Raw genomic sequence first — 112601 nt, 5'->3', positions numbered from 1 at the left:
TGGTGTCGCCCAGCGCGATGACGCCGTCGAGGTCGGCGAATTTCTGCGCGCCCGCGAGCGGTGTCACCGTCTTGCTGGCGAGGTCGACCGCCAGCAGCCCGCCCGGCTCGGCCGTGCTGAAGTCGGGCTTGATGCCCTTGCCCCACGAGGCGACGATCAGCCTGCTGCCATCGGCGAAGACGCCGTTGGGTGAAGCGAGCATGGCGTCCCTGACAAACAGCTCCGGTCTGTCGCCGTCGATGCGGTAGATCGTGTCGGCCAGCATGTCGGTGACATAGACCTTGCCTGACTGGTCCGACGTCATGTCGTTCAGGAAGACGGCATTCGGGACCACGATGCTGGCGATGAGCTTGCCGCTGGCGAGGTCGACGACGCGGACCTTGGTGATGTCGGCGACATAGAGCTTGCCGCCCGCTATCGCCATGCCCTTGGGCGCGTCCATGCCGTCGGTCCAGTGCTGGGTGACGATCTTGCCCTCCGTGGACAGCACGCTGAGATAACCAATGCCGTCGGCGTCGCCCGGATTGCCTGATATGTTGGAAACGATGATGCGGCTATTGGCGGCGTCGAACAGCGCCGATTCCGGCTGTTCGAGGCCCGTTGCCCGCCAGAGTTCTCCGGCCTGGGCCGGCGGTGCGGCCGCTATGCCGATGGTGGCGATAAAGGCTGAGGTGACGAAGATGTTCATGACTGCTCTCCTTTGATGTCGGCGAAGAGCTAGGCTTTTCGATACTTTTCGGGAAGCCAGATTGCCACTAGTATCGAATACCGATACGAAACCGCAGGCAAGAGGTGCATCCCATGAACGGTCTGGTCTTCGAGGCGCTTAAGCGGACGCTGAAGGCGAAGGGCGTCACCTATCGCGAGCTTGCCGAACGCATGGGCGTTTCCGAGCCGACGGTGAAGCGCATCTTCCATGAGAAGAACTGCAAGCTCGACCGGCTGGTGGAGATCTGCGCCGCCGCCGGCGTGGAACTGGAAAACGTGCTCGGCTCGATGAGCAGGGGGCCGGGGCCGGTCAACCACGTCGCGCCGGAGATCGAGCGCCGGCTCGCCGGCCGTCCGGCGCTGCTGTTCGTCTTCGTCATGCTGTCGGAAAAGTTCACGCCTGAAGGCATCATGCGCTCGCAGGGCCTGAGCGAAGCCTCGATGTTCCTCTATCTGCGCGACCTCGAGCAGCTCGGCCTGATCGCGCTCGGCCGTGGCCTGTCGGCGAAATTGCTGGTCGAAACGCCGATTCAATGGAATTTCGAGGGGCCGCTCAGGCCGTTGTTCGAGATGACCAACAAGAATTTCATCGGCTGGGCGATCACCCATATCGAGAAGGAGGCGACCTTCGTCAGCTTCTCCAGGCGGATGCGCCCGGAGACGGCGGAAATGGTGCGGCGCGAGGCCGAGGAACTGGCCGACCGCGCGAAACTGCTCGCCCATCACGACCAGCACACCACGCCCGAGGACGGGTTGGTCGGCTACAAATGGACGTTCGCCTTCGGCGCCACGCCGTTCGAGGCGATCATGCCGATCGGCCCGCATCCGCGCGACGCCGGGGCGTTCGATCGGCCCGCCGCTCCTGCAAAGGGACGCCGCCCGTTACCGGCCTGATACAGAAACCGAAATCACATTCATGATAGAGTTCGCGCACTGATTTGTCAGATTGTAGAAGGCGGGTTTGCGGAATGCGTGACACGTCCCCATGAAATCGAAGTGATCCTATGTCGACCGCGCCAACACTTGAACTTCGCCGCTATTCGCGCCTGAAAAATTTGCGGGCGCGCGCAGAACGCCAGGGTGCTGCATTACAGTTCTGGGCGCGTACGGCATCGCTCGCCGTGATCTCCTGCTTCTTTTCATTGACCAGCCGCTGGGATGCTTCGCTGCTCTTCGTGCTGGCGGGCCTCGTGCTGTTCCAGCTGGTCGGCCTGATCCAGTTTCTCTTTGCTCGCCGTCGTACGGCGCGATGGTGGATCGGTTACCTCACCGGTACGCTGGACATCATTCTGTTGACCGTTCTGCTGATAACGCCCAACCCGTTTTCCCTCGAGGTCGCGCCGGCCGCGATGCAACTGCGCGAGGGCAGCTTTAAATACCTGCTGATTTTCGTATGCCTTGGCGCTCTGACCCTTTCGACACGATTGGCACTCTATCTCGGCGCGCTCGCGGCCCTGACATGGGCGATCGGGGTGGGATGGGTGATTTCCCATCCGGGAACCGTAATTCCGGCGACGAACCTCTATTCGCTGCCAATGACAGAGCGACTGAACCTCTATCTCAACCCCAATTTCGTCGATACATTCGCGCAGGCGACCAACGTGTTGGTCGTGCTGATTATCGGCGCGATCATGGCGCTGGTCGTCTTTCGTTCCCGACATCTGTCGGAAGACTATGTCAAGGCAGAGCGCGCCCGCGCCAATCTCGCCCGGCATTTTTCGCCCAATGTCGTCGACCAGCTCGCCGCCGATGACGAGCCCTTCGGCCCGGTTCGCCGGCAGGATATCGCGGTGCTGTTCGCCGACATCGTCGGCTTCACACACTATTCCGAGGATCATCCGGCCGAAGCAGTGTTCGAACTCCTGCGTCAGTTCCACCGTCGCATGGAACAAGTCGTTTTCGACCACCGTGGCACCGTCGATAACTATATCGGCGATTGCATCATGGCGACATTCGGGGTTCCGCAAGCCAGCCATGACGACGCGACTCGGGCCATCCAGTGTGCTGAAGCGATGGTCGCCGCTCTCGAGGACTGGAATGTACAGCGTGTGTCCAGGGGATACCCGCCGCTGGACGTTCGGATCGGTGTACAATATGGCGCAGTGGTCATCGGCGCGGTCGGCAGCGAGCGCAATCTGTCCTTCGCGGTGGTGGGCGACACCGTCAACGTCGCCAGCCGTTTGCAGTCGCTCTGCCGTGAGCTTCAGGCGAATATTTGCTTTGGGTCACGACTGATTGAGGCGGCGAAGGCGGAATCGCCCACGACACCGTTGAATGCGCGCGATCATGGACCGATGAGCATCCGCGGCCGGGACGAACCGGTCCATGTCTGGGTCGAACGCAGAGCCGAAAACCAGGGTGTTGTTGCGGTTCCGGCGTGACATAGGCCGCCATGTGAAACGCTGCACCTCGGCAGGACAGCGGTAGGCCGCGCCAGGCATGTCCTGACCTAGGCGGAAAGCCATCACGTGTCCGCCGCGGTTGCGCCAGCCTTTGCGGCTGCGGCGTCCGTGCTTGCCTTGTCGTCCCAGGTCACGGCCCTGTAGTCGAAGCCGTATTCCAGCGTCGGCTTGACGATGCGGAAAAACGGCGACAGGTCGAAATCGCGCGGCGTGTAGAGCGAGTGATGGCGGATGTGCAAGATTTCCCTGCGCATATAGGTCGACTGCGCCGAGGCGCGGCCGGGCGCGCGGGATATCTCGGGCAGGATCGGATAGCGGATCTGGCCGTAAGCCTCGGCAATCAGCGTCGAGCAGATCGCCCGCGTCGGGTCGCCGGAGCCGAAGGCCAGCATGCGGCGGCGCCAGCGCACCGGCACCGGCGGCGTCGGCATGAAATAGCGCAGCATGTCGAAGATGTTCTTGAGGTCGTATCTCAGGCCGAGCTTGCTGATCATGAAGGCGACGACCTTGTCGCGGTCTTCGGGTGCCAGGCCGCTCGCCCGGCAGATGCGGGTATTGTAGGTCCGGTACCGCGACAAGGGTACGGCGACACAGCCTTCGCCGAGCGTGACCTCGATCAGCCGCCTGCGTTCCGAGCCGTCATCCGGTTCGGCCAAAGCGTCGCCGACATAGAAGGCCGCATGCGACCACGTGGACTGGGTCAGATACTTGATCGCCGCCGAGATCTTCTGGTTGCCCTCGATCAACAGGACGTCGCCCGGCTCCAGCGTGCGGCGCAGTGTTTCGGCGTCGGAAGGCGTGTAGGGCTCGTATCCCGAGGATTCTTCCTGCAGCTGACCGGCAAGCCAGCGGCCCAGTCGATCCAGAAGCATGTCGCCAGGCTCGGTCATCGGCTATGGCGATTACCACAGGCCGGTGCCCGAGGGCAAAGCATGTTCGGTCCGGATCAGCCGGTGGCCGCAAGTGCGCCGGCGTCTTCGGCCGAGCCGGCAAGATCGTCGCGGGCCTTGCGGGCAAGCCTTTTCGTCGAGCGCTTGGGGCTGTCGTCAAACAGTTCGGCCGCCTCGGCAAGGCACGCCTTCTTCAGGCTCTTTTCCGAACGCTTGAGCAGCTTGCCGAGAAGTTTCGTATCCTCGGGCGGTCCCAGCGGCTCGTCGTCCGCCTCGAGCAACGCACGCATGACGAACACATCATGCAGTTCGCCGAGCCGTTCGCCCAGCGCATCAACGGCCTTGCGCCGCGCCTTGATCGGGGTCGGCCACAGCCTGCCGAGCAGCGACAGGTGCATGCCATGCGTCTTGGCCGCCTTGCGCAGGTCGTGGAAATCGTCGGCCTCGCCGTGCGAGCCGGCCTTGTCGAGGGCCCTCCTTGCACGGCGCAAGGTGGCGCGGGCGCCTTCGGCAAGCACGTCGGCGGCCTGTTCCGGCTGGTCGGGCAGGGTAAGGGTTTCCATGCGCTTCATGCCGTCTTCGCAGGCAGCGGCGGCCGCGCCGATCGCTGCCTGCAGCCCGGCGCCTTCGTGCAAATCATGCTGGCGTGCGATCAGCCGGTCGCGCACGGCATCGAGCCCGCCATCGGCGCTTTCCCTGGCAAAGGCCGCCGCCAGCCGATCGATGGTTTCGATCAGAGCTGTCGCTTCACGCGGGCCGGCAAGCAGCGCCGCCACATTGCGATAGCATTGGTTTTCCGTGGCACAGAACGTTTCGTCTCCGGAACGAACGAGGCGCAACAAGGCGCGCGCGCTCTTCAGCCGCTTGCGGCATTTGTGTAGCCCCTGTTCGGGCCGAGTGCGCGCCACGTCCAGATGTTGCAGGGCCTTGCCGATTTCCTCGGCAAGGATGCGTCTGACCTCGCCGGTCAGCGGCAAGCGCGGGTCTATGCGAAAGCTCATGCGGCGATCTCCGGTATCCCCCCGAGGGCGAGCGACGCGTTGTAGAACATCTGTTCACCGGTGACTTCACGGCCGAGCCAGTCCGGCAGCATTTCATCCGGAACGTCTTCCGGAGTCTCGAGTTCGGCCACCACAAGTCCCGCCAGTGCGCCGCCAAAGACATCGACTTCATAGAGATAGCCGCGATGTCTAACATGGTAGCGTGTCTTCTCGATGACACGTCCGATGGCGAAGTCCAGCATCTCCACCGCCTCCGCCAGCGGGATCGGATATTCGAATTCGTCGCGCTCGCGCGCGCTGCTGCCGAATTTGAGCGTCAGCTTGGCCGAGGCGCCATCACTGATGCGGATGCGGACGGTTCGTCCGGGTGCCGTGGCGAGATAGAACTGGAGAATGCGGATATCCGCTTCCACCAGGTCCCGCCACGCGGGGCTGGAGACCAGGAACTTACGCTCGACTTCCTTGCCCATGGCCGCGCACTAAAGCGTTTGCCGAAGGCGATGGCAAGACGGCACCGCACACAAGTTGACTTTAATCAATCGATTGATTAAAATGCTTGCCATGATCAAATTGTCGGCCGCCAAGCCGCCCCGCCACGCGACATCCCCGGCTGAGCTAACGCGTGCCGCGCTCGTTCGGGCGGCGCTGAAACTGTTCGGGCGGCAGGGCTTCGACGGCACCTCGACGCGTGAAATCGCCGCCGAGGCAGGGGCCAATATCGGCTCGATCGCCTATCATTTCGGCGGCAAGGAAGGTCTTCGCGCCGCTGCCGCCGACTTCATCGTCGAGACCATTCAGGCCGTCGCCGGTCAGGCGCTCAATGAACAGGCCGCGACGGCTGGCGATCCGGAGGCGGCGCGCGCGCAGCTGTTCGCGGCCCTGGAACGGATGGTCGGCTTTGTCGTTGCCAGCCCGCAGGCCGGGGAGATCGTGCAGTTCGTGCTGCGCGAACTGTCGCATCCGACGGCGGCGCTCGACCGCATCTATGACGGCGTCTTCGAGCCGGCGCATCGCCGCCTGTGTCTGCTCTGGGAGCAAGCCACCGGCGAGCCGGCCGAGAGCGAACGGACCCGGCTCACCGTGTTCACGCTGATCGGCCAGGTCATCTATTTCCGCATCGGCCGCGAGGCGGTGATGCGCCGCATGGGCTGGCAAGACATCGGTGCCGCCGAGGCCGCCAAGGTGGTGGCGGCCACCACGGACAACCTCGGCGCCATGCTGGCCGCCCGAAAAGGGGTAGGGATGAAGGGACCAAGACAATGAGCTTCCTGTGTTCGCTGCCGCTCGCCGCCCAGCTGTTCGGTGCCTGCGCCCCGGCGGCACCGCTCGCCGTCGGTTATGTCGAGGGCGATTACGTGCTGCTGGCGCCGATCGAGGTGGCGCAGGTCGAGACGGTGACGGTGAAGCGCGGCGATCGCGTCACGCCGGGAGCCACCGTGGTGACACTCGAAAATGCCGATGCCAGGATCGCGGTGGCGCAGGCGCAGGCAAGCCTCGCCCAAGCACAGGCGCAGTTGGCCGACCTGCAGGTCGGCAAGCGGCCCGAAGAAATCGCCGCACTCAAGGCTCAAGTCGACATGGCCAAGGCGCAGGCAGACGACGCAAGACGCAAATACGCTCGCGCCGCCGATCTGTTCAAGCGCGGCACCGGCACCCAGGCCGACTATGACACCGCCTCGGCGACGCTGGAAACCGCCAACGCCCAGGTCGGCCAGGCCGAGGCCAACCTCGCCGTCGGCGGCCTGCCGGCGCGGTCCGAGACGATCAAGGCCGCCGACAACCAGGTCAAGCAGGCGCAGGCCGAACTGGAGCAGGCGGTGTGGCGCCTCTCCAAGCGCACGCTCGCGGCCCCTTCGCCCGGCCGCGTCAACGACGTCATCCGCAATCCCGGCGACACGGCGGGCCCGACCGCGCCTGTCATCTCGGTGCTCCCCGACGGCGCGGTGAAGCTCAGCGTCTATATTCCGGAGAGCGCTTTCTCCTCGGTCAAGGTCGGCAGCCTGCTCAGCGTCCATTGCGACGGCTGCGGCCCGGAGGTGAAGGCGCGCGTCAGCTATATCTCGCCCGATCCCGAATTCACCCCCCCGGTGATCTACTCCCTGGAAAACCGGCAGAAGCTGGTCTACCTCGTTGAGGCGCGGCCGGAGGGCGATGCGGGGCCGCTGCAGCCCGGCCAGATCGTCGATGTCGATCTCGCGGATATGGGAAGATGAACGCCATCGACGTCCGCGGCCTGGTCAAGCGCTTCGGCGGCAAGATCGTCGTCGACCATGTGACCATGTCGGTCGCCGAGGGCGAGATCGTCGGCTTCCTTGGCCCCAACGGCTCGGGCAAGACCACCACGATTCGCATCATGTGCGGCCTGCTGACGCCGGACGAGGGCGAAGGCACGGTGCTGGGTTTCAACATCCGCACGGACAGTCTCAGGATCAAGCGCGAAGTCGGCTACATGACGCAGAAATTCTCGTTCTACGAGGATCTCACGATCGGCGAGAATCTGGAATTCGTGGCGCGGCTCTACCGGCTGAGACCAGTCGAGGAGTATGTCGCCCGGACATTGGAGGAGCTCGGCCTGGCGACGCGCCGCAACCAGCTGGCCGGCACCTTGTCCGGCGGCTGGAAGCAGCGGCTGGCGCTGGCCGCCTGCATCATGCACAAGCCGAAGCTGCTTCTGCTCGACGAGCCGACGGCCGGCGTCGACCCGAAGGCGCGGCGCGAGTTCTGGGACGAGATCCATCGCCTGGCCAGCGGCGGGCTGACCGTGCTGGTCTCCACCCACTATATGGACGAGGCCGAGCGCTGCCACCGCATCAGCTACATCTCCTACGGCAAGATGCTGGCCACCGGCACCGTGGCCGAGGTGGTGAAGAACGCAGGGCTGACCACTTTCGTGGTGCAGGGTCCGCGGCTTGACAAGGTGGCCGAAGCGCTTGAGGGCCGCGCCGGCGTCGACCAGGTGGCGCCGTTCGGCGCCACGCTGCATGTCGTCGGCTCCGACCGCAAGAAGCTTGAAGCAGCGCTTGCCGATGTCGAGAGAGAGCACAAGGGCGTGACCGTGGCGCCGGGCGAAACCAGCCTCGAGGACGTCTTCATCCAGTTCATGTCCGGTTCGAAGGACAACATGACATGAAACATGGCATGAACAGCGTCTTTTCCTTCGCCCGGCTCGGCGCGCTGCTGATCAAGGAGTTCATCCAGATGCGGCGCGACCGCATCACCTTCGCCATGATGCTGGGCGTGCCGCTGTTGCAACTGGTACTGTTTGGCTTCGCCATCAACAACGATCCCAAGAGCCTGCCGACGGCGCTCGTTGCCATCAGCAACGACCAGTATACGCGCGCCATGGCCTCCGCCCTGCAGATGACGGGCTACTACCACTTCGACTATGTCGCGCAGAGCGCCGCCGAGGCCGAGGAACTGATGGCCAAGGGCGCCGTCTCTTTCGTGGTGACGATCCCCGCCGATTTCGCCCGGCGGGTCGAGCGCGGCGACAACCCGCAGATCCTGATCGAGGCCGACGCAACCGATCCGTCGGCGGCGAGCGGCGCCGTTTCGACATTGAGCAAGGTGGCGAGCCAAGCGCTGCTGCGCGCGCAGGGCATGCAGGCGGCGGCCGCTGAAAGCGCCAGGGGGCAGCTGCAGGTGGTGGTGCACCAGCGCTACAATCCCGAAGGCATCTCGCAATACAACATCGTGCCTGGCCTGCTCGGCGTGATCCTGCAGATGACCATGGTGATGATGACCGCCATGGCGCTGACCCGTGAGACCGAACGCGGCACGATGGAGAACCTTTTGGCGATGCCTTCCAGCCCGGCCGAGATCATGCTCGGCAAGGTGCTGCCCTTCCTCGTCGTCGGCGCGGTGCAGGTGGCGGTGGTGTTGACCGCGGCGAAGCTCCTGTTCAGCATCCCGTTCGTCGGCTCGCTGACGCTGCTTTTGTCTGCGGTGCTTGTCTTTGTGCTGGCGCTGGTGCTGCTCGGCTACACGATCTCGACCATGGCACGCTCACAGATGCAGGCGATGCAGCTCACCTTCTTCTTCTTCCTGCCGTCGCTGCTCCTGTCGGGCTTCATGTTCCCCTATCGCGGCATGCCCGGTTGGGCGCAGGTGCTGGGCGAGATCTTTCCGCTCACGCATTTCCTGCGCGTCACCCGGGCGGTGATGCTCAAGGGTGCCGACTTCCATGCGATAGGAGCCGAGGTCGGCTGGCTGGTGCTGTTCGTGGTGGTGTTTGCAGGCACGGCTCTGCTCCGGTTCCGCCGCACGCTGGATTAGAGGTTAGGGGCCACCGAATGACCGACGCCTCTAAGCCGCCGCCATGATCTCGGCGTAGGTGCCGAAATCGACATTGCCGCCGGAGAGCACCACGGCGACGCATTTGCCGGCAAGGTCTATCTCGCCCGACGACAGCGCCGCCAGCCCGACGCAGCCGCCGGGCTCGACCACCAGTTTGAGATGGGCCATGGCGTCGCGCATCGCCTGCGCGGTCGCTCTATCGGAAACCGCAATGGCGCCGGCGAGGTTGCGGCGGTTGATCTCGAAGGTGATGGCGCCCGGCTCGGCGGTGAGGATGGCGTCGCAGATCGAACTGTAACCCGGCTCGTTCGAGACCCTGGCGCCCGCTGCCAGCGAGCGGCGCGTGTCGTCGAAATGCTCGGGCTCGACCGCCCAGATCGCGGTGCCGGGCGAGGCATCCTTGACCGCAACGGAAATGCCGCTGGTCAGGCCGCCACCGCCGCAGGGAATGACGACCGCGTCGAGCCTGACGCCGAGCGCCCGCGCCTGCTTCACCAGCTCCAGTCCGATCGTGCCCTGGCCGGCAATGATGGCCGGGTCGTCGAAGGGCGGCACCAACGCCATGCCCTTGTCCAGATAGGGACGGACCACCGTCATGCGGTCGTCCTTGAAACGGTCGAAGGGCACCACCTCCGCTCCCATCTTGCGGACATTGGCGATCTTCATGTCCGGCGCATCCGCCGGCATGGCGATGACCGCCTTGACGCCGAACATGGCGGCGGAAGCCGCCACCCCTTGCGCATGGTTGCCCGAGGAAAAGGCGACGACGCCACGGGACCGCTCTTCCTCGCTCAGTGACGACAGCTTGTTGTAGGCGCCGCGGAACTTGAACGACCCGGTGCGCTGCAGCGTCTCCGGCTTGAACAGGATGCGGCCGCCGAAGCGCCGGTTCAGCTCCTGCGATTCGAGCAACGGGGTCTCGACGATCAGGCCATAGAGGCGAGCGGCGGCGGCGTGGATGTCGGCGATGCCGGGAGGGATGGTCATGGCGGGTCCTGGTGATGCGATCCGGTCATGGTGCACGGAAAGGCTTGCGCGATGCCAACGAAAAAATGTGACAGGGACAAAGTTGGTGAGTCAGAACGGCGGGCGGTGCTGCCCCTCACCTGCCTGCCGGCACTCGTCATTCGAAAAGCCAAGCAGTTGGCTTTTCGTCCGCTACGCGGACCATTCCTCAACTCCCCGTATAGTCACGGGGACAGGGCGCTTGCCGCCGAGGTCAGCTGTTTTCTCCCCGTCACTATACGGGGAGAAATGCCCGGCAGGGCAATGAGGGGTGGCGCTAGCCTTGGCAATTGGCCGCGTCCTGCCCCAAGGGCCCTTAGCCCAATCCTAACCCAGCAACGTCCGCTGCCGTTTGCTCCCGCCCAGCTTGCGCCAGCCGTTGAACCGATGCGTGGCGGCGGCGAACGAGATCTTCATCTGCTGGGCCACCGTATAGCGTGACTTGCCTTCGTCGAACATGCGGTAGCAGCACTCGACGCCTTCCTCGGTCAGCTTGCCGTCCGGCGCCTTGTTGTGTGGATTGGCGGGGTCGAATTTCTCGACCTGCTGCTCGACCAGGCCCTTCAGGCGCTGCAGGTCGGCCTCGATGCTGGCGATGAGATCGAGGACCGGTTTCGGATCATAGGCGTGCGGAGGCGTCTTTGCCGTCATCAGCTCGTTCCTTTTTATGGCTTGGCTCCAGATATAGGCGAACATTCACTGATAATGAAGAGCGATACCCAGACCGGGGCTTCAACTATTCTTGAACCGCCGGCCAAGCGCGCGATTGACCATGGACGCCGTAAACCTTAGTTTAGAACCATTCTAAACTAGGATGATTTTCTCATGCTTTCCCGTGTTTTCGGCTTCGGCCGCCGCCCCTTCGAATCGCTCTCCGAACAGGAGATCCTGGCGCTGGCCATTTCATCGGAGGAAGATGACGGGCGCATTTACCGGGCCTATGCGGACGGGCTGGCCGAGACTTTCCCGCAATCGGCAAAGGTGTTCGAGGAGATGGCCGAGGAAGAGGATGGCCATCGCGACTCGCTGATTGAACTCTTCCGCAAGCGTTTCGGCGAGCGCATTCCGTTGATCCGCCGTGAACATGTGAAGGGCTATTACGAGCGCAAGCCCGACTGGCTGGTGCGGCCGCTCGGCGTCGAGGCCGTGCGCCGCCAGGCCGAGGCGATGGAGCGACAGGCCTATCTGTTTTATGTCGAGGCGGCCAAGCGCACCACCGATGCCTCGACGCGAAAGCTGCTCGACGATCTGGCGTTGGCCGAACAAGGGCACGAGACGCTGGCGCAGCGCCTAGAGCAGACGCACGTACCGGGCGATGTGAAGGACGAAGAGGCCGCCGCCGAACAGCGTCAGTTCATCCTGACCTACGTGCAGCCCGGGCTGGCTGGTCTGATGGATGGATCGGTCTCGACGCTGGCGCCGATCTTCGCCGCCGCCTTTGCGACCCATGATACCTGGCAGACCTTTCTGGTCGGGCTGGCCGCCTCGATCGGCGCCGGCATTTCAATGGGCTTCACCGAGGTCGCTTCCGACGACGGCAAATTGTCGGGCAGGGGCTCGCCGGTAAAACGCGGCATCACCACCGGCGTCATGACGTCCGCGGGCGGGCTCGGCCACGCGCTACCCTACCTCATCCCGCATTTCTGGACGGCCACCGCCGTTGCCGCCGTGGTGGTGTTCTTCGAATTGTGGGCCATCGCCTTCGTCCAGAACCGCTACATGCAGACCCCGTTCCTGCGCGCCGCCTTCCAGGTGGTGCTGGGCGGCGCCCTGGTGTTCGCGGCCGGCGTGCTGATCGGGAATGCGTGAGGCGCGCTTCTTCCTTCCCCCCTTGTGGGGGAAGGTGGCCTCGCGAAGCGAGGTCGGATGAGGGGTGTTCCAGGGAACACCAACGTCTCACTCCGCTGGAACACCCCTCATCCGTCTCGGCGCTGACGCGCCGATCCACCTTCTCCCACAAGGGGAGAAGGGAAGGCGCTACCCATTCACCGCCCGGCTGTCCGCCGGCGCCTCGTCCCTCTCGGCCAGCCCGTAGTCCCGCACCACATGGGCGATCCGCAATCTATAGCCGGCAAAGATACCGCCGCGCCCGGCCTGCTGCGCCTGCCGGTGTTCTTCCGTATTGCGCCAGGCCTTGACCGCCTCCTCGTCGCGCCAGAATGACAGCGACAGCACCCGGTTCTGGTCGGCCAGGCTCTGGAAGCGCTCGACGGAAATGAATCCATCGATGCCGTCGAGCAGCGGACGCAACTCGGCGGCGATGCCGAGATAAGCCTCGCGCCGGCCTTCCGCGGGCTGCACCTCGAAGATGACGGCGATCATACCTTCACCAGCGGCGCGTGCGGGCCGGACGCCAGTTTCAGGAACATGCGGTCCTCCTTGAGGATGAATCGTTCGCGGCGGGCGAACTCGTAGTTTGCCTTGCCGGCGGGGTCGGCGGCAAGCCGGGCGCGATAGGCTTCGTAGGCCGCCAGGTTTTCGATGTTGTAGGCGGCATAGGCCGTCGTGGCCGAGCCCTCATGCGGCGCGAAATAGCCGATCAGATCGGCGCCGCAGCGCGGAATGGCCTGGCCCCAATTGCGGGCATACTCCTCGAAGGCGGCCTTGCCGAACGGGTCGATCTCATAGCGGATGAAGCAGGTGATGGTCATCTCGGTCTCCTCGGGGTTTTGCAGCGACGGTTCGAGGGCGGTCGAAACGTCACGCGCATCTCTGTGCTAGTCAGTCTGGTGTCAGGAGCCATCATGCCGGCTCCTTGAGCTGGACCGAGAATACTGGTTATCTGACAAGGATGCTTCGATGAGGATCAAACCATGCGCGAAGGACCCGATATTGCCCGCATCGCCAGCCTGGTCGGCGATCCGGCCCGCGCCAACATGCTGAACGCCCTGATGGGCGGCACGGCATTGACCGCGAGCGAACTGGCGCTGGAGGCCGGCGTGTCGCTGCCGACCGCGTCCTCGCATCTGTCCAAACTGATGGAGGGCGGACTGCTGACCGTGGCCAGCCAGGGCCGGCATCGCTATTACGGGCTGGCCGGCCCGCAAGTGGCCGGCATGATCGAAGCCATCACCGGCGTGGCCGAAGCCGTCGGCCCCAAGCGCGTGCGGCCGGGCCCCCGCGACGGCGCGATGCGCATCGCGCGCGTCTGCTACGATCATCTTGCCGGCGAACAGGCCGTTGCGATGCTGGATCGTCTTGTCGACAAGAACATACTGGTCCGCGACGACAAGGAGATCAGGCTCGGCCCGTCCGCGGCCTCGCACTTCGCGGCGATCGGCATCGATGTCTACACCAAGCCTAGGCGGCCCGTGTGCCGCGCCTGCCTCGACTGGAGCGTGCGGCGCTCGCACCTCGCTGGAACGCTGGGCGCCGCGATCCTCGACAAGATCCTTGCCGAGAAATGGGCGCGCCGCGAGAAGGACAGCCGCGCCGTGGTTTTTTCACCGCCGGGCAAGCAGGCGTTCGAAAGGGTGTTTTTGGGATAAGAGGTCGGCGGCGCTCATTTTCGCGAAGCCGGCGGGACAGCGCCCCCGGCGTCGAAAGTGTCGAATTACCCCCGCTTCAAAGCCTTCCCCTGCCTGAAAAAGTCCTTCCATGGGTCGGCTTCCGCCAGCTTCGCCAGCGTCGTCTTGTCACCGATCGGGAAGGCGTTCGGCGCCAGCCCGGCCTCGATCTCGGGCCAGGTCACCGGCATGGACACCGTCGCGCCCTTCTTGGCCCGTGAGGAGTAAGGTGCCACGGTGGTCGCGCCGCTCCCATTGCGCAGATAGTCGACGAAGATTTTTCCTGTACGCGCCTTCTTCGACAGCGTCGCCGTGTAGCGGTCGCGGGCACCCTGCTCCAGCGCCCTGGCGAAATCATGGGCGAAGTCTTTGACTTCGGCCCAATCCGCCGATGGTTTCAGCGGCACGACGACATGAAAGCCCTTGCCGCCCGATGTCTTGACGAAATTGGGCAGCGACAGCTCGTCGAGCTTGCCCCTGATGTCGAGCGCCGCCTCGCGCACCGCCTTCACATCGACGCCCTCATCGGGGTCGAGGTCGAAGACGATCTGGTCCGGCTGTTCGAGCTTGTCGATCGTGCAGCCCCAGATGTGGATCTCGACCACACCATACTGGACGAGCGCCGCGACCCCGTCGAAATCCCGGATGAACAGGATTTCCTCGCCATCCCCGGGGTCCCTCATCCGGGCGATCTTGTCGCTCATTCCGGGGGAGGCGTGTTTCTGGAAGAAGCGCTGCCCGCCAACGCCGTCCGGCGCGCGCACCAGGCTTAGCGGCCGGTTGACGACGAACTGTTCCATGCGCGGCCAGACCAGCGCGTAATGGTCGAGCAGGTCCTGCTTCGATATCTTCTCGTCGGGCCACAAAAGCTTGTCGGGATGGGAGAGCTTTACGGAGGTCGTCATCCCGCCGGCAGGCCTACCGGCGCTGCTTGCCGCCGGCTTGGCCTTTGCCGGGCCCTTGCCTGTCGCTGGCTTGCCTGTCGCCGCCTTTGGCTTTTCCTGCACGACTTCCTCCGCCGGCTTGTCCTCGCGCAGCCCCTGGAACGAAGCATGGCGTATTATACGGTCCGAGGTCCAGCTGCGAAACTCCACTTCGCCGACCAGTTCCGGCCTGACCCAGACAAGGCCCTTGCCTTTCGGCACCGCCGCATCGAAGGGCGAGGCGTCCGACGTCAGCGCATCGAGCCTCTTTTTCAGCTCGTTGGCGCCCTTGGTGGAGAAGCCGGTGCCGACCCGGCCGGCATAGTGCAGGCGGCCGTCTTCGTAATAGCCGACCAGCAGCGAACGCAGGCCGCGTCCCGTCTTGTCAGATGGCAGATAGCCGCCGATGACGAATTCCTGCCGCGCCGTGCACTTCGATTTGACCCATGCCGGACCGCGCCCGCCGCGGTAGGGCGCATCGGAGCGTTTTGAGACGACGCCTTCCAGCCCCATGCGGCAGGCATGTTCCAGCATGATCTTGCCGGGTTCGGCAAAATGGTCGGAGAAACGCACCGCCGCATTGTCGGCCTGCTCGCCGAGCAGGTCCTGCAAGGCCTGCTTGCGCTCGACCAGCGGTTCCCTTCGCAAATCCTTGCCGTCGAGCCGCATCAGGTCGAACACATAGTAGATGAACCGGTTCGTCCGCTTCGCCGACAGGTCCTGCTGCAGCAGCGCGAAGGACGACACGCCGCTGTCGGCCAGCACGACGATCTCCCCGTCGATGATGGCATCGCTGCATTTCAGCCCGGCGAGTTCGGCCGCGATCTCGCCGCCGAATTTTTCCGTCCAGTCGAGGCCGGTTCGGGTCAAGAGCCGCACGTCGGTGCCGGCGATCTGCGCCTGCATGCGATAGCCGTCGAACTTCACCTCATGCAGCCAGTCCTGGCCCGACGGTGCGTCCCGCTCCAGCGTGGCGAGCTGCGGTTCGATGAAGTCGAGTTTCCTGGCCCCGGCCTTGGCCTTGCCGGTGGCCGGCTTGTTCGAGTGCCAGACCTTGGGTTTCTCGCCCTTGGCCGCCTTGCCTTCGCCGACCTCCTCGATCGTCAGGCCTGATTTCACCGACTTCGGCTCGTCGTTGAGAATATCCTCGCCGGGGCGCGCGGCGGCATCGTCGGACTTGATCAGCAGCCAGTTGTCTCGTTTTTCGCCCGGGCGCGGCCGCAGCCGCACCAGATGCCATTTGCCACGCAGCTTGTGGCCCTCGAGTTCGAAGTTGATGTGCCCCTTCTTCATCATCTTCGCGGGTTCGTCCTCGGGCATCCAGGTTCCTTCGTCCCAGACGAGCACCGAGCCGCCGCCATATTCGCCCTTGGGGATGGTGCCTTCGAAGCCGGCATAGTCGATGGGATGATCCTCGACATGCACGGCCAGCCGCTTTTCGTGCGGGTCGAGGCTAGGACCGCGCGTCACCGCCCAGCTCCACAGCACGCCGTCATGCTCGAGGCGAAAATCGTAATGCAGCCTTGTCGCGGCATGCTTCTGGATCACGAAGATGCCGCCGCCCTTCTTCCCGCGCGTAACCTTGCCGGCCGGCTCCGCGGTCTTCTTGAAGTCGCGCTTCGAATGATACTGTTCGAGGCTTGCCATCTCGTATCCTCAGGCCGATTTGCGTTTCGGCGCAACGCTTTTCGCCTTGGCGCTTTTGGTCGCCGGCTTGGCTTTCGCCTGGGATGATGGTTTCGACGGGCCGGAGTCCGACGAGAGGCTCTTCTTCAGCGCGTCGAACAGATTGACGACGTTGGAGGGCTTGGGAGCGGCCTTGGCCTTCGGCGCCTTGTGCCCCGCCTTCTTGGCGCGGATCAGTTCGAGCAGGGCGTCCTCATATTTGTCCTCGAATTTCGACGGATCGAACTTCGCCTTCTTCTTGTCGATGATGAGTTCCGCGAGATCGGTCATCTCCTGGTCGGTTTTCACCGCCTTGATGTCGCCGAAGACGCTCTCCGGCTGGCGCACCGTGTTGTCGTAGCGCAGCGTCGTCAGCACCATGCCCTTGCCGAGCGGCTCGATGACCACGGGACGTTCGCGTTGATAGAGCACGATGCGGGCAAGCCCCGCCATCTTCTTGCCCGCCATGGCATCCCGGATGACGGCGAAGGCCTCTTCCGAAACCGTGTCTGCCGGCGCGACATAGTAGGGCGTGTCGAGATAGATCTGCTCGATCGAGGCTTTGTCGACGAAGCCGTCGAGGCTCATCGTGTGCGAGGATTCGATCTGCACCGCCTCGATCTCGTCCTCCTCTATACGGACGAAATCGCCCTTATCGATCTCGTAGCCCTTGATCTCGTCGCCGTCCTCGATCGGTTTGCCGGTCTCGGCATCGATGTAGATCCGCTTCACCGTATTGCCGGTCTTGCGGTTGAGGATGCGGAACGAGACCTTCTCGGCGTGGGTGACGACATTGGTCAGTTCGATGGCGCACGTGACCAACGAGAGCTTCAGATAGCCTTTCCAGGCCGGGCGCGGCGCCATGACGATTTCCCCTTGAGAAAGATCAGCTGGAACGGACGACCACCCCGCTCGGTTCCAACGCGATCCGGCCGGGGCCGGCGCGATTGCCGCCGGCCCCGGCTGTCTGCCACTATTCGGCGGCTTGCAGGTTGATCTTGCTTTCCGCCATTTCGGTCAGCTTGCGATCCGTCGCCTGCTCTTCCCTGAGGTTTTTGGCCAGCACGTTGGCGCAGTCGCTGCGGCCGAGCTGTTTGGCCCAGGCGATCAAGGTGCCGTAGCGGGTCATCTCATAGTGCTCGACGGCCTGGGCGGAAGCGATCAGCGCGGCGTCGAGAACATCCTTGTCGTCGACATCGCTGCTGACGTCGTCGGCCTCCTCGAGAATGCCGTCAATGGCCGGGCAATTCACCGGCTTGGCCTTCACGCCGTGCAGCTCGAACACCTCCTCGACGCGTTCGATATGGCCCTTGGTCTGTTCGAGATGTTTTTCGAAGCCGGCCTTCAATTGCGGATCGGTTGCCTTGCCGATCATCTTCGGCAACGCCTTCTCGATCTGCTTCTCGGCATAATAGATATCGCGCAGCGTGTGCACGAAGAGATCGTCCAGTGTTTTGATGTCCTTCGAAAAGAAGCCCATGATTTCAGCCTTTCCATTGCTCTTGCTTGTGGCGGGAGGTCCGGCCTGCCGGCAGGCAGCACCTGTGAGCCGGCAATGCCGGTCCTGTGATCCCAACGTCCGTTGCCCGGGCCGGTTCCGAGCCCACCGGCCATCCGGCAAGGAAATTCCAGCGACGGTTCGAAAGTTGAAACAAAAGCGCGCCAAGGCGACATTCAAACGAAACATATGTGATGCAAAAGTCACACCAGCCGAAATGACGACAAGGAGCACCGAAACACCCCGAATCAGCCGCATTCCGGCCACGAAGCGACGGGTTTTCGACCAAAAATTAACATCGCGTTCACTGAGTATTCACGCCTTGATGCTATCGTTCTCGCAATTCGGAAGGGACATCCGAAAATCGGGACAGGGACCGGGTAAAATGAACTTCGTCACGCACCTCATCGGCTATGCCGCCGCCATCCGCGAATTCGTCGCGCCGACCTATCGGCCCGAGCGCTACTACATGCGCGGCCCCGGTCCGGCCTGCGCCCGTCGCGGCACCTCGCTGGGCGCGCACTGACCATGACTTTCGAGAGCCGCCACAACAGCCGCATCTGCAGGCCGGGTGCCTCGTCCCGCGCCACGACCTATCGCGCCGAACGTCCGGCCTTCGCCGGCAGACAGCGTGCGACATCGCCGCGTCTTTGAGACCGCCATCGGCTGGCTTAGTGTCACAGGACATAAGCAGCCGAGGCCAGCGTGACCGACCGTCCCAAGCCGCCTTCCCCATCCTTTGATGCAAGCCATCCGTGTACAGCTTCCAGCCATTGCCGGTGGCGCCGGAGGGCGAGCATGACGCGACGCCGCGCGCCCATTTTGGGCGCATAAATCCACCAGCCATCTCACCGCACCTTCCGGCGGCTCCATGCCGGCCCCCGAGCCTTTGAAACGCATGCCCGCTTGCACAAGGCGCGGCCGGAGACGAAAGTTTTTTCCGCAACCTGTCGAAATCGGCCACCGCCGCGCGACATACGTCTGGCCCCGCAAGGACGCGGCCCTCGAAACCACGGGAGAAGACCCATGCGATACATGCTTTTGATCAACAACGACGAAGCCGCGCTGGCGAACACGCCGATCGAGAAAGCCCAGCAGATGAGCGCGGCCTATGCCGCCTATACCGAGGCGTTGAAGAAGTCTGGCGCGTGGCTGGCCGGCGAAAGGCTGCGTCCGACCCAGGCGACCACCTCGGTGCGGATCGCCGACGGCAAGACCAACGTGATCGACGGCCCCTATGCCGACACCAAGGAGCAGCTTGCCGGTTTCTACATGATCGAGGCGGCCGACATCGATACCGCCATCGACTGGGCGGCACGCTGTCCGGCGGCCAGCACCGGCACGGTCGAGCTGCGGCCGATCTGGGAAATGGCCGACTATATGCCCAAGAAGTGACGGCGTGATGGACAGTCGCCCGGAGATCGCCCGGGCGGTCGCCGAGGCCGCCGCCCGGCAGAGCTATGGCAAGCTGGTCGCCTGGCTCGCCGCGCGCACGCGCGACGTGGCCGCCGCCGAGGATGCGCTGGCCGACGCCTTTGCCGCGGCGCTCGAACGCTGGCCGCGCTCCGGCGTGCCTGAAAAGCCGGAAGCCTGGTTGCTCGCCGTGGCCAGGCGGCGGCGTGTCGATGCGGTGCGGCGGCGGCTGACCAGCGAAGCCGGCCGTGACCATCTCAAGCTGATTGCCGAGGAGACGGAGGCGCGCATGACCGACGAGGACCTGCCCGACGAACGATTGCGGCTGATGTTCGCCTGCGCCCATCCGGCGATCGAACCCGGCGTGCGGGCGCCGCTGATCCTGCAGACCATCCTCGGCTTCGATGCCGCCACGATCGCTTCCGCCTTCCTGCTCTCGCCGGCCACGATGGGCCAGCGCCTGGTGCGCGCCAAGAGCCGCATCCGCGAGACCGGCATTCCGTTCCGCGTGCCGGAGCGGGCCGAACTCGGTGAAAGGCTGGATGCGGTGCTGGAGGCGATCTACGCCGCTTTCGCCGAGGGCTGGTCAGATCCGACCGGTACCGAGACGCGGCACCGCAACCTCGCCACCGAAGGCATCTGGCTCGGCCGGCTGGTGGCCTCGCTGCTGCCGGACGAGCCGGAGGCGCTGGGCCTGCTGTCGCTGATGCTGTTCGCCGAGGCGCGCCGCGCGGCGCGTCGCGACACGGCCGGGGACTATGTGCCGCTCGCCGAGCAGGACCATGCATTGTGGGATCATGCCCTGGTCGACGAGGCCGAAGCATGTCTTCGCGGCGCCGCCGCCAAGGGCGTCATCGGCCGCTACCAGCTGGAGGCGGCCGTGCAGTCCGTCCATGCGGCGCGGCGGCTCACCGGCCGCACCGACTGGATCGCGATTCGCGAACTCTACGACGCGCTGTTTTCGATCGCGGGATCGCCGGTCGTGGCGATCAACCGCGCGGTGGCGATCGCCGAGACCGAGGGCGCGGTGGCGGGGTTGGCCGCCCTTTACGTGCTGGGCGACGACAAGCGGCTCAACGGCTATCAGCCCTACTGGGCCGCGCGTGCGGGTCTCCTGGCCAGGCTCGGCCAGGGACCGCAGGCGGTCGAGGCCTATGATCGCGCGATCGGCCTCGAGCGCGATCCGGCGGTGCGCCGCTTCCTGCAGGCAAAACGCACCGCGCTCATACAGTGAGGTCGTGCGCGCGGGCGGCTTTTTCGGCCGATCAGACCGGCCACATCTCGTGCGAGGTGTTGAGCGTCTTCATAAGCGGGTGCTGGCGCAGCCCCGCCCACAGGCGTTCGATATCAGGCCAGGCCGCCCGCGCTCTGTCGATGTCGGGATGCCAGGCCACCAGCATGACGAGATAGATGTCGGCCAGCGACATCTTATCGCCGACGAGCCAGTCGCGGCCGCGCAAGGCGGCATCAACGACTGCAAAAGCGCGGTCCATCTCGGCGACCGCAGCCTGTTTCACCGCCTTCGTACCCTCGGCATCCGCCGTGTAGCGATGGGCATAGTAGAGCCGCAGCACCGCCGGGTAGAGCACCGAGGACATGAACGCCATCCAGCGCAGGAACTCCGCGCGCGCCGGTTCCTCGGCCGCCGGCGCCAGGCCGGCCTGTGGGTGGCGTTCGGCGAGCAGGATGCAGATCGCCGCCGATTCGGTGACCGAGCGCCCGTCCGGCAAGGTCAGCACCGGCACCTGGTTCAACGGGCTGATGGCGAGAAAGGCCGGATCGGGCGCCTCGTTCTTCGGCACGTCGATCTGTTCGAAAGGCGCATCGATCAGCGCCAGCGCCGCCTCGACGACGAAGCCGCCGCTGCCGGGGCGCGTGTAGAGCTTGTACATGAAATCCTCCCCCGGCCCGAACCAGGGCCGCTGGAGGTTTGCACCGGAGCAGCGGTCTGCTCAAGTCGGGTACGGCGCGCCACGGCAGGTTTTTCTGCGGGCCAGGCTCACGGGGCCTTTCCTTCTCCCCTTGTGGGAGAAGGTGGCCTCGCGAAGCGAGGTCGGATGAGGGGTGCTCCAGGGACCACCAACGTCTCACTCCGCTGGAACACCCCTAATCCGTCTCGGCGCTAACGCGCCGATCCACCTTCTCCCACAAGGGAAGAAGGAAAGACGGGAGTTCGAAACCCTAAGCCCCAAGCCCCTCGAACAGGATCGTCGACAAATAGCGCTCGGCGAAATCGGGGATGACCACGACCAGGGTCTTGCCCTTGTTCTCCGGCCGCGAACCGACGACGATCGCTGCCTGCAGCGCCGCGCCCGACGAGATGCCGACCGGCACGCCCTCGAGGCGGGCGATGAGGCGCGCATTGGCGACGGAATCCTCGTTCGAGACCTTGACGATCTCGTCATAGACCGTGGTGTCGAGGATCTTGGGCGCGAAGCCGGCGCCGATGCCCTGGATCTTGTGCGGGCCGGGCTGGCCGCCCGACAGCACCGGCGAGGCATCCGGTTCGACGGCGACTACATGCAGCGCGGGCTTGCGCTTCTTCAACACCTGGCCGACGCCGGTGATGGTGCCGCCTGTGCCGATGCCGGCGACGAAGATGTCGATCTCGCCCTGCGTGTCGTTCCAGATTTCCTCCGCTGTCGTCTTGCGATGGATTTCCGGATTGGCCGGGTTTTCGAACTGCTGCGGAATGATGGCGTTGGGGATCGTCGCGGCCAGTTCGTCGGCCTTGGCGATGGCGCCCTTCATGCCTTTCGGGCCTTCGGTCAGCACCAGTTCGGCGCCGAGCAGCGCCAGCATCTTGCGGCGCTCGACCGACATCGTCTCCGGCATGGTCAGGATCAGCTTGTAGCCCTTGGCGGCGGCGGCGAAGGCCAGCGCGATGCCGGTGTTGCCCGATGTCGGTTCGATCAGCGTGGTCTTGCCGGGCGTGATCTTGCCGGCTGCCTCCAGCGCCTCGATCATCGCCACGCCGATACGGTCCTTGACCGAGGCGATCGGATTGAAGAATTCGAGCTTGGCGACCAGATTGGCGACGATGCCCTTCTCCTTGGCGAACTTGTCGAGCCGTACCAGGGGCGTGTCGCCGATCGTGTCGGTGATGGAGTTGTAGATGCGGCCGCGGCCGGGCACGCGGGCGGAGGTAACGGGCTTGTTCATTGGTTTCGCTCCCTGGATTTCAGGCAATTGGCAGTAGCCGACAGAATAGGGCTTTCAACCGCGCAAGATAGGCTGCGGCTCGAAAATATCCGAGGGGGGCGTGTGCTGAAAACGCCTGGCCCTCGGAAAAGCATTTCTCGAAACAGCCGGGCCACGGAATGGTTTGGCCGAAACGACCTACTGACGAGCAGCGATCGCCGCCGCCGCGCCAACCATGAACGCGCCGGCGGTGCGGTTCAGCACCTTGAGCGCGCGCGGCGACTTCAGGAACCAGCGTGCCTTGGCCGCCAGCGCCAGGTAAGGCACCAGCACGACGAACAGGACGACGACCGTCAGCGCGACGAGAATGCCGTAATCGGCAAGCGTGATCGTCTTCAGGTCGACGATGGTCGGCGTGATGGCGAGGTAGAAGATCATGGTCTTTGGATTGCCGAGCGTCACGGTGAGGCCGGCGGCGAAGCTCGACGGCAATCCGCCCTTGCCCTTCCTGGCTTCGATGGTTTCGGGTGTGATGCCGGCGGTCCAGAAGCGCCAGCCGAGGAAGGCGAGATAGGCGACGCCGGCCCATTTGATCGCCAGGAAAACCATGCCGAATTCCTGGGCGACGAAGGCGAGGCCGAGCACCACGGCGGTCAGATAGATGAGGTCGCCGAGCATCAGGCCGAAGGACATGGCCAGCGAAGAGCGAAAGCCCGAGCCCAGCGCACGCGCGACCAGGGCGGTGATGCCGGGGCCGGGAATGGCGGCGGCGATGCCGAGAGCGGCGCTGTAGGCAAGGAATCCGGTGAGGGTCATGGTGTCGGCGTCCAAGGGCGAGTATGCCCTTGTCGCACGAGGCGGGCTCCGGGAGAACGCCCTGCGCGCGGGATTCGCTTACACCAGACGGCAATGGTCCGGCCGCAAGGACGGGTCAGGATCGGCCGCCGCTACAAGTCACGCGCCAGATCGTGCCGTTGCCGTCTTCGCTCACGATCAACGATCCGTCGCCGGCCACCGCCACGCCCACAGGCCGGCCCCAGACCTCGCCATTGGAGGCGACGAAGCCGGTCATGAAATCCTCATATTCTCCGGTCGGCTTGCCGTCCTTGAACAGCAACCGAACCACCTTGTAGCCGGTCCTGTTGCCGCGGTTCCAGGAGCCGTGCAGGGTCACGAAGGCATCGCCTCGATACTCCGGCGGAAAGCTTTGGCCATCATAGAACGCGATGTTGAGCGGCGCCGAATGCGCCTGCATCAGCACGTCGGGAATATCAGCCTTGCCGGCGAGGTCGGGGCGCTCGCCCTTGTGGCGCGGGTCCTCATTGTTGCCGATGTAATACCAGGGCCAGCCATAGAAGGCGCCTTCCCTGACCGATGTCGCGTATTCGGCCGGCACATTGTCGCCGAGTGCGTCGCGTTCGTTGACGACGCACCACGGCGCGCCGGTTGCCGGCTGCACGGTCATGCCCGAACAGTTGCGCAGCCCGGTGGCGACGACGCGGCCGTTCTTGCCGTCGGGGTCGAAGGCCCGCACCTCGGCCCGGCCCGCTTCGGAACCCCAACTGGCGCCGAGCGGCTTCGACTTGACCCAGGCATCGAGCCCGCCTCTGGGTCTTTTGCCCATATCCTCGGCGACATTCGAACCCGAGCCGACGGAGAGGTAAAGTGTCTTGCCGTCGGGCGAAAAGGCGATGTCGCGCGTCCAGTGGTGATTCGCCGGAATGTTGTCGACGATGGTTTGCGGGTCACCCGAGGCCTTCAGGTCGCCATTGCGATAGGCAAAGCGCACGATGCTGTCGCTGCTGGCGACATAGACCCATTGCGGGTCGTTGCCCAAGGGATAGAAGGCAATGCCATAGGGCTGGTTGAGGCCGCCGGCGAAGATGCCGTTTTCGGCGGGTTTCGCGCTGTCCTTCGTCAGGCGATAGACGCGGATCTGGTTGGCTTCGCTGTCGGCGACGAACAGGTCGCCGTTCGGCGCGACGCGCACGACGCGCGGATTGTCGATCCCCGAGGCGATCAGCTCGGCCGAAAACCCGGACGGCAGGCGTGGCTTCGCATCCGCCGGCATGTCGACAATGCCGGCGCCGTTCGAGGCGGATTTGGTGGCATAGGGTTTAGGCAGGTCTTCCGGCTTGATCAGCCGGCGTACACCGGGCCTGTCCGCCCGCCAGTCGCCGAAAGCCGCCGCGCCTTTGAGCGCAGGCTGATCGGCCTGCTGGGCGAGAGCCGCGGTCGTGAGAAACAGTGCGGACATCGCCAGTCCGGCCAATCGCATCATTTCCTCCACTCGATCGTGAAGGAAATTAACGATCGGTCTGTCCCTGGGTTCCCTCACGCACGATGGTTCGAAGCAAACGTCAGGAATCAGGTCCCGGCAGCGTAAAAATCGTCATCCAGGCGTTTTTCCAGGGCAACGAGATCGGCGGGCAACGGCAGGCCCATGGCGCGCATTTCGCGCAGTTTTTCGCGCAGCTGTTCCTGAATTTCGTGCTGGTCTTCCGGCTGGTTGACCATCTCTTCGAGCAGCAGACTGATCTGGGCCTTGAATGATTCCAGCGCCATTCTTTTTCTCCTTTGCGGCCTGTCTCGATTTTAGGACCTTAGCGCAGCATGCGGGAAATCAGCTGCGCCGTGTAATCCACCATCGGCACGATGCGGGCATAGTTGAGCCGGGTCGGGCCGATGACGCCGAGCGCGCCGACGACGCGTGCGTCCTTGTCGCGATAGGGCGCCACCACCAGCGATGAGCCCGACAGCGAGAACAGCTTGTTTTCCGAACCGATGAAGATGCGCACGCCCGACCCCTCCTCGGCGAGGTCGAGCAGCTGGATCAGCCCGTCCTGCGTCTCCATGTCCTCGAACAGGTGGCGCAGCAATTCGATGTCGGCCTGGGCGGTGACGTTTTCGAGCAGATTGGCGCGGCCGCGCACGATGAGCCGCGCCGGCAGGCCGCTTTCGGCGCCCGCCCACACCGCCAGTCCCTTCTCGACGAGGTCCTGCGACAGCGTGTCGAGCGCCGCCCTCGTCTCTTCCTTGATGCGGGCGATCTCGGTGCGCGCCTCGGCCAAAGTGCGGCCGCGAATATGCGCATTGAGGAAATTCGAGGCCTCGTGCAGTTGCGAGACCGTGATGCCGGCCGGCAGGTCGACGACGCGGTTTTCGACATCGCCGTTCTGCGACACCAGCACGGCCAGCGCCTTGGTCGGCTCCAGCTGGATGAATTCGATATGCTTCAGCGCCACCTCGTTCTTGGCGGCCAGCACCAGGCCGGCGCCGCGCGACATGCCCGACAGCATCTGGCTGGCCTCGGTCAGCATGTGCTCCAGCGTCGCGCCCGAGCCGGAGGCCCGCACCTGCGCCTCGATGGTGCGGCGCTCCTCGTCGGAGAGGTCGCCGAGCTCCATGAACGCGTCGACGAAGAAGCGCAGGCCGGCCTGCGTCGGCAGACGCCCGGCCGAAATGTGCGGCGCGTAGATCAGCCCGAGATGCTCGAGGTCGCTCATCACGTTGCGGATGGTGGCCGGCGACAGCGAGGACGGCAGGATGCGCGACAGGCTGCGCGAGCCCACGGGTTCGCCATCCCTGAGGTAGGAATCGACGATGCGCCGGAAGATGTCGCGCGAGCGCATGTCGAGCGATTGAAGCGCGGGCGACCGCGACGCGGGATCGACTGCCTTGGTCATTGCGGCCAAAAACCTCCGGCTCAAGGATATAGACTTCCGTTACCCGCGCGCAACCCGGTGTCTGTGTCAGATCACCCGGTGTCTGTGCCAGATCACCCTGTGTCTGTGCCAGATCACCCGGTGCCGGATCGCTCGGCCATTTTCCTTTGCGCCATGGGCTTGGTGGGGCTACAAGCCGGCCACGATTCCGAAAAATGACTGGAAAGAAGCCTGAATGCGCCCCTCCAAACGCCAATTCGACGAAATGCGCGCCATCTCCTTCGAGCGCGGCGTCTCCAAGCATGCCGAAGGCTCGTGCCTGGTGAAATTCGGCGACACGCATGTCCTGTGCACCGCGAGCCTCGAGGAAAAGGTGCCGGGCTGGATGCGCAATTCCGGCAAGGGCTGGGTCACGGCCGAATACGGCATGCTGCCGCGCTCGACCGGAGAGCGCATGCGCCGAGAGGCTTCCGCCGGCAAGCAGGGCGGCCGCACGCTGGAAATCCAGCGCCTGATCGGCCGTTCACTGCGCGCCGTGGTCGACCTGCAGGCGCTGGGTGAACAGCAGATCACCGTCGACTGCGACGTCATCCAGGCCGATGGCGGCACCCGCACCGCTTCGATCACCGGCGGCTGGGTGGCGCTCCATGACTGCCTGCGCTGGATGGAAGCGCGGCAGATGGCCAGCGTTTCGAAGGTGCTGAAGGATCATGTCGCCGCGATTTCCTGCGGCATCCATGACGGCCAGCCGGTCATCGATCTCGACTATATCGAGGATTCCTCGGCCGGCACCGACGCCAATTTCGTCATGACCGGCAAGGGCGGCATCGTCGAGATCCAGGGCACCGCCGAGGGCGAGCCCTTTTCAGAGGCGCAGTTCGCGGACTTGATGGGATTGGCCAAGAAGGGCATTTCCCGGTTGGTCAGCCTGCAGCAGATGGCGGTGGCGTAGGATTTTGATGCCGAGTCCAGGCGCCCCCCTCTGTCCTGCCGGACATCTCCCCCACGAGGGGGGAGATTGGCAGTTTGGCTGGCCGTGCCTGCCCTTCAACGTTGAAAAGTGGCGAAAGCGACTGATACAGCCAATCTCCCCCCTCGTGGGGGAGATGCCCGGCAGGGCAGAGGGGGGCGCCTCGTGACACCTTCCGCAATCCTGGAATCGGCCCTCTACGTCACCGACCTGCCTGCCGCCGAGCGCTTCTACACCGACATCCTCGGCCTCATCCTCCTCGGCAAGGTGGAAGGCCGCCACCTCTTCTTCCGCTGCGGCCCGTGCGTTCTGCTCATCTTCAACGCCGAGGCGACCAAAATTCCGCACGCACCGGACGCGAAGCTGAAAGTACCGCCGCACGGCGCGGTTGGCGAAGGCCATCTGTGCTTTGCCGCAACCGCCGCTGAAATCGACGGCTGGAAAGCCCATCTCCAAGCGAAGAAAATCGCCATCGAAAGCGAATTCGAATGGCCGCAAGGTGGCCGTTCGATCTATATACGCGACCCCTCGGGCAATTCGATCGAGTTCGCCGAGCCGAGAATCTGGGGCCTTTGATGCATTCACTCCATGGCAAGAAGATCGTCGTCGCCAGCCACAATGAAGGCAAGCTGCGCGAATTCGCCGACCTGATGGGTCCGTTCGGCTTCGAGGCGAAGTCGGCCAAGGAGTATGGCCTGCCCGAACCGGACGAGACCGGCACCACCTTCAAGGAAAACGCCTACATCAAGGCCTTCGCGGCCGCGAAGGCGACCGGCCTGCCGGCGCTGTCGGACGATTCCGGCCTCTGCGTCGACGCGCTCGATGGCGCGCCAGGCGTCTACACCGCCAACTGGGCCGAGACGCCGGAAGGATCGCGCGATTTCGCCATGGCCATGCAGCGCACCGAAGTGGCGCTGCAGGAAGTCGGCGCGGCCACGCCCGAACGGCGCACCGGCCGCTTCGTCGCCGTCATCTGCCTCGCTTTTCCCGACGGCGAGGCCGAATATTATCGCGGCGAGGCCGAGGGCGCTCTGGTCTGGCCGCCGCGCGGCGAACTCGGCTTCGGCTACGATCCGGTATTCCTGCCCAATGGCTTCGACAAAACCTTCGGCGAGATGAATGCGGAGGAAAAGCACGGCTGGAAGCCAGGCCAGGCGACGGCGCTGTCGCATCGCGCCCGCGCCTTCCAGAAATTCGCGCGCGCTCGGCTTGGTTCGGAATGATCGGGTCCAGCACCACCATGGCGCTCGACCGCAGTCCCGGCTTCGGCGTCTACGTGCATTGGCCGTTCTGCGCGGCCAAGTGCCCCTATTGCGACTTCAACAGCCATGTCCGCCACCAGCCGGTCGACCAGGAGCGCTTTGCCGCCGCATTCGAGGCCGAGCTTGCGACGATGCGCCAGCGCACCGGACCGCGCGAAGTGACCAGCATCTTCCTCGGCGGCGGCACGCCGTCGCTGATGAAGCCGGAAACGGTGGCCAGGGTTCTGGACGCGGTGGCCAAGAACTGGACGGTGCCTGACGGTATCGAGGTGACGCTCGAGGCCAACCCGTCCTCGGTCGAGGCGGAGCGGTTTCGTGGTTACCGGATCGCGGGGGTCAACCGCGTCTCGCTCGGCGTGCAGGCCCTGAACGACAAGGATCTGCGCTTCCTCGGCCGGCTGCACAATGTCGAGGAAGCCCTGCACGCCATCGGGCTCGCGCGCGAAATCTTTCCGCGCCTGTCCTTCGACCTGATCTATGCGCGCCCGGGACAGACGCCCGAGGATTGGCAGGCGGAACTCGAACAGGCGATCGGCCATGCCGCCGACCATCTGTCGCTCTACCAGCTGACCATCGAGGAAGGCACGCCCTTCCATGCGCTGCACGCGGCGAAGAAATTCGCCATTCCCGATAACGACCACGCCGCCGACCTCTATGCGCTGACGCAGGAGATCACGTCGGCGCATGGTTTGCCGGCTTATGAGATTTCCAACCACGCGCGGCCAGGCGCCGAGAGCCGGCACAATCTGACCTACTGGCGCTACGGCGAATATGTCGGCGTCGGCCCCGGCGCGCATGGCCGCTTCGTCGAGAACGGCCATCGGGTGGTGACGATTGCTGAGAGAATGCCGGAAACCTGGGCCAACCTGGTCGAGGCCAAGGGCCATGGCATAACCGGCGGCGAGCTCCTGACTCGCTCCGAAGAGGCCGACGAATTCCTGCTGATGGGGCTCAGGCTCGCCGAAGGCATCGACCTCACCCGCTACGAAGCGTTTTCCGGGCGCGGCCTGTCGAGCGCGCGGCTGTCGGTGCTGCAAGGCGAGGGGCTGGTGGCGCCGATCGGCAACACGCGGCTGCGCGCCACGCCCGCCGGCATGATCGTGCTCGACGCCGTGGTGGCGGACCTGGCGCGCTGAGCATGATCCCGAAAAGTGGGACCCGGTTTTCCGACAAGATCATGCTCACACTGAAAAGCACCACTCATTGAAAAACATCCTCTTCGTCTGCAGCCAGAACCGCTTGCGCAGCCCGACCGCCGAGCAGGTGTTTTCCACCCGCCGCGACATCGAGGTCGAATCGGCCGGCACCAATCACGATGCCGACAATCCGCTGACGCCTGAACTGGTGGCATGGGCCGACATCATCTTCGTGATGGAGAAGACGCACCGCAGCAAGCTGCAGAAGAAATTCAAGGCCAGCCTGAAGGCGGCCAAGGTGATCTGCCTCGATATCCCTGACGACTACGAATTCATGGACCCTGAGCTGATTGACCTCCTCAAGGCAAAGGTCTCGCGATATCTCGTCTGACACCATGCTTTCTCTATCGCAAGGCGACACGAAAATCACCCGGCGCTCAGTTGGTATCTAGCCAGACCGGCTTTTATTTGCTGATATACCCACGGCGTACTTTGGGGGAAATAAATGGCTGACGATGTCGACGAATTCTTTGATGATTTTGACCATTACGCAAATGAAGTTAGCGCTGCTCGCCATCAAGATTTTGCGAGGATATTAAAGCAGTGGTTTCAGACTTTGGAGCATGCCCCTGAGCCTCTCCGGTCCCGATTAGCTTGGCTTCGTGAGTATCTGCCCGCTGGTCAGTTGGAAAAGGAGGTCATTGTCCAAGGCCGGGGGATGGTCGGATCGGGCAAACTGAATTGGCCAGATGACTTGGAATATAGGCTCTCTGGCCAATTACAATTGCTGGATGCCCTTACTGAAAAGGAGGATAGTGCCTGGCAATTCGCGTTCGGCTTCTTCCCAGGCGGCGGAAACAATATCAACGCCACTTTAAACCAGTTGGTGGAGCATTTTTTTCAACCTCACGTCCGTGAACTCAGGCGTTATCTTGTAAAGAATGCCGAGAAACCAATAACGAGACCGGAGGCCGTTCCTGCCTCAGATCGTCTCGTTCGGCTTGATCACAACCAGCCGGAGTATTTGGCAACGATCGATGCCATTGCGGTTGCTGAAAGTGCTGCGGTCGCATCCAACGAAATTCTACCTGAGGACAGGGAACGGATCAAATTTGAGCTTGATGCCGGCATATTGTTACTGAAGGCCTCTTCAGCCCGCATTGATGCCATAGAAGCCGTACTCATCCGTGCTCTTCGTTGGTTGTCCTCGAACTTCGCAGGGGCCGCGCTCGGAATCGCAGCCGAACACGCACTTCAGGTCGTTTTGAAGTTAATCGGCGGCTAAGCGTCGTGTTTGTGGCGGTGCTTTCCGCGCTCTTTCTCGGCGTGCGCCTCGCCGTTCCGGACTGGCTTTGCGCTGTCCTTGTCGCGGCGGGTGCGGTGCTGGTCGCCTATCGGGGATAGCGGCACGCCGTGGCGCGCGCTCTTGGTTTCAAGACGGGTGATGAAGATGTCGAAGCGATTGGGCATCGTCCGGTCAGTGCTCCGTCGTGCTGTCGGGTTTGTTGTCGGAAAGTCTTGTGTTGCTGGGCAAAGCGACCGCGGCCGGCTCTCTGGCCGGTCCGATCTTGGCGGGCGGCCGCTTGTCCCGGCGCGAGGTCCGATCGTGGTCGGCATAATAGGGCGCGAACGCGTCCTGTATCGTCAGGCTGTCCATCCTGTCCTCCCAAGGGAATCAGGGGCTAAATCTGCCAAAACCGGTTTCGTTCCCCACTGTGGCGAAGGAATGGCGGCCACCTTACATCGGCGTGAGTTTTGCAAGCCGGCGCCAGCCATGCCAAACAAGACTTGGCAGGCCAAACAGGATTTGGCAGGCCAAACAGGCCTGAACGGAGACGGCATTGGTGAGTGGCGAGACGGGCAAGCGCAGCTATGTGGTCGGGCAGACCGAGATCGCGGCCCGTCCGCTCGATCCGGCGCTCTATCTGGTGGCGACGCCGATCGGCAATCTCGCCGACATCACGCTGCGCGCGCTGGAGACGCTCGCCGCCGCCGACATCGTCGCCTGCGAGGACACGCGCGTGTCGCGGGTGCTGCTCGACCGCTACGGCATCCGCCGACGCACCACGGCCTATCACGAGCACAATGCCGGCGAGGCGGGGCCGAAGTTGATCGCGGCACTTGCGGCAGGCCAGAGCGTGGCGCTGATTTCCGATGCCGGCACGCCGCTGGTTTCCGATCCCGGCTACCGGCTGGTCGGCGAGGCGCTCGACCAGGGCATTCGCGTCGTACCGATTCCCGGCCCGTCGGCGCCGCTTGCCGCGCTGACGGCGTCGGGCCTGCCGTCCGACGCCTTCCTGTTCGCCGGCTTTTTGCCGGTCAAGGTTGGTCAGAGGCTGTCGCGGCTGGAGGCGCTGAGGGCGGTACCGGCGACGCTGATATTCTTCGAATCGCCGCGCCGGCTGGCTGAATCGCTCGGCGCCATGGTCGAGGCGCTGGGCGGCGAGCGTAAAGCCGCCATCGGCCGGGAATTGACCAAGACATTCGAGGAAATCCGCACCGGCACGCTGCGGGCTCTTGCCGATCATTACGCGGCGGCGGACACGCCGAAGGGCGAGATCGTCGTCTGCATCGGTCCCGCCGAGGCGAAGGCCGACGAACCGGCAGACATCGACCGCATGCTTTTGTCGCTGGCGGCGGAGATGCCGGCCTCCAAGGCGGCGGCGGAAGCGGCGAAAATGACCGGCGGCCAGAAGCAAGCGCTCTACCGGCGGCTGCTCGAACTTAGAGAAAGCGGCGATGGCTGAACGCCCGAGCGCCAGCCGTCAAAAGGCCTACCGGCGCGGCCATCGCGGCGAATGGCTGGCGGCTGCCGCGCTGATGCTGAAAGGCTACCGGATCCTGGCGCGCCGCCATCGCACCCGCTTCGGCGAGATCGACCTGATCGCCCGGCGCGGCGATCTGGTGCTGTTCGTCGAGGTCAAGGCGCGCCGCACGCTGATCGAGGCCATGGAGGCGATCGGCCACGAATCGGAGCGCCGCATCGAGGGCGCGGCCGACATCTGGCTGTCGCGCCAGCCGGACTATGGCAGGCTGTCGATGCGCTTCGACATGGTCGCAGTGCTGCCCTGGCGCTGGCCCGTGCATGTTCCGAATGCGTTTTATGGACGAAGCTAGGCTCGTTGCCGGAGGCAATCCATTCGTTGAAGTTAGTGCTGCCCCTCATCGCCCTGCCTCTCCCCGTATAGGGACGGGGAGAAGTGAGCTGGCCGCAGCGACGGCGACCTTCTTGCAACCGCTGTAGTTGGCGAAATCGCGGATGACAGCGCCCCTCTCCCCGTCCCTATACGGGGAGAGGATGCCGGCAGGCAGGTGAGGGGCAGCGCTAACGTTCGGCGGCTCCAACCGAACCGGTCGCTGCAATCACCCCCAGATCATCAGCGCCACCAGCCCGACGACACCCACCACCAGCCGCCACCAGCCGAACAGCGAGTAGCCGTTGCGCGAGACGTAATCGAGCAGGAGGCGGACCACGAACAGCGCCGTGACGAAGGCGGCGACGAAGCCGATGGCGATGATCGGCAGGTCGGCCGAGGTCAGCACGTTGCGGTTCTTGAACAGGTCGAAGGCGAAGGCGCCGACCATGGTCGGGATGGCAAGGAAGAAGGAAAATTCCGCCGCCGCCCGCTTGTCGACGCCCAGAAGCAGCGCTCCGACGATGGTCGAGCCCGAGCGCGACGTGCCGGGGATCAGCGACAGGCACTGGAACAGGCCGATCTGCAGGTAAAGCCGGGTCGGAAACCGCTCGACGTCGCGATAGACCGGCTTGAGGTTCATGCGGTCGACCACCAGCAGCACCACGCCGCCGATGATCAGCATGATGCAGATCAGTCGTGGCGATTCGAACAGCACCGTCTTGATGAAATCGTGCGCCAGCGCGCCGATGATCGCGGCCGGCAGGAAGGCGATGAGGATGCCGATGACGAAATGCCGCGTCAGCCGGTCATGCGGCAGGTCGAGCAGCATCTGCCACAGCCGCCGGAAATAGACGCTCAGGATCGCCAGGATGGCGCCGAGCTGGATCAGGATCTCGAAGGCCTTGCCGGTCGACTGGAAGCCGAGGAAATGGCCGGCGAGCAGGATATGGCCGGTCGAGGACACCGGTATGAATTCGGTCAACCCCTCCAGCAGGCCGAGCAGCAGGGCTTCGACGATGGTCTGGCTTTCCATTTCTACCTCGGCATTGGCGTGATGGCTAACGGAATGGCTTGCTTGTCATGGCGCCGAAGTGCCCCTATAGGTCGCAACACCCCTGACGGCCCGCAAACCGGGCGGCCAAGACTTACCGGTGCGCCCGGCGATTCGCCAGTCCACACTCGTGCGCTTTATCATCGCGGAACCATGCTGACGCTTTTCCACCATCCCATGTTCGCCACCTGCCGCTTCGTCCGCCTCGCCTTTGGCGAGTATGGCGAGGAGCTGGCGCTGATCGAGGAAAAGCCGTGGACGCGGCGCAAGGAGTTCCTGGCGCTGAACCCGGCTGGCACGCTGCCGATCCTGCTGGCCGAAGGTGACGTGCCGATCATCGGCGCGACGGTGATTTCGGAATATCTCGACGAGACGCGCGGCGTGCTGAAGCGCGACAAGCGGCTGTTCGCCGAGGATCCGATGCAGCGCGCCGAAATCCGCCGGCTGATCGACTGGTATCTCAACAAGGCCGAAAGCGAGGTCACCCGGCACCTGGTGCGCGAACGCGTGCTGAAGCCGGTGATGCCGGAAACCGCGGGCGGCGGCTCGCCCGATTCGGGCGCTATCCGCGCCGCGCGCGCCAACATCCGCCAGCACATGAAATACACCAACTGGCTGGCCGGCACCCGCCACTGGCTGGCCGGCGGCAGGGTCACCTATGCCGATCTCGCGGCCGCCGCGACGCTGTCGGTGCTCGACTATCTCGGCGAGATCGACTGGCGCGAACACCCCGCCGCGCGCGAATGGTACACGCGGGTGAAGTCGCGGCCTTCGTTCCGGCCGCTCTTGACCGACCGCGTGCGCGGCCTGTCGCCGGTGTCGCACTATGCGGACCTCGACTTCTGACGCGGCAAAACTGCGTGCGCTGATCGACGCGGAGGCACGGCGCGCCGGCTTCGATGCCGTCGCCGTCACCACTCCCGATGCGATCCCGCTGGCGCCGGCGAGACTCGCCGAATTCGTCGCCGATGGCTTTCACGGCTCCATGGACTGGATCGCTGAGACGATTGCGCGCCGCAGCGAGCCCTCCACGCTTTGGCCCGACGTGCGCTCGATCGTCGTGCTGGCGATGAACTACGGGCCTGACCGTGACCCGCGCGACCTGTTGTCGAAGCACGACCGTGGCGCGATCTCGGTCTATGCGCAAAACCGCGACTATCACGAGGTGATGAAGGGCCGGCTGAAAGAAATCGCCGGCAAGATCGTCGCACGCGCCGGCGGCGACGTGAAGGTGTTCGTCGACACCGCACCCGTCATGGAAAAGCCGCTGGCCGAGGCAGCAGGGCTGGGCTGGCAGGGAAAACACACCAATCTGGTCAGCCGCGAGCACGGCTCCTGGCTGTTCCTCGGCACCATCTTCACCACGGCCGAACTGGCACCCGACGAGGCCGGGATCGACCATTGCGGCTCTTGCCGCGCCTGCCTCGACGCTTGCCCGACCGACGCGTTCCCGGCGCCTTATAGGCTCGATGCGCGGCGCTGCATCTCCTACCTCACCATCGAGAATAAGGGGCCGATCCCGCATGAATTCCGCGAGGCGATCGGCAACCGCATCTATGGCTGCGACGACTGCCTCGCCGCTTGCCCGTGGAACAAGTTCGCCAGTGCGGCTTCGGAGGCCAAGCTCGCCGCGCGCGACGATTTGCGCGAGCCTGCGCTCGCCGACCTTTTGACCCTCGACGATGCTGCCTTCCGGGCCTTCTTCTCCGGCTCGCCGATCAAGCGCATCGGCCGCGACCGCTTTGTCCGCAACGTGCTGATCGCCGTCGGCAATTCCGGCGAGGGCGCGCTTGCCGGCATCGTTCGGGATCTGCTCGGCGACGCCTCGCCGCTGGTGCGGGGCGCGGCAATTTGGGCGCTGGCGCGGCTGGTGCCGGAAACCGAATATGCCGAACGGGCCGCGAACGGCCTGGAAACCGAGGACGACGCTATGGTGCGCGAGGAATGGCGCCTGGCGCGGCCCACCAGGACGCATGCATGAGCGAAAAGCGGATCTTTATCTTCGGCGCCGGCTATTCGGGCAAGGCTTTTGCCCGCGCCAATACAGGGGCCGCCACCATCTTCGGCACGACACGCTCCGAGGAAAAATTCGATGCGCTGCGCCAAGCCGGCATCGCCCCATTGCTGTTCGACGGCAAGTTGACGAGCGACATCGGTGAAGCGCTGGAGAAAACCACCCATCTGGTGATCTCGGTCGCCCCGGAAGACGCCGGCGATCCGGTGCTGAATGCCGCCCGGCAAGCAATCGCTCAAATGCCGGGGCTGGAGTGGATCGGCTATCTCTCGACCGTCGGCGTCTATGGCGACTATGGTGGTGCCTGGGTCGATGAAACGGCCCAATGCCGGCCGGTCTCGAAGCGTTCGGTCATGCGGGTCGAGGCAGAGCAGGCCTGGCAGAAGCTCGGCCGGGAAATCGACCGGCCGGTCGCGATCCTGCGGCTCTCCGGCATCTACGGTCCGGGCCGCAACGCGCTGGTCAATCTGGAGAACGGCACCGCGAGGCGGCTGGTCAAGCCGGACCAGGTGTTCAACCGCATCCATTGCGACGACATATCAGACGCGCTCTGGCATCTGATCGTCGGCAATAGGGGTGGCATCTTCAACGTCACCGATGATGAGCCGGCGCCGCCGCAGGATGTCGTCGCCTATGCCGCATCGCTGATGGGGATCGAGGCGCCGCCCGAAATTCCCTTCGAGACCGCCCAACTTTCGCCCATGGCGCGGTCTTTCTATGGCGAGAACAAGAGGGTCGCCAATGCGGCGCTCAAGGCGGCGGGTTATCGGTTTCGCTTTCCCGACTACCGCGCCGCTTTCGACCATATGTGGGCAAGCGGCGACTGGCGCGACGGCGAGCCGCGCAGCCCGATGAAGGGACAAGCAATTCCAGGAAAAGTGTGAAACGGTTTTCCGTCCGGACTTGCGCCAAAAGGTTAGAGCGATCGAAGCGTCGCATGTTGCGTGCTATGATTCGGGCTTGGAGTTTGGTGGGATCCGATTTCATGAAGACAGCGACGCGGTCGTTTTTTGGCAAGAGATCACTGCTGGCGGCCGCTCTTGGCTTGCTTGCCCTGACCGGTCTCGCGCAGCCGGCAGCGGCCGAGGAACGGGCGAAAGACCTGTTCGGTGCGGAGAAGCTGCCGACGGCCACCGCCCCGCAATCCTTCGGCTTCTATTCCAAGGGCTGTTTTGCCGGCGGCGTCGCCATTCCGATGGATGGCCCGACCTGGCAGGTGATGCGGCCTTCGCGCAACCGCCGCTGGGGTCATCCGGCGATGATCGCGCTGCTCGAGAAACTGTCGCGCGATGCCGTTGCCGACGGCTGGCCGGGCCTGCTGATCGGCGACATCGCGCAGCCGCGCGGCGGCCCGATGCTGACCGGCCACGCCTCGCACCAGATCGGGCTCGACGCCGACATCTGGCTGACGCCGATGCCCGACCGCATGATGACCAGGGCGCAGCGCGAGACAATGAGCGCCACGCTGATGGTCGACGACAAGACCCATCTGGTGAGGGACGCGCTGTGGACGCCGGCGCACACGGCTTTGCTGAAGCGGGCCGCGAGCTACCCGCAAGTCGAGCGCATCCTGGTCAATCCGGGCATCAAGAAAAAGCTCTGCGACACCGTCAAGGGCGACCGCTCCTGGCTGCGCAAGATCCGGCCGTTCTGGGGCCATGACTACCATTTCCACATGCGCATCGGCTGCCAGCCCGGTTCGCCCACTTGCAAGGGGCAGGAAGCGACGCCCGATGATGATGGCTGCGGCAAGCCGCTGGCCTGGTGGTTCACGCAGGAACCCTGGCGGCCCAACAAGAACCCCGATGCGCCCAAGGCCCGCGACCTGATGACGATGGCCAACCTGCCCAGGGAATGCCGCGCCGTGCTCGACGCGCCTGGGCCTGCCTCGGCGGAGGCGGCGACCTATCATGGCGGCGCCGTGCCGGTGGCGGCCGCCGCACAAGAGCCGGAAACGCCCCCCGAGCCGCCGACTGTTGCATCAGGGGCTGCTCCGCTACCGGCGGAGCTGAACGCGTTTACCGCCACGCCCGATGTCGGCGTGCCGGTGCCGAGGCCAAGGCCACGGGGTTGACTCGGCAATCCTTGATCAGACGATCTATCGGCGAGGTCGGCGCCGCCCCTCATTGTCCTGCCGGACATTTCTCCCCGTATGGTGACGGGGAGAAAGGGCTGATTGCACCGTCGGCGTTTTTCCAGCAGCGCTGGTGATTGGCGAAATCATCGGCGCCAGCCCCCCTCTCCCCGTCACTATACGGGGAGAGGATGCCGGCAGGCAGGTGAGGGGCAGCGCCAGCGCTGGACAAATCGGGCAAGTGCGCGATCCAACCTAAACCGATTGTTATGAACTCAACCCAAGCAGCTTTCCCTTTTCAAACTCATGCGCTAGTCAACGGATGAACGGCAGTGGCCGTCGGGGCGCCGAAGACGGACGAGAGCATGCCAAGCACAGCAGATGACGAGACTTTGCTGCGGTTTCCGATCCTGATCGGCGATATCGGCGGCACCAATGCGCGCTTTTCGATCGTGCTCGACGCCAATTCCGAGGCCGGCGAGCCGACCATCGTCCAGACCGCCAATTACACCACCATCGACGAAGCGATCCAGGCGGCCGTGCTCGACCGCTCCTCGGTTCGGCCCAATTCGGCGGTGCTGGCGGTTGCCGGTCCGGTCGACGGCGACGAGATCGAGCTCACCAACTGTCCCTGGGTGGTCAAGCCGAGGCAGATGTTCGCCAATCTGGGCTTGAGCGACATCGTCGTGCTCAACGATTTCGAGGCGCAGGCGCTGGCCGTCGTCGCGCTCGGCGAAGAGCATATGGAAAAGATCGGCGGCGGCACGCCCGAGCCCAATGCCGGCCGCGTGGTGCTGGGTCCGGGAACCGGTCTCGGCGTCGCCGGGCTGGTCCACGCGCTGCATCACTGGATTCCCGTACCCGGCGAAGGCGGCCATATGGACATCGGGCCGCGCACGCCGCGCGATTTCGAGATCTTCCCGCATATAGAGAAGCTCGAGGGCCGCATTTCGGGCGAACAGATCCTGTGCGGACGCGGCCTCGTCAACGTCTACCGCGCCGTGGCCAAGGCCGACGGCAAGCCATCGCCCTTCACCACGCCGGCCGAGGTCACCGCCGCGGCGCTGGCCAAGACCGATCCGGTGGCGCAGGAAGCGCTGGAGACTTTCGTTACCTGTCTCGGCCGTACCGCTGGCGACCTTGCCTTGGTGTTCATGAGCCGTGGTGGCGTGTTCCTCACCGGCGGCATCGCGCAAAAGATCGTGCCGGCGCTGAAGGAGGGCAATTTCCGCGCCGCCTTCGAGGACAAGGCGCCGCACAGCGCGCTGATGCGCACCATGCCGGTCTATGTCATCACCCATCCGCTGGCCGCCCTTCTCGGCCTCGCCGCCTATGCCAGGAACCCCTCGCTGTTCGGCGTCCAGACCTCGGGCCGGCGCTGGCGCGACGAAGTTAGTCATCCCAAGGCATAGGCAAGCCGGCTGCTTGGCGTTAATAGGGGTGCCGAATGCCCGGCCACGGGAAGCGGAAACCGACAAAAGCCCTCTGATTTGACACTTCAAACTCCAAACAAGCTGAAAGCCCGGCCCGGCGAGGTCAACGCCGTGCTGCGCCGCATCCTCTCCGAAAATGGCCGCGATCATCGCTGGTCCTATGTCGTCGCCGTCACCTGCTTGCTGATTGTTTCCGGCACCACTGCCTTCACGGCGTGGATCATGGCCCCGATGATCAACCAGATATTCTACGAACGGCGCGGCGACATGATCGTCTGGATCTGCGCCGGTTTCATGGGAGCTTCCCTGCTGCGCGGCTTCGCCGGTTACGGCCAGGCCGTGGCGTTGGCCAAGATCGGCAACAATCTGGTCGCGCGCTACCAGAAGCGCAGCTTCGACCATCTGATGAAGCTCGGCGTCAACTTCTTCAACGATACGCGTTCCGGTCGGCTGGCGGCACAGGTCAACGAGAATGTCGGCGGCGTCCGCGATCTACTGTCGCTGACACTGACCTCCATCAGCCGCGATGCGGTCACGCTGGTCGCTCTCGTCGGCGTCATGATCTACCAGGATCCGGTGTTGTCGCTCAGCTCGCTGCTGATCGGCCCGCCGCTGATCTGGGCCGTCGTCTACATCACCCGCCGATTGCGGCGTATCAACCGGGAATCCGTGCTGATCAATTCGCGGCTGAACGGTTCCGTGCAGGAGGCCACGCAAGGCATCGCCATCGTCAAGGCCTTCACCCTGGAGCAGGAGCTGGCGCGCCGCATAGGCATCATGGCGGATACGGCCGAACAGCGTAACAACAAGATCGCCCGCGTCTCGGAGCGGCTGTCGCCGATTTCAGAGATTCTGGGCGGTCTCGCTATTACCGCCGTGCTTGCCTATTCCGGCTACCGGGCGCTGGTGCTTGGGCAACCACCGGGCGCGGTGTTTTCCTTCATCACCGCGCTGATCATGGCCTACGACCCGGCAAGACGCCTGGCGCGCACACAGGTGGGCATGGAACGTGCGCTGGTCAACGCGCGCATGATCTACGAGTTGCTCGACCTGGAACCGAAACAGGGCGACGCGCCCGATGCGGTCGAGGCCAGGATCACCACAGGCGAGGTGCGCTTCGAAAATGTGACGTTCGGCTACAACGCCGACATGCCGGTGCTGAGGGACCTGAGCTTTACCGCCGCCGCCGGCAAGGTGACGGCGATCGTGGGTGCGTCGGGCGCCGGCAAATCGACGCTGGTGGCGCTCTTGCAGCGCTTCTACGACGTCGACCAGGGCGGTATCGTGGTCGATGGCCAGGACATCTCGAAGGTGACCAAGCATTCGCTGCGGCAGTCGATCGCCTATGTAGCGCAGGCGCCCTATCTGTTCGAGGGCACGATCCGCGACAACATCCGCTACGGCCGCCTGTCGGCCACGGACGCCGAGATCGAGCAGGCGGCAAAACAGGCGGCAGCCGACGAGTTCATCCGCCAGCAGCCTCAAGGTTACGACACGCCGGTCGGCGAAGGTGGCTCGACCCTTTCCGGCGGCCAGCGCCAGCGCGTCTCGATCGCCCGCGCCATCGTGCGCCAGGCGCCGATCCTGCTGCTCGACGAGGCAACCTCGGCGCTTGACAACGAGGCGGAGGCGCGCGTCCAAGAGGCGCTGACGCATGTCATGGAAGGCCGCACGACGATCGTCATAGCGCATCGGCTGTCGACGGTGGTCAATGCCGACCACATCATCGTGCTGGAAGAGGGACGGCTGGTCGAGGAAGGCACGCATGCGACGCTGATGGCCGATCCGAACAGCATCTATGCCCGCTTCCACCGCATACAGGGCGTCAAGGGTCTGGGGCTTGTCGACGACAGCGCGCCGGCCGAGACTTCGGTTGAGGAATTAGAGACCCAGAGCATCGCCGGGAGCACGGCATGAGCGAAACATCGGCAACATCAGGCGCGCCGGCAAGCGATATGGGCCTTGTGGTGGTGGGCGCGGCCGGCCGCATGGGCCAGACCCTGATCCGCGCCATCCACGCCATTCCGGGCGCCCGCGTCATCGGCGCGGTCGAGCGCGCGGATTCGCCCCATCTGGGCAAGGATGCGGGCGAACTGGCCGGCGTCGGCCGCATCGACGTGCCGATCGGCAGTGATCCGCTGCCGGTCTTCGCCAAGGCCGATGGCGTGCTCGATTTCACCACACCGGCCTCGACGGTTGCGTTCGCCGGCTACGCGGCGCAGGCGCGCATCGTCCATGTCATCGGCACGACCGGCTGTTCAGCCGACGACAATGCGAAAATCGCTGCGGCCGCGCGCCACGCGACCATCGTCAAGTCGGGCAATATGAGCCTCGGCGTCAACCTGCTGGCGGTGCTGGTCGAACAGGCGGCGCGCGCGCTCGACGCCGATGATTTCGACATCGAGATCCTCGAAATGCACCACAGGCACAAGGTCGACGCGCCTTCGGGCACGGCGCTTCTGCTCGGCGAGGCCGCAGCCGCCGGGCGCGGCATCGCGCTTGCCGGCAATGATGTGCGTTCACGCGACGGCCATACGGGTGTGCGAAAAACCGGCTCGATCGGCTTTGCCACGCTGCGCGGCGGTTCGGTGGTCGGTGACCACAGCGTGATCCTGGCCGGCACCGGCGAGCGCATCACGCTGTCCCACCATGCCGAGGACCGCGCCATCTTCGCCCGCGGCGCGGTCAAGGCCGCACTGTGGGCGCGGGGGAAAAAACCGGGCCTTTACTCAATGCGGGACGTGCTTGGGCTTGCCTGAAACGACCCTGAACCATCTTCGTCTTACGCAAGTCCTGCGGGAAAGCCGCTACGCACCTTTCCTGGAATTGCCCAGACCCCAGAGGAGCAAAAATGTCGAGAACCCTCGTGCTCGTGCGCCACGGCCAGAGCGAATGGAACCTGAAGAACCTGTTCACCGGCTGGCGTGATGTCGACCTGACCGAGCAGGGCCATGCCGAGGCCAAGGCCGCCGGCCAAAAACTCAAGGCGCGCGGCCTGAAATTCGACATCGCCTTCACCTCCGCGCTGGTCCGGGCGCAGAAGACGTGCCAGCACATTCTCGACGCGGTCGGCCAGAGCGACCTGCAGACCATCCGCGACCAGGCGCTCAACGAACGCGACTATGGCGACCTCTCCGGCCTCAACAAGGACGACGCGCGCCAGAAATGGGGCGAGGAGCAGGTGCATGTCTGGCGCCGCTCCTACGATGTGCCGCCGCCCGGCGGCGAAAGCCTGAAGGACACCGGCGCCCGCGTCTGGCCCTACTATCTGCACGATCTGCAGCCGCACGTGCTGCGCGGCGGCACCGTGCTGGTCGCCGCCCACGGCAATTCGCTGCGCGCACTGATCATGGCGCTGGACGGCAAGTCGGGCGAGGAGATCGTCAAGCTGGAGCTCGGCACCGGCGTGCCGGTCATCTACACGCTCAACGCCGATTCGACCGTGGCGTCGAAGGAAGTGCTGGAGGGCTGACGGGCAGTTATTTGCGCCAATTGGGAACGTGGCGCCGCCCCTCACCTGCCTGCCGGCATCCTCTCCCCGTATAGTGACGGGGAGAGGGGCGATGTCATCGGCGATTTCGCCAATCGCCGGCGTTGCAAAAAGGGCGCCAGCGTTGCGGCTGGCTTCTTTCTCCCCGTCACTGTACGGGGAGAAATGCCCGGCAGGGCAATGAGGGGCGGCGCTGACGCTCGAAACTGAGCCGGCGAGCATCAGCCCTCGAAAAAAGCGCGTTGACAGCAATCGCTTGCCCGCTTATTGAGCCCGCACCAGCCCAGATGGCGGAATTGGTAGACGCGCACGGTTCAGGTCCGTGTTCCGCAAGGAGTGGAGGTTCGAGTCCTCTTCTGGGCACCAAATTCCCGTTTCGAACCAAATGTTCGGTTCAGAAATTTTGAGAAAAGCCCGGTTCGCCCGGGCTTTTTTCTTGCGCGATGACCTCGCCTCCTGGCCAGTCCCGAACAAACCGCTTCAAACCGCGCGCCCGCTTCGCTACGCTCGCAACCATGTCTGAATCCAGCACCGCGATCTTCGGCGCCCGCCGTGACCAGGCCTTCCCAACGCTGGCCGAGGCGGACATCGATCGCATGCGCCGGTTCGGCGAGGCCAGCGCCTATGCCGCCGGCGAGCACATTTTCGAGGCCGGCAATGTGTCCCCGGGGCTGATCGTCATCCTGTCGGGCAAGGTTGACATCACCCAGGACGGCAAGCTCGGCAGACGCGAAACGATCGTCACCCATGGCCCTGGCAGCTTCGTCGGCGAGCTGGCGCAGCTTTCGGCCCGCCCCTCGCTGGTCAATGCCGAGGCCGCCGAGCCGGTCGAGGCGTTCGTCATTCCCTCGCAGAGGCTGCGCGACCTGATGGTGCAGGAGGCCAATCTCGGCGAGCGTATCATGCGGGCGCTGATCCTGCGCCGCGTCGGGCTGCTCGAGAGCGGCACGATCGGTCCCATCATCGTCGGGCCGGCCGACAATGGCGATGTCCTGCGCCTGCAGGGGTTTCTCGCCCGCAGCGGTCAGCCCCACCGCGTGCTCGATTCCAAAACCGATCCTTGCGCGAAGACCCTGTTCGAGCACTTCCATGTCGATCCGCACCACTTGCCGGTCGTGCTGTGCCCGAACGGCAGGCTGCTGCTCAATCCGGCGGAGAAGGACCTCGCCCGCTGCATCGGCCTGCTGCGGCCGGTTGACGCCAGCAAGGTCTATGACGTCGCCATCGTCGGCGCCGGCCCGGCCGGGCTGGCGGCGGCGGTCTACGCGGCCTCGGAAGGGCTGTCGACCATCGTGCTCGATTGCCGCGCCTTTGGCGGCCAGGCCGGCGCTTCCGCGCGCATCGAGAACTATCTCGGCTTCCCCACGGGCATCACCGGCATGGCGCTGATGGCGCGTGCCTACAACCAGGCGCAGAAATTCGGCGTCGAGATGGTCATCCCCGATGAGGTGAAGCTGCTCGGTGCCGCCACCGGCGGCGCGCGCTACCAGCTTGCGGTCGGCGACGGCGAGACGGTGCGCACGCGCTCGGTGGTGATCGCCAGCGGCGCGCGCTACCGCCGCCTCGATGTCGCCAACCTCGCCGAGTTCGAGGGCACATGCGTGCATTATTGGGCCTCGCCCATCGAAGCACGGCTTTGCGGCGGCCAGGAAGTGGCGCTGGTCGGCGCCGGCAATTCGGCCGGCCAGGCGGCTGTCTACCTGGCCAGCCATGTCAGGAAGGTGGCGCTCCTGGCGCGTGGCGGCAGTCTCGAGGCGTCGATGTCGCGTTACCTCGTCGAGCGCATCAGGGCGCAGCCGAACATCGAGGTGTTGACCGGCGCCGAGGTCGAGGCGCTGGACGGCGAGGAAGGCAATCTCGCCACCGTCCGCTGGCGCGACCGCTCGAGCGGCGCGGTGACGACGCGCCCGATCCGCCATCTCTTCCTATTCATAGGCGCCGATCCGAACACCGATTGGCTCGCCCAATCCGAGGTGGCGCTAGATGCCAGGGGTTTCATCCGCACCGGATCGGACATAGCATCGGCGCATGGCGTTATGGAGACGAGCCGCAGCGGCGTGTTCGCCATCGGCGACGTGCGCTCCGGCTCTGTCAAACGTGTCGCAGCTGCCGTCGGCGAAGGCGCCCAGGTGGTGGCGGCATTGCATGCATTTCTTGCGCGGGAAGGCAGCCATGCCGACGCGCCTCAACCTGTGGGGAGAGTGTGATGGCTGACGAGTGCAGACACGCGGCTGATGTCAAGGACGTGACGCCGAGCGCGCATGGCTGCGAGGAATGCCTGAAGAGCGGCTCGTGGTGGGTGCATCTGCGGCTCTGCCGCACCTGCGGCCATGTCGGTTGCTGCGACGACTCGCCCAACCGCCACGCCACCAAGCATTTTCATGCCACCAGCCATCCCGTCATAGAGGGCTATGACCCGCCGGAAGGCTGGGGCTGGTGCTATGTCGACGAGATCTTTCTCGACCTCGGCGACCGTACCACGCCCCAGAACGGTCCGATCCCAAGGTTTTATTGAGCGCCCGGAGAGCCGGGAAAAAGCCGGTTCGGCCTGATTTACCGCACCGACCCGGTAACCGTTCGGTCGACGTCGGGAACCGACTTGCGATCGTTGCCAGCAAGCGCGGCGATGAGCAGCAGGCTGGCCACAACGGGGACAAACAGCACGGCAATACGGGCCTGCACATGAAGAATGGCGCGCCATTCGTTGCGCTTGTCGGGGCTGTTGCTCATCATACTCACTTTGCCATGGACCCCCCGGAGGTCACATAGCGGTGAACGGTTAAGCAACTCCTTCCGGAAGCGTTAACGGGGGCCGCTCAAGCGATCAGCCGAGCCCGATCCGCCTGGCGCCTTGCCGGAACAGCGCCTCGGCGTCGGGCTCGAAGCGGAACGTGCCGATGAAATCGTCGGCGCGGTAGTCCGGCAGCGTCTTGCGGATGGCGGCGGCGAAGCCGCGTGCCTCGTCGAGCCGGCCGGCAAGCGCCAGGCAGTGCGCGGCGATCGCCAGGATGATGGTATGGGCATTGGGCCGCGCCGCCGCCTTCAGCGCCCATTCGGCCGCCTCCTCGAACTGGCCGAGCCGGACATGCGACATGGCGCGCGACCCCAGCATGCCGAACAGCAGCGGGTCGAAGGGGCTGAGATGCCGCGAATGGTCCGACGAGCTTATCGCCGCCCGCGGGTCGCCCGATTGCGAGTGGACGAAGGACAGCGCGTAATGGCCGAGCGCGAAATTCGGGCTGAGATCCACGGCCCGCCCCAATTCGGAGAGCGACCCGTCCTGTTCGCCGCGCAGCCACAGCGCCCGCCCCATCGCCCAGTGCGCGGCCGGATTGTGGTCGTCGACCAGCAGGCTCTGGCCGGCGCTCTCGAAGGCCAGCGCGCTTTCGCGGTCGCGGTCGCCCCAGCGCTGGAAGGCGTTCTGCCAGTGGGTGAAGGACAGGCCGGCATAGGCGCGGGCGAAGGTCGGATCGAGCTGCAAGGCCGTGGCAAAGAAATGCCGCGCCGTTTCGTTCTCGGCCTGGGTGAAGCGGTACATGTGCCAGAGGCCGCGGTGATAGGCCTCCCAGGCATTGAGCGAGTTGGGCGCCTTCAGCAGGGCGCGGTTGCGCTCGACCGTTTCGATCTCGGCCGAGATCGACGACACGATGCTGTCGCCGATATCGTCGAGCACGGCGAAGATGTCGTCCGGCCGGCGTTCGAAGGTCTCGGCCCAGACGATCCTTGCGGTGCGCACCTCGATGAGTTCGACGCTGACGATAAGACGGCCCGAGGGGCTGCGCACCGTGCCGGTGGCGACATAGTCGACCTTCAGCCGGCGGCCTGCCTCCTCGGGCGCGATACCCCTGTCGGCCAGCGCGAACACCGATCCGCGCGCGATGACGAAGAAATCCCGCAGCTTGGCGAGACGGGTGATGATGTCGTGGGTGAGGCCGTCGGCCAGCCCACCGCGCGGGCCGGATTCCTCGACGAACCGCATCACTGCCAGCGATGCATGGCTCGGCTCGACCGGGCCAGGGTCGCTCGGGGGCGCCAATTGCGCCGCCGTGGACTGGCAGGCCGGCTGTACCCGCGGCCAGACAGCCGGCTGCTCGTCACGGATCATCCGCCAGGCTGACCGGAGCGGCGCGAAATCCAGGTCTTCCGATTCGAACAGCCGTGCCGCCGCCGCCAGGTGCTTTTCGGCCGCGGCGATCTCGCCGCGCCTGGCGAGGCTCGCCAGCAGCGTCGCATGCGCGCGCGCGTCGAAAGGCGCGAGTTCCACCCATCTGTCGAGATGCGCGATCGCCTCGTCGCAGTCCGCTGGCAGGCTCGCCACGAGCTGTTCCAGCACCGCCGCGTGGGCGGACCGGAAGCGGCGGCGCTGGCCGATCAGCCAGCTGTTGAAGTGCGGGCTGCGTTCGAGCTCCAGCCCGTCGAGGAAATCGCCCGCGAAGAGTTTTGCCAGCGCTCGCAACCGCTCCGCATCCAGCGCGTCGATCCCCTGCGTGGCGGCATGGCCGATCTCCAGTACATCGACGAGGCAGCCGCTGAGATCGAGCGCGACAGTATCGTCTTGCGAGCGGACACGGCGCCGGTCCGGCGTGTCGAGAGCGCCGCGCAACTTGCTGAGGCACCAGCGCAACTCGCCGCGCGGATCGTTGGGCACATCCCACAGAAGCTCGCACAGGCGGCCGCGCCCTACCGGATGTGGCGCCAGCACCAGATAGGCAAGCAGCGCCCGCAGCTTGCGCGACGCCGGCAGTGCCATCGGCACGCCGTTATGCGTGATCGTCAGCGGTCCGAGCAGCCGCACCAACAGGCACGGCATGCCACCGTCCTGTCTCGATGGTGCGGATTCCACGTCCGTTTCCACGCCTGCTCCCACGCTGGCCTGTCGGCCCTTGCTCTATCACCAAACACGACATGGCGCATCCGGCGGCGAATTTCGCGCCAGCCGCGCTCATTGCCGCATCGCCGGCACGTCAGTCCTAGCGCGGCAAGGTCTCGAAACCTCGCCGCCCAACGCGCCGGTTTGTAACCGGCCCGTGAAGATGAACACGATCGAGGAGATCAACGATGTTGAACAAACAGAAAATCAGGACCACTGCCGGGCGCGGTCGCCTGTTCGACAGCATTCTCGACACGGTCGGCGACACGCCGGCGGTGCGCATCAACAATCTCGCGCCGGCCCATGCGACCATCTATGTCAAGGCCGAGTTCTTCAACCCCGCGGCCTCGGTGAAAGACCGGCTGGCGCTCAACATCATCGAGGAGGGCGAACGCAGCGGCGCGCTGAAGCCGCGCCAGACCGTGGTCGAGGCGACCAGCGGCAACACCGGGATTGGCCTTGCCATGGTCTGTGCGCAAAAAAACTATCCGCTGGTCGTCACCATGGCCGACAGCTTTTCCGTCGAGCGCCGCAAGCTGATGCGCATGCTCGGCGCCAAGGTGGTGCTGACGCCCCGCGCCGAAAAGGGTTTTGGCATGTACAAGAAGGCGGTCGAGCTGGCCGAGGCCAATGGCTGGTTCCTTGCCCGCCAGTTCGAGACGGCCGCCAATGCCGCCATCCACGAGGCGACGACCGCACGCGAAATCGTCAACGATTTCGCCGGCTCGCGGCTCGACTGTTTCGTCACCGGCTATGGCACCGGCGGCACCGTCGTCGGCGTGGCGCGCGTCTTGCGCCGCGAACGGCCCGATACACGCATCGTGCTCTCCGAGCCGGCCAACGCGCAACTGATCGGCAGCGGCAAGGCGCAGCCGCGCGGTGCCGATGGCGCTCCCGCCGCCAGCCATCCGGCCTTCGAGCCGCATCCCGTCCAGGGCTGGACGCCGGACTTCATCCCCAATGTCCTGCAGGAAGCGATCGACGCCAGCCTCTATGACGAGGTCATGCCGATCGCCGGACCGGAGGGCATCAAATGGGCGCGGGCGCTGGCCCAGAAGGAAGGCATCTTTACCGGCATTTCCGGCGGCGCCACCTTCGCCGTTGCGCGGCAGGTCGCGGAGAAGGCGCCGGTCGGGTCGGTGATCCTGTGCATGCTGCCCGACACTGGCGAGCGTTACATGTCGACACCATTGTTCGACGGCATCGAGGCCGAAATGGACGCCGGTGAGATGGCGCTGTCGCGCTCGACGCCCGGCTGCCAGTTCCCGGCGGCTTGACGGGGGGGTGTCATGGACGTCGCGCACGAACAACTCGACATGGTGGCCGAGGAAACGCTCGACCCCGCCGACTGGGCCGATGTCCAGGCCCTGTCGCATCGGGTCGTCGATGATGTCGTCGACTATCTGCGCGAGCTGCGCGACCGCCCCGTATGGCGGGAGATGCCCGGCCAGGTGCGGGACTTTTTCACCGCCCCGTTGCCGCGCTCGCCGGCACCGCTTGCCGCTGTCTACGAGGACGTCTCCCGCACCGTGATGTCCTACCCGATGGGCAACATCCACCCGCGCTTCTGGTCCTGGTACATGGGATCGAGCAACTTCACCGGCGCGCTCGGCGATTTCCTGGCGGCGATCCAGGGCTCCAATCTCGGCGGCGGCAACCATGCCGCCGGGCTGATGGACAGCCAGGTGGTGAACTGGTGCAAGGAGATGCTCGGCTTTCCGGCATCGGCCTCCGGCACGCTGGTCAGTGGCGGCTCGATGGCCAACATCATCGGCCTGACGGTGGCGCGCAACACCAAGGCGGGCATCGACGTGCGTGAGCACGGCGTCGCCGCGATCGAAAAACCGCTGCGCTTCTACGGCTCGGACCAGATCCATTCCTGCCACCGCAAGGCCATGGAAGCGCTCGGCTTGGGCAACCGGGCGCTGCGCCGGATTGCGACCGATGCCGGGCTGCGCATCGACATATCGGCCCTGCGCAGCGCGATATCGGAGGACCGGGCAGCCGGGTTCACGCCGGCCTGCGTCATCGGCAATGCCGGCACGGTCAACACCGGGGCGATCGACGACCTCAAGGCGCTGGCCAAACTCGCGCATGAGGAAGGCCTGTGGTTCCATGTCGACGGTTGCATCGGCGCGCTGATCGCCATCGCGCCTGACAACAAGCATCGCGTCGCTGGCGTCGAATGGGCCGATTCGATCGCGCTCGATCCGCACAAATGGCTGCATGCGCCCTTCGAGGTCGGCTGTGCGCTGGTCAGGGATGCCGCCGCGCACCGCCGGACCTTCGCGGTGACGCCCGAATATCTGGAATCGACGCCGCGCGGCCTGGCCTCCGGCGAGTGGCTGCACGACTATGGCCTGCAGACCTCGCGCGGCTTTCGCGCCCTGAAAGTGTGGATGGCGTTGAAAGAGCATGGCGTCGAAAAATTCGGCCGCCTGATCGACCAGAACATCGCGCAGGTCTCCTATCTGGCCGGGTTGATCGAAGCCGAGCCGTCGCTGGAGCTGGCGGCGGCGCCGACCATCAACATCGTCTGCTTCCGCTACCAGCCCGGTTTGGCGGGCGAAGCGCTCAAGGCGCTCAACATCGAGATCATGCTGCGGCTGCAGGAGCAAGGCATCGCGGCACTCTCCGACACCACCGTGCATGGCGGGCACTGGCTGCGCGTGGCGATCACCAACCATCGCACCCGACGTGACGATCTCGATCTGCTGGTGCGTGAAGTGGTGAGGCTCGGGCGTGAGATCACTACGCAGGGCCCGGTGTCTTCCTAGTTCCGGGCGGCCGTGCGAACCTGCGCGCGATGATTCGGGGAGGTCGGCGGTGACGCTGTTTCGCATGGTTGCGCTGGCGGCACTGGTCCTGGCCAATTCGGCCGAGGCCGCCGACATGGCCTTCTTCATCAAAAACCTGCGCAAGGAAGGGGTCGCGGTCGAGCTGTTCAGCCGCGACCGCGAGACCGTCTGGCCGGGCAACGACAAGGTGTTTCTCGTCGATCCGGGCTCGCAGAAATCAGTGCCGATCTCCTGCAATCAGGGCGAACGCATCTGCTATGGCGCCTGGGTCGAGGGCAATGACAAGATTTCCGCCGGCGTCGGGCCGGACAACGACCAGCCTTGCGATACCTGCTGCTTCATTTGCGTGGAACACACGACAGAGACGATCGACCTGGTGCCGTGATCAGGGATCTCGTGCAGGCGGTTATTCCGACGCGTCAGTCTGGAAGGCCGGCCTTGTGGAAGCCCTCGATGAAATGCGCGCGCGTCGCGTCGTCGCGGAAGGGCTCGGTCCAGACCCAATGGCTGGTGGTGAAATGCGGGTTGCCGACGAGGAACAGCTCGACCTCGGCGCGCGCCTCGTCGAGCCGGCCAAGTTGCGCAAGGCTCGCCGCCAGGAAGCGGCGTGAACTGGTGCGGTAGGTCTCGTCCCGGCGCAGCGTCTCGATGGCTGCTTCATAGTCACGCGCCGCATATTGCGCCTGGCCGAGCGTCAGATAGTACCAGCTCGCCGGAAACGGGTTCAACCGGAACGCCTTGCGAATGTGCTCAAGGCCTTGCTCGACCCGCCCGGCGAGCGTCGTTATATCGGACAATGTCGCCCAGGCGTCGGCCTCGTTGGGGTCGAGTTCGAAGGTCCTGGCGAATTCGGCATCCGCCTCGGTGAAATCATGCTCATAGGCAAGCAGATTGCCGAGCACCCAGTGGCAGCCGGCATCGTTGGGATCGATCGCGACCGCCTTGCGCGCCAGATCCAGGGCAATGCGGCGGTTGGGGTCGACCGGAGCGCCCCAATGCACCCATCCCATCCAGTGGTTCATGGCGAGCCAGCGATAGGCCTCGGCGTAGCCGGGATCGAGCGCCAGCGCACGCGTCAGCATCAGATGCGCTTCCCGCGCCGTCTGCGGCGAATCGTCGATCAGCTTGCGCGCCCGCACGCACAGATCGTAGGCGTCGAGATTGGTGGGCCGGTTGCGTGGCGGCGGCGCGCGCAGCCGGCCGAGCAGCGCTTCCACGATCTTGGCGGTCACCTCGTCCTGGACGGCAAAGATATCGTCCAGGCCGCGGTCGAAGCGCTCCGCCCACAGATGATCGCCGCTCGCCGCGTCGACCAGCTGCGCGTTGATGCGCACGCGCCCCGCATCGCGCCGCGCGCTGCCCTCCAACAGATAGCGGACGCCAAGCTCCCTGGCGATCTCGCGCACGTCCATCGCCTTTCCCTTGTAGGCAAAGGTTGAATTGCGCGCGATGACGAACAGGCCGGAGATCCTCGACAGGTCGGTGATCAGGTCTTCGGTCAAGCCGTCGCAGAAGGCGTCCTGCCCGGCATCGTTGCTGAAATTGACGAAGGGCAGCACCGCTATCGATGGCTTGTCAGGCAGCGGCAACGGCTTTCGCTTCGTGCCATTGAGGTGTTCGACGGCCGCCGTGAAACGATAGCCGACGCGTGGAACGGTGGCGATCCATTCGCCGCTCCCTTCACCCGCAATGCCGGGCGGGCCAAGCAGCTTGCGCAGCTGCGCGATCTGGACGGTGAGGTTGCCTTCCTCGACGGCCGTGCCGGGCCATGCCGCGTCCATCAGTTCGGCCTTCTCAAGGATTTCGCCGGATCTTGCGACCAGCGCCGCGAGCAGCTTCAGCCCGCGGTAGCCGATGGCCACGGGGACATCGTTCCGGAGCAGCGTTCCCGCACCGGCATCGAGCACGAACGGGCCAAAGGCAAAGCGCTCTCCCTGCATCGGCGCATCTATAGAGCAATTCGAGGCAAAACGCGAAGCGGAGAAGCGTGTAGCGCATTGCCAGGGAATTGCGTGAAAACAAAGCGTTAGACGCCGGTTTGGAACTTTTGAGAACTATTTGGGAGGGTTTAATTACGGCAGCGTTCGTATCCGGCAGAATTCAACCTCTTTCAGCTCGAGGGCCATCAAGTCCGGCCCCACGGAGGTTGTCATGAACCATATCCTTGCTTCGGTCCCGCAGGCACTGCGGCCGGGAATGCCCGCAAGTTCCACGCACGCGCCGCGTCGGCGCTACAGCCTGGCGAGCTTGCGAAACGCCATCGCTGCCTGGCGCGAGCAGGCACATTTTCGCTGGCAGCTGAAGCAGATGGCGCAAGCCAATCCGCATCTGATCGACGACATCGGCTTGACGACACGGCAGGTCGAGGAAGAGATCGCCAAGCTGCCCTTCTGGCAGCGATAAGGCGACCAAGCTGCCCTTTTGGCAGCGATAAGGCGAAATGCCGCGATGATTTGGCAGGGATTGCCGGCATCATCCCTTTAGCGCCGGCCCGCGTCATGCCATGATCCCCCCATCGGCCGTGGGGGCCGATTCAACATCGGGGGTTTCCATGTCTTTCACATCCGCGCGCCGGCTTGCCGCCGCGTTTTCGCTTGCCGTCCTGTTTGTCCCAGCCGCCCATGCCGGCGACGTCACCTTCGCCGTCAAGAACAGCCACCCCAATGCCATGCGCCTCGAGCTCTACAGCCAGGACCGCGACTATGTCTGGCCGGGCGATGGCAAGGATTTCTATCTCGACGACGGCGAGACCAAGCAGCTGCCGATTTCCTGCAACGAAGGCGAATCGATCTGCTATGGCGCCTGGGTCGACGGCGACGAAGGCACCTATTGGGGCGTCGGCCCCGGCAACAAGGAAAAATGCGAGGATTGCTGCTATACCTGCAGCGGCGGCGAGACCGAGGAGATCGATCTGGTCCCCTGACCGCTTTGCCAGCTTGACGGTTTTCCTGCTGGGAGCCATAGCCTGTCCAAATACCCAAGGCACGCCGCGTATTCAGGCGCGGCGTGCTCCAGGCAAACAGGGAGCACGCCAGTGGCCGGCACGGTCGAAAGCGACAAGATCGACGTCGGATTTTCCGGCAAGCGCTGCATCCATTCGCGCAATTGCGTGCTGGGCGACCCGCATGTCTTCGTGCCCAATGCGCCGGGCCAATGGATCCATCCCGAGGCGGCCAGCGTCGAAAAGATCGTCGCGCTGGCCGAGAACTGCCCCTCGGGCGCCATCACCTATGTGCGCAAGGATGGCGGGCCGCAGGAAAAGCCACCAGTGGTCAACACCGTGCGGCTACGAGAAAATGGTCCGCTGGCGGTGCATGCCGAGATCGTGCTTGGTGACGAGACTTTTTATCGCGCCACGCTCTGCCGCTGCGGCGCCTCGCAGAACAAGCCGTTCTGCGACAACAGCCACATCAAGGCGGGCTTTGCCGCCACCGGCGAACCGGCGCTGAAGGACACGCCCGCGCTGGAGACCCGTGACGGGCCGCTGAAGGCGACGCCGACCCCCAACGGTCCGCTCAAGCTCGAAGGCAATGTCGAGATCGTCACCGGCACCGGTCACACGGTCGACCGCACCACCAAGGTCTTCCTTTGCCGCTGCGGCCATTCCGCGAATAAGCCGTTCTGCGATGGCAGTCATAAGAAGGTGGGGTTTGTGGGATAGGTGAGTAGCCAATCTCCCCCCTCGTGGGGGAGATGTCCGGCAGGACAGAGGGGGGCGCCGTAGAGCGCTGCCTCCAACACGCAGCGAATAGTGCAACGCCTCATACGCCTTTGCCTCCAAGACATCGCGCAAACGCCAGATCGATGCGCAAGGTCATGACACCAGCTGAATTGAAGCTGTGGAACGAGCTTCGCGCACTGTTTGATGGGGCTTGGCTTCCGCCGGCAATTTCCAATCGCCGGCTACATTGTCGACTTTGCTTGTCCGGAGAAGAAACTTGTCGTCGAAGTCGATGGCTCCCAGCATGCGGACCCAATCACCGGCGACCAAGCCAGGACATTGCGCCTGGAGCAAGACGGCTGAATCGTTCTGCGCTTCTGGAACGACGACGTCATTCGCGACATCGATAATGTGTGCCAGCATATTGTTATGGCGGCCGGGCTCGGCTGATGCTGCCATAACCGCGGCAAGGTCGGCGGGACAGCGCCCCCCTCTGTCCTGCCGGACATCTCCCCCACGAGGGGGGAGATCGCTTGTGGCCCATCTCTCCCGGCTTTATCCGCAAGCCCGTATCCGCTAAGGGCAGGCAACCAAACAATCTGCCCGGACCCCGCCCCAAAATGACCAAGCCAAAACCTCTCTTCCTCGGCATCGACACCGGCGGCACCTACACCGATGCCGTGCTGTGGTCCGAGACCGAAGGTCCCCAGCAGGGAGCGAACAAGGGCAAGGTGCTGGCCAAGGCCAAGGCGCTGACCACGCGGCATGATCTGGCCGTCGGCATTTCTGGCGCCGTCGATGCGGTGCTGGAGAAAGCGGGCACCGATCCGGCTGACATCAAGCTGGTCTCGATGTCGACGACGCTCGCCACCAACGCACTGGTCGAGGGTCAGGGCGGCCGGGTGGCACTGGTCATGATCGGCTTTTCCGAGGCCGATCTTGCCCGCGATGGCTTGAAGACCGCACTTGGCACCGACCCGGTGGTGTTTTGTCCGGGCGGCCATGATGTGCATGGCAATGCGGCAAAGCTCGACCTGTCCGGGCTGGAGGCGATGCTGCCGGAACTCGGCGCCTCGGTGTCCGGCTTTGCCGTCTGCGCCTATTTCGCCACCCGCAATCCCGCGCATGAGATCGCCGCCCGCGAGCTGATCCGCGACAGGACCGGCCTGCCGGTCACGGCCAGCCATGAATTGTCGGCCAAGCTCGGCGGTCCGCGCCGGGCGCTCACCACGCTGCTCAACGCCAGGCTGATCTCGATGATCGACCGGCTGGTGGCGGCGACCGAGGGCTTTCTCGCGGCGCGCGACATCGCCGCGCCCCTGATGGTGGTGCGTGGCGATGGCGCGCTGGTTTCGGCGGCGTTTGCCCGCCAGCGGCCGATCGAGACGATCCTCTCGGGCCCCGCCGCCAGCCTCGTCGGCGCCCGCCACATGACCGGGCTCGACAATGCGGTGGTGTCCGACATTGGCGGTACCACCACCGACGTCGCCGTGCTCGATGGCGGCCGGCCGCGGCTCGATCCGGAAGGCGCCACCGTCGGTGGCTTCCGCACCATGGTCGAGGCGGTCGCCATGCGCACTTTCGGCCTCGGCGGCGATTCCGAGGTGACGCTGGAGGATGGCGCGCTCAACCCGAAAATCCTGCTCGGGCCGCGCCGCCTGGTGCCGCTGGCGCTGGCCGGCATGGCGCATGGCGAGGCGGTGACGGCGGAGCTCGAACGCCAGCTGCGCGCCCCCAACACCGGCCGCATGGATGGCCGCTTCGCGGTCCGCACCGGCGTGCCGGACCGGCTCGCGGCGGGGCTGACCGCGCCGGAGGCGAAGCTCTACGAGGCGATCGGCGCGACGCCGCTTGCCCTCGACAGGCTGCTGACCTCGAACGCCCAGAATGCCACCCTGAACCGGCTGGTCTCGCGCGGGCTGGTGCATATCTCGGGCTTTACGCCGTCGGATGCCGCGCATGTGCTCGGCAAGCAGGCGAACTGGGATGCCGCCGCCGCCCGCCTTGGCGCCGAACTGTTCGCCCGCAGGCGCGATGGCCGTGGCCAGCCGATCGCGGCCTCGCCGGAAGCGATTTCGGAGCGGGTGCTGGTGACGCTGACGCGCTGGTCGGCCGAATACATCCTGGAAACCGCCTTTGCCGAGGACGGGCTCGATGGTGCGGCCACGGTGGCGCACGCGCTGGTGCAGCGCGCCGTCGATGCGCATCCAGGCATCGCTCGCCTCAGCGTCGCGCTCGACCGTCCCGTCATTGGGCTGGGCGCTTCGGCCCCTCTGCATTACGCCGGTCTGGCGCCCTTGGTCGGCAATGACTGCGTGGTGCCCCGGGATACCGATGTCGCCAACGCGCTCGGCGCCGTCGTCGGCCAGGTCAGGGTTTCGGCCGAGGCCCGCGTCAGCCAGCCCAAGGAAGGCCTGTTCCGGCTTGCCTCGGGCGAAACGGTGCGCGACTTTCTCGACGAAGCGGCGGCGATCGCGGCCGCCGAGGCCGACGTGCGGGCGATTGTCGCCCAACGCGCCCGCGATGCCGGCACCGACAGCGCCGAGATCGAGGTCGCGACGGAGTTCCGTGTCTCGACCGTCGAAGCGCAGCGCATGTTCATCGAAGCGCATGTGGTGGCGGTGGCCTCGGGCAGGCCAAGGATCGCGGTTTAGATTCAGGTGAGGCCGGCCTGCAAATGGCGGCGTCCTGCGCTTCCGGTGCTCACGTCCCTTAAGTACGCTCCGCTCCGGTTCTCGGACGCCACCATTTTCGACTCGGCCTGACCTGAATCCTGCGCCTTCGTCATCCTAGGGCGGAGCGGGAGCGAAGCGACGTTGCGGAGACCCTAGGATCCATTCCGTGACGTTGGAGGTAGAGCGAACGGTTCAGAATGGCGCACGCAAACAGATGAAGAACACTCCGCACGGATGTGTCTTCAAAGAAGGCCTAAAATGCCCCACCTTCACCCTAAGCTGAATTGACCCTGCACCCCTGACATGCCAAACGCCCCGCAAAGCCTTTCATCTGGAGTAGCCTGATGACCGATCGCATCGAGATCGCCGGATTGCGCATTGCCCGCGAGCTACATGACTTCGTCGTCGACGAAGCGTTGCCCGGCACTGGCATCGAAGCGGCACGCTTCTGGAACGGCTTGTCCTCCATCGTCCATGATCTGGCGCCCAGGAACCGGGCGCTGCTGGCGAAACGCGATGCCATGCAGGAGAAGCTCGACGGCTGGTACCGCGACAAGGGCGCGCCGATCGACATGGGCGCCTACAAGGCGTTCCTGAAGGAGATCGGCTATCTCGTTCCCGAAGGTCCGGCCTTCAGCGTCTCGACCGAAAATGTCGATCCGGAAATCGCCGTCGTCGCCGGGCCGCAGCTCGTCGTGCCGGTAATGAACGCGCGCTATGCGCTCAACGCCGCCAATGCGCGCTGGGGTTCGCTCTACGATGCGCTGTACGGCACCGACGCCATTCCCGAGACCGGCGGCGCGCAGAAGGGCAAGGCCTTCAACCCCGCGCGCGGCGCCAAGGTGATTGCCTGGGCAAAGGACTTCCTCGACCAGTCGGCACCGCTGACCACGGGCAAATGGGCAGGCGTCAACGGGCTCTCGATCGCCAATGGCGCGCTGAAGCTCGGCGAGGGCGCCGGCGCCACCACCCTTGCCGACCCGAAACAGTTCGCCGGCTATCGCGGCGATGCCGAGAATCCGGAAGCCGTGCTTCTGGTCAAGAACGGCCTCCATATCGAAATCCTGATCGACCGCGCCAACCAGATCGGCCGCACCGACCCGGCTGGAATCGCCGACGTCATCCTGGAATCGGCTTTGACCACCATCCAGGACTGCGAGGACTCGGTCGCCGCTGTCGACGCTGAGGACAAGGTCGTCGTCTACCGCAACTGGCTCGGCCTGATGAAGGGCGACCTCGCCGAAGAAATCAGCAAGGGCGGCAAGAGCTTTGTCCGCAAGCTCAACCCCGACCGCGCCTACACTGGACCCGCCGGCGGCCAACTCACCGTGCCTGGCCGCTCGTTGATGCTGGTGCGCAATGTCGGCCACCTCATGACCAATCCGTCGATTCTGGACCGTGACGGCAACGAGGTGCCGGAAGGCATCATGGACGCGGCGATGACGGCGCTGATCGCGCTGCACGATGTCGGGCCGAAGGGGCGGCGGATGAACTCCCGCGCCGGTTCGATGTATGTGGTGAAGCCGAAGATGCACGGACCGGAGGAAGTCGCCTTCGCGGTCGAGATCTTCGACCGCGTCGAGGCGCTGCTCGGCATGGCGAAGAACACCATCAAGATGGGAATCATGGACGAGGAGCGGCGCACCACCATCAACCTCAAGGAAGCGATCCGCGCGGCACGCGAGCGCGTGGTGTTCATCAACACCGGCTTCCTCGACCGCACCGGCGACGAGATCCACACCTCGATGGAAGCCGGCCCGATGATCCGCAAGGGCGACATGAAGCAGGCCGCCTGGATTTCCGCCTACGAGGCCTGGAATGTCGACACCGGTCTCGAATGCGGGCTGGCCGGTCATGCCCAGATCGGCAAGGGCATGTGGGCGATGCCCGATCTGATGGCGGCGATGCTGGTCGAGAAGATCGCCCACCCCAAGGCCGGCGCCAACACTGCCTGGGTGCCGTCGCCGACGGCCGCGACGCTGCACGCCACGCACTATCACAAGGTCGATGTCCACGCCGTCCAGGCGGCGCTGAAGAGCCGGCCGAAGGCGAAACTCGACGATATCCTGTCGGTGCCGGTGGCCGTGCGGCCGAACTGGACACCCGACGAGATCCAGCGCGAACTCGACAACAACGCGCAAGGCATTCTGGGCTATGTCGTGCGCTGGATCGACCAGGGCGTCGGCTGCTCGAAAGTGCCCGACATCAACGATGTCGGCCTGATGGAAGATCGCGCCACGCTGCGCATCTCCTCGCAGCACATCGCCAACTGGCTGCGCCACAAGGTCTGCTCGGAAATCCAGGTCAGGGATTCGTTGCAGCGCATGGCGGCCATCGTCGATCTGCAGAATGTCGGCGATCCGCTCTACCGGCCGATGGCGCCGGATTTCGACAGTTCGATCGCCTTCCAGGCCGCCTGCGACCTGGTGTTCAAGGGAACCAGCCAGCCGAATGGCTACACCGAGCCGGTGCTGCATAAGCGGCGGCTGGAGTTGAAGGCGAAACAGGGCTGAGCTGGCGCAAGCTTGGACCGGAACCGGCCCACGGACCCTCCTGAATGGGCTCAGTTCAGCCCAAGCGCATCGCGCAGCTTCGAAACGTTATCTGCCAGCCGTCACCGGCCCGGCCGGTGCCTCGAGGTCGCCTCGCGAGCGTAGAGCCGGCAATGTTGTGCCCAGTGCTGCGGTCTCTACGCCGCCTGCGCCACACGCTCCGCGCTCATGCGATAGGAAATCGCCTCGGCCAGATGGATGCGGCCGACGGTTTCGCTGGCGTCGAGGTCGGCCAGCGTGCGCGCCACTTTCAACACCCGGTGGTAGGCGCGGGCGGAAAAGGCGAGTTTTTCGCTGGCGTCCTTGAGCAGCGACAGGCCGGCGGCATCGGGCATGGCGATCGCCTCGATGACAGCCGGCGCGCAATGCGCGTTGGTGGTGGCGCTGTTGACGCCGAGCCGTTCGAAGCGCTCGCGCTGGAGCGTGCGCGCGCGGCCGACGCGGAGTGCAACGTCAGCACTCTTCTCCGCCCTGTCGGGGCGGATCAGGTCGCTGGCCGAGACCGCCGGCACTTCAATACGAAGATCGATGCGGTCGAGCAGCGGTCCTGAGATGCGCGCTTGATAGTCGGTGCGGCAGCGTTCGCCGCGTACGCACCGATAACCCGGCTCGCCGGCCATGCCGCAGCGGCACGGGTTCATCGCCGCCACCAGCTGGATGCGTGCCGGATAGGTGACGCGGTGGTTGGCGCGCGCGATCATGCAGTCGCCGGTCTCAAGCGGCTGGCGCAGCGCATCGAGCGTCTGCGGCGTGAATTCGGGGAACTCGTCGAGGAACAGCACGCCGTGATGCGCTAGGGATACTTCGCCCGGCCGGGCGCGCATGCCGCCACCGACCATCGCCGCCATCGAGGCCGAGTGGTGCGGAGCGCGGAACGGTCGCCGGTCCGTCAGCTTGCCTTCGCCGAGCTCGCCGGCCACCGAGGCGATCATCGAGACCTCCAGGAGCTCCTTCGGCGCCAGCGGCGGCAGGATCGAAGGCAGCCGCTGCGCCAGCATCGATTTTCCAGAGCCGGGCGGACCGACCATCAGCAGGTTGTGGCCGCCGGCAGCCGCCACCTCCAGCGCCCGCTTGGCGGTCTCCTGGCCCTTGATGTCGGCGAGGTCGGGCAGGTCGCGCGGCGCGGCGCGGATGCCGGCCTCGGGCCGCGACAGCACCTGCGTGCCGCGGAAATGGTTGGCGATGGCAATCAGGCTGCGCGGCGCCAATATGTCGAAATCAGCGCCCGCCCAAGCAGCTTCCGGTCCGCAGGCGAACGGGCAGATCAGGCCCTTGCCCTCGGCATTGGCGCCGATCGCCGCCGGCAGCGCGCCGGCCACGGCGGTAATCGTGCCGTCGAGCGACAATTCGCCAAGCACGACATAGCCGGCCAGCATGTCGCCCGGAATGGCGCCAAGTGCTGCCATCAGGCCAAGCGCGATCGGCAGATCGTAGTGGCTGCCTTCCTTGGGCAGATCGGCCGGCGCCAAGTTAACGGTGACCTTCTTCGACGGCATCGACAGGCCCGACGCATGCAGCGCCGCCTGCACTCGCTCGCGGCTCTCGGCCACCGCCTTGTCGGGCAGTCCGACGATCTGGATGCCGACCTTGCCGGGCGCGATCATCACCTGCACGTCGACCGGCACGGCCTCGATGCCCTGGAAAGCGACCGTACGAACCCGCGCCACCATTCTTTGCCCCCGATGCCGTCTCTCCCCAGCCTTTGTGAGCCGGCCGCGAGCGACGTCAACGCGAGACAACCACAGATTTTAGCCCAAGGCAAGAACAATACAGGAACAAAGAGAGGCGTGCGCCTACCGTCGACGGGCTCGCAACAGCCTGCAAGGCGCCTCACCGAGCGCGTGACGATGCGAGCCGCGCAGGATGGAGGCGAATGTTCCGGGAAGATCACGACGGCTTCACCGCCAGAAAAGTGTTCCACCCTCGCTCCTTCCTGCCGACGCGGAAGCTGTGGCTGACAAGCTCCATGCCGGCGGCCTCGATGCGCGCCGCGAAGGCGTCCTTGCGCCAGTCGACCGTATGGTATCTGCCGCTCGTTTCGCCGTCGCCGTCGCGCATCGAGACGACAAAGGCACCACCGGGCCGCAACGCCCGCGCGATCTTCTCCAGAACCGGGTCGATCTGGTCGCGCGGCACATGGATCAGCACGGCAAGCGCCACCACCGCGTCATAGGGACCGCCAAGCTCGTCGGTGATCACGTCGAGCAGATCGCCGGTCTTGCCGCGTGCTGCCTGCAGTTCGAGAAAGCGCCGCGTCGCGTCGGTCCGCCGGACCTTGACGCCGAGGCCCTCCAGGAAGTCCGCATCGCGGCCAGGTCCGGACCCGATCTCCAGGATTCGGCCGCCCGGCCCGGCGATCGCCGCGGCGCGCTTGAGCACGGCCTGGTCGTTCGGGTGGGGAACATGTCCGACAATCTCGTCATAACGGACCGCGTAGTCCTCATACGACTCGACCGTCCGACGGCTCTGCGCCAGGGCTTTCGCGGGCACGGTCATCATTCTCTCTGTCTCCGTGCGCCAATCGTGTCTAGCGGATGCTGCCATAAGGCGCGTGGCCGTCGAGCAGGCCGATGTCGCGCTTGAAATGGTCGGACAGCGCGCGCTGATCGAGCAGGCGGCGCGACCGCGATCGGAAGGGAGCGACGAAGAGGTCCAGCATCGGATGACGGACTGTGACGCGCCGCGTGGAAGTGTTCATGGCCATGTCCTTTCGGGTTCGGTCGATGGTTTGAGTGTGCGCTTGCCGGCTCTTGGCTTCCAATCGAACGTCGCTTATCATGCATCAACAGGATTGATGTGTGATGAGCTGGGACCTGCCGCCATTGGGCGCCATCAGGGTGTTTGAAGCCGCATCGCGGCTGGGCAGCTTTACCAAGGCGGCCGAAGAGCTCGGCATGACCCAGTCGGCGGCGAGCTACCAGATCAAGGTGCTGGAGGAACGCGCCGGAACACCGCTTTTCGTAAGAAAAACAAGGCAGATCGCCTTGACCGAGGCCGGCGAGCAGCTGGCGCCGCACGCATCGGGTGCCTTCTCGGCGCTGGCCGATGCGTGGGTGGCGACCAAGGGCGGCGCCACCGGCGTGTTGTCGGTCACCACGGTCCAGACCTTTGCCTCGACCTGGCTCGCCGTGCGCCTTGGAGCATTCCAGCTGATGCATCCGGACCTTGCCGTGAAAGTCGACACATCGTCCCGGCTGGCCGATTTTGGGCGCGACGGCATGGATATCGGCATTCGCACCGGCACCGGGAAATGGCCGGGCCTGGCAGCCCACTATCTGTTCAAGGCGGATTACACGCCGATGCTCAGCCCGAGGCTGGTGCGGAGCGTGGGAGGCATCCGCCGGCCCGAGGATCTCTACAAGCTGCCACTATGCTGTTCGACCGATCCCTGGTGGAAGATCTGGTTCGAAGCAGCCGGCGCCCGCTTCGAGCCCGATCGCATCATAGCCGGCCCGGAACTTGGCACGCAGGCCTACGACGCGATGGCGGCGCTGACCGATCAGGGCGTCGCCATCCTCACCCGCAACCTCTACAGCTCGTTGCTGGCGACAGGACAGCTCATTCAGCCGTTCGAGGCCATGGGGTCCGACGGCGACGGCTACTGGCTGGTGCATTCCGAAAGCCGCCGCAACACCCCGAAGATCAGGCTGTTCAGGGACTGGGTGCTGGCCGAGACGGCTGATGTCAGGGAGCGCGAACAGGGCCGGGTCGAAGAGCCTTGATCAAATCAGGAACATCAGGGGAACCGGTAACCGGACCGGTTGCGCCCCGGTTGTAGCCGGCTGCAAAAAGCGGAACATGGTTAACACAAAATGAAAACGGATTATGTCCGCTTCGCTTCGACCGCATCCCAGAACAGGGCGGCAATATCCGCCCCGCCGAAGCGATGCACTTCGCGCACGCCCGTCGGCGAGGTGACATTGATCTCGGTCATGTAGTCGCCGATGACATCGATGCCGACCAGGATGAAGCCGCGTTCCCTGAGCGACGGCCCGATGCGGGCGCAGATCTCGCGCTCGCGCGCCGTCAGCTCGGTTTTCTCGGCACGGCCGCCGACATGCATGTTGGAGCGCGAATCGTGCTCGGCCGGCACCCGGTTGATGGCGCCGACCGGCTCGCCGTCGATCAGGATGATGCGTTTGTCGCCCTTGCGCACATCCTTCAGGTAGCGCTGCACGATATAGGGCTCGCGGAACAGCTGGCCGAACATTTCGAGCAGCGAGGCGAGGTTGCGGTCGGCCTCGTGCAGATGGAAGATGCCCGCGCCGCCATTGCCGTAGAGCGGCTTGACGATGATGTCGCCGAATTCCTTGCGGAAGGCGGCCACCTCGAGCGGATCCTTGGTGATCAGCGTGTCCGGCATCAGATCGGAAAACTCGGTGACGAAGATCTTTTCCGGGCTGTTGCGCACCCAGGCCGGGTCGTTGACGACCAGCGTCTTCGGATGGATGCGCTCGAGGATATGCGTGGTGGTGATGTAGTTCATGTCGAAGGGAGGGTCCTGGCGCAGCAGGATGACGTCCATCTCCGACAGGTCGGTGCGAACCTTTTCGCCCAGCGAGTAGTGGCTGCCCTTTTCGTCGCGCACCTGCATCTCCTCGATGCGGGCAAACACCTTGCCGTCGCGCAGCGACAGGCGGTCGGGCGTGTAGTGGAACAATTGATGGCCGCGCCGCTGCGCTTCCAGCGACAGCGCGAACGAGGTGTCGCCGGCGATCGACACGGTCGAGACATGGTCCATCTGGACGGCGATTTTCAGCTTCATGGCGGATCCCCAGCGCAGTCAACGCAAGCGATATAAGGGTCCCGGCGCCTTCTGCCAATCGGGCCACGCCGTTAACGGTCGAAGACCAGCCGCGAGTAACCCAGGAAGGACAGCGTCATGGCTGCCAGCGAAGCGATGGCAAGCGCCGCCAGTGGTGGCGCCGCCGGCAGCACCAGCAGGATGGCTGAGTAGACGGCATAGTTGACGATGCTGGTGGCGACGCCGACGCCGCCATAGCGGGCGCCTTCCTGTGTCACGCCCCTGCTCGACGGCGAGAAGGTCAGGTGCCGGTTGATCTGCCAGGTGACGCAGAGCGCGAAGCCGATCGACAGCATGCGGGCGACGAAGGGTCCGAGCGGCGTGACGGCGAGCAGCAGCCACAGCGCCGCCGCGTCGGCGACGAAGCCGATGCCGCCGGCGAAGACAAAGCGGACGATGCGTTGCATCGGTCAGGCCGCACGCGAGGCCTTGCCCGGTTGCGGCTTCCGAACCACGTCGCCGGTGCGGCGCTCGACACGGCCCGAAGGCATGGAGAGATAGAAGATCCGCTTCTGCTCGGCGCGCCCACGCGAGACCGAATCGAGGATCAGTCCGGTCACCGCCGCCAGCATGGACAGAAGCAGCAGGCCGACCGACAGCACCCAGGTCGGCATGCGCGGTACCAGGCCGGTCTCGGCGAATTCGACCAGCACCGGCGCCATCAGGAACAGGCTCGAGGCCAGGAAGAACAGCGAAAAGGCGCCGAAGAAGCGCAACGGCTGCGTCTCCTTCATCAGCATGGCGAACATCCACAGGATCCTGGCGCCGTCGCGGAAGGTCGACAGCTTCGACGACGAGCCTTCCGGCCGGCGGCCGTAGTCGAGCGCAATCTCGCTGACCGGCAATTTGAGCTGCGAGGCGTGCACCGACATTTCGGTCTCGATCTCGAAGCCGCCGGAGACGGCGGGGAAGCTCTTGACGAAACGCCTGGTGAAGACGCGGTAGCCGGAGAAAATGTCCGTGAAATCGCTGCCGAACAGCCATTTGTAGAGGCTGTTGAAGGCCCGGTTGCCGAAGGCATGGCCGGCCCTGCCGGCATCGTCGGTGACGCCGCGCCTGGTGCCCACCACCATATCGCAACGCTCGGTCAGGAGCGTGTTGATCAATTGCGGCGCGTCCTCGGGCGCGTAGGTGCCGTCGCCATCGGCCATCAGGTAGATGTCGGCGTCGATGTCGGCGAACATGCGCCGCACCACATTGCCCTTGCCCTGGCGCGGCTCGCGAACCACGATGGCGCCGGCCGCGCGGGCGCGCAGCGCCGTCAGATCCTTCGAATTGTTGTCGTAGACATAGATGGTTGCCGCGGGCAGCGTCTCGCGGAACCGCCGCACCACCTCGGCGATGGTCAGCTCCTCATTATAGCAGGGCAGGAGCACGGCGATGACGGGTTCATGGCTGATGTCTTGCGGCATTTTCGTCTCCGAATGCCTTGTCGACCATGCGGTCGCGCTCCGGAAACCGGCCGCGTTCAGGCGGTTTTACTATTTATTGAAGCCGTTAAGGCTAGGTTTAAGACCGACTTCACGAGTGTCGATTGGCCTGGAAAGGCCCGGCATTCCCGCCAAGGGCGATCGGCATGAGCACAGCAACGGGAACTTCCACAGGGAAGTCCGATATCGCGTTCGCGTTGCTTGCCGCCTTGCTGCTGCTCGGCCTCAATGCCCAGCAGGGATTCCCGCAACTGGCCAATCCGGCGGGCGACAATGACAGCCTGCTGCAACTGGTCGAAGTCCGCGACCTGCTGGCGGGCCAAGGCTGGTTCGACCTGCACCAGTACAGAATGGGGCTGGAGGGCGGCTTCGTCATGCACTGGTCGCGGCTGCTCGACGCGCCGCTGGCGCTGAGCATCCTTGCCGTTTCGAGCCTGACTGGCAGCGCCGCCCTGGCCGAACAGATCGTGCAAATAGTCTGGCCGGCCCTGCAGTTCTTTATCGCCGTCTTGTTCATCATCCGCGCTGCGCGCGCCTTCGCCGGCCCGCCCGCTGTGCTGCCCGCCGCCGTCGTCGGCGGGGCGGCCTTGTATTACATCGGGATTTTTTCCCCAGGCGCGCTCGATCATCACAATGTCCAGCTGATGCTGACGCTGGCGAGCCTGGCCTTGCTGCTCGAGGCGCCCACGTATCGGCCGGCTGCCCTTGTCGCGGGCATCTGCGCCACGCTGACCCTGGCCATCGGCATGGAAAGCGCGCCCTATGCCGGGGCCCTCGGCGCCGTCGTCGCTCTGCTGTTTCTCGGCAATGGCGACGCCGAAAGGCTGATCGCCAGGGATTTCGGCCTCGGCGTCGCCGGCGTCTCGGCTCTGGTCTTCGCCGCCACCATCCCCGTCTCGTCCTGGGGCCAGGCCCAGTGCGACACGTTCTCGCTCGTGCAGTTCGCCGTTACCGCGCTTGCCGGCGCCGGTCTGGCAATCATTGCTTCGTGGAAGGCCGCCAACGCGACGGCCGCCCGGCGCCTGATGTCGCTTGGCCTGCTTGCCGTCGCTCTCGCCCTCGTCGTGGTGCTCTTCTTCCCGCAATGCCTGGCGGCGCCCTATGCCCATCTCGACCCGCGCCTGCAGCAGATGTGGCTCGGCTATATCGAGGAGGCACAGTCGATCGTCCAGCTTGTCGCCGACGATCCGGCAAGGGCCGTGGCGCGTTTTGCGACGCCGCTGGTGGCCATCGTGCTGATGGCGCTCCGTTTCAGCCATGGCGGCTGGCGGCGGCAGGACAGCCTCGTCGCCGCACTGCTGGTCGTGGCGGTCCTGGTCAGCGCCTGGGAAGTGCGCGGCTCGACCTTCTCCATCGCCTTCGCGGTGATCCCGCTTTCGGCCTGGATCGCCAAATGGCGGCAGCGGGCCGAAGCCAGCCCGTCCAGCGGCTCGGTACTAAGGATGGCGGCGGCCTGGCTGATCTCGGTCAATGCCATCTGGTCGGGTGCCGCCGAGGCCGCCTCGAGCGCCTTCGCAACCGCTGCACCCGCCAGGGACGCCAGCATCGATGCGCCCTGCAACAGCAAGGCCTCGTTCGCCGTGCTTGGCGCGATGGCCCCCACCACGGTGCTTGCCATCTCCAATCTTGGCTCGCCCATCCTCGCCTTTACCGGTCATCGCGTGTTCGCCGGGCCCTACCATCGCAACGTCGCCGGAAACCTGCTCGTGTTCGATGCCTTGCTGGGCTCGGCCACCGACGCCAAAGCCATCGTCGAAAGTCACCATGTCGGCCTTGTCGCGCTCTGCCGCGACAACCCTGAAAGCCGGCTGTTCGCTGCCAGGGCGCCGGAAGGTTTTCTGGCCCGGCTGATGCGCGGCAGCGTGCCGGAATGGCTGGAGCCGGTGGCGGAGACCCGAGGCGCTCCTCTGGAACTGTACCGCGTCCGGCTCGGCGGTTGATCCAGCCGGCAGACGCTACTCCTTCCGATACAAGATCATGCCGCCGTGATGCAGCACGCCGTCGATGAACGTGCCATCGGCGGTGAATCCGGTATCGTCCCAATAGTCGATGTGATGCCCCCGGACTTCGTAACGCCCCCGATACGCGCTCTCCCGGGTTCCACGCGCTTCGTCGTACCGGCCATTTGGAAGCAGCTTGTGACGGACATGGCCATCGGCTGTCACCCACATGCCTGCATAGGGATGGCTTTGAGCAATGATTTGCTGGTCGGGATTCATCTGGGCGAGACCTTTCTGCACGGGGACCGCGCCAAAGAGAAGCATGAGCGATGCAAGCAGGGAAAACGACGACGTCATGGCCGCTACCTTGTGGCCGTCGGCCGAATGACGATCTCGTTGACATCGACGTCGTCGGGCTGCTCGATGGCGAAGCGCACCGCGCGGCCGATCGCGTCCGGCTGCAAGGCGATCGCCCGGTAGGTCTTCATGGCTTCGGCCGCCAGCGGATCGGTGATGGAATGGGCCAATTCACTCTCGACCACGCCGGGATGAATGCAGGTCACCCGAATGTCGTCGTTCTCCTGCCTGAGGCCGTCGGAAATCGCCCGCACCGCGTATTTGGTCGCGCAATAGACCGCTGCCGTTGGCGCGACCGAGAGCGCGCCGACCGAAGCGATGTTAATGATGTGGCCGGAGCCTCTCGCGGTCATCTCCGGCAGCACCGCGGCGATCCCGTGGAGCACGCCCTTGATGTTGACGTCGACCATGCGGTCCCATTCGTCGACCTTGAGGGAGGCCATCAGCGAAAGCGGCATCACGCCGGCATTGTTGACGATCACGTCGACGCGTCCCCAGGCTTGTCGCGCCGCCTCGGCAAAGGCAGCGACATCGTTACGGTCGGTGACGTCGAGGCCGCGGATCCTGGCCTCCCCACCGTGCGCGGTGATCTCCTCGGCGAGCGCCTCCAGCCGGTCTGTGCGCCGCGCGCCGAGCATGACTTTCGCCCCGGCGGCGCCGAGTTCGCGGGCAATCCCCGCGCCGATTCCGCTTGATGCGCCGGTAATGAGGACGGTCTTGTCGAGGGGCATGCTTGTCTCCTGTTCCTGGATTGACCGCCGCCTTGCGTCGGTTGCCAGGAAGATAGAATTGCCCCATTGTCGCGTTAAGACAGCCATTTCTTGACGCTATGGAAAGCCACGCTAACCAATGGATCTCAACGCGCTCTCCGTTTTTGCGCTTGTCGCCGAGGAGCGGAGTTTTCGCGCCGCCGCCGACCGGCTGGGTGTCACCCGCTCGGCCGTCAGCCAGACGATCAGGCGGCTGGAAGAGACCATCGGCATAGCGCTTGTGCGGCGCACGACGCGCAGCGTCAGCCTCACCGAGGCGGGGGAGCGGCTCCGCGCCGAAATCGCGCCGGCCATCGCGGACATGCGTGCCGCGGTCGAGGCCGCCGGCAGCTTGCGTGGGCGCCCGCGCGGGCAGTTGCGGCTCGCTGTTTCGTCGATCGCCGAGGGCTTCCTGTCAGGGCCGTTCCTGGCAGCCTTCGCCGAGGCCAATCCGGAGGTTCAGATCGACATCACGGTGACGGACGATGAATTCGATATCGTTGCCCAGGGATACGATGCCGGCGTCAGGCTGGGCGAAGTCATCGAGCAGGACATGATCGCGGTTCCCGTTGCCGGTGACGAGCGGCAGCTGGCTGTCTGCGCGCCAGCCTACCGCGATCGATTTGGTGAGCCTGCGCATCCGAGCGAGCTTGCGGCCCGTCGCTGCATTGGTTGGCGTCCCGCTCCCGGGGTTGCGCCCTACCGATGGGAATTCGCGGTCGACGGCAAGGAGTTCAGCGTCGCCGTCGCCCCGGAGATCACGACAAACGACATGACGTTGATGATCAGGCTCGCTGTCGCCGGCGCCGGCATCACCTTCGGCATGGAACGGAGCTTCCGTCCCTGGCTCGACCGGGGCGAGCTGGTGCCCATCCTGGAGTCCTACTGCCCACGCTTTGCCGGCTTCTATCTCTATTATCCCGGCCGCCGCAACTTGGCGCCGAAGCTGCGCGCGCTTGTCGATCACCTGCAGCGCTTCAGATAGCGTCGTGGGATCGTTGGCGGGTCTCGAAAAATCGATTCAAGCGATACGTTTCCTAAAGGGTTTGCTGCCAGTCTCGAAATAAATTCCGACGACAAAACAGGGACGAACAGGGACACCGATGCAAACTCCGTTTGGCACCGGTCAGGCAAACAGGGAAAGCACGGATCTGGCGTTCACCGATCCGTTGACCGGGCTTGGCAATCATCGCCGCTTCTTCGACAAGGTCGACCGCCTGATCAGCGACCGCGCCGACGATCCCGCGCCCTTCACCGTCGGCATTCTCGACCTCGACGGCTTCAAGCCGATCAACGATCTGTTCGGCCACAAGGCCGGCGACGACATCCTGATCCAGGTCGCCATGCGGCTGCGTGCCTCGATGGACGGCCATTCGACGGTCTGCCGCATCGGTGCCGACGAATTCGCCTTCCTCTACCCGCTGGTGTTCTCGGAGGATGCGGCGGCTGAAAAATCCCGCATGCTGATCGAGATCCTGTCGGCGCCCTATGATGTCGGCGAGCGCACCGCCAGGCTCTCGGCCTCGGTCGGCTGCTCGCTGTTCTATTCGGGCGACGAGACCACCGAGATCCTCATCAACAAGGCCGAAACGGCGCTCTACCATGCCAAGCGTTCCGGCCGCGGCCGCGTCGTCGTCTACACCCGTGAGATGGAAGAGGCCGCCAAGCGCGTCACCCGCATCGAGCAGGCGCTGCGCCGCGCCGTCTCCGCCGGGGAGGTGGAGCCGCATTTCCAGCCGATCGTCGACCTCACCACGCGCCGCACCATCGGCTTCGAGACGCTGGCGCGCTGGACCGATCGCGATCTCGGCGCGGTGCCGCCGACCGTCTTCATCCCCATCGCCGAGGAGCGCGGCATCATCGGTCCGCTGTCGCAGTTGGTGCTGCGCAAGGCGACCGAAGCCGCCAGGAGCTGGCCGAAGGACCTGTTCCTGTCCTTCAACCTGTCGCCCTCGCAGCTCGTCGACCAGAACACCGGCCTGCACATACTGGCGATCCTCGACCGCACCGGCTTCGATCCGCGCCGGCTGGAGATCGAGATCACCGAGACCGGCCTGATGAACGACCCTGCCTCGGCGGCGCAGATCGTCGAGGATCTGCGCCGCGTCGGCATCCGCGTCTCGCTCGACGATTTCGGCACCGGCCAGTCCTCGCTCGGCCGGCTGCGTGAATTCCATTTCGACAAGCTCAAGATCGACCGCGCCTTCGTCGCCTCGATTCTCGAAGACCGGCCATCCGAGCACATCATCCGCGCCATCCTCGCCATGTGCGAAGGGCTCGGCATGGACGTGGTCGCCGAAGGCATAGAAGAGGAAGCGCAGGCCGACCGGCTGGTCCAGTTCGGTTGCGCCGGCGGACAGGGCTATCTGTTCGGCAAGCCGGCCGATGCCGATGCCACATTGGGCTACCTCCGTGATTCCTTCCGTGGCGCCTTGCGCGCCAAGGCGATCTGAACGGCGAAAAACGGTGCTGCCCACAATGTGGCGACAGCCGCTCCGCGGGTCGAGCATGGCACCATCGCCTTTTTGTCAGACATAAGCCCGAAAATGCGTCTTTTCGCCCTTGCCCGCCGGACGTGTCTGGCTAGGATGCGCGCCGGTTGACCCGGGAGACGAAAATCATGATGCCATCGGCGCGGTTTGCCGACCTCGAAGGCGCTTCGGTGCTGATCACCGGCGGCGGCTCCGGCATCGGTGCGGCGTTGACCGAAGGGTTCACGCGCCAGGGCGCCAAGGTCGCCTTCATCGACATCGCCGATGCGCCGAGCATCACGCTCGCCGACCGCATTGAGAAAGAGCTCGGCCGGCGTCCGCTCTACCTCAAGACCGATCTGCGCGACGTCGAGGCCTTGCGCGCTGCAGCCGCCCGGGCCGCCGACGCGCATGGCGACGTCACCGTGCTGGTCAACAACGCCGCCTGGGACGAACGCCATGAAGTCGAGGACGTCACCGTCGAATTCTGGGACAACAATCTCTCCATCAATCTCAGGCCGCATTTCTTCACCGCGCAGGCGGTGGTGTCAGGCATGAAGCGGGCCGGCGGCGGCTCGATCATCAATTTCACCTCGACCTCCTACCTGATCAACCATCCCGACATGCCGGCCTATACCGCTGCCAAGGCGGGCATACTCGGCCTCACCAAGGGGCTGGCCGGCAAGCTCGGGCCCGATCGCATCCGCGTCAACGCCGTCGCGCCCGGCTGGGTGATCACCGAGCGGCAGCAGGAGCGCTGGGTGACCGAACAGGCGCTCGCCGCCCATGTCGCCAAGCAGTGCATCAGGGACGTCATGCGGCCGGACGACATGGTTGGCACGGTGCTGTTCCTGGCCTCGGACGCCTCGCGCATGCTGACCGCGCAGATGCTGATCGTCGATGGAGGCTTCCTGTGAGCCCAGCCAGCAACGTTCCGGCGGTTGCCGCGCTCGATTGGGGCACGACCCGGCTTCGGGCCTGGCTGATCGACGGCGCCGGCAAGGTGCTTGCCGAGCGTCGCGGCGACGACGGTTTGATCACCGCGCGCGAAAAGGGCTTCGCCAACGTCCTGGAGGGCCATCTGGCGGCGATGGATGCGCCGGAGGAATTGCCCGTCATCATCTGCGGCATGGCCGGTTCGCGCCAGGGTTGGCTCGAGGCGCCCTATGTCGGCGTGCCGTCGCCGCTCGGCGCCATTCTCGGCGGCGCCGCCCGTGTGCCTGATCAGAAACGTGACATCCGTATCGTTCCCGGCCTTGCCCAGCGCCTGGCCGACGCGCCCGACGTCATGCGCGGCGAGGAAACGCAGTTGGCCGGCGCCGGCCTGCCGGCCAGGGGCCGCCATCTCGTCTGCATGCCCGGTACCCATTCGAAATGGGTGCTGGTCGAGGACGGCGCCGTCACCGGCTTTGGCACCTGGCCGACGGGCGAGCTGTTTTCAGTGCTTGCCGCGCACTCGATCCTGCGCCATTCGCTGGGTGAGCATCCCAGCCCGGTTGCTGGTGACAATCCGTTCTTCCGCCGCTGGTGCGAAATCGCACTGGGCGAGGGTGGTGACGTCACCTCGCGGCTGTTTGCCATCCGCGCCGCCGGCCTGCTCCAGGATTTGAAGGCCGATGATGCGGCCGCCTGCCTGTCCGGCCTGCTGATCGGCGGCGAGATTGCCTCCGCCCGGCGCCGGCACGGCGCCGGCGCGACATCGGTCGTGCTGGTTGCCTCGGGCGCGCTGGCCGTGCTCTACCAGGCCGCGCTCGGCCTTGCCGGGCTTGGCCACCGCACCGTCGACGCCGACGTAGCAGTACGCGCCGGGCTGATCGAAGCCGCGCGCGAGAATGGCATGATCGCCAGAACCGGAGCAGCCCTGTGAGCCAGACCGCACCTTTTCCCAAACTCAAGCGCGGCCTGGTCGCCATCCTGCGCGGCCTGAAGCCCACCGAGGCGATCGCCATGGGCCAGGCGCTGTTCGACGCCGGCATCGAGGCGATCGAAGTGCCGCTCAACTCGCCCGAACCGTTCTCGTCGATCGCCAGGATTGTCGAAGTGCTGCCGAAAACGGCCCTGGTCGGCGCCGGCACCGTGCTGACGGCGGCCGATGTCGACAGCCTGCACCGGGCCGGCGGTCGATTGCTGGTCAGCCCCAACATCGATGCCGAGGTGATGGGCCGCGCCAAGACGTATGGCATGGTCACCATGCCTGGCGTGTTCACCCCTACGGAAGCTTTCCAGGCGATCCGGCTCGGCGCTTCGGCGCTGAAATTCTTTCCCGCCAGCGTGCTCGGCGCATCGGGCATTTCCGCGATCCGGGCCGTACTGCCGGCGCAGACGCTGGTCGGCGCGGTCGGCGGCGTTTCGGACAAGGATTTTGCCGGCTACAAGGCGGTTGGCGTGACGGTCTTCGGGCTTGGCTCCAGCCTGTTCAAGCCAGGCATGAGCGTCGACGACGTGGCGGCGCGCGCGCACGCCGCCGTCGCTGCCTGGGACGCGGCATTCGGAGACGCATGATGAGCGAGGTTTCGGTTTTCTCCGACCATGTCTGCGAGCTCGGCGAAGGGCCAAGCTACGATCCCGCCACCGATGCGTTGTTCTGGTTCGATATCGTCAACGGTCGGCTCCTGGAGAAATCCGTGGCCGGCGGTGCGCTGAAGATCCACGAGCTTGGCCAGATGGCGAGCGCCATCGCCATCATCGACGACAAGCGTCAGCTGATCGCCACCGAGACCGGCCTCTTCGTCCGCGACGTCGCGACCGGCCGGATGACGCTGCATACGCCTGTCGAGGCCGACAACCCCCTTACCCGCTCCAACGATTCCCGTGTCCATCCCTGCGGCGCCTTGTGGATGGGGACGATGGGCAAGAGCGAGGCAAAGGGCGCCGGTTCGATCTACTGGTTTTTCAAGGGCGAACTGCGCAAGCTATTCTCCGGCATCACCGTGTCGAACTCGATCTGTTTCTCCGGGGATGGCGCGCTCGCCTATTACACCGACACCTCGACCGGCCTGCTGATGCGCGTCGCCTGTGATCCGGCGACCGGCCTGCCCGCTGGAGAACCAAATGTGTTCGTCGATCACCGCTCGTCCAAGGGCTATGTCGATGGGTCGGTCGTCGACCACGATGGCGTGCTGTGGAACGCCGTCTGGGGCGGCAAGGCGGTCAAGGCCTATTCGCCCGACGGCACATTGTTGCGCGAAATTGCGATGCCGGTGACGCAGCCTTCCTGCCCGGCTTTTGTCGGCGCGAAGGCGGACCGGCTGGCGGTGACGTCGGCCTGGAAAGGCAAGGACGAGAAGCAGCGCCAGCTCGACCCGCAGGCCGGCATGACGTTCGTCCTCGACATCAAGGTCAACGGCCGCTTCGAGCCACGCGTGCTGATCGCCTGAACGAAGGTGGCCGATAAACGTCCTCGCCGGCGTTGTCACGCAACCGTCCGGGACGGTCGGTTTCGCGAAAGCCCACGGCATGCGCCGTGCGATGCTGGGCGATCAGATAGCCGGGATTCAATCATCGCATGTCCAGCCGCAGGCCAGAACTGATCCTCGTCCACGAGCCGGAGAAGGCTTGCTTCGAGCGTCTGGTCGCCGACGGCTATGCGCCGCGGCGTGCCGCCGAGATTTCGTCCTACCTGGCGCAGTCGACCGACCTCGCGCCCGAATTCGACGCGCTCGCCGCCGCCTGTGACAGGCGTGGCCTCGCCTTCGCCGCGGTGGAGCTGGACGATGCCGCAAGCGCGCTCACCGGAGCCGATCCGGCCACGACGCTGGTCTGGACGCTGACCGACGGCATCGCCTATTTCCGTGGCGGCGCCGCACCCGCGCTGGCGCGGCTCAACGGCCTGAGAACGATCGGCGCGGACGATTCGCTGTTCGCGCTCTGCCAGGACAAGTTTCGCTCCGGCGCGGTGCTTGGCGCCCTCGGCCTGCCGGCGCCGCAGGCGGGACTTGCCCGCAATGGAAACTGGCTGGTCGAGCCGCCGGCCTCCGCTGCCGGCTGGTTCGTCAAGCCCAACAGGCTCGGCGCCAAGATCGGCATCTGGCCGGATTCGCGCGTAGCCGATCTCGGCCACGCGCTGGAGCTCAGCCGCCGTGTTTTCGCGGCCTATCGCGACGATGTCGTCGTCCAGCCCTATGTCGCCGGCCGCAATGTGCGCGCCAGCTTCCTCGGCCTGACGCCGGAAACCGGCGTCGAGGCGCTTGGCGTCGCCTTTGTCGAGTCAGGCGCGGACTTCCAGACCATGGCGGACAGCCTGGCGCTTTATGGTGACACCGGTGAGGCGGCGAAGACTGCCGGGCACTATGCCGAACCCGAACTCGCTCCAGTCGCGGACAGCCAGCCGGTGGCCGATGCGAGGATCAGGGTGATCGCCGAACGGCTGATCAGCGGGCTCGGCCTGCGCGACGTGTTTTCCATCGACCTGCGCGTCGAGGCAGATGACACGGTTCATCTCATCGAGTTCGAGGTCTGCCCCGGCCTGCCGTGCTTCGATTTCCGCGCCTACTGCCGCCAGCAATGGGCGCTGGGCCTGGCGGACGCGATGGCGGAAACCGCCGCAAGCCGGTTGCGCCCATGACGTCGGGGATGGCGGCGCGACACCCCCTCGCAATCGGCATCCGACGGCTAAGCAAGGAGCGACGCGGCGCGGACATGCGTGACTTCGACACGTTGCGACGGTGCGGAATTCCGCTCGGCCGCCCCCGGACCTAAATGCCTTCGACCAGCACGATCTCGCCGTCGGCGACCTTCTGGCGGATGGCGACCGCGCGCTGATACTCCGGCGAGTGATAGCAGTCATGCGCGGCGGCGAGTGATGGAAATTCGATGATGACATTGCGCGCGCGGCCCGGACCCTCGGCTTTCTCGTGTTCACCGCCGCGGGCGAGAAATGTCGCGCCGAAGCGCTCGAAGGCCGGCTTGGCGGCCGCGACATAGTCCTTGTAGCCTTCGGCGTCGCGCACATCGACACGTGCGATCCAGTATCCCTTGGGCATTCTCTTTTCTCCTATCGTGCTGGCTCGTCAGGCCGAGCGCATTTCTTCCAGAATGGCCTCGGCCGCCGCGCGCCGGTCGCTTGCCGCGACGATCGGCCGTCCGACGACCAGATGGCTGGCGCCGTTGCGGACCGCCTGCGCCGGCGTCACAACGCGCTTCTGGTCGCCATGGTCGCTGCCGGCCGGCCGGATGCCGGGCGTCACCACCGCCATGTCCGGGCCGACGATGCGGCGCACCGCTTCGGCTTCCGCGGCCGAGCAGACGATACCTCCCATGCCGGCATGCAGCGCCTGTTCCGAGCGCCTCAGCACCAGCGTGTGCGGGTCATATTCATAGCCGACATCGATCATGTCCTGCTCATCCATCGAGGTCAGCACGCTGACGGCGAGCAGGCAAAGCTCGCTGCCGCGCGCTGCCTCCACCGCCGCCTGCATCGCCTTGGGATAGGCATGGATGGTCAGCATGGTCATGCCCATCTTGACGATGTTCTCGACGCCCTTGGCCACCGTGTGGTCGATGTCGAGCAGCTTCATGTCGAGGAAGATTTTCGTTCCGCCGCTGGCCAGCTCCCTGGCAAAGTCGAGCCCGCCGGCAAAGGCCAGCTGATAGCCGATCTTGTAGAAGGAGACGACGCCGTCGAGCTCGCGCACCGCCTGCTCGGCCTCCTTCACGGTCGGCACGTCGAGGCCGACGATCAGTCGCTCTTGCATGGATTGGGCCTGCATGGAATGGGCCTGCATGGTTGCGGCGGTCACACCTCGACCCTGGTCGACAGCATGCGCGAGGTCTCGATCAGCGTGCGGCATAGGTGCTCCATCGATTTGTGCAGTCTTTCGTCACGGAAATGGCCGTCCCCGTCGAAGGCGTCGCCACCCTCCGGCACCGAGCATTCGGGCGTCACCACCTCCATCTGGCAGCGCACCAGCACGGCGCGCAGATGGTTGATGCAGCGTATGCCGCCGAAGTGTCCGTTGGAGGACGAGCAGAGGCCCGCGACCTTGCCGGCAAGCGGCCTGACCGATCGGCCGCCATCCCGTCGCACCCGGCTCACCCAGTCGATCGTGTTCTTGAGCAGCGGCGGGATCGAGCCGTTATATTCGGGCGTCGCGATCAGCAGCCCGTCATGAGCGGCGATCAGCCGCGCCAGCTTCTGGGCGTTTTCGGGGACGCCTCTTTCCATTTCCAGGTCTTCGTCGAGGATCGGCAAGGGATAGTCGGCGAGCGAAACGCGGGTGGCCTCGGCGCCCTGCACCGCAAGTTCCTTCTGCGCCACGTCGGCGGTCCTGCCGCTATAAGCGCCTGTGCGCACCGAGCCGGCGAAGACGAGGATTTTCGGGATCACTGCCATTGGCCAACCTTGTTCTGGGACACGTACAGCCAAGGTTCGATCAAATCAACGCATCGGCGCCATAAAACGCTCGGTATTGGCCGAAGCCCCCGACTTCGTCATCCCTGGGCGAAGCAGGAGCGAAGCTCCGTCGCGGAGACCCTGGGATCCATTCCGTGACCTTGGACGTAGAGTGCAGCGGAGCAGAATTCTTCTTCGCCGCGGCACGTCGAGGTCGCGGCATGGATCCCTTGGGCTGCGAAGCAACGCCAGGGGTCTGCGCCGCGTCGCTGCGCTCCTTGCTCCGCCCGTGGATGACGAAATGAGGGATGTTTCGGCCAATCGCCAAGCTATGCAGCCAGCATCAGGAACCGCGAACGGCTCAGCGCGTCCGCTAATGCGCTTCGCGCCGGTAGATCCACAGCTGCGTCGGCGGGATGTTGCGGAAGATGAAGTCGAAATGCTTGACCGTGTAGTCGCCGCGGCCCGCCGGGATCGGCGACATCGGACCATAGGTCAGCTGGACGATCGGCCGTCCGGCCGGGATGCGATCGAGCAGGCTTTCGATATAGGCGATACGCTGGGCGACCGGGAAGTTGAGCAGCGGCACCCCGGAAACGACGCTATCGAAGATCATCCCGCGCCTCTCGCCAAGCGTGGCGTTGAGGTTGAAGGCATCGCCCTCGATGACGTTGACGCCGGGATAGAGCTGGCGCAGATGGCGCACGAAATCGGTGGAATATTCGACCGCGTAGAGGTTTTCGGGCCGCACGCCCTGGGCGAGGATGGCGCGGGTGATGACGCCGGTGCCGGGACCGACCTCGAGCACCGGCAGGCCGGACTTCGGGTTGACGATCGAGGCCATCTTGCGCGCGGTGATCGAACTGGTCGGAACGATGGAGCCGACAGTCTTCGGCTTGTCGATCCAGCCCTTGAAGAATTTGAGTTCGTCGTCGAACTTCTCGGCAAACGCCTTCCGCAGTCCGTGACCACGTGCCATGCAAGCTCTCCTCAGCGCGCCCCTTGGAAGCTACTTAACATCTGGGTGACGCAAGGCAAGGCACGGCCATGCCTATGTCGTGGATAAGATAGCTTTGGTCGCGTCTCAACGTTCGCCGAAAGACTCGAAAAAGTCCTTCATGCGAGCGAAAAAGCCGCTCGATTGGGGCGAATTGTCCTGCGAGGAGAGTTGTTCGAACTCCTCCAGCAGCTCGCGCTGGCGGCGCGACAGGTTCTGTGGCGTCTCGACCGCGGTCTGGATGTAGAGGTCGCCGACATTGGGCTGGCGCAACACCGGCATGCCCTTGCCCTTGAGGCGGAACTGACGTCCGTTCTGCGTGCCTTCGGTGACCTTCACCTTGGTCTGTGTGCCGTCGAGCGTCGTCACCTCGAAGGAGCCGCCAAGGGCCGCCGTCGTCATCGAGATCGGCACCTTGCAATAGAGGTCGGCACCGTCGCGCTGGAAGAATTCGTGCGGCTTGACCGCCAGGAAAATATAGAGGTCGCCCGACGGCCCGCCGCGCAGGCCGGCCTCGCCTTCATTGGCCAGCCGGATGCGGGTGCCGTCCTCGATGCCGGCCGGGATGTTGACCGAGAGCGAGCGCTCCTCGGTGACGCGGCCCTGGCCGGCGCATTTCGGGCACGGGTCCTTGATCGTCTGGCCGCGGCCCTGGCATTGCGGGCAGGTCCGCTCGATCGAGAAGAAGCCTTGCGTGGCGCGCACCTTGCCGTGGCCGTTGCACATCGAGCAGGTAACCGGCTGGGTGCCGGGCTTGGCGCCGCTGCCGGAGCATTCCGTGCAGGATATCGAAGCCGGCACGCGGATTTGCGCGGTCTTGCCCGCGAAGGCTTCCTCCAGCGAGATTTCCATGTTGTAGCGCAGGTCGGCGCCGCGCTCGCGGCCACCGGAAGAGCGGCGCTGGCGGCCGCCCATCATGTCGCCGAAAATATCCTCGAAGATGTCGGCGAAGCCGCCGGCGCCAAAGCCTTGCGCGCCGCCATTCATGCCGCCCTGCTCGAAGGCGGCGTGACCGAAACGGTCATAGGCCGCGCGCTTCTGCGGGTCCTTCAGCGTCTCATAGGCTTCGTTGATTTCCTTGAACTTGTGCTCGCAGGAATGATCGCCGGGGTTGCGATCGGGATGGAACTGCATGGCGAGCTTGCGAAAAGCGCTCTTGAGCGCCTTCTCGTCGGCGCCCTTTTGCACGCCCAGCGTTTCGTAGAAATCAGCTTTCATTTTTTCCCGCAGTCCGGATCAACGTCTTGATGCATTGTTGCGTCGTTTGCCGGCATGTTGTCTCGATTTAGGATCGGTGCCGCCCGGATGCCAGTGCCGGTGTGCGCCTGTCCGGGTTTTTCTGTTATTTTTTCCGCGAGGGTTGCAAAAAAGCCCGGCCTGCGCCGGGCTTTTCGCATTATCTTGCCGTCAGGCCGTTCAGGCCGACTTCTTCTTGTCGTCGTCCTCGTCGATTTCCTCGAAATCGGCATCGACCACGTCGGAGTCCTTGGCCGCATCCGCCTTGGCGTCGGCTTCCGCCGCTTCCTTCTGCGAGGCCTCGTACATGGCCTGGCCAAGCTTCATGGAAGCTTCGGCAAGCGTCTGGCTCTTGGCCTCGATGTCGGCCGGGTCATCGCCTTCCGCAGCGGTCTTGAGCGCCGCGATGGCGTCCGAAATCGCCGTGCGCTCGGCTTCGGAGACCTTGTCGCCATATTCCTTCAGCGACTTCTCCGAGGAATGCACCAGCGCTTCGGCCTGGTTGCGGGCCTCGACAACGGCGCGACGCTTCTTGTCGGTGTCGGCATTGGCCTCGGCGTCCTTGACCATCTTCTCGATGTCGGCGTCCGAAAGACCACCCGAGGCCTGGATGCGGATCTGGTGCTCCTTGCCGGTGCCCTTGTCCTTGGCCGAGACGTTGACGATGCCGTTGGCGTCGATGTCGAACGTGACTTCGATCTGCGGCACGCCGCGCGGCGCCGGCGGAATGCCGACCAGGTCGAACTGGCCGAGCGCCTTGTTGTCGGCGGCCATTTCACGCTCGCCCTGGAAGACGCGGATGGTCACGGCCGACTGCGAATCCTCGGCCGTCGAGAACACCTGGCTCTTCTTGGTCGGGATCGTCGTGTTGCGCTCGATCAGCCGGGTGAACACGCCGCCCAGCGTCTCGATGCCGAGCGACAACGGCGTCACGTCGAGCAAAAGCACGTCCTTGACGTCGCCCTGCAGCACGCCGGCCTGGATGGCGGCGCCGAGTGCGACGACCTCATCCGGGTTGACGCCCTTGTGCGGCTCCTTGCCGAAGAACTGCTTCACGATCTCCTGGATCTTGGGCATGCGGGTCATGCCGCCGACCAGGACCACTTCGTCGATCTCGCCAGCCTTCAGGCCGGCATCCTTCAGCGCCGCCTTGCACGGTTCGATGGTGCGCTGGACGAGATCCTCGACCAGGCTTTCGAACTTGGCGCGGGTCAGCTTCAGCGTCAGGTGCTTCGGGCCGGTCGCGTCGGCGGTGATGAAGGGCAGGTTGATCTCGGTCTGCGTCGTCGACGACAGCTCGATCTTGGCCTTCTCGGCCGCTTCCTTGAGGCGCTGCAGGGCAAGCTTGTCGGCCTTGAGGTCGATGCCCTGTTCCTTCTTGAACTCGGCCGCCAGATATTCGACCAGGCGCATGTCGAAATCCTCGCCGCCGAGGAAGGTGTCGCCATTGGTCGACTTCACCTCGAACACGCCGTCGCCGATTTCCAGCACCGAAATGTCGAACGTGCCGCCGCCAAGGTCATAGACGGCGATGGTCTTGCCTTCCTTCTTGTCAAGGCCGTAGGCGAGTGCCGCGGCCGTCGGCTCATTGATGATGCGCAGCACTTCGAGGCCGGCGATCTTGCCGGCGTCCTTGGTGGCCTGGCGCTGGGCGTCGTTGAAATAGGCCGGAACGGTGATGACCGCCTTCTCGACCTTCTCGCCGAGATAGGCTTCCGCCGTTTCCTTCATCTTCTGCAGGATCATGGCCGAGATCTGGCTGGGCGACTGCTTCTTGCCGCCGGCCTCGACCCAGGCATCGCCATTGTCGCCCTTGACGATCTTGTAGGGGACAAGCTTCTTGTCCTTCTCCGTCACCGGATCGTCATAGCGGCGGCCGATCAGGCGCTTGACCGCGAAGATGGTGTTTTCAGGATTGGTGACCGCCTGGCGCTTGGCCGGCTGGCCGACGAGACGTTCGCCGTCGCCCGAGATGGCGACGATGGAAGGCGTCGTGCGCGCGCCTTCCGCATTCTCGATCACCTTCGGTTCCTTGCCATCCATGATGGCGATGCAGGAGTTGGTGGTGCCGAGATCGATACCGATTACTTTTGCCATTTTTCTAGTCTCTCCGCTAAGCAGGCTCTCAGGACCCGGTAAAGGCGTTCCGATGAAAGCCCCTGTTCACAAGAAATCCCGTCCGGCCACCGGTTGTCCGGCGCCGCACGGCTTGGCGCGTATATAAGAACAGGCGGCATCGCGCGCAAGCATTCTGCGCAAGGCTTCCATGAACCTTTCCACGCCGGCCAGCGACTGATGTCCAGGTGCCGCATGGTGCGGCCCCGGAAAGGAAGCCCCCATGACCGGCAACCCAGAGACTCCGCGGTCTCCGGGACCAACAGGAGCTCGGCGCGACCACCGCCTTCGGGACGGGGTCGATGCGCTGGGCTTTCCGCTGATTCCGTTGACCCTGCGCAGGAGCAGGCGTATCGTCACTATGAGGAAAGCAGACAATTCAATCAGGGAAGAACGAGCCGGACCGCCGCGACTTGCCCTGATTTGTGCGGCAAGTCCGGACGTCTCTCCCCTGGACTACGGGGGTAGTGTCATGTCTCGCATCCGCGGCTCGTTCGTGCCTTCTTCAGAGTTAGACGGCCGCTTGCGCGGTGCCTTGCAGGCCACAGGCTTGCTGGCTCTCGCGCTTGCCTCCAGCCTGTGGCTGGGCGGCGCGGCCAGGGCGCAGGAAACCCAGATCATTTATCCCGGCTCGATGGCGGTCACCGGCTTTCCCGGCACCATCATCCCCAATTTCGACGAGGGACTGCCGCCCGGCGTCGATCCGGTCGACGAGACCTTCATAGACACCTCGCGCGCCACCTTGCGCGTGTTCGACGTTTCGCACCTGGGCGGTCCGGCCTCCGGCCAGCTCGTCTTCACGCCGCCGCCTTTCGAGGTGACCGCAGGCCAGATCGGTGAGGTGTTCGGCCTCACCTACGATGACGGCGTGCGCGACGGTGTGCCGTCCGGCATTCCCAACCTCTATGCCGCCGCCACCTCGCTGCATGGCGTCGAGATCGTCACGCCTGACGCCGACAAGGACGGCAGGCCGGAGCGGCAGCGCCGCGGCACGGCGGGCGCCACCTTCATGGATGGCCAGTTCGGCACCGAAAACGGCGGCGGACCGGGCACCATCTGGAAGATCGACGGCATTACCGGCCAGGTCGCCAAATTCGCCGACATCGACACCAACAGCGGCCCCGGCATCGGCAATCTCACCTTCGATCCCGTCCACCGCCAGTTCTTCGCCTCCAATCTCGACACCGGCCTGATCCATCGCATCGACGCCAACGGCAGACTGATCGACACTTTCGACCACGGCGTCGCCGGCCGCCCGGCGCACGGACTGGCCCCGGTCGCCGACGATGGCGCTATAATGGACATACAGGGCGCGGCCTTCGACACCGAAGACCCCGACAGCTGGGGCTACACCCAGGATGAGCGCCGCGTCTGGGCCGTCTCCTATCATGGCGGCCGGCTCTATTATTCGGTTGGCGAAAAGTCGGAAATCTGGTCGGTGAGCATTGCCCGCGACGGCACCTTCGCCGGCGATCCGCGCTGGGAACTGACGGTCAAGGCCGACAAGGACTATGCCGTCACCGACATTGCCTTCGACAACAGCGGCTTCATGTATCTCGCCCAGCGCGGCCCGGTCGAAAACCGCTACGACTACAGCCGCTTCGCCGATTCCGGCAAGGGCGAGGTAATCCGCTACTTCAGAGAGAATCCCGACGATCCCTCGACGGAATCGGTCTGGGTCGAAGCGCCGCAGGAATATGCTGTCGGCTTCCCGCAAGGCAACAGGCAGTCGGCCGGCGGTCTCGACCTGCAATATGGCTACGATGCCGACGGCAATCTCGACACCTCGGTCTGCACCCAGACCTTGGTCAACACCGGCGACAAATTGCGCGACAACCCCGAGCTTGCCGAAAAACTCGCGGCTGGCGGGCCGCTTGCGGTCCATGGCGTGCAGATCACGCCCAAGGACCTGGTCAAGCCGGCCAACGTGCCGCCCTTCGGCTCCTGGTTCGTCGATTTCGACGGCTATTTCGAGGATCCCGAAGTGGAAGGCCATGTCGGCGACGTCGCCGTCTGGCATCCCTGCGAGGGCCGTGCCGGCTATTACGAGGAAATACCGGGCGGCTATGAGCCTCCCTTCTACCCGCCGGACTTCCCACCGCCCGGCAATCTGCCTCCGTGTCTCGATGTCGAGGACGTGCAATTCTACTGCACGCCGCGCGGCCTCGAGGCCGATCTCTATCTCCATGACCATGCCGGCTTCGGCGGCGATTCGATCAAGGTCCAGTCCAGGACGCCAGGCGTCGGGGTGACCTCACCCATGTCGCATGCGCCAGGCAAGCCGTACACGATCGACATCACCGGCCACTATCCGGGCGACAGAGTGGAGGTCGGGCTGTGCTTCTACAGGAAGTCCGACAAGGACAAGGGTGGCTACTACCCTTGCTGCAAGATGACCTTGCCGCTCCGCACCCCAGCCGTCAGCTGCGAACGTTGAGGAGGCAAAGATGACCATTCTTGCCCCATCCCCGCTCGCGACCAAAACGCAAAAAACCGTCATGGAGACGATCATGAAACCCCTGTCATATGCCAGGCGCGGTGCGCGCTGGCTGATGGCGGCCGGTATCGCGGTCGCCCTTGCGCCCGCATTGCCGGCATCCGCCGCCCAGACCGTCCAGGCAGTCACCAGCCCGGATGTGCAGCCGCTGCAGCTCGACAATCCGCGCATCATCAACCCGGAACCCGGACGTGTCGTGCCGTTCTTCACCAAGACCGGTGGCCAGCGCAGCTGCGACTATGTCTTCTACACCTTGACCTTCGGGCTGCGCGGCAATCCGCAAGGTTTTGCCAATCCGGGCCTCGAGGCGGCGCTGAAGAAAGCCAAGCTCGACTTCAAGGACCAGCTTCCGCACGGTCTTTCGATCGTCAACGTGACGGTCTCCGGCGACGGCACCGATGCATCGGGCGGGGCCTTGCCGAGTGCTCTCATCAGCAATTCGACCGGCCCCAACGACACCGCAACGGTTTCCGATTTCCGGATTTCCGCCAGCGATCTCGATGGCTCGGGCGCACCGAACGAACGCGTCATCACTTTCCGCATTACGGCCAAGATCGACCACGCCGCGTTTCCGGCGCCGGTCAATGTCGACAACCAGGGCCTGATCAAGGTTACCTCCGGCCTCGGTACGGGCACCCTCATCCCGTCGCAGGATCCGGGCAAGCCGGATGACGGCAACATCGCGACCGGCGAAAAGACCTCGATCCGGATCGACCTCACCAAATGCGACAGGCAACCTCCGCCTCCAACCGACCACGAATGCTTCAAGGTCGAGCGCGGCACGGTCGACTGCGTGCCCGGCGGCGGCGCCTTCATCTATCACATGCCTGTCGGCCCGGAGATGGGCGGCAAGTGGGTGCAGGTTTCGACGACCTCACCAGGCATCACCATCATCCCCGACACCCAGAAAGTGCCGGTGGGCGGCGGGGTGCTCAACTGGAAGATCGTCGGCGCTTCACCCGGTGACGTCATCCATCTCGTCGTCACCGGCATCGAGACCTATGCCGGACCGAAGGAAGGCTGGGGCCTGTGCTGCACGCAAACCATCGACATCATCATCCCGCGCGACCAGAGGTGCCCGCCCAAGGACAAGGAACCGGACCTCAAGGTTGAAAAGCATGCAGATGTCACACGTTGCACGATGGGTGGCGGCTGCGCCTTCACCATCCGGGTCACCAATGTCGGCACCGCGCCCTACAACGGCAAGATCGTGCTCGACGAGGTGACGCTGCCGGCCGGCTCGACGCTCGATTCAGGGCCCAATCCGCCCTGGGTCTGCGCGCCGGGTACCACCCCGATGACGTGCACCTATCCGGTGACCACGCTCAATCCGGGGGCCTTTGTCGACCTCAAGCTCGGCTTCAGGCCGGCCGGAGGCTGGCAAGGCAGCGTGCTGCGCAACTGCGCCACCTACAATTACGGCGCCAGCGGCAAGCCGCTGTTCGGCAGCCAGGCCAATGACCGTGGCTGTGCCTCGATCCCGATCTGCCGCCGCGGCGACCGCAACCCGGAGTGCCAGCCGCCGGTCGAGAAGAAGGTCGACCTGATCCTCAAGAAGCGTGCCCGCACCGAAGTCTGCACCGCCGATGGCGTCTGCACCTTCATCATCGACATCATCAACAACGGCACATTGACCTATAACGGGCCGCTGACGGTGATCGACAACTACCCAAGCGGCGCGCCGACATCCTCGACCTTCGGGCCGAGCCCGCCCTGGACATGCGGCCCGAACGGCCCCGGCCAGTTCCGCTGCGACAATGCCGGCATATCGCTGCCGGCGGGCGCCTCGACGCCGATCTTCGTCAAGGCGGTCGTGCCGGCCGGCTACCGGTCCGACACGGTCGAGAACTGCGCCGAGGTCAAGGCCATCCCCGGCGAGGTCGACCTCACCAACAACAAGGCCTGCGCCAAGGAACGCATCCGCCATCCCAATGGCGGCCAGCCGACCTTGCGCATCACGAAGGTGTGCAGCGGCTCGCTCGCCGGTGCGGCCGCGGTTTCCTGCCGCATCACCGTCAGCAGCGTCGGCACCGCTGCCCCCACCGGTCCGGTGCGGGTCAACGATGCCGCCACGCTGGTGTCGGGCGGAGCGCCCGTGCAGATCCAGACCGTCACCCCTGACGGCGCGGAATGGGCATGCGGACCGGTTCCGGCCAATGCGTTGTCGTGCCAGATACCAGGCGCCGTCATGACGCCCGGAACCTCCAGGCACTTCGACGTGACGGTCTCGGCCAATGGCGAGTTCGAGAACTGCGCGCGCGGCTCCTACGGGCCGGCGCAGGGCGACGATGTCGTCTATCCGATCGGCCAGGCCTGCGCCAAGGGCGGCGGTCCTTCGACGATCCGTGTCGAAAAGACCGGCGACCGCGAATGCCGCGTCGGCCAGCCCTGCTCGTTCGACATCACCATCACAAATGACGGGACGAGCCCCTTCTCGGGTCCGGTCCGCATCGGCGATGCGATCGGCGTGGAAGGGCTTGGCCGGCTGGAAGGTGTTGCGATCACCTCGATCGACCCGCCTTTCGGCTGCTCGCCGGAGCCGACGACCTTGCCGGCCTCCTGCATCGCCAACCTGACGCTCGGCGCCGGCGAAAGCCAGTCGCACCGTGTGACGGTGGTCATCCCCGACGATGGGCGTCTTGCCAACCTGCAGGGCAACGTCAATGGCCAGAACTGCGTTGGCGTGCTCTCTCCCGACACACGTGTGCAGGGCGGCGGCGATGTGCTGTCCAAGGATGCGTCCAACGTCCAGGGCGATCGCGGCAAGGCCTATGCGTGCCATCCCTTCATCATCACGCATGAGGTGAAGAACGAGTGCTCGCCGGGCTTTGTCATGAACGACGCCGGCCGCTGTGTCTGCCCGGAAGGCACCACCTTCCGCAACGGCCAGTGCACGGGCGGCGGCACCAACGTTCTTCCGTTGCCACCGCCACCGCGCTGCGTGCTGCTCGAAGGCCAGATCCGCACCGAGGACGGACGCTGCGTCTGTCCGCGCGGCACGGAGCTGGAGAACGGAAAATGCGTCAGGACCGACAGGCCCGAGCAGTGCACCATCCGTGGTCAGGTCCACGACGCCGACGGCTACTGCGTCTGCCCGCGCGGCACCGAGCTGCGGGACGGCGCCTGCCGTCAGATCCGGCCAAAACCGCAGCAGTGCCGCATCCCTGGCCAGTTCCGCAATGCCGATGGCGACTGTGTCTGTCCGCAAGGCACCGAGGTGCGCAATGGCGCCTGCCGCCCGGTCCGGCCGAAGCCCGAGCAGTGCACCATCCGTGGCCAGGTCCACAATGCGGACGGGGACTGCGTCTGCCCGCAAGGCACCGAGGTGCGCGACGGAGCCTGCCGCCCGGTCCGGCCGCAGCCTGACCAGTGCACCATCCGTGGCCAGGTCCACGACGCCAACGGCAATTGCGTCTGCCCGAGGGGGACCGAGGTGCAGGGCAACGCATGTCGTCGACCAGGTCCAGTGCTCCAGCAGTGCGACATACGCGGCCAAGTCCACAACAAGCGCGGCGAATGCGTCTGTCCGCGTGGGACCGAGGTGATCGACGGCGCATGCCGCAAGCCCAGGCAAGAGAGCGAATGCGCGCCGGGCTCGCAGATGGTCAACGGCCAGTGCCAGCCGATCTTCAGGCGACACTGTCCGGAAGGTACGATCGGGCGGTATCCGAACTGCCGGCCGATACGCGGGCAGCCGTCGCTGGAGCTCGATCCGGGCCAACTGCTGCAATTGCTGCCGCAGCGCAGGCAGCAGATCGACCAGCAACAGGATCCGGTTCCAAACAGGCTCCTGAAACTCCAGCAGCAATAGCCATCTGCGCGACGCCAAACGAGAACCCGCCGGAGCAATCCGGCGGGTTTTTCTTCACGACCCGCGCGGGCGGCGATTGGCGGCCCAGGACCAACGCGCGCCGCCACGTTACCCCTGCCTGTGGAACCGCCGTACTTGCGCCCTCGACAAGTCGCCGGGAGCGCTTTAGGCAGTCGGTTCGGAGCGCCCGTATGAAAGGGCGCCCGGAAAGGCCGCGAGATGAGCAAAAAAACCTTGATCGCACCGTCGGTGCTGGCATCGGATTTCTCGAAGCTCGGCGACGAGGTCGAGGCGGTGGCGGCGGCAGGTGCCGACTGGATCCATCTCGACGTGATGGACGGACATTTCGTGCCCAACATCACCTTCGGCCCGCCTGTCATCAAGGCGATCCGCAACCGCACCAAGGCCTTTTTCGACTGCCACCTGATGATCGCGCCCGCCGATCCCTACCTCGCCGCCTTCGCCGAGGCCGGCTGCGACGGCATGACGGTGCATGCCGAGGCCGGGCCGCATCTCGACCGCTCGCTGCAGACCATCAGGAACCTCGGCAAGAAGGCCGGCGTCTCGCTCAATCCGGCGACGCCCGAAACAATGATCGAATATGTGCTCGACCGGCTCGATCTGATCCTGATCATGACCGTCAATCCGGGCTTCGGCGGCCAGGCCTTCATCCCGGGGATCGTCGACAAGGTGAGAAGGGTCAAGGCACTGATCGGCGACCGGCCGATCCGCATCGAGATCGACGGCGGGGTCTCGCCGGAAACAGCCCCGTTGGTCACATCGGCCGGCGCCGACGTGCTGGTGGCGGGTGCTGCCATCTTCAAGGGCGGCAGCGTCGAGGCTTACCGCACCAATATCGAAGCGATCAGGACCGCGGCCGACAAGGCTGCCGGCTAACACAGCGCGGTCATCCGGCTTCAATTCCAACACGCCGGCTTTGTGCGATCACCACCCTTCAGCGTAGGCACGCCCGAATCAGGCCGCCCGGGAGGCCTGATTCGGCGCGTTGTTCCTTGTCTTTGCGCGCGACAGAAAAGATGCTCGCACGGGCACAGGAGAAACAGATGTTTGTGCGTGCATACAAAACACGTTAAGTTTCCACTGGTTGTAGAGATATTCGAATTCCCGCGATCGGCGTGCGGATTGGGTATATTTCTTTGTTCTAAAGTACAATAGCGCGATCTTCTGCTTGAGCGGCTGGAGCGTGGCGCTGTATGGTACTGGTACAGAAGGGGAATTTTCGGACTCGAATTGCCCAAGACGACAGTTGGGGACAAGGAGTCGCTTTTGACATACGGAGTTGCCAATCTGAACGACGACGGGCCCGGAGCCAAGAGTACGCTTGCCAGCACGGTCTATCATCAATTGCGTGATGATCTTCTCGCCGGCGCCCTGGAAACCGAAAGCAAGCTGCGCGTCGAGTGGGTCGTTTCCAAGTATGGCGCCGGCGCCTCTCCGGTTCGTGAAGCCCTCAATCGCCTTGCCTCCGAAGGTCTCCTCGGCCGCCATGACCAGCGCGGCTTCTTCATCATGCCGGTCACTGCGGCCGAACTCGAGGAGCTGACGCGCACCCGTTGCTGGCTCGAGGAGCGGGCGCTGCGCGAATCCATTGCCCACCGCACCGCCGAATGGGAAGAACAATTGGTGCTGGCGCTGCATCGCCTGGGGCGTGCCTCACGTCTTTTGCCGCAAAGCAGCTCGTCGCTCAATCCGGACTGGGAGAAATTGCACCGCACCTTCCACCGGGTGCTGATCTCGGCCTGCCGGTCGCACTGGCTGGTGGGCTTCTGCGACCAGCTTTCCGATCACGCCTACCGCTATCGCCAGATGGCCAATGACGGCGAGAGCGTCCAGCGCGACGATTTCGCCGAACACCGGCTCATTGCTGAAAATGCGCTGGACGGAAATGCGGACGGCGCCGTCCAGGCCCTGATCGATCACTACCAGCTGACCGCCGCCATGTGCATGGAACGCTTCAAGCAAGGCGAGACGCCAAAGGCCGCCGCCGGTCCGGGTCAGCGCGCCCAGCGTTGACGGCTGTCTGACCGTCGCGCTCCGCTGTCCCATCTCTCGAATCTTTTCGGTAGACGCCGGGCAGCCGTTTGCGGCCTTGACGGCCGGGCCGGGAAACGCGAACGCTTCGCCGCGTGCCGACCCGCGGCCGGCGTCGACATTGCCGTCACCCACAATTGCGTCACCCCAGGAAGATTTCATGAGCAATCATCTGTTCGATGCATTCCGGTCCCGGATGCCCTCGCCTGGGCATCTGTTGATGGAAACCGATGATGGCCGCACGCTCACCTATGGCGACATGCTGGCGCGATCGGCGCAGCTCGCGCATGCGCTGCTGCAAATGGATGTCGCGCCCGGCGACCGGGTTGCCGTGCAGGTCGAGAAGAGCCCGGAGATGGTTTTGCTCTATCTCGCCTGCGTGCGCGCTGGCGCCGTCTTCCTGCCACTCAACACCGCCTATACGCTGGCCGAGCTCGGCTATTTCTTCGACGATGCGGCACCCCGGGTGATTGTCTGCGATCCGGCGCGGTCGGCGGATATCCGTGGGATGGTCGAGCCGTCCGGTGCCGTCGTGGTCACGCTCGACCGCAATGGCGAGGGATCCCTTGCGGACCAGGCATCGCGGCAGTCCTCCGATTTCCATGATGTCGAGCGCGGCGCGGACGACCTTGCGGCGATCCTCTACACGTCGGGAACGACCGGCCGCTCGAAAGGCGCCATGCTCAGCCACGAGAATCTCGCCTCGAATGCCCGGGTCCTGGTCGAGCAATGGCGCTTCACCGGGGATGACGTGCTGATCCACGCGCTGCCGATCTTCCATACGCACGGCCTGTTCGTCGCCACCAATGTCGTCCTGATGGCCGGCGCCGCGATGCTGTTCGAGCAGAAATTCGACGCCGGCCGCGTCGTCTCGCTGCTGCCGCGCGCCACCGCCCTGATGGGCGTGCCGACCTTCTATACCAGGCTGTTGCAGCAGGAGGGGCTGGATCGCGAGGCTGCGAAGACCATCCGCCTGTTCGTATCCGGTTCTGCGCCGTTGCTGGCCGAAACGCACAAGGCATGGCGCGAGCGTACCGGCCACGCCATCCTCGAGCGCTACGGCATGACCGAGACCAACATGAACACCTCCAATCCCTATGAGGGCGAGCGGCGCGCCGGCACGGTCGGCTTCCCCTTGCCCGGCGTGTCGCTGCGCATCGCCGATCCCGACACCGGCAAGCCGCTTGCCCAGGGCGAGGTCGGCATGATCGAGGTCAAGGGGCCGAACGTGTTCGGCGGCTACTGGCGCATGCCGGAAAAGACCAGGGCGGAATTTCGCGCCGACGGCTTCTTCATCACTGGCGATCTCGGCACGATCGATGCCGACGGCTATGTCCATATTGTCGGTCGCGGCAAGGACCTGATCATCTCAGGCGGTTACAACGTCTATCCGAAGGAGCTCGAAAGCGAGATAGACGCGCTCGACGGCGTCCTGGAAAGCGCCGTCATCGGCCTTGCCCATCCGGACTTCGGCGAAGGCGTCACCGCTGTCATCGTGCGCTCGCCCGCTTCGCGTATCACCGCGGCCGAAATCCTCGACGCCATCGCCGGCCGCATGGCGAAGTACAAGCACCCGAAACGGGTGATCTTCGTCGACGAACTGCCGCGCAACACGATGGGCAAGGTACAGAAGAACTTGCTTCGCGACAGCTACAAGGATCTCTACGCCTCAAACAAAGCCGGTTAGGCAGATATCCGCTTCGGGGCTCCGCGGACACCGGATCACGCCGGGTACAAGAGTTCGACGACATGGTCGGCGATCGCCAGGCTTGCCGTCAGGCCGGGGCTCTCGATGCCGAACAGATTGACGATCCGGCCCGCGCCATGATCGGCTGGACCCTGGATCATGAAATCGGCTGAAGCCTGGCCCGGGCCGGACAGCTTCGGCCTGATGCCGGCATAGGCCGGCTGCAGGGCATGATCGGCAAGGTCGGGCCAATAGCTGCGGATCGCCTCGTAGAAGACAACGCTTCGGCCGGGGTCGACCGTGTAATCCACGCTGTCGGTCCATTCGACGTCGGGACCAAAGCGCGCATTGCCGGCAAGGTCGAGCGTCAGATGGACGCCGAGACCGCCCTCGACCGGAACCGGATAGATCAGCCGCGAAAAGGGCGACTGCCCGGGAAGCGCGAAGTAATTGCCGCGCGCCAGCCACTGCCGGGGGATGAGGTCCCTTGGAAAACCCTCGATCCGGCCGGCCACCGCCTGCGCATCGAGGCCCGCTGCGTTGATGAAAGCGCCGGCCTCCAAGGCGAAGGTCTCGCCATTGGCATCGCGCGTGTCGATCCGGATCCGGCCGGCTTCGGTCGTCGCGCCGGCAACGCAAGTGAGGAAAGCCAGGGATGCGCCTGATGCCTCGGCGTCGCCGCGCAGCGACAGCATCAGCGCATGGCTGTCTATGATGCCGGTCGACGGCGACAGCAGCGCGGAGGCGCAGCTCAGCGCCGGTTCCAGGCGCTCGGCCTCGCCGCGCGTCAAAAACTCAAGATCGTCGACCCCGCAGCGCCTGGCATTGGCCGCGATCGCCCGCAGCCCGTCCGCCTGGCCTGGCTCGCTGGCGACGATCAGCTTGCCGGCGCGGCGATGGCCGATATTGTGTTCGGCGCAGTAGGCGTAGAGAAGCCGGCGGCCTTCGAGGCAGAGCCGGGCCTTCAGGCTGCCGGGCGCATAATAGAGCCCGGCATGGATCACTTCCGAATTGCGTGAACTGGTGACGGTGCCGATCGCGTCGGCCTTTTCGATCACCACCACCTCGCGGCCCGACAAGGCAAGCGCCCTGGCGACGGCAAGGCCGACGACGCCTGCTCCGGCGACGACACAATCGATTGTCTGCATGCCCTCTCGCTCAGCGGGAAGCGGCAGCCTCGAACACCTTGTCGCCGCCGATCCAGACGCTTCCTATGCCAAGATCGTCCGACAGCGCAACGATGTCCGCCGCCGTGCCATTGGCAAAGCGGCCAAGCCGGTGCGACTGGCCGATCGCCTGCGCCGGATAGAGCGAAGCCATGCGCAAGGCTTCGGATAGCTCGAGTCCGACGGTGCGGTGCATGAACCGGATAGCCGAGATCATGTCGAGGTCGGCGCCGGCCAGCGTGCCGTCGGCAAGCCGCAGGCTCCCATCCTTGCGGTAGATGGTGCGGCCATTGAGGGTGAACGACGTCATGTCGGTGCCGATCGTCGCCATCGCGTCGGTGACCAGCACGATCCTGCCCGGCCCCTGCTTGGCATCGAGAGCGATCCTGATCGTCGCCGGATGGACATGAATGCCGTCGGCGATCAGGCCGGCGGACAAGGTGCCGATGTCGAGGGCGGCTCCCGCCAGCCCGGGCTCGCGATTGCCGATCTGGCTCATCGCGTTGAACAGATGGGTGACGACACTGGCGCCGGCCTCGGCGAAGGCTTTTGCCGTGGCATGGCCCGTATCCGAATGGCCGAGGCTGACGACGATTCCGGCCTTGGCCAGGGCCGTGACGCGGGCCGGGTCGACGGATTCCGGCGCGATCGTGGTGAGCAGCACCGGCAGCTTCCGGCGCGCCGCGATCAGCATGGCCTGGTCGGCGTCCGTCATCGGCCGGATCAGCGCCGGATCATGCGCGCCCTTGCGGGCGATCGACAGATGCGGCCCTTCCAGATGCAGGCCTAGAAAGCCCGGCACCTTTTGCAGCGCTGCGGCTTCGCCGGCGGCGATGGCTGCAGCGGTGATCGCGGGTGTGTCGGTGATCAGCGTCGGCAGCAGTGCCGTCGTGCCGAACGGCGCATGCGCGCGGCAGATGGTTTCGATCGAGGCGACATCGGGATGGTCGTTGAGCATCACCCCGCCGCCGCCATTGACCTGGATATCGACGAAGCCCGGCACCAGCATGCCGCCGCCGATGTCGATGGCACGGATATCCCCGGGAACTGCGCCTAGCGGCAGCATGGCTTCGACAAGGCCGTCGCGCACGACAAGGGCGGCACCTTCATGCCAGTCGTCGCCGTCGAAAATGCGGGCGCCGGTCAGGGCAAAACGGTCGCTCATACGGTCTCCGTCACCTTGCGAAGGTTGCGGGGCGCGTCCGGGTCGAGGCCGCGATGGCGGGCAAAAGCCTCGACGAACATGTAGAAGGAGACGATCAGCGTCAGCGGATCGGTCAGCGGGTGACCGGTGGCGACATGCGGCAGGCGCGTGGCGCGATTGGCGAGTGCCGAGGTGACGAACACCGGCGCGCCCTTGGCCGCCAGGCTGTCGGCGGCTTCGGCGACGGAGGGCTCGGACGCGTCGCGCGCGGCCAGCGCCAGCACCGGAAAGTCGGGGCCGATCAGCGCCAGCGGGCCATGCATGACCTCGGCCGCGCTATAGGCCTCGGCATGCATGCCGCACGTCTCCTTGAACTTCAGCGCCGCCTCGCTGGCCATCGCCGCCGACGGCCCGCGCCCGAGAATGAACAACGACTTCTGCTTCTCGATCGTTTCGGAGAGCACGCTCATCCAGTCGCAGGCGATCGCCTTGCCGAAATGCTCGGGCAGGCGGGCAAGTGCCGCAAGGAGCGCTTCGTCGCCGGTCGAATGCGCCATCAAGGCAAGACCGGCAACGGCGGAGTTGATGAAGGTCTTGGTAGCCGCGACGCTGCGCTCGGGGCCGGCGAGGATGTCGATCGCATAGTCCGAGGCGCGCGCGAGTGGCGAATCGGCGGTGTTGGTGACGGCGATGGTCAGCGCGCCGCCGGCCCGTGCGGTTTCGGCCATGGCGACGATGTCGGGGCTCTTGCCGGACTGCGAGATCGCCAGGCACGCCGAGCCTTCAAGCCGCAGCTTGCGGCCATAGATCGAGGCGATGGAGGGGCCGACCGAGGCGACGGCAAGGCCCGCGGTCAGTTCGACGGCATATTTCATGAAGGTGGCGGCATGGTCGGACGAGCCACGCGCCACGGTGACGACGAAATGCGGGTCGCGTTCCCTGATGCCGCGCCCGGCTTCGGCCAGCACCGCGCCGGAGCCGTCGAGCAGGCGGGCGACGGCTTGCGGGATCTCCTCGATCTCGCGCTGCATATGGGTGGTGTTGGAGATCATGGTCGGCCCTCTTCGCTCGGCCCTGTCAGCCGCAGTTCGGCGACGAAATCATAGGCATCGCCCCGGTAGATGGAGCGAGTGAATTCGATCACCTTGCCGCTCGCCAGATAGGAAATACGCTCGATGTGCAGGCCGGCAATACCCGGCGGCACTTCGAGCAGGCGCGCATCGCCCTCGCCGAGATTGGCGGCGGAGATACGCTGCACGGCGCGCACCGGCCGGTTGCCGGTCAGTTCCAGTGCCGCGTAGAGCGAGGAACCGATGCCGGCCGGATCGGGCAGCACGCTGGCCGACAGCGAAGCACGTTCGATCGCCAGCGGCGTGTCGTTGGCGATGCGCAGGCGCGCGACGCGCGCCACCAGCTCGTTCGACGACAGGCCGAGCACCATCATCTCGTCGGGCGAGGGCGCGTAGAGGCCGCGATCAAGCCAGGCCGAACGCACCGCCATGCCGCGCCGCGCCATGTCCTCGGTGAACGAGGTCAGCCGCGACAGCGACTGCTCGACACGTTCCATGCGCGGCGCCACGAAAGTGCCGGAGCCATGGCGCTGGACCAGGATGCCGCCCTTGACCAGGTCCTGCACCGCCTTGCGCACGGTGACGCGCGAAATGTCGGCCTTGGTGGCGATGTCGCGCTCGGACGGCAGCGCGTCGCCCGGGCCGATCAGGCCGCGATTGACGGCGTCCTCGATGCTCTTCCTGAGCTGCAGGTAAAGCGGCGCACCGCTTTGCGAGGATTGTTTGAGCGTGGCGAAGATCTGATCGGCGGCATCGCTCATCGTGCGGCCTCCGTCCCGGCGAACAGACGCGTCGCCATCTGAACGGCACCGCCAAGCGCATCGTCGAGCGGTTCCTTCAGCAGGGCGCGGTAGCGCGCCGACAGGCGCGGCGCATAGAGCGGCGCCAGCCCGCCGAGCAGGCAGAGCGGCGCGCCGGCCGCGAGGTCGAGCGCGCCGAGCGATGCCTCGACATCGGCGACCGCCTTGTCGAGGATCCAGTTGGCGACGATGTCGCCTTTTTGCGCGTGCTCGAACACTTTCGGCGCGAAGCCGCCGAAATCGCCTGGTTTGGCGTTGGTGGTAAACTCGACCACGTCCTCGGGATTGTTGCGGAAAACGGCCATCATGCTGTCGGTCAGCGACGATGCCTGGCGCACGCCATCATGCGCGAGCAATGTCTGTTCAAGCAGGTCGCGGCCGATGCGGGCGCCGCTGCCCTGGTCGCCGACCTGGAACCCCCAGCCACCGATGGCGCGCGATTTGCCATTCTTGCGTGCCATATAGGCAGTGCCGGTGCCCAGGATCGCCATCGCGCCGTCGCCAGAACCGACCGCGCCTTCGAGCGCGATCTCGGCATCGGTCTCGACGCAGCTGGTGCTGAACGGCAGGATCGCTTCGAGCTGCTGCCGGTAGGTTCCGACATTGGCGCCGGCAAGGCCGAGAATGGCGGGTGTTTGCGGGATCAGGTCCGGATCCTGACCGGCGGCGATGAAGGCCTGCCGCGCCGCATCGACGATGTTCGAGCGGGCCCCGGTGAGGTCGGTGCGGATGTTGGCGGCGCCGCTTTTGGCGCGGCCGATGACGGCGCCGTCGACTGTTGCCAGGGCGGCCCTGCAGCTGGTGCCGCCGCCATCGATACCGAGCACGAATTTCACGCGATTTCTCCTCCGGGTGGATAATACCAATAAAATACCAATAGCCAAGAGTTAATTTCCGTTTCAAAAAGATTAAGCCGTATTTTATTGAAAAACTTGCGTAATTCGTCGACTCAGCGATTCCCTGTCCGCGAATTCGTTAATGCGTGTGGACAAGTGGTATTTTTTTGGTATTGTTTTGTGGATTGGAGGAACTGGGATGGCCGAAATGCGCACCGAAGCGCTGCATGGGAATGCCGAGGGGCTGGATATCCAGGCGCCCGAAGCGATCCTCGGCTCGCTGGCCGATGCGCAGGTCGAGGCCGCGAAAGCGGTCCGCAACGCCATTCCTTCCATCGCCAGGGCAGCCGAGATCATTGCCGGCTGCCTGGGGAGTGGCGGCAAGCTTGCCTACGCCGCGGCCGGCAGCTCCGGCCTGATGGCGCTGGCCGACGCGCTGGAACTGCCGGGCACGTTCGGCATCCAGCGCGACCGCATTGCCATCCTGATCGCCGGCGGCGACGAAGCATTCAAGACACTGGCCGGCGGGCCCGAGGATGATACGGAGGAGGCCTCGACCGCGGTCGCCAATGCCGGCATCGGCGCGGGCGATTGCCTGATCGCGCTTTCCGCCAGCGGCACGACCCCCTACGCGGTGCGCGCCATCGAGGATGCGCGGCGACGGGGTGCCGTCACCATCGGCATTGCCAACAACAGGGGTTCGGCTCTGCTGCGGCAGGCCGACACCGCCATCCTGCTCGAAACCCCGCCGGAAGTCATTGCCGGCTCGACCCGCATGGGTGCCGGCACGGCGCAGAAGATCGCGCTCAACATGCTGTCGACGCTGACCGCCATTCATCTTGGTCATGTTCATGACGGCTACATGGTCAACCTCATGGCCGACAACATGAAGCTGCGCGACCGGGCGGCGCGCATCGTCGCCGCCGTCAGCGGCCGCGGCCAGGAAGAGGCCGCCAGCCTGCTCGAAAAGAGCGGCGGCGCGGTCAAGACAGCCATTCTGCTTGCCGCCGGCGCCGACAGCGCCGACGCGGCCGAGAAACTGTTGGAAGGGACCGGCCAGAAGCTGCGGCCGGCGCTTTCAGCAATCGAGGGGAGCAAGGGGCGCAACGCCTCTGTTCTCATCAAAACGGAACCTGAAAAAGGTCAACAGGGAGACTGAGCATGACAACGAAACTACTGACGGCACTGCTACTGGGCACAAGCATTCTCGGCTCGGCCGGGCTAGCTCACGCCGAGGACGTAACGCTCAACATCGAAAGCTGGCGCGGCGACGACCTCGCCATCTGGAAGGACAAGCTGATCCCGGCCTTCGAAGCCAAGAACCCCGGCATCAAGGTGGTGTTCGCCCCCTCGGCTCCGACGGAATATGATGCCGCGCTCGGCGCCAAGCTCGCCGCCGGTTCGGCGGGCGACCTGATCACCTGCCGCCCGTTCGACAAGTCGCTCGAACTGTTCAAGAAGGGCAACCTTGCCGATCTCTCGGCGCTGCCCGGCATGGAAAACTTCTCGCCCGTCGCCAAGTCCGCTTGGCAGACCGATGACGGCAAGGCGAGCTTCTGCGTACCGATGGCCTCCGTCATCCATGGCTTCATCTACAACAAGGACGCCTTCGACAAACTCGGCATCAAGGTGCCGCAGACCCGCGACGAATTCTTCGCCGCGCTCGACAAGATCAAGGCCGACGGCACCTACATCCCGATGGCGATGGGCACCAAGGACCTCTGGGAAGCCGCGACCATGGGCTACCAGAACATCGGCCCCAACTACTGGAAGGGCGAGGACGGCCGCGCGGCACTGATCAAGGGCGATCAGAAGCTGACCTACAAGGACTGGGTCGCTCCCTATGAGGAACTGGCCAAGTGGAAGCCTTATCTGGGCGACGGCTTCGAGGCTCAGACCTATCCGGACAGCCAGAACCTGTTCACGCTCGGCCGCGCCGCCATCTACCCGGCCGGCTCGTGGGAAATCGGCCTGTTCAACACCCAGGCCCAGTTCAAGATGGGCGCCTTCCCGCCGCCGGTCGAGAAGGCCGGCGACACCTGCTACATCTCGGACCATACCGACATCGGCATGGGCCTGAACGCAGCCTCCAAGCACGCCGACGCGGCCAAGACCTTCCTGTCCTGGGTGGCTTCGCCTGATTTCGCCACCATCTATGCCAACGCGCTGCCGGGCTTCTTCAGCCTGAACTCCGCGCCGGTGAAGATGGAAGACCCGCTGGCGCAGGAATTCGTCTCCTGGCGCGGCAAGTGCAAGTCGACGATCCGCTCGACCTACCAGATCCTGTCGCGCGGCACGCCGAATCTCGAAAACGAGACCTGGGTTGAATCGGCCAACGTCATCAACGGCACCGATACGCCCGAAGCCGCGGCCAAGAAGCTGCAGACCGGTCTCGACAGCTGGTATCATCCGGCGAAGTAAGAGCTCAGGCAACGGAGCCGGCTGGGCGCATGCCCGGCCGGTTCCGGACTACCTGGCAGTTCAGATAGCGATTGTCGGCATCGCCTCTCGGCCTTACCCTTGCTCTTGTTGGGGAAGGCTGGCTGACCAGTCGCAGGCTTTGTTGTTGCCTCACCGGCAAGAACATTCGGGCCGTGCATCGAGGCGTCATCTAGCATCATATCGTCTGAACCGAGAGACGGCGGGGACCGAACTCATGGCCGCACAAACACGACCGAAAAGACCGTTCCGCGGGCATATCGCCGTCTTCCTGGCGCCGGCGGTGCTCGTCTATACGGCGATCATGATCCTGCCGCTGGCCGGCACGCTGCAGCTCTCGCTGTTCCGCAACGTTGACCAGTCCCAGGTCTTCGTCGGCCTGGACAATTTCCGCACCCTGTTCGGCGACCCCAACTGGTCGGTCAATTTCTGGAATGCGCTCAGGAACAATGTCTGGTTCTTCATCATCCACATGCTGGTGCAGAACCCGGTCGGCGTGCTTTTGGCCGCCCTCCTGTCCAGCCCGAAGCTTCGGTTCTCGGCCTTCTACCGCACGGCGATCTTCGTGCCGACCATTCTGTCCTTCGTCATCGTCGGCTTCGCCTGGAAGCTGATCCTGTCGCCGCTGTGGGGCGTGGCGCCGCATCTGCTCGATTTCGTCGGCCTGAAAAGCCTGTTCACGCCGTGGCTCGGCAAGGAGCAATACGCGCTGACCGCGCTCAGCCTGGTGTCGGTATGGCAGTTCATCGGCATCCCGATGATGCTGATCTATGCCGCCCTGCTGTCGATCCCCGACGAGGTGATCGAGGCGGCTGAATGCGATGGCATCACCGGACTGTCGCAGTTCTGGAAGATCAAGCTGCCGCTGATCCTGCCGTCTATCGGCATCATTTCGATCCTCACCTTCGTCGGCAATTTCAACGCCTTCGACCTGATCTACACGGCGCAAGGCGCGCTCGCCGGGCCGAACTATTCGACCGATATTCTCGGCACCTTCCTCTACCGCGCCTTCTTCGGCTTCCAGCTGCAGGTCGGCGACCCCAACATGGGCGCGACCATCGCCACGATCATGTTCCTGATCATCCTGGGCGGTGTCTGCGTCTACCTCTTCCTCATCCAGACGCGCCTGCGTCGCTACCAGTTCTGAGGGGTGGAGATGCCACGGCTGAATACCCCCCTCTGGCCTGCCGGCCATCTCCCCCTCAAGGGGGGAGATTGGATGTCATCGCCGGCTTCGCCAATTTTCTGCGCCGCAGGACGTGTCGCAACATCAACGCTGCTGATCTCCCCCCTTGAGGGGGAGATGTCCGGCAGGACAGAGGGGGGTGCCTTGGCGCAAACCTCGCCCGCCACGGCTGTTCGGGAGACTTTCCAATGAGCGTCGCCACCCGTTCGCTGCCACGCACCATCGGCGCCCACGCGATCCTCTTGACCTACACGGTGATCGCGCTTTTCCCGGTGGTTCTGGTCATCATGAATTCGTTCAAGTCGCGCGCCGGCATCTTCGGCGCGCCGCTGACGCCGCCGACGCCGAAAACCTTCGACCTGATCGGCTACACCACGGTGATCGGCCAGGGCGATTTCATCCATTATTTCCAGAACAGTCTCGTCGTCACCGTCGGCTCGCTGTTCTTCGTGCTGCTGTTCGGCGCCATGGCGGCGTTCGCGCTGTCGGAATACCGCTTTCGCGGCAACACGCTGATGGGGCTTTACCTGGCGCTCGGCATCATGATCCCGATCCGGCTGGCCACCGTCGCCATCCTGCAATTGATGGTGGCGAGCGGGCTGGTCAACACGCTGACGGCGCTGATCCTGGTCTACACCGCGCAGGGCCTGCCGCTGGCCGTCTTCATCCTGTCCGAATTCATGAAGCAGGTGTCCGACGATCTGAAGAATGCCGGCCGCATCGACGGCCTGTCGGAGTACACCATCTTCTTCCGCCTGGTGGTGCCGCTGGTGCGGCCGTCAATGGCGACGGTCGCCGTCTTCACCATGATCCCGATCTGGAACGACCTGTGGTTCCCGCTGATCCTGGCGCCGTCCGAAGAGACCAAGACGGTGACGCTCGGCGCCCAGCTTTTCCTCGGCCAGTTCGTCACCAACTGGAACGCCATCCTGGCCGCGCTTTCGCTGGCGATCCTGCCGGTGCTGATCCTCTACGTCATTTTCTCGCGGCAGCTGATCCGCGGCATTACTTCCGGAGCCGTCAAGTGAGTTCAGAAAGACCCCTTCGTGTCGTCGTCGCCGGGCTCGGCAATATGGGGCGCAGTCACGCGCTGGCCTATCACACCAATCCAGGCTTTGAGATCGCCGCCCTGATCAACCGTTCCGACGTGCCGTTGCCGGAGGGGCTGTCCGGCTATGGCATCAGACGCTCGTTCGACGACGCGTTGCGCGAGGAAAAACCGGATGTCGCCTGCATCGCCACCTATTCCGACAGCCATGCCGACTATGCGGTGAGAGCGTTCGAGGCCGGATCCCATGTCTTCGTCGAAAAGCCGCTGGCAACGACGGTGGCGGATGCCAAACGCGTGGTCGCCGCCGCCAAGGCCAACGGCCGAAAATTGGTGATCGGCTATATCCTGCGCCATCACCCGTCCTGGATCAGGCTGATCGCCGAGGCGCGCAAGCTCGGCGGACCCTACGTGTTCCGCATGAACCTCAACCAGCAATCCTCAGGGCCGACCTGGGAGACGCACAAGCAGTTGATGCAGACGACCTCGCCGATCGTCGATTGCGGCGTGCACTATCTCGACGTGATGCTGCAGATCACCGACGCCAAGCCGGTCGAGGTGCGCGGCATGGGCGTGCGGCTGACCGACGAGGTGGCGCCCATCATGTACAATTACGGCCATCTGCAGGTGCTCTTCGATGACGGTTCGGTCGGCTGGTACGAGGCCGGCTGGGGCCCGATGATTTCGGAAACCGCCTTCTTCGTGAAGGACGTCATCTCGCCCAAGGGCTGCGTGTCGATCGTCATGAAGGAGGGCGTGAAGTCCGACGACATCGACACCCATACCAAGACCTCGACCATCCGCCTGCACAGCGCCGCGACCGGCGCGGACGGCAAGTTCCTAAAGCCGGACGAGATGCTGTCGATGGAAGGCGAACCCGGCCATCAGGACTTGTGTGATCTCGAACAGGCTTTTGTCCTCAAGGCAATTCGCGAGGACCTGGACCTGACCCGCCACATGGACGATGCGGTGCGGTCGCTCGCCGTCTGCCTTGCCGCCGACGAGAGCGTGCGTAGCGGCGCAGCCGTCAAACTCTAACGACAGGAAGAAGCCGTGGGCTCGCTAAATATCGAGAATGTGAAAAAGGCCTTTGGGCCGGTCGAGGTGCTGAAGGGCATCGACCTCGAAGTGACGGATGGCGAGTTCGTCGTCTTTGTCGGCCCTTCGGGTTGCGGCAAGTCGACCTTGCTGCGGGTCATCGCCGGGCTGGAGGATTCGACCTCGGGCCGGGTGCTGATCGATGGCGAGGACGTCTCCGTCACGCCGCCGGCGAAACGCGGCATCGCCATGGTATTCCAGACCTATGCGCTCTATCCGCATCTGACGGTGAAGAACAATATGGGCCTCGGCCTCAAGCAGGCGAACACCCCTGCGGCGGAGATCGACCGTCGCATCGGCATCGCCTCGTCCATGCTGTCGCTGGAGCCGTACCTGGAAAGGCGGCCGGCGGAGCTCTCCGGCGGCCAGCGCCAGCGCGTCGCCATCGGCCGCGCCGTGGTGCGCGAGCCGAAACTGTTCCTGTTCGACGAGCCGCTGTCGAACCTCGATGCCGCGTTGCGCGTCAACACGCGGCTGGAAATCGCGCAGTTGCACCGCCGCCTCAAGGCGACGATGATCTACGTCACCCACGACCAGGTCGAGGCGATGACGCTGGCTGACAAGATCGTCGTGCTCAACGCGGGAAAAATCGAGCAGATCGGCGGCCCGATGGAGCTCTACAATTCGCCGGCAAACGAGTTCGTCGCCGGCTTCATCGGCTCGCCCAAGATGAATTTCGTCGACGGCGCCCGCCTCGGCGAGACAGCCAAGAGCATCGGCGTGCGGCCGGAGCATCTGACCGTCGATCCGAAATCCGGCGCCTGGAAGGGCACGGTCGTCCATGCCGAGCATCTCGGCGCCGACACCAATCTCTATCTCGACTGCGAGAAGGCCGGGCTGATCACCGTGCGGATTTTCGGCGTCTACGACGCGGAACCCGGCGCCACGCTTTATGCGACGCCCGATCCGGGGAGGACCTATCGGTTTGGCGCTGATGGGAAGGTGCTGAAGTAGTGTTTCAGCGTAGGTCGGCGCTGCCCCTCACCCTTACCCTCTCCCCGTGAAAAACGGGGAGAGGGGGTCGCCAACGCTGGAGCGCTTCCCTTCTCCCCGTTACTATACGGGGAGAAGGTGCCGGCAGGCGGATGAGGGGCGGCGCAAGCTTCGCAAGGATCGCTGACTTAAACGTCAGCCCTAAACGTCTGCTTCTGCTGCCCCAAGCCTTCGATGCCCAGCTCCACCACATCGCCAGCCTTGAGAAACACCGGCGGCTTCATGCCCAGGCCGACGCCGGGCGGGGTGCCCGTGGAAATAATGTCGCCGGGGTGCAGCGACATGAACTGGCTGAGGTAGGAGACGAGATAGGCGACGCCGTAGACCATGGTCTTGGTCGAGCCGTTCTGCATCGTCTTGCCGTTGACGGTCAGCCACATTTTGAGGTTCTGCGGGTCGGATACTTCGTCCTTGGTCACCAGCCACGGGCCGGTCGGACCGAACGTGTCGCAGCTCTTGCCCTTGGTCCACTGGCCCTGGCGCTCGGCCTGGAAAGCGCGTTCGGACACGTCATGGGAGACGCAGTAACCGGCGACGTAGTCGAGCGCATCGGCTTCGCTGACATACTTCGCGGTCTTGCCGATGACCACGCCGAGCTCGACTTCCCAGTCGGTCTTCTCCGAGCCGCGCGGGATCAGCACGTCATCGTCGGGGCCGACAATGGCCGAGCTTGCCTTCATGAAGATGATCGGCTCCGGCGGCACGGTAGCGCCGGTTTCGGCGGCGTGGTCGGAATAGTTGAGGCCGATGCAGATGAACTTGCCGGTGCCGGCCACGCAGGCGCCGAGCCGAGGCTTGCCGGAAACCGCCGGCAGCGACTTTGCATCGAGCTTCGACAGCATGTCGAGCGAGGCCGGATGAAGCGTGGTGCCGGCGATATCGGCGACATGGGCGGAGAGATCGCGGATCGTTCCATCCGCATCGAGCAGGCCGGGACGTTCGCTTCCCACCTCGCCATAGCGCAGCAGTTTCATGCATCTTCTCCTGATTGCGGCCTCGCGGCCGTTCTACAAACTCTCCGCCGAGGCATCAGCCCTTTCGGAACCGGGCGGACCCTAGCCACCGGCCTGCTTCACGACAAGCGCAGGCAGCCTGTTTTGACAGCCGGCGAGCGGGATTTTCAGACTTCCCGATCCTTCGCCAAACCCGATCGCCCGGTGCCCGCGATTGTCTCCGGGCAGCGCTCAGATCGACCAGCCGCCGTCGATATTGTAGGCCTGCCCCGATGTGTAGGTGGCGCCGCCCAGGTAGACGGCGAGATCGGCAATCTCTTCCGGCGTGCCGAGCCGGCCCATCGGCTGGCGGGCGATGAAGGCGGCACGCGCGGCTTCGTAGTCGCCCTGCGCGTGCATTCGGTCCTCCAGCGAAGGGCTCTCGACCGTGCCGGGGCAGATGGCGTTGCAGCGTATGCCCTTGCCGACATAGTCGGCCGCGACCGCCTTGGTCAGGCCGATGACCGCGGCTTTGCTCAGGCCATAGACGAAGCGGTTCGGTACACCCTTGGTCGAGCTCGCCAGCGAGGCCATGTTGATGATCGATCCGTCGCCGCGCTCCAGCATGCCCGGCAACACGGCGCGGATGGTGCGGACCATGGCGCGAACGTTGAGGTTGAGCGCGAAATCGAGGTCGCCATCCTTCATCTCGAGGATCGAGCCGGAATGGACGAAACCGGCGCAGTTGAACAGCACATCGACACGGCCGATCTCGGCGAAGGCCGAGTTGACCGCCTCGTCATTGAGGACGTCGACCTTGCGCGTCTTGATGCCGGAGGTCTTGGCGAGTTCCGCCAGCAGCGTCTCGTTGATGTCGGTGGCATGGACGGTGGCGCCAGCCTTGGCGAAGGCCAGCGCGCTTGCCTTGCCGATGCCTTGCGCCGCCGCCGTGATGACAACGACCTTGCCTGCCAGATCCGCCATATCTTTTCCTCGCCTGCTTGGGTCAACTGCCTTTATCGGCGGCCGGCGAAGGCGTCGTGTGCCAGTCAGGCGCGATCGTGCGGCCTGTGCCAGTTCACTGATAAAGATGTTTTTTCTCGTTAAAGAACATGCGTCCGGGCGTCAAGCCCGAACGCGATCACCAAGTGCGAACATCAGTCGCCGTAAGGCACCCAGACATTCTTCACCTCGATGGCGCGGCGCAGCAAGGCGTCACCGGCGGCTTCTTCCGAGGCCCAGTCGAGGCTGCGGCCATTGCCGCTCCAGACGCGCTTGAGGTTGCCGACGGAGTCGGCTTCCGCCTTGGCGCAGGTGTCGGCGTCGGCAAACAGCCAGAGCCCGTCGACGTCGTCATGCTTGGCCAGCACGCCTGCAAGCTCCGCCGTGCGGCCGGTAACGATGTTGATGGCGCCGGCGGGCACGTCGGAATATTCGATGACCTGATAGAGATCGGTGGCCAGCAGCGGGTGGCGTTCCGACGGCACGGCCACCACCGTGTTGCCCATGGCCAGCGCCGGCGCGACCAGCGAGATGAAGCCGAGCAAGGGCTGATTGTCGGGCGCGACGATGCCGACGACGCCGACCGGCTCATGCAACGCCAGCGTCACGGCACGCGCCGGCGGCTGGTGCACCCGGCCCTCGAACTTGTCGGCGAGGCCGGCGTAGAGGAACAGCCGCTCAATCGACTGTTCGACCTCGTCCCGCGCCGCCTTGGCGTTGGCCCCGGTCAGTTCGGTGAGGCGGGCGGCAAACTCGCTGGCACGGCCGGAAAGGTTCTCGGCCAGGTAATAGAGCACCTGGGACCTGTTATAGGCGGTTGCCTCCGGCCAGGCCTTGCAGGCGCGCGCGGCTGAAACGGCGTCACGGATATCCTTGCGGTTGCCGAGCCCGACTTCGCCGGCAAGCTTGCCCTTGGCGGTGGCGACGGCAATCGAATAATTGCCGTCCGCCCGCACCTGCTTGCCGCCGATGAACAGCTTGGCCGTGCGATCGATGGCTGAGCCATCCGCCTGTTCGACGGGCTGAGCGGACGACGTCGCCGGCTTGATGACCGAACCGAGCGGCAATTTTGCCGATAGATATTCGAACATGCCCTCGCGCCCGCCCTCGCGGCCGAAGCCGCTCTCGCGGTAGCCGCCGAAGCCGCAGGCGGCGTCGAACATGTTGGTGCCGTTAACCCACACCACGCCGGCCTTCAGCTGAGGCGCCACATGGAGCGCGAGATTGACGTTCTCGCTCCACACCGAGGCGGCGAGCCCGTAGCGTGTGTTGTTGGCAAGCTCGATCGCTTCCTCGGTGTTGCGGAAGGTCATGGTGGCGAGCACAGGCCCGAACACCTCCTCCTGGGCAAGGATATTAGCCGGCGAAACACTCGTTGCCAGCGTCGGCAGATGATAGTAGCCGGAAGACGGCAGCGCTGCATCCGGCTGCCAGCAGACGGCGCCCTGCCGGGCACCCTCGGCGATCAGTCCCTTGACGCGGTCGAGCTGGGTCAGGTCGACCAGCGGGCCGATATCGGTGTTCTTGTCGAGCGGGCTGCCGACTCGCAACCGGCTCATCCGCGTCTTGACCTTGGCGATCAAGGCGTCGGCGATGCCTTCCTGTACCAAGAGGCGCGAACCGGCGCAGCAGACCTGGCCCTGGTTGAACCAGATGCCGTCGACGAGGCCTTCGACGGCGCTGTCGAGATCGGCGTCCTCGAAAACGATGAAGGCCGATTTGCCGCCAAGTTCCAGCGACAGTTTCTTGCCCGAGCCGGCGGTGGCCTTGCGGATGATCTTGCCGACCTCGGACGAGCCGGTGAAGGCGATCTTCTGGATGCCGGGATGGTTGACGATCGCCGCTCCTGCTTCCGGGCCGCCCTGGACGATGTTGACGACGCCCTTCGGCACACCGGCGCGTTCGCAGATCTCGGCGAACAGGATTGATGTGAGCGGCGTGAATTCGGCCGGCTTCAGCACCACCGTGCAGCCCGCCGCGAGTGCGGGCGCGATCTTCCAGGCCAGCATCAGCAGCGGGAAATTCCACGGGATGATCTGGCCGACGACGCCGACACCCTTGTGGCCAGGGAAATCCCTGTCCAGCGCCTGTGCCCAGCCGGCGTGATGGATGAAATGGCGGATGGCCAGCGGCACGTCGATATCGCGGCTCTCGCGGATCGGCTTGCCATTGTCGATTGTCTCAAGCACCGCGAACAGGCGCTGGTGGCGCTGCATGGCGCGGCCGATGGCGTAGAGCACTTTCGCGCGCTGATAGCCTGAACTGGCGCTCCACTTCGGCAGCGCTTTCGTGGCCGCCGCGACGGCCGCGTCGATGTCGGCGGCGTTGGCGTCCGAAATCTTGGCCAACAACTTGCCGGAGGACGGTTCGCTGGTCTCGAAAGTCTTGCCGCCGCTCGCCGCCTTCCAATCGCCGCCGATGAACAGCGCCTTGCCGAAATCGCGCGCCGCGAGCCAGGCATCAGCTTCGTTGCGCGCCTCCGGCGCCGGGCCGTATTCCATGGCGTGATAGCGTTCGAGAATGTTCATCAGGCGGGGCTCCAGATAATTGTCAGGGGGGCGCCGTAGGGCTCCACGTTCAAGGCCTCGCTCGCCTTACGCCATCGCGTGGCGGTGATTGGCCGAATAATGCCCGGTCAGATGATGCTCGAGCTGGCGCTCGATGTCGGTGAGCAGGCTCGACGCGCCGAAGCGGAACAGCTCCGGCTCCAGCCAGGGCCGGCCGAGCTCTTCCTTCATCAGCACCAGCCAGTCGAGCGACACTTTCGCGGTGGAAATGCCGCCGGCCGGCTTGAAACCGATGAGATAGCCGGTTTCCTCGAAATAGGCCCTGATGGCGCGCACCATGGCAAGCCCGACGGGCAGCGTGGCGTTGACGCTTTCCTTGCCGGTCGAGGTCTTGATGAAATCGGCGCCCGCCATCATCGCCACCATTGAGGCCAGCATGACATTGCGCAGCGTGGCGAGGTCGCCGGTGCCCAAAATGACCTTCAGATGCGCGTCCCCGCAGGCGGCACGCATCGAGACGATTTCGTTGTAGAGCTCCCGCCACTTGGCGCCGAACACCAGGCCGCGCGGAATGACGACGTCGATCTCGTCGGCGCCGTCCTTCACCGAGGCCTCGATTTCCTGCAGGCGGGTCGATAGCGGCGCCAGGCCGTGCGGGAAGGCGGTGGAGACGGCGGCGACATGGATGCCGGTGCCGCGCACGGCGTCAACGGCCGTGGCAACGAAGGGATGATAGACGCAGACGGCGGCCGGCCGGATGGTTTCGCCCGCAATGCCGAGGCCTTCCATGATGTCGCGGCGCAGCGGGTTGATCGCCTTGGCGCAGAGCCGGCGCACGCGTTCCTCGGTGTCGTTGGAGTTCAGTGTCGTCAGGTCCATGCAGGCGATCGCCCGCAGCAGCCAGGCGGCCTGGTTGTCGGCCTTGATCGAGCGCCGCTTGGTCAGGCTGGCGACGCGGCGCTCCAGCGCCGAGCGGTTGACGCTGCGCACCGATTCCAGAAAACCGAGATCGAGTTTCAGGCCGGGATTGCGCGCGATGTGATGATCCAGCGGCACCGGCGTGTTGGCGGCGGCGCGTGCCGGCAGCGGCGTCACCTTGGTGCCAAGATCGGCTTCGCGGATTGTGCTGCTCATCTCCTGCCCTTTCATTCAGCGGCGTGCGCCTGATGGCGCATCGTCCTCCCAAAGCCGTTCGACACTTTTGGGCGACACGCACGAAGATAGCCCGCGAAGCCGTGCTTCACGAGTCCTCAAGCGAGGGATAGCCGAAAAAGGCCGCGAAAGCAGCTGATTTTTGACCGGAAGGTCAAAACAAGGTTTCTGGGAGACCCGCGGGCCTCAGCCGACGAAGGCGCGTTCGACGACGAAGCTCGAGGGGTGGCTGAGCGACCCTTCCTGGAAGCCGAGGCTTTCGGCCAGCTCCTTGACGTCCTTCAGCATGTGCATCGAGCCGCAGATCATGATGCGGTCGGTTTCCGGATTGAGCTTCTCGATGCCGAGATCGCTGTAGAACTTGCCGGAGCCGATCAGCGCGGTGATGCGGCCCATGCGCGCCGACTCTTCGCGTGTCGTCGAATTGTAGAGCGTGACGCGGCCGGCGGTCAGCTCGCCGATCAGCGGGTCGCTTTCCAGTGCCGCCACCAGTTCCTGGCCATAGATCAGCTCGGCATTGTCGCGGCAGGTATGGGTCAGGATCAGCTGATCGAATTTCTCGTAGGTGTCGGGGTCGCGCAGCAGGCTGGCGAAGGGCGCGATGCCGGTGCCGGTCGAGATCATGAACAGCCGCTTGGCCGGGGTCAGCGCGTCGACGACCAGCGTGCCGGTCGACTTCTGGCGCATGATCACGGTGTCGCCGACCTGGATCTTCTGCAGTTCCGAGGTCAGCGGGCCGTCCGGCACCTTGATCGAGAAGAATTCCAGCTCTTCGTCCCAGGCCGGGCTGGCGACGGAGTAGGCGCGGTACACCGGCTTCTCGGCATTGGGCAGGCCGATCATCACGAACTCGCCCGAGCGGAAGCGCAGCGACTGCGGACGGGTGATCCGGAACGAGAACAGCCGGTCGGTATAGTGCTTCACCGAGACGACGGTTTCGGCATAGACATTGGCCGGAATCGGAAACTGCAGCGGGCGGGCTTCAGCGGTATTGAACGCGGGCGTGGTGTTCATCAATTCCAACCTTCTCGCCCAATTACAGACGCGGGCGCCAAACTTTCCCGTGCGCGCCCGAACCATTCAGGTTCCGGCGTGCCTTGCACACACTGCGAGGCGGTAAGCTCTTGTGTCGAGAATTTATTAGTATACAAACGATATTTGCGTCAAGATGCCGCCGTAAAACACCTTTCCAAACTGCGGCATATCCGTAGTCCCAGCATTTCGGGTTTCGACAATGAAAGAGAATTTTTCGGTGCAGCCGCCGGATTCCCTGGGCAGCGTCGTCGCCGGCATCGATGTCGGCGGAACCTTCACCGACCTGCTGCTGATCGACGGCAAGGACGGCGGCAAGGTGTATCTGGCCAAGACCCCGACCACGGTCGACAACCAGGCCTTTGGCGTGGTTTCGGCGCTTGGCGCCACCGGCTTTCCGGTCGACGGCATCGATCTCATCGTGCATGGCACGACCACCACCACGAATGCGGTGCTGGAGCGCCGCCTGGCGAAAACCGGCATGATCACCACGCGCGGTTTTCGCGATGTGATCGAGCTTGGCCGGCGCACGCGGCCGCAGCCCTATGGCATGACGGGCACCTTCGTTCCGGTCATCCCGCGCAATTTGCGGCTGGAGGTGTCCGAACGCGTCGAGGCATCAGGTGCTATCCGCACGCCGCTCGACGAGGTCGAAATGCGTGAGGCCGTACAGGCGCTGATCGCCGCCGGTTGCGAATCCCTCGTTATCCACTTCCTGCATTCCTACGCCAACCCTTCGCATGAACGGCGGGCGGCCGAAATCGCCGCCGAGTTCTGGCCGAACGGCTACATCACCACCGGCCACGCGCTGCTGTCGGAGGCACGCGAATTCGAGCGCGGGGTAACCGCCTCGGTCAATGCCTCGGTGCAGCCGATACTCGAGCGCTATGTCGAGCGGCTGCGCAAGGAATTGGCCGCGAGGGGCTATATCAGAGACTTCCTCATCATGAACGGCAATGGCGGCATGATATCGGCCCGCTTCGTCACACGTGAATCGGCAAAGACCGTGATGTCGGGGCCCGCCTCCGGCGTCATCGCCGCCGCCTATACGGGCAAGCGCGCCGGCTTCGAAAACCTCGTCACCTACGACATGGGCGGCACGTCGACCGACGTGGCGCTGATCCGCAACGCCGAGCCGGCGGTCTCGAACGAGATCGAGATTGAATACGCCATGCCGATCCATGTCCCGATGGTGGCGGTGCATACGGTTGGCGCCGGCGGTGGTTCGATCGCCCGCGTCGATGCGGCCGGACTGATCCAGATCGGTCCGGAAAGCGCGGGCGCCAATCCCGGCCCGATTTGCTATGGGCGCGGCGGGACCGAGCCAACCATCACCGACGCCAACCTGGTGCTCGGCCGGCTGGCGCCGAAGAAATTGCTGGCCGTCGACAATCCGGTCACAGCGGAGCGCGTCACCGGCATTTTCGAGGACCGGATCGGCAAGTCGACCGGCCTGTCCGGCGTCGAAGCGGCTGGCGCGGTGCTCAGGCTCGGCAACATGAAGATGGCCGGCGCCATCCGCATGGTATCCGTATCGCGCGGCCACGATCCCCGCGATTTCGCGCTGTTCGCCTTCGGCGGCGCCGGGCCGCTGCATGCGACGGCGCTCGCCCGCGAACTCGGCCTGCCCAAAGTGCTGGTGCCGGCGCGTCCCGGCATCACCAATGCGCTCGGCTGCGTCGTCGCCGATCTGCGCCACGACTTCGTCAACACCATCAACCAGCCAGTGGCCCTGCTTGATGAAAGCCGGCTCCACCAAGTATTGGAACGGCACCGGAACGAAGGCGAGGAACTGATCGCCAAGGAAGCGGTGAAGCCGGCAACGATCCGCGTCACCCACTCCGCGGACATGCAGTTCGTCGGCCAGACCCACATCATCAACGTGCCGTTGCCGTCCTCCTCGGTAACGCGAGCTGCATTGCAGGGCCTGTTCGAGAAAGCCTATTTCGCTCGCTTCAAGGTCGAGCTGCCCGAAATCCGCGCCAACCTCGTCAACCTCAACACCTCGGTCACCGGGATGCGCCCGGCGATCGACTTGTCACGCCTGATCGACCCGGCCGGGCGGGCAAAAACGCTGGAAGAGGCGCGGCGCGAAATCCGGCCGGTCTGGTATGGCGGACGCTGGCACGACACGCCGGTGTACATCAGGGAAAAGCTGCCGCTCGATGCGGTCATCGAAGGGCCGGCGATCCTCGAACAGATGGACGCCACCACCGTGCTCGAACCCGGCGACCGCGCGCGCTGCGACGCCGACGGCAACATCATCATCGATGTGGGCAAGGAATGATGGGAAATTCGTCTGTTAGTTTCTGTCCTTTTACAGTCGGCCTCGCGCTGCCCCTCATCGCCCTGCCGGTGTCCAGCCGATAGATGGGTAACAGATTGAACCGGATACATAGGTAACAGTTCTCCCCCTATGCATCCGCCGCAGCGCCAAGCGGTTTGGTTGGCGCGGCGCTGCGGCGGACGAGCTTCATACGTCT

Annotated in this window: 105 protein-coding genes, 1 tRNA gene and 1 pseudogene (1 of these 107 running past the window's edge); 60 read left to right on the top strand and 47 right to left on the bottom strand. The window is 65.0% G+C overall.

Translation table 11 applies throughout. The annotated features are described in order from the left end of the window. Nucleotides 1-688, bottom strand: partial view of an ATP/GTP-binding protein gene (locus tag EN851_RS31630; RefSeq protein ID WP_135930765.1) — the 5' portion only. The gene continues 173 nt to the left of window position 1, outside the view; the window shows 688 of its 861 coding nt (coding positions 1-688); its start codon is at nucleotides 686-688; its stop codon lies beyond the left edge, outside the window. 113 nt (nucleotides 689-801) lie between these two features. On the opposite strand from EN851_RS31630, the gene EN851_RS31625 reads away from it, so the two are divergent. After that, on the top strand, nucleotides 802-1602 hold the full coding sequence (locus tag EN851_RS31625; protein WP_135862925.1) for a helix-turn-helix transcriptional regulator: 801 nt from the start codon (nucleotides 802-804) through the stop codon (nucleotides 1600-1602). A 110-nt stretch (nucleotides 1603-1712) separates the two neighbouring features. Further along, a complete protein-coding gene (locus EN851_RS31620) occupies nucleotides 1713-3089 on the top strand; it encodes an adenylate/guanylate cyclase domain-containing protein (protein WP_127871069.1) in 1377 nt (458 codons plus the stop codon). A gap of 83 nt (nucleotides 3090-3172) precedes the next feature. Here the strand turns inward: EN851_RS31620 and EN851_RS31615 are convergent, their stop codons facing one another. The 3 genes from EN851_RS31615 to EN851_RS31605 are packed head-to-tail and all read right to left on the bottom strand — an operon-like array spanning nucleotide 3173 to nucleotide 5471. After that, nucleotides 3173-4000 (bottom strand): lipo-like protein, encoded by an 828-nt coding sequence (locus EN851_RS31615; protein WP_135930764.1) that lies wholly within the window; start codon nucleotides 3998-4000, stop codon nucleotides 3173-3175. A gap of 56 nt (nucleotides 4001-4056) precedes the next feature. Beyond that, complete coding sequence (locus tag EN851_RS31610; RefSeq protein WP_135930763.1) at nucleotides 4057-5001, bottom strand: CHAD domain-containing protein; 945 nt, start codon at nucleotides 4999-5001, stop codon at nucleotides 4057-4059. After that, nucleotides 4998-5471 carry a CYTH domain-containing protein gene (locus EN851_RS31605; RefSeq protein WP_127871072.1) on the bottom strand — a complete coding sequence of 158 codons (474 nt, stop codon included), beginning with the start codon at nucleotides 5469-5471 and terminating at the stop codon, nucleotides 4998-5000. The genes EN851_RS31610 and EN851_RS31605 overlap by 4 nt, the downstream gene beginning before the upstream one ends. 91 nt (nucleotides 5472-5562) lie before the next feature. On the opposite strand from EN851_RS31605, the gene EN851_RS31600 reads away from it, so the two are divergent. Genes EN851_RS31600 through EN851_RS31585 form a run of 4 tightly spaced genes read left to right on the top strand, consistent with a single transcriptional unit; the run spans nucleotide 5563 to nucleotide 9276 of the window. Continuing rightward, nucleotides 5563-6264, top strand: a complete 702-nt coding sequence (locus EN851_RS31600) for a CerR family C-terminal domain-containing protein (protein WP_135930783.1) — start codon at nucleotides 5563-5565, stop codon at nucleotides 6262-6264. Then, nucleotides 6261-7214, top strand: a complete 954-nt coding sequence (locus EN851_RS31595; protein WP_135930762.1) for an HlyD family efflux transporter periplasmic adaptor subunit — start codon at nucleotides 6261-6263, stop codon at nucleotides 7212-7214. Before EN851_RS31600 ends, EN851_RS31595 begins: the two co-directional genes overlap by 4 nt. Next, on the top strand, nucleotides 7211-8131 hold the full coding sequence (locus EN851_RS31590; RefSeq protein ID WP_135930761.1) for an ABC transporter ATP-binding protein: 921 nt from the start codon (nucleotides 7211-7213) through the stop codon (nucleotides 8129-8131). Before EN851_RS31595 ends, EN851_RS31590 begins: the two co-directional genes overlap by 4 nt. 8 nt (nucleotides 8132-8139) lie before the next feature. Further along, nucleotides 8140-9276, top strand: a complete 1137-nt coding sequence (locus EN851_RS31585; protein WP_135930782.1) for an ABC transporter permease — start codon at nucleotides 8140-8142, stop codon at nucleotides 9274-9276. Between the two features lie 30 nt (nucleotides 9277-9306). Here the strand turns inward: EN851_RS31585 and EN851_RS31580 are convergent, their stop codons facing one another. Further along, nucleotides 9307-10284 (bottom strand): threonine/serine dehydratase, encoded by a 978-nt coding sequence (locus EN851_RS31580; RefSeq protein WP_135862910.1) that lies wholly within the window; start codon nucleotides 10282-10284, stop codon nucleotides 9307-9309. A gap of 345 nt (nucleotides 10285-10629) precedes the next feature. Then, the gene (locus tag EN851_RS31575) at nucleotides 10630-10953 is read right to left on the bottom strand and encodes a hypothetical protein (protein WP_127280438.1); all 324 of its coding nucleotides are present in this window, start codon (nucleotides 10951-10953) and stop codon (nucleotides 10630-10632) included. A 174-nt stretch (nucleotides 10954-11127) separates the two neighbouring features. Between EN851_RS31575 and mbfA the strand changes: the two genes are divergently transcribed. Next, a complete protein-coding gene (gene mbfA / locus EN851_RS31570; protein ID WP_135930760.1) occupies nucleotides 11128-12111 on the top strand; it encodes an iron exporter MbfA in 984 nt (327 codons plus the stop codon). 168 nt (nucleotides 12112-12279) lie between these two features. Here the strand turns inward: mbfA and EN851_RS31565 are convergent, their stop codons facing one another. Together EN851_RS31565 and EN851_RS31560 are read right to left on the bottom strand one after the other, a co-directional pair. Further along, nucleotides 12280-12624 (bottom strand): antibiotic biosynthesis monooxygenase, encoded by a 345-nt coding sequence (locus EN851_RS31565; protein ID WP_127871078.1) that lies wholly within the window; start codon nucleotides 12622-12624, stop codon nucleotides 12280-12282. Next, nucleotides 12621-12953: an NIPSNAP family protein gene (locus EN851_RS31560; RefSeq protein WP_127279421.1), complete on the bottom strand. Its 333-nt coding sequence runs from the start codon at nucleotides 12951-12953 to the stop codon at nucleotides 12621-12623. The genes EN851_RS31565 and EN851_RS31560 overlap by 4 nt, the downstream gene beginning before the upstream one ends. A gap of 162 nt (nucleotides 12954-13115) precedes the next feature. Between EN851_RS31560 and EN851_RS31555 the strand changes: the two genes are divergently transcribed. Next, on the top strand, nucleotides 13116-13790 hold the full coding sequence (locus EN851_RS31555) for a winged helix-turn-helix domain-containing protein (RefSeq protein ID WP_127279422.1): 675 nt from the start codon (nucleotides 13116-13118) through the stop codon (nucleotides 13788-13790). A 65-nt stretch (nucleotides 13791-13855) separates the two neighbouring features. Here the strand turns inward: EN851_RS31555 and ligD are convergent, their stop codons facing one another. The 3 genes from ligD to EN851_RS31540 form a co-directional block, all read right to left on the bottom strand. Beyond that, complete coding sequence (ligD, locus tag EN851_RS31550) at nucleotides 13856-16378, bottom strand: DNA ligase D (protein ID WP_135930759.1); 2523 nt, start codon at nucleotides 16376-16378, stop codon at nucleotides 13856-13858. Nucleotides 16379-16387: 9 nt separating this feature from the next. Beyond that, complete coding sequence (locus EN851_RS31545) at nucleotides 16388-17260, bottom strand: Ku protein (RefSeq protein ID WP_135930758.1); 873 nt, start codon at nucleotides 17258-17260, stop codon at nucleotides 16388-16390. A gap of 109 nt (nucleotides 17261-17369) precedes the next feature. Next, on the bottom strand, nucleotides 17370-17876 hold the full coding sequence (locus EN851_RS31540) for a ferritin-like domain-containing protein (RefSeq protein ID WP_135884251.1): 507 nt from the start codon (nucleotides 17874-17876) through the stop codon (nucleotides 17370-17372). Nucleotides 17877-18279: 403 nt separating this feature from the next. On the opposite strand from EN851_RS31540, the gene EN851_RS31535 reads away from it, so the two are divergent. From EN851_RS31535 to EN851_RS31525, 3 genes are all read left to right on the top strand, one after another. Beyond that, a complete protein-coding gene (locus EN851_RS31535; protein ID WP_135930757.1) occupies nucleotides 18280-18420 on the top strand; it encodes a hypothetical protein in 141 nt (46 codons plus the stop codon). 500 nt (nucleotides 18421-18920) lie between these two features. Then, nucleotides 18921-19289: a YciI family protein gene (locus EN851_RS31530; RefSeq protein WP_127279426.1), complete on the top strand. Its 369-nt coding sequence runs from the start codon at nucleotides 18921-18923 to the stop codon at nucleotides 19287-19289. 7 nt (nucleotides 19290-19296) lie between these two features. Beyond that, complete coding sequence (locus tag EN851_RS31525) at nucleotides 19297-20541, top strand: RNA polymerase sigma factor (protein ID WP_135930781.1); 1245 nt, start codon at nucleotides 19297-19299, stop codon at nucleotides 20539-20541. A gap of 31 nt (nucleotides 20542-20572) precedes the next feature. On the opposite strand, the gene EN851_RS31520 is transcribed toward EN851_RS31525, so the two are convergent. The 6 genes from EN851_RS31520 to hrcA all read right to left on the bottom strand — a co-directional run bounded on the left by EN851_RS31520 (nucleotide 20573) and on the right by hrcA (nucleotide 26134). Continuing rightward, complete coding sequence (locus EN851_RS31520) at nucleotides 20573-21199, bottom strand: glutathione S-transferase family protein (RefSeq protein ID WP_135930756.1); 627 nt, start codon at nucleotides 21197-21199, stop codon at nucleotides 20573-20575. Between the two features lie 289 nt (nucleotides 21200-21488). Next, nucleotides 21489-22469: a cysteine synthase A gene (gene cysK / locus EN851_RS31515; protein ID WP_127871084.1), complete on the bottom strand. Its 981-nt coding sequence runs from the start codon at nucleotides 22467-22469 to the stop codon at nucleotides 21489-21491. A gap of 177 nt (nucleotides 22470-22646) precedes the next feature. Next, the gene (locus tag EN851_RS31510) at nucleotides 22647-23264 is read right to left on the bottom strand and encodes a LysE family translocator (protein ID WP_127277915.1); all 618 of its coding nucleotides are present in this window, start codon (nucleotides 23262-23264) and stop codon (nucleotides 22647-22649) included. A 115-nt stretch (nucleotides 23265-23379) separates the two neighbouring features. Then, nucleotides 23380-24729 (bottom strand): sorbosone dehydrogenase family protein, encoded by a 1350-nt coding sequence (locus tag EN851_RS31505; protein ID WP_135930755.1) that lies wholly within the window; start codon nucleotides 24727-24729, stop codon nucleotides 23380-23382. A gap of 86 nt (nucleotides 24730-24815) precedes the next feature. After that, the gene (locus EN851_RS31500) at nucleotides 24816-25013 is read right to left on the bottom strand and encodes a hypothetical protein (protein ID WP_127277913.1); all 198 of its coding nucleotides are present in this window, start codon (nucleotides 25011-25013) and stop codon (nucleotides 24816-24818) included. 38 nt (nucleotides 25014-25051) lie between these two features. Further along, complete coding sequence (gene hrcA / locus EN851_RS31495) at nucleotides 25052-26134, bottom strand: heat-inducible transcriptional repressor HrcA (RefSeq protein WP_127277912.1); 1083 nt, start codon at nucleotides 26132-26134, stop codon at nucleotides 25052-25054. Between the two features lie 214 nt (nucleotides 26135-26348). On the opposite strand from hrcA, the gene rph reads away from it, so the two are divergent. The 6 genes from rph to EN851_RS31460 all read left to right on the top strand — a co-directional run bounded on the left by rph (nucleotide 26349) and on the right by EN851_RS31460 (nucleotide 30766). Next, nucleotides 26349-27065: a ribonuclease PH gene (rph, locus tag EN851_RS31490; RefSeq protein WP_127277911.1), complete on the top strand. Its 717-nt coding sequence runs from the start codon at nucleotides 26349-26351 to the stop codon at nucleotides 27063-27065. 183 nt (nucleotides 27066-27248) lie between these two features. Next, on the top strand, nucleotides 27249-27659 hold the full coding sequence (locus EN851_RS31480; RefSeq protein ID WP_127871087.1) for a VOC family protein: 411 nt from the start codon (nucleotides 27249-27251) through the stop codon (nucleotides 27657-27659). Next, nucleotides 27659-28306, top strand: coding sequence for an RdgB/HAM1 family non-canonical purine NTP pyrophosphatase (gene rdgB / locus EN851_RS31475; RefSeq protein WP_135930754.1), 648 nt, complete (start codon nucleotides 27659-27661; stop codon nucleotides 28304-28306). Before EN851_RS31480 ends, rdgB begins: the two co-directional genes overlap by 1 nt. Continuing rightward, nucleotides 28303-29481 carry a radical SAM family heme chaperone HemW gene (hemW, locus tag EN851_RS31470; RefSeq protein WP_135930753.1) on the top strand — a complete coding sequence of 393 codons (1179 nt, stop codon included), beginning with the start codon at nucleotides 28303-28305 and terminating at the stop codon, nucleotides 29479-29481. Before rdgB ends, hemW begins: the two co-directional genes overlap by 4 nt. A gap of 67 nt (nucleotides 29482-29548) precedes the next feature. Further along, complete coding sequence (locus EN851_RS31465) at nucleotides 29549-29872, top strand: low molecular weight protein tyrosine phosphatase family protein (RefSeq protein ID WP_135930752.1); 324 nt, start codon at nucleotides 29549-29551, stop codon at nucleotides 29870-29872. Between the two features lie 114 nt (nucleotides 29873-29986). Continuing rightward, nucleotides 29987-30766, top strand: coding sequence for a hypothetical protein (locus EN851_RS31460; RefSeq protein ID WP_127277907.1), 780 nt, complete (start codon nucleotides 29987-29989; stop codon nucleotides 30764-30766). On the opposite strand, the gene EN851_RS31455 is transcribed toward EN851_RS31460, so the two are convergent. Together EN851_RS31455 and EN851_RS31450 are read right to left on the bottom strand one after the other, a co-directional pair. After that, entirely contained in the window at nucleotides 30763-30951 is a 189-nt protein-coding gene (locus EN851_RS31455; RefSeq protein ID WP_127277906.1) for a hypothetical protein, read from the bottom strand. The genes EN851_RS31460 and EN851_RS31455 overlap by 4 nt on opposite strands. A 7-nt stretch (nucleotides 30952-30958) precedes the next feature. After that, nucleotides 30959-31138, bottom strand: a complete 180-nt coding sequence (locus EN851_RS31450; RefSeq protein ID WP_135930751.1) for a hypothetical protein — start codon at nucleotides 31136-31138, stop codon at nucleotides 30959-30961. Nucleotides 31139-31325: 187 nt separating this feature from the next. Between EN851_RS31450 and rsmI the strand changes: the two genes are divergently transcribed. Together rsmI and EN851_RS31440 are read left to right on the top strand one after the other, a co-directional pair. After that, on the top strand, nucleotides 31326-32228 hold the full coding sequence (gene rsmI / locus EN851_RS31445) for a 16S rRNA (cytidine(1402)-2'-O)-methyltransferase (RefSeq protein ID WP_135930750.1): 903 nt from the start codon (nucleotides 31326-31328) through the stop codon (nucleotides 32226-32228). Continuing rightward, nucleotides 32221-32598 carry a YraN family protein gene (locus EN851_RS31440; protein WP_015314716.1) on the top strand — a complete coding sequence of 126 codons (378 nt, stop codon included), beginning with the start codon at nucleotides 32221-32223 and terminating at the stop codon, nucleotides 32596-32598. The genes rsmI and EN851_RS31440 overlap by 8 nt, the downstream gene beginning before the upstream one ends. Before the next feature lie 246 nt (nucleotides 32599-32844). Here EN851_RS31440 and EN851_RS31430 read toward each other — a convergent pair whose 3' ends face one another. Next, nucleotides 32845-33651: an undecaprenyl-diphosphate phosphatase gene (locus tag EN851_RS31430; protein WP_135862880.1), complete on the bottom strand. Its 807-nt coding sequence runs from the start codon at nucleotides 33649-33651 to the stop codon at nucleotides 32845-32847. A gap of 171 nt (nucleotides 33652-33822) precedes the next feature. Here EN851_RS31430 and EN851_RS31425 point away from each other — a divergent pair, with 171 nt between their 5' ends. The 11 genes from EN851_RS31425 (at nucleotide 33823) to EN851_RS31365 (ending at nucleotide 45195) form a co-directional block, all read left to right on the top strand. Next, entirely contained in the window at nucleotides 33823-34515 is a 693-nt protein-coding gene (locus EN851_RS31425) for a glutathione S-transferase family protein (RefSeq protein ID WP_015314714.1), read from the top strand. Further along, complete coding sequence (gene queG, locus EN851_RS31420) at nucleotides 34496-35650, top strand: tRNA epoxyqueuosine(34) reductase QueG (RefSeq protein ID WP_135930748.1); 1155 nt, start codon at nucleotides 34496-34498, stop codon at nucleotides 35648-35650. Before EN851_RS31425 ends, queG begins: the two co-directional genes overlap by 20 nt. Beyond that, a complete protein-coding gene (locus EN851_RS31415) occupies nucleotides 35647-36567 on the top strand; it encodes an SDR family NAD(P)-dependent oxidoreductase (RefSeq protein ID WP_135930747.1) in 921 nt (306 codons plus the stop codon). Before queG ends, EN851_RS31415 begins: the two co-directional genes overlap by 4 nt. Nucleotides 36568-36668: 101 nt before the next feature. Then, nucleotides 36669-37757, top strand: a complete 1089-nt coding sequence (gene mepA / locus EN851_RS31410; RefSeq protein ID WP_135930746.1) for a penicillin-insensitive murein endopeptidase — start codon at nucleotides 36669-36671, stop codon at nucleotides 37755-37757. 365 nt (nucleotides 37758-38122) lie between these two features. After that, nucleotides 38123-39169, top strand: coding sequence for a glucokinase (locus EN851_RS31400; protein WP_135930745.1), 1047 nt, complete (start codon nucleotides 38123-38125; stop codon nucleotides 39167-39169). 78 nt (nucleotides 39170-39247) lie between these two features. After that, on the top strand, nucleotides 39248-41107 hold the full coding sequence (locus EN851_RS31395) for an ABC transporter ATP-binding protein (protein WP_135930744.1): 1860 nt from the start codon (nucleotides 39248-39250) through the stop codon (nucleotides 41105-41107). Next, a complete protein-coding gene (gene dapB / locus EN851_RS31390; protein ID WP_127279289.1) occupies nucleotides 41104-41949 on the top strand; it encodes a 4-hydroxy-tetrahydrodipicolinate reductase in 846 nt (281 codons plus the stop codon). Before EN851_RS31395 ends, dapB begins: the two co-directional genes overlap by 4 nt. A gap of 92 nt (nucleotides 41950-42041) precedes the next feature. Next, nucleotides 42042-42662 (top strand): 2,3-bisphosphoglycerate-dependent phosphoglycerate mutase, encoded by a 621-nt coding sequence (locus tag EN851_RS31385; protein WP_127279288.1) that lies wholly within the window; start codon nucleotides 42042-42044, stop codon nucleotides 42660-42662. A gap of 299 nt (nucleotides 42663-42961) precedes the next feature. Next, nucleotides 42962-43046 (top strand) — tRNA-Leu (locus EN851_RS31375). Between the two features lie 149 nt (nucleotides 43047-43195). Further along, a complete protein-coding gene (locus EN851_RS31370) occupies nucleotides 43196-44887 on the top strand; it encodes a cyclic nucleotide-binding domain-containing thioredoxin-disulfide reductase (RefSeq protein WP_135930743.1) in 1692 nt (563 codons plus the stop codon). Further along, the gene (locus tag EN851_RS31365) at nucleotides 44887-45195 is read left to right on the top strand and encodes a UBP-type zinc finger domain-containing protein (RefSeq protein WP_135930742.1); all 309 of its coding nucleotides are present in this window, start codon (nucleotides 44887-44889) and stop codon (nucleotides 45193-45195) included. Before EN851_RS31370 ends, EN851_RS31365 begins: the two co-directional genes overlap by 1 nt. Nucleotides 45196-45233: 38 nt before the next feature. Here EN851_RS31365 and EN851_RS31360 read toward each other — a convergent pair whose 3' ends face one another. Both EN851_RS31360 and EN851_RS31355 read right to left on the bottom strand, forming a co-directional pair. Beyond that, nucleotides 45234-45410: a hypothetical protein gene (locus EN851_RS31360; protein ID WP_189521972.1), complete on the bottom strand. Its 177-nt coding sequence runs from the start codon at nucleotides 45408-45410 to the stop codon at nucleotides 45234-45236. A 94-nt stretch (nucleotides 45411-45504) separates the two neighbouring features. Further along, nucleotides 45505-47490, bottom strand: a complete 1986-nt coding sequence (locus tag EN851_RS31355; protein WP_135930780.1) for a BTAD domain-containing putative transcriptional regulator — start codon at nucleotides 47488-47490, stop codon at nucleotides 45505-45507. A 248-nt stretch (nucleotides 47491-47738) separates the two neighbouring features. Between EN851_RS31355 and EN851_RS31350 the strand changes: the two genes are divergently transcribed. The 3 genes from EN851_RS31350 to EN851_RS31340 are packed head-to-tail and all read left to right on the top strand — an operon-like array spanning nucleotide 47739 to nucleotide 50733. After that, a complete protein-coding gene (locus EN851_RS31350) occupies nucleotides 47739-48827 on the top strand; it encodes a pyridoxal-phosphate dependent enzyme (protein ID WP_135921783.1) in 1089 nt (362 codons plus the stop codon). A gap of 12 nt (nucleotides 48828-48839) precedes the next feature. After that, on the top strand, nucleotides 48840-50327 hold the full coding sequence (locus EN851_RS31345) for an aspartate aminotransferase family protein (RefSeq protein ID WP_135921784.1): 1488 nt from the start codon (nucleotides 48840-48842) through the stop codon (nucleotides 50325-50327). 49 nt (nucleotides 50328-50376) lie between these two features. Then, on the top strand, nucleotides 50377-50733 hold the full coding sequence (locus EN851_RS31340) for a hypothetical protein (RefSeq protein ID WP_135883849.1): 357 nt from the start codon (nucleotides 50377-50379) through the stop codon (nucleotides 50731-50733). A gap of 34 nt (nucleotides 50734-50767) precedes the next feature. Here EN851_RS31340 and EN851_RS31335 read toward each other — a convergent pair whose 3' ends face one another. Next, nucleotides 50768-52288 carry a winged helix-turn-helix domain-containing tetratricopeptide repeat protein gene (locus tag EN851_RS31335; RefSeq protein WP_135930741.1) on the bottom strand — a complete coding sequence of 507 codons (1521 nt, stop codon included), beginning with the start codon at nucleotides 52286-52288 and terminating at the stop codon, nucleotides 50768-50770. Nucleotides 52289-52499: 211 nt separating this feature from the next. Between EN851_RS31335 and EN851_RS31330 the strand changes: the two genes are divergently transcribed. From EN851_RS31330 to EN851_RS31305, 6 genes and pseudogenes are all read left to right on the top strand, one after another. Further along, nucleotides 52500-52751 (top strand): DUF1127 domain-containing protein, encoded by a 252-nt coding sequence (locus EN851_RS31330; protein ID WP_135862849.1) that lies wholly within the window; start codon nucleotides 52500-52502, stop codon nucleotides 52749-52751. A gap of 148 nt (nucleotides 52752-52899) precedes the next feature. Beyond that, nucleotides 52900-53271, top strand: a complete 372-nt coding sequence (locus EN851_RS31325; RefSeq protein WP_127279667.1) for a hypothetical protein — start codon at nucleotides 52900-52902, stop codon at nucleotides 53269-53271. Between the two features lie 111 nt (nucleotides 53272-53382). Further along, on the top strand, nucleotides 53383-54009 hold the full coding sequence (locus tag EN851_RS31320) for a CDGSH iron-sulfur domain-containing protein (RefSeq protein WP_135883846.1): 627 nt from the start codon (nucleotides 53383-53385) through the stop codon (nucleotides 54007-54009). 143 nt (nucleotides 54010-54152) lie between these two features. Further along, nucleotides 54153-54459 (top strand): annotated as a pseudogene (locus tag EN851_RS31315) (endonuclease domain-containing protein). Nucleotides 54460-54629: 170 nt separating this feature from the next. Continuing rightward, on the top strand, nucleotides 54630-56663 hold the full coding sequence (locus EN851_RS31310) for a hydantoinase/oxoprolinase family protein (RefSeq protein WP_135921786.1): 2034 nt from the start codon (nucleotides 54630-54632) through the stop codon (nucleotides 56661-56663). Nucleotides 56664-57028: 365 nt separating this feature from the next. Then, nucleotides 57029-59197 (top strand): malate synthase G, encoded by a 2169-nt coding sequence (locus tag EN851_RS31305; RefSeq protein WP_135921787.1) that lies wholly within the window; start codon nucleotides 57029-57031, stop codon nucleotides 59195-59197. A gap of 176 nt (nucleotides 59198-59373) precedes the next feature. Here the strand turns inward: EN851_RS31305 and EN851_RS31300 are convergent, their stop codons facing one another. The 3 genes from EN851_RS31300 to EN851_RS36540 all read right to left on the bottom strand — a co-directional run bounded on the left by EN851_RS31300 (nucleotide 59374) and on the right by EN851_RS36540 (nucleotide 61934). Next, nucleotides 59374-60906, bottom strand: coding sequence for a YifB family Mg chelatase-like AAA ATPase (locus tag EN851_RS31300; protein ID WP_135930740.1), 1533 nt, complete (start codon nucleotides 60904-60906; stop codon nucleotides 59374-59376). Between the two features lie 217 nt (nucleotides 60907-61123). Continuing rightward, nucleotides 61124-61732 (bottom strand): class I SAM-dependent methyltransferase, encoded by a 609-nt coding sequence (locus EN851_RS31295; RefSeq protein WP_135930779.1) that lies wholly within the window; start codon nucleotides 61730-61732, stop codon nucleotides 61124-61126. A gap of 31 nt (nucleotides 61733-61763) precedes the next feature. Then, the gene (locus EN851_RS36540; protein WP_167531389.1) at nucleotides 61764-61934 is read right to left on the bottom strand and encodes a hypothetical protein; all 171 of its coding nucleotides are present in this window, start codon (nucleotides 61932-61934) and stop codon (nucleotides 61764-61766) included. 103 nt (nucleotides 61935-62037) lie between these two features. On the opposite strand from EN851_RS36540, the gene EN851_RS31290 reads away from it, so the two are divergent. Beyond that, a complete protein-coding gene (locus tag EN851_RS31290) occupies nucleotides 62038-62958 on the top strand; it encodes a LysR substrate-binding domain-containing protein (RefSeq protein ID WP_135930739.1) in 921 nt (306 codons plus the stop codon). Between the two features lie 101 nt (nucleotides 62959-63059). Here EN851_RS31290 and gshB read toward each other — a convergent pair whose 3' ends face one another. From gshB to EN851_RS31275, 3 genes are all read right to left on the bottom strand, one after another. After that, nucleotides 63060-64001, bottom strand: coding sequence for a glutathione synthase (gene gshB, locus EN851_RS31285; protein ID WP_127277974.1), 942 nt, complete (start codon nucleotides 63999-64001; stop codon nucleotides 63060-63062). A 71-nt stretch (nucleotides 64002-64072) separates the two neighbouring features. Further along, nucleotides 64073-64447: a GtrA family protein gene (locus tag EN851_RS31280; RefSeq protein WP_135930738.1), complete on the bottom strand. Its 375-nt coding sequence runs from the start codon at nucleotides 64445-64447 to the stop codon at nucleotides 64073-64075. A gap of 3 nt (nucleotides 64448-64450) precedes the next feature. Beyond that, nucleotides 64451-65452 carry a glycosyltransferase gene (locus tag EN851_RS31275; protein WP_127871116.1) on the bottom strand — a complete coding sequence of 334 codons (1002 nt, stop codon included), beginning with the start codon at nucleotides 65450-65452 and terminating at the stop codon, nucleotides 64451-64453. A 164-nt stretch (nucleotides 65453-65616) separates the two neighbouring features. Here EN851_RS31275 and EN851_RS31270 point away from each other — a divergent pair, with 164 nt between their 5' ends. After that, nucleotides 65617-67410, top strand: a complete 1794-nt coding sequence (locus EN851_RS31270) for a GtrA family protein (protein WP_135930737.1) — start codon at nucleotides 65617-65619, stop codon at nucleotides 67408-67410. A 15-nt stretch (nucleotides 67411-67425) separates the two neighbouring features. Here the strand turns inward: EN851_RS31270 and EN851_RS31265 are convergent, their stop codons facing one another. Together EN851_RS31265 and EN851_RS31260 are read right to left on the bottom strand one after the other, a co-directional pair. Then, nucleotides 67426-67767 (bottom strand): Atu4866 domain-containing protein, encoded by a 342-nt coding sequence (locus EN851_RS31265; RefSeq protein ID WP_127871118.1) that lies wholly within the window; start codon nucleotides 67765-67767, stop codon nucleotides 67426-67428. Between the two features lie 5 nt (nucleotides 67768-67772). Then, nucleotides 67773-68498, bottom strand: a complete 726-nt coding sequence (locus EN851_RS31260) for an SDR family oxidoreductase (RefSeq protein WP_127871119.1) — start codon at nucleotides 68496-68498, stop codon at nucleotides 67773-67775. Between the two features lie 118 nt (nucleotides 68499-68616). Between EN851_RS31260 and EN851_RS31255 the strand changes: the two genes are divergently transcribed. From EN851_RS31255 to EN851_RS31225, 7 genes are all read left to right on the top strand, one after another. Then, nucleotides 68617-69501, top strand: coding sequence for a LysR family transcriptional regulator (locus EN851_RS31255; RefSeq protein WP_127277980.1), 885 nt, complete (start codon nucleotides 68617-68619; stop codon nucleotides 69499-69501). Nucleotides 69502-69619: 118 nt separating this feature from the next. Next, nucleotides 69620-70969 carry an EAL domain-containing protein gene (locus EN851_RS31250; protein WP_135883834.1) on the top strand — a complete coding sequence of 450 codons (1350 nt, stop codon included), beginning with the start codon at nucleotides 69620-69622 and terminating at the stop codon, nucleotides 70967-70969. Between the two features lie 167 nt (nucleotides 70970-71136). Next, complete coding sequence (locus EN851_RS31245; RefSeq protein ID WP_135930736.1) at nucleotides 71137-71904, top strand: SDR family oxidoreductase; 768 nt, start codon at nucleotides 71137-71139, stop codon at nucleotides 71902-71904. After that, on the top strand, nucleotides 71901-72854 hold the full coding sequence (locus tag EN851_RS31240) for a 2-dehydro-3-deoxygalactonokinase (protein WP_135930735.1): 954 nt from the start codon (nucleotides 71901-71903) through the stop codon (nucleotides 72852-72854). The genes EN851_RS31245 and EN851_RS31240 overlap by 4 nt, the downstream gene beginning before the upstream one ends. After that, nucleotides 72851-73489: a 2-dehydro-3-deoxy-6-phosphogalactonate aldolase gene (locus tag EN851_RS31235; protein WP_135883831.1), complete on the top strand. Its 639-nt coding sequence runs from the start codon at nucleotides 72851-72853 to the stop codon at nucleotides 73487-73489. The genes EN851_RS31240 and EN851_RS31235 overlap by 4 nt, the downstream gene beginning before the upstream one ends. Continuing rightward, nucleotides 73489-74364 (top strand): SMP-30/gluconolactonase/LRE family protein, encoded by an 876-nt coding sequence (locus EN851_RS31230; RefSeq protein ID WP_135921793.1) that lies wholly within the window; start codon nucleotides 73489-73491, stop codon nucleotides 74362-74364. The genes EN851_RS31235 and EN851_RS31230 overlap by 1 nt, the downstream gene beginning before the upstream one ends. A gap of 128 nt (nucleotides 74365-74492) precedes the next feature. After that, nucleotides 74493-75551, top strand: a complete 1059-nt coding sequence (locus tag EN851_RS31225; protein WP_135930734.1) for a D-alanine:D-lactate ligase-like protein — start codon at nucleotides 74493-74495, stop codon at nucleotides 75549-75551. Between the two features lie 130 nt (nucleotides 75552-75681). Here the strand turns inward: EN851_RS31225 and EN851_RS31220 are convergent, their stop codons facing one another. The 6 genes from EN851_RS31220 to dnaK form a co-directional block, all read right to left on the bottom strand. Next, a complete protein-coding gene (locus EN851_RS31220) occupies nucleotides 75682-75969 on the bottom strand; it encodes a DUF1330 domain-containing protein (RefSeq protein ID WP_120017644.1) in 288 nt (95 codons plus the stop codon). A 27-nt stretch (nucleotides 75970-75996) separates the two neighbouring features. Further along, nucleotides 75997-76710 carry an orotidine-5'-phosphate decarboxylase gene (pyrF, locus tag EN851_RS31215; RefSeq protein WP_167531400.1) on the bottom strand — a complete coding sequence of 238 codons (714 nt, stop codon included), beginning with the start codon at nucleotides 76708-76710 and terminating at the stop codon, nucleotides 75997-75999. Nucleotides 76711-76721: 11 nt separating this feature from the next. After that, complete coding sequence (locus tag EN851_RS31210; protein WP_135930733.1) at nucleotides 76722-77318, bottom strand: NADPH-dependent FMN reductase; 597 nt, start codon at nucleotides 77316-77318, stop codon at nucleotides 76722-76724. Between the two features lie 373 nt (nucleotides 77319-77691). Next, nucleotides 77692-78297, bottom strand: coding sequence for a phospholipid N-methyltransferase PmtA (gene pmtA / locus EN851_RS31205; protein WP_127277748.1), 606 nt, complete (start codon nucleotides 78295-78297; stop codon nucleotides 77692-77694). A 105-nt stretch (nucleotides 78298-78402) separates the two neighbouring features. Further along, nucleotides 78403-79533 (bottom strand): molecular chaperone DnaJ, encoded by a 1131-nt coding sequence (dnaJ, locus tag EN851_RS31200; RefSeq protein ID WP_127871124.1) that lies wholly within the window; start codon nucleotides 79531-79533, stop codon nucleotides 78403-78405. Between the two features lie 198 nt (nucleotides 79534-79731). Continuing rightward, entirely contained in the window at nucleotides 79732-81648 is a 1917-nt protein-coding gene (gene dnaK / locus EN851_RS31195) for a molecular chaperone DnaK (protein ID WP_127277750.1), read from the bottom strand. Nucleotides 81649-82138: 490 nt separating this feature from the next. Between dnaK and EN851_RS31190 the strand changes: the two genes are divergently transcribed. The 5 genes from EN851_RS31190 (at nucleotide 82139) to EN851_RS31170 (ending at nucleotide 91713) form a co-directional block, all read left to right on the top strand. Next, a complete protein-coding gene (locus tag EN851_RS31190) occupies nucleotides 82139-84103 on the top strand; it encodes a hypothetical protein (RefSeq protein ID WP_135930732.1) in 1965 nt (654 codons plus the stop codon). Between the two features lie 10 nt (nucleotides 84104-84113). Continuing rightward, on the top strand, nucleotides 84114-87974 hold the full coding sequence (locus tag EN851_RS31185; RefSeq protein ID WP_135930731.1) for a hypothetical protein: 3861 nt from the start codon (nucleotides 84114-84116) through the stop codon (nucleotides 87972-87974). 219 nt (nucleotides 87975-88193) lie between these two features. Further along, the gene (gene rpe, locus EN851_RS31180; protein WP_135883825.1) at nucleotides 88194-88871 is read left to right on the top strand and encodes a ribulose-phosphate 3-epimerase; all 678 of its coding nucleotides are present in this window, start codon (nucleotides 88194-88196) and stop codon (nucleotides 88869-88871) included. Nucleotides 88872-89261: 390 nt separating this feature from the next. After that, nucleotides 89262-90008 carry a GntR family transcriptional regulator gene (locus tag EN851_RS31175; protein ID WP_127275346.1) on the top strand — a complete coding sequence of 249 codons (747 nt, stop codon included), beginning with the start codon at nucleotides 89262-89264 and terminating at the stop codon, nucleotides 90006-90008. Nucleotides 90009-90186: 178 nt separating this feature from the next. After that, nucleotides 90187-91713, top strand: a complete 1527-nt coding sequence (locus EN851_RS31170; protein WP_135930730.1) for a malonyl-CoA synthase — start codon at nucleotides 90187-90189, stop codon at nucleotides 91711-91713. Between the two features lie 35 nt (nucleotides 91714-91748). On the opposite strand, the gene EN851_RS31165 is transcribed toward EN851_RS31170, so the two are convergent. From EN851_RS31165 to EN851_RS31145, 5 genes are read right to left on the bottom strand one after another with little or no spacing between them, the layout of a single operon-like run. Then, a complete protein-coding gene (locus EN851_RS31165; protein ID WP_135930729.1) occupies nucleotides 91749-92861 on the bottom strand; it encodes an NAD(P)/FAD-dependent oxidoreductase in 1113 nt (370 codons plus the stop codon). 10 nt (nucleotides 92862-92871) lie between these two features. Further along, the gene (gene nagA / locus EN851_RS31160; protein ID WP_135930728.1) at nucleotides 92872-94044 is read right to left on the bottom strand and encodes an N-acetylglucosamine-6-phosphate deacetylase; all 1173 of its coding nucleotides are present in this window, start codon (nucleotides 94042-94044) and stop codon (nucleotides 92872-92874) included. Further along, nucleotides 94041-95075 (bottom strand): SIS domain-containing protein, encoded by a 1035-nt coding sequence (locus EN851_RS31155; protein WP_135930727.1) that lies wholly within the window; start codon nucleotides 95073-95075, stop codon nucleotides 94041-94043. The genes nagA and EN851_RS31155 overlap by 4 nt, the downstream gene beginning before the upstream one ends. Continuing rightward, nucleotides 95072-95854: a GntR family transcriptional regulator gene (locus tag EN851_RS31150; protein WP_127871131.1), complete on the bottom strand. Its 783-nt coding sequence runs from the start codon at nucleotides 95852-95854 to the stop codon at nucleotides 95072-95074. The genes EN851_RS31155 and EN851_RS31150 overlap by 4 nt, the downstream gene beginning before the upstream one ends. Then, nucleotides 95851-96729, bottom strand: a complete 879-nt coding sequence (locus EN851_RS31145) for an N-acetylglucosamine kinase (protein WP_135930726.1) — start codon at nucleotides 96727-96729, stop codon at nucleotides 95851-95853. Before EN851_RS31145 ends, EN851_RS31150 begins: the two co-directional genes overlap by 4 nt. 199 nt (nucleotides 96730-96928) lie before the next feature. Here EN851_RS31145 and EN851_RS31140 point away from each other — a divergent pair, with 199 nt between their 5' ends. The 6 genes from EN851_RS31140 (at nucleotide 96929) to EN851_RS31110 (ending at nucleotide 103454) form a co-directional block, all read left to right on the top strand. Further along, nucleotides 96929-97888, top strand: a complete 960-nt coding sequence (locus EN851_RS31140; protein WP_127275353.1) for an N-acetylmuramic acid 6-phosphate etherase — start codon at nucleotides 96929-96931, stop codon at nucleotides 97886-97888. A 2-nt stretch (nucleotides 97889-97890) separates the two neighbouring features. Next, nucleotides 97891-99150 (top strand): ABC transporter substrate-binding protein, encoded by a 1260-nt coding sequence (locus EN851_RS31135; protein ID WP_135930725.1) that lies wholly within the window; start codon nucleotides 97891-97893, stop codon nucleotides 99148-99150. A gap of 235 nt (nucleotides 99151-99385) precedes the next feature. Beyond that, nucleotides 99386-100315: a sugar ABC transporter permease gene (locus EN851_RS31130; RefSeq protein ID WP_135930724.1), complete on the top strand. Its 930-nt coding sequence runs from the start codon at nucleotides 99386-99388 to the stop codon at nucleotides 100313-100315. A 227-nt stretch (nucleotides 100316-100542) separates the two neighbouring features. Continuing rightward, complete coding sequence (locus tag EN851_RS31120) at nucleotides 100543-101382, top strand: carbohydrate ABC transporter permease (RefSeq protein WP_135930722.1); 840 nt, start codon at nucleotides 100543-100545, stop codon at nucleotides 101380-101382. Then, the gene (locus EN851_RS31115; protein ID WP_135930721.1) at nucleotides 101379-102440 is read left to right on the top strand and encodes a Gfo/Idh/MocA family oxidoreductase; all 1062 of its coding nucleotides are present in this window, start codon (nucleotides 101379-101381) and stop codon (nucleotides 102438-102440) included. Before EN851_RS31120 ends, EN851_RS31115 begins: the two co-directional genes overlap by 4 nt. Before the next feature lie 15 nt (nucleotides 102441-102455). Beyond that, nucleotides 102456-103454 (top strand): ABC transporter ATP-binding protein, encoded by a 999-nt coding sequence (locus EN851_RS31110; protein ID WP_135930720.1) that lies wholly within the window; start codon nucleotides 102456-102458, stop codon nucleotides 103452-103454. 167 nt (nucleotides 103455-103621) lie between these two features. Here the strand turns inward: EN851_RS31110 and EN851_RS31100 are convergent, their stop codons facing one another. From EN851_RS31100 to EN851_RS31080, 5 genes are all read right to left on the bottom strand, one after another. Further along, nucleotides 103622-104467 carry a fumarylacetoacetate hydrolase family protein gene (locus EN851_RS31100; RefSeq protein WP_127275359.1) on the bottom strand — a complete coding sequence of 282 codons (846 nt, stop codon included), beginning with the start codon at nucleotides 104465-104467 and terminating at the stop codon, nucleotides 103622-103624. 210 nt (nucleotides 104468-104677) lie between these two features. Beyond that, nucleotides 104678-105409: an SDR family oxidoreductase gene (locus EN851_RS31095; RefSeq protein ID WP_127871138.1), complete on the bottom strand. Its 732-nt coding sequence runs from the start codon at nucleotides 105407-105409 to the stop codon at nucleotides 104678-104680. Nucleotides 105410-105582: 173 nt separating this feature from the next. Beyond that, nucleotides 105583-107955 carry an aldehyde dehydrogenase family protein gene (locus EN851_RS31090; protein ID WP_127871139.1) on the bottom strand — a complete coding sequence of 791 codons (2373 nt, stop codon included), beginning with the start codon at nucleotides 107953-107955 and terminating at the stop codon, nucleotides 105583-105585. A gap of 66 nt (nucleotides 107956-108021) precedes the next feature. Then, nucleotides 108022-109068: a deoxyribose-phosphate aldolase gene (deoC, locus tag EN851_RS31085; protein WP_127871140.1), complete on the bottom strand. Its 1047-nt coding sequence runs from the start codon at nucleotides 109066-109068 to the stop codon at nucleotides 108022-108024. A gap of 204 nt (nucleotides 109069-109272) precedes the next feature. Continuing rightward, nucleotides 109273-110100 (bottom strand): ferredoxin--NADP reductase, encoded by an 828-nt coding sequence (locus EN851_RS31080; RefSeq protein ID WP_127275363.1) that lies wholly within the window; start codon nucleotides 110098-110100, stop codon nucleotides 109273-109275. A 220-nt stretch (nucleotides 110101-110320) separates the two neighbouring features. On the opposite strand from EN851_RS31080, the gene EN851_RS31075 reads away from it, so the two are divergent. Continuing rightward, nucleotides 110321-112405, top strand: a complete 2085-nt coding sequence (locus tag EN851_RS31075) for a hydantoinase/oxoprolinase family protein (protein WP_135917518.1) — start codon at nucleotides 110321-110323, stop codon at nucleotides 112403-112405. The last annotated feature ends 196 nt before the right edge of the window (nucleotides 112406-112601 follow it).

The sequence above is a fragment of the Mesorhizobium sp. M8A.F.Ca.ET.208.01.1.1 genome, assembly GCF_004791315.1.
Lineage (GTDB): Bacteria > Pseudomonadota > Alphaproteobacteria > Rhizobiales > Rhizobiaceae > Mesorhizobium.
Note: the sequence above shows the minus strand (reverse complement) of the source record. Positions and strands in the feature narration are given on the sequence as shown.

What these genes read in the sequence shown, in the direction of transcription:
- EN851_RS31625 (WP_135862925.1), top strand. Translation starts at nt 802, where the DNA reads ATGAACGGTCTGGTCTTCGAGGCGCTTAAGCGGACGCTGAAGGCGAAG.
- EN851_RS31620 (WP_127871069.1), top strand. Translation starts at nt 1,713, where the DNA reads ATGTCGACCGCGCCAACACTTGAACTTCGCCGCTATTCGCGCCTGAAA.
- EN851_RS31615 (WP_135930764.1), bottom strand. Translation starts at nt 4,000, where the DNA reads ATGACCGAGCCTGGCGACATGCTTCTGGATCGACTGGGCCGCTGGCTT.
- EN851_RS31610 (WP_135930763.1), bottom strand. Translation starts at nt 5,001, where the DNA reads ATGAGCTTTCGCATAGACCCGCGCTTGCCGCTGACCGGCGAGGTCAGA.
- EN851_RS31605 (WP_127871072.1), bottom strand. Translation starts at nt 5,471, where the DNA reads ATGGGCAAGGAAGTCGAGCGTAAGTTCCTGGTCTCCAGCCCCGCGTGG.
- EN851_RS31600 (WP_135930783.1), top strand. Translation starts at nt 5,563, where the DNA reads ATGATCAAATTGTCGGCCGCCAAGCCGCCCCGCCACGCGACATCCCCG.
- EN851_RS31595 (WP_135930762.1), top strand. Translation starts at nt 6,261, where the DNA reads ATGAGCTTCCTGTGTTCGCTGCCGCTCGCCGCCCAGCTGTTCGGTGCC.
- EN851_RS31590 (WP_135930761.1), top strand. Translation starts at nt 7,211, where the DNA reads ATGAACGCCATCGACGTCCGCGGCCTGGTCAAGCGCTTCGGCGGCAAG.
- EN851_RS31585 (WP_135930782.1), top strand. Translation starts at nt 8,140, where the DNA reads ATGAACAGCGTCTTTTCCTTCGCCCGGCTCGGCGCGCTGCTGATCAAG.
- EN851_RS31580 (WP_135862910.1), bottom strand. Translation starts at nt 10,284, where the DNA reads ATGACCATCCCTCCCGGCATCGCCGACATCCACGCCGCCGCCGCTCGC.
- EN851_RS31575 (WP_127280438.1), bottom strand. Translation starts at nt 10,953, where the DNA reads ATGACGGCAAAGACGCCTCCGCACGCCTATGATCCGAAACCGGTCCTC.
- mbfA (WP_135930760.1), top strand. Translation starts at nt 11,128, where the DNA reads ATGCTTTCCCGTGTTTTCGGCTTCGGCCGCCGCCCCTTCGAATCGCTC.
- EN851_RS31565 (WP_127871078.1), bottom strand. Translation starts at nt 12,624, where the DNA reads ATGATCGCCGTCATCTTCGAGGTGCAGCCCGCGGAAGGCCGGCGCGAG.
- EN851_RS31560 (WP_127279421.1), bottom strand. Translation starts at nt 12,953, where the DNA reads ATGACCATCACCTGCTTCATCCGCTATGAGATCGACCCGTTCGGCAAG.
- EN851_RS31555 (WP_127279422.1), top strand. Translation starts at nt 13,116, where the DNA reads ATGCGCGAAGGACCCGATATTGCCCGCATCGCCAGCCTGGTCGGCGAT.
- ligD (WP_135930759.1), bottom strand. Translation starts at nt 16,378, where the DNA reads ATGGCAAGCCTCGAACAGTATCATTCGAAGCGCGACTTCAAGAAGACC.
- EN851_RS31545 (WP_135930758.1), bottom strand. Translation starts at nt 17,260, where the DNA reads ATGGCGCCGCGCCCGGCCTGGAAAGGCTATCTGAAGCTCTCGTTGGTC.
- EN851_RS31540 (WP_135884251.1), bottom strand. Translation starts at nt 17,876, where the DNA reads ATGGGCTTCTTTTCGAAGGACATCAAAACACTGGACGATCTCTTCGTG.
- EN851_RS31535 (WP_135930757.1), top strand. Translation starts at nt 18,280, where the DNA reads ATGAACTTCGTCACGCACCTCATCGGCTATGCCGCCGCCATCCGCGAA.
- EN851_RS31530 (WP_127279426.1), top strand. Translation starts at nt 18,921, where the DNA reads ATGCGATACATGCTTTTGATCAACAACGACGAAGCCGCGCTGGCGAAC.
- EN851_RS31525 (WP_135930781.1), top strand. Translation starts at nt 19,297, where the DNA reads ATGGACAGTCGCCCGGAGATCGCCCGGGCGGTCGCCGAGGCCGCCGCC.
- EN851_RS31520 (WP_135930756.1), bottom strand. Translation starts at nt 21,199, where the DNA reads ATGTACAAGCTCTACACGCGCCCCGGCAGCGGCGGCTTCGTCGTCGAG.
- cysK (WP_127871084.1), bottom strand. Translation starts at nt 22,469, where the DNA reads ATGAACAAGCCCGTTACCTCCGCCCGCGTGCCCGGCCGCGGCCGCATC.
- EN851_RS31510 (WP_127277915.1), bottom strand. Translation starts at nt 23,264, where the DNA reads ATGACCCTCACCGGATTCCTTGCCTACAGCGCCGCTCTCGGCATCGCC.
- EN851_RS31505 (WP_135930755.1), bottom strand. Translation starts at nt 24,729, where the DNA reads ATGATGCGATTGGCCGGACTGGCGATGTCCGCACTGTTTCTCACGACC.
- EN851_RS31500 (WP_127277913.1), bottom strand. Translation starts at nt 25,013, where the DNA reads ATGGCGCTGGAATCATTCAAGGCCCAGATCAGTCTGCTGCTCGAAGAG.
- hrcA (WP_127277912.1), bottom strand. Translation starts at nt 26,134, where the DNA reads ATGACCAAGGCAGTCGATCCCGCGTCGCGGTCGCCCGCGCTTCAATCG.
- rph (WP_127277911.1), top strand. Translation starts at nt 26,349, where the DNA reads ATGCGCCCCTCCAAACGCCAATTCGACGAAATGCGCGCCATCTCCTTC.
- rdgB (WP_135930754.1), top strand. Translation starts at nt 27,659, where the DNA reads ATGCATTCACTCCATGGCAAGAAGATCGTCGTCGCCAGCCACAATGAA.
- hemW (WP_135930753.1), top strand. Translation starts at nt 28,303, where the DNA reads ATGATCGGGTCCAGCACCACCATGGCGCTCGACCGCAGTCCCGGCTTC.
- EN851_RS31460 (WP_127277907.1), top strand. Translation starts at nt 29,987, where the DNA reads ATGGCTGACGATGTCGACGAATTCTTTGATGATTTTGACCATTACGCA.
- EN851_RS31455 (WP_127277906.1), bottom strand. Translation starts at nt 30,951, where the DNA reads ATGCCCAATCGCTTCGACATCTTCATCACCCGTCTTGAAACCAAGAGC.
- EN851_RS31450 (WP_135930751.1), bottom strand. Translation starts at nt 31,138, where the DNA reads ATGGACAGCCTGACGATACAGGACGCGTTCGCGCCCTATTATGCCGAC.
- EN851_RS31440 (WP_015314716.1), top strand. Translation starts at nt 32,221, where the DNA reads ATGGCTGAACGCCCGAGCGCCAGCCGTCAAAAGGCCTACCGGCGCGGC.
- EN851_RS31430 (WP_135862880.1), bottom strand. Translation starts at nt 33,651, where the DNA reads ATGGAAAGCCAGACCATCGTCGAAGCCCTGCTGCTCGGCCTGCTGGAG.
- EN851_RS31425 (WP_015314714.1), top strand. Translation starts at nt 33,823, where the DNA reads ATGCTGACGCTTTTCCACCATCCCATGTTCGCCACCTGCCGCTTCGTC.
- queG (WP_135930748.1), top strand. Translation starts at nt 34,496, where the DNA reads ATGCGGACCTCGACTTCTGACGCGGCAAAACTGCGTGCGCTGATCGAC.
- EN851_RS31415 (WP_135930747.1), top strand. Translation starts at nt 35,647, where the DNA reads ATGAGCGAAAAGCGGATCTTTATCTTCGGCGCCGGCTATTCGGGCAAG.
- mepA (WP_135930746.1), top strand. Translation starts at nt 36,669, where the DNA reads ATGAAGACAGCGACGCGGTCGTTTTTTGGCAAGAGATCACTGCTGGCG.
- EN851_RS31400 (WP_135930745.1), top strand. Translation starts at nt 38,123, where the DNA reads ATGCCAAGCACAGCAGATGACGAGACTTTGCTGCGGTTTCCGATCCTG.
- dapB (WP_127279289.1), top strand. Translation starts at nt 41,104, where the DNA reads ATGAGCGAAACATCGGCAACATCAGGCGCGCCGGCAAGCGATATGGGC.
- EN851_RS31385 (WP_127279288.1), top strand. Translation starts at nt 42,042, where the DNA reads ATGTCGAGAACCCTCGTGCTCGTGCGCCACGGCCAGAGCGAATGGAAC.
- EN851_RS31370 (WP_135930743.1), top strand. Translation starts at nt 43,196, where the DNA reads ATGTCTGAATCCAGCACCGCGATCTTCGGCGCCCGCCGTGACCAGGCC.
- EN851_RS31365 (WP_135930742.1), top strand. Translation starts at nt 44,887, where the DNA reads ATGGCTGACGAGTGCAGACACGCGGCTGATGTCAAGGACGTGACGCCG.
- EN851_RS31360 (WP_189521972.1), bottom strand. Translation starts at nt 45,410, where the DNA reads ATGAGCAACAGCCCCGACAAGCGCAACGAATGGCGCGCCATTCTTCAT.
- EN851_RS31355 (WP_135930780.1), bottom strand. Translation starts at nt 47,490, where the DNA reads ATGCCGTGCCTGTTGGTGCGGCTGCTCGGACCGCTGACGATCACGCAT.
- EN851_RS31350 (WP_135921783.1), top strand. Translation starts at nt 47,739, where the DNA reads ATGTTGAACAAACAGAAAATCAGGACCACTGCCGGGCGCGGTCGCCTG.
- EN851_RS31345 (WP_135921784.1), top strand. Translation starts at nt 48,840, where the DNA reads ATGGACGTCGCGCACGAACAACTCGACATGGTGGCCGAGGAAACGCTC.
- EN851_RS31335 (WP_135930741.1), bottom strand. Translation starts at nt 52,288, where the DNA reads ATGCAGGGAGAGCGCTTTGCCTTTGGCCCGTTCGTGCTCGATGCCGGT.
- EN851_RS31330 (WP_135862849.1), top strand. Translation starts at nt 52,500, where the DNA reads ATGAACCATATCCTTGCTTCGGTCCCGCAGGCACTGCGGCCGGGAATG.
- EN851_RS31325 (WP_127279667.1), top strand. Translation starts at nt 52,900, where the DNA reads ATGTCTTTCACATCCGCGCGCCGGCTTGCCGCCGCGTTTTCGCTTGCC.
- EN851_RS31310 (WP_135921786.1), top strand. Translation starts at nt 54,630, where the DNA reads ATGACCAAGCCAAAACCTCTCTTCCTCGGCATCGACACCGGCGGCACC.
- EN851_RS31305 (WP_135921787.1), top strand. Translation starts at nt 57,029, where the DNA reads ATGACCGATCGCATCGAGATCGCCGGATTGCGCATTGCCCGCGAGCTA.
- EN851_RS31300 (WP_135930740.1), bottom strand. Translation starts at nt 60,906, where the DNA reads ATGGTGGCGCGGGTTCGTACGGTCGCTTTCCAGGGCATCGAGGCCGTG.
- EN851_RS31295 (WP_135930779.1), bottom strand. Translation starts at nt 61,732, where the DNA reads ATGACCGTGCCCGCGAAAGCCCTGGCGCAGAGCCGTCGGACGGTCGAG.
- EN851_RS36540 (WP_167531389.1), bottom strand. Translation starts at nt 61,934, where the DNA reads ATGAACACTTCCACGCGGCGCGTCACAGTCCGTCATCCGATGCTGGAC.
- EN851_RS31290 (WP_135930739.1), top strand. Translation starts at nt 62,038, where the DNA reads ATGAGCTGGGACCTGCCGCCATTGGGCGCCATCAGGGTGTTTGAAGCC.
- gshB (WP_127277974.1), bottom strand. Translation starts at nt 64,001, where the DNA reads ATGAAGCTGAAAATCGCCGTCCAGATGGACCATGTCTCGACCGTGTCG.
- EN851_RS31280 (WP_135930738.1), bottom strand. Translation starts at nt 64,447, where the DNA reads ATGCAACGCATCGTCCGCTTTGTCTTCGCCGGCGGCATCGGCTTCGTC.
- EN851_RS31275 (WP_127871116.1), bottom strand. Translation starts at nt 65,452, where the DNA reads ATGCCGCAAGACATCAGCCATGAACCCGTCATCGCCGTGCTCCTGCCC.
- EN851_RS31270 (WP_135930737.1), top strand. Translation starts at nt 65,617, where the DNA reads ATGAGCACAGCAACGGGAACTTCCACAGGGAAGTCCGATATCGCGTTC.
- EN851_RS31265 (WP_127871118.1), bottom strand. Translation starts at nt 67,767, where the DNA reads ATGACGTCGTCGTTTTCCCTGCTTGCATCGCTCATGCTTCTCTTTGGC.
- EN851_RS31260 (WP_127871119.1), bottom strand. Translation starts at nt 68,498, where the DNA reads ATGCCCCTCGACAAGACCGTCCTCATTACCGGCGCATCAAGCGGAATC.
- EN851_RS31255 (WP_127277980.1), top strand. Translation starts at nt 68,617, where the DNA reads ATGGATCTCAACGCGCTCTCCGTTTTTGCGCTTGTCGCCGAGGAGCGG.
- EN851_RS31250 (WP_135883834.1), top strand. Translation starts at nt 69,620, where the DNA reads ATGCAAACTCCGTTTGGCACCGGTCAGGCAAACAGGGAAAGCACGGAT.
- EN851_RS31245 (WP_135930736.1), top strand. Translation starts at nt 71,137, where the DNA reads ATGATGCCATCGGCGCGGTTTGCCGACCTCGAAGGCGCTTCGGTGCTG.
- EN851_RS31230 (WP_135921793.1), top strand. Translation starts at nt 73,489, where the DNA reads ATGAGCGAGGTTTCGGTTTTCTCCGACCATGTCTGCGAGCTCGGCGAA.
- EN851_RS31225 (WP_135930734.1), top strand. Translation starts at nt 74,493, where the DNA reads ATGTCCAGCCGCAGGCCAGAACTGATCCTCGTCCACGAGCCGGAGAAG.
- EN851_RS31220 (WP_120017644.1), bottom strand. Translation starts at nt 75,969, where the DNA reads ATGCCCAAGGGATACTGGATCGCACGTGTCGATGTGCGCGACGCCGAA.
- pyrF (WP_167531400.1), bottom strand. Translation starts at nt 76,710, where the DNA reads ATGCAGGCCCATTCCATGCAGGCCCAATCCATGCAAGAGCGACTGATC.
- EN851_RS31210 (WP_135930733.1), bottom strand. Translation starts at nt 77,318, where the DNA reads ATGGCAGTGATCCCGAAAATCCTCGTCTTCGCCGGCTCGGTGCGCACA.
- pmtA (WP_127277748.1), bottom strand. Translation starts at nt 78,297, where the DNA reads ATGGCACGTGGTCACGGACTGCGGAAGGCGTTTGCCGAGAAGTTCGAC.
- dnaJ (WP_127871124.1), bottom strand. Translation starts at nt 79,533, where the DNA reads ATGAAAGCTGATTTCTACGAAACGCTGGGCGTGCAAAAGGGCGCCGAC.
- dnaK (WP_127277750.1), bottom strand. Translation starts at nt 81,648, where the DNA reads ATGGCAAAAGTAATCGGTATCGATCTCGGCACCACCAACTCCTGCATC.
- EN851_RS31190 (WP_135930732.1), top strand. Translation starts at nt 82,139, where the DNA reads ATGTCTCGCATCCGCGGCTCGTTCGTGCCTTCTTCAGAGTTAGACGGC.
- EN851_RS31185 (WP_135930731.1), top strand. Translation starts at nt 84,114, where the DNA reads ATGACCATTCTTGCCCCATCCCCGCTCGCGACCAAAACGCAAAAAACC.
- rpe (WP_135883825.1), top strand. Translation starts at nt 88,194, where the DNA reads ATGAGCAAAAAAACCTTGATCGCACCGTCGGTGCTGGCATCGGATTTC.
- EN851_RS31170 (WP_135930730.1), top strand. Translation starts at nt 90,187, where the DNA reads ATGAGCAATCATCTGTTCGATGCATTCCGGTCCCGGATGCCCTCGCCT.
- EN851_RS31165 (WP_135930729.1), bottom strand. Translation starts at nt 92,861, where the DNA reads ATGCAGACAATCGATTGTGTCGTCGCCGGAGCAGGCGTCGTCGGCCTT.
- nagA (WP_135930728.1), bottom strand. Translation starts at nt 94,044, where the DNA reads ATGAGCGACCGTTTTGCCCTGACCGGCGCCCGCATTTTCGACGGCGAC.
- EN851_RS31155 (WP_135930727.1), bottom strand. Translation starts at nt 95,075, where the DNA reads ATGATCTCCAACACCACCCATATGCAGCGCGAGATCGAGGAGATCCCG.
- EN851_RS31150 (WP_127871131.1), bottom strand. Translation starts at nt 95,854, where the DNA reads ATGAGCGATGCCGCCGATCAGATCTTCGCCACGCTCAAACAATCCTCG.
- EN851_RS31140 (WP_127275353.1), top strand. Translation starts at nt 96,929, where the DNA reads ATGGCCGAAATGCGCACCGAAGCGCTGCATGGGAATGCCGAGGGGCTG.
- EN851_RS31135 (WP_135930725.1), top strand. Translation starts at nt 97,891, where the DNA reads ATGACAACGAAACTACTGACGGCACTGCTACTGGGCACAAGCATTCTC.
- EN851_RS31130 (WP_135930724.1), top strand. Translation starts at nt 99,386, where the DNA reads ATGGCCGCACAAACACGACCGAAAAGACCGTTCCGCGGGCATATCGCC.
- EN851_RS31120 (WP_135930722.1), top strand. Translation starts at nt 100,543, where the DNA reads ATGAGCGTCGCCACCCGTTCGCTGCCACGCACCATCGGCGCCCACGCG.
- EN851_RS31100 (WP_127275359.1), bottom strand. Translation starts at nt 104,467, where the DNA reads ATGAAACTGCTGCGCTATGGCGAGGTGGGAAGCGAACGTCCCGGCCTG.
- EN851_RS31095 (WP_127871138.1), bottom strand. Translation starts at nt 105,409, where the DNA reads ATGGCGGATCTGGCAGGCAAGGTCGTTGTCATCACGGCGGCGGCGCAA.
- EN851_RS31090 (WP_127871139.1), bottom strand. Translation starts at nt 107,955, where the DNA reads ATGAACATTCTCGAACGCTATCACGCCATGGAATACGGCCCGGCGCCG.
- deoC (WP_127871140.1), bottom strand. Translation starts at nt 109,068, where the DNA reads ATGAGCAGCACAATCCGCGAAGCCGATCTTGGCACCAAGGTGACGCCG.
- EN851_RS31080 (WP_127275363.1), bottom strand. Translation starts at nt 110,100, where the DNA reads ATGAACACCACGCCCGCGTTCAATACCGCTGAAGCCCGCCCGCTGCAG.
- EN851_RS31075 (WP_135917518.1), top strand. Translation starts at nt 110,321, where the DNA reads ATGAAAGAGAATTTTTCGGTGCAGCCGCCGGATTCCCTGGGCAGCGTC.